Raw genomic sequence first — 113,933 nt, 5'->3', positions numbered from 1 at the left:
TCTTTTATATAGCAAATATTCTTTATGTTTTCATTAGGATAAATACTGTTTGGGCTTGGACCAAATTTATTCATATATCCCATCTCCTTTATACTTTTTTAATTCACTTTTCATTATGTCTTCATCCATATCAATTATTACTATATCTTTATATATTTTTTATATTTAAAACCTCTAACAACATAAACATTCCTCCTTACATAAAAGATAAAATCCTCATAGATGAACAATATCATCCATGAGGATTTTATTTATATAAATGTCTTTTATTATATTTAAATTAAAATTAATACTATAATATATACTTAGCATATATTTAAATTATAAATGAGCATATACATTCATTTATAGTTATTCCATTTTTATATAAAAGAGTTTTATAGATGATATTGTTCTCAAAATGCATCATTGAATAAAATCCTATTATAGAATTTTAAAAGCATTTTAAACTATTTAATTTTAATAGTTTAATTAAGAACTATTGTGTACATCTCCTTAAATCTCCTCTTCATATAACTACGATTTTAGTTAAGTATATAATCTAATCTTCTTATTGTCAACAGGTATTTATTTAAAACCATATTGATTATCTCATTAATTCCAATCCCCAAATCACCTACCACATATATGCTAGTCAGATATACGCTGTCATCAGTTTCATGTTATCTTCATTTAATTTTGGTATAGTCCTATTATATCCCTTATAGATAAAGAAGCTGTTAAAAACATCTATCTATATCTATATAATATAATTACACTTCTTCCTATTTTAAGTTAAAATCCAATTTTCTGCATCAGTGATGCTCTTAAATGCCCTATAATCATCTCTTTTGTTAGCTTCAATAATCATTTCTCTAAATCTATCATTTAAATTTTCTTCATTGGCTATAATTATTGCAACCTTAATATTATAATTCACTAGCTTTTGCAATATCGCTCCCGCTAATCCTGTTCTAAGATTAAAAAAATCTTCAGAAAGTGCTTCATAGTGGATTATCAATAAATTAGTATTATTTTCGAAACAAGCAGCAATAAGATCCATAGCATCTGTTTCTTTACTAATCAATATTTCATTAGAAATACATTCAATATATCTTTTATCGCCCTTATCTATTAAATTATAATTCATATTGTTTCCTCCCCAACTTCATAATTAATATAAATTAGTTGATTCTGTAAAAAGTGAAATTGTACTCAACATCTCCTCAGTGAACTTCATAGTGCCCCATAACATTACTCTTAATCTATTGTCTTTTTTAGAGTACTTCATGTTCATTGTTGATTTGCCAATGCTTGGGTCCTTGCAGTTCATAATAGCTATAAGAGTATTAGATATTCTCATATACTGTTCCATATCTATTTCATTGATTTCTATAACAGCAGATACATTTATTTTTGGTCTTATGATACTTAAATTTATTTCATTAGTTGAAAACTCAATCTCTTCATCTTCTTTAATGTCTTCATCGCTAGTATTAACATCTTGTTTCATAAAGGAATTTAAATCTTCCTCTGAAATTCTCCACTGTTTTCCAAGCTTATTTGCCCCAAGCTTACCTTGTGTTATAAATTTTCTTATAGTTTTATGATGCATACCTAATATTTCGGCAACCTGATTAACTGTATAAAATTTGCCCTCCATAAATATCCATCCTTTCGGTATTACTATCTGAGATGATTATATACACTTTTATTGTACAGGTCAAGTATTTTATTAGATTTTATTGTATTTTATTGCACTTTGAGGAGTCAATATTATTTTTCATTATTTTTTATCTCATATTTTATGATAGTCGTAGAATTTATAATCACAGTAAAAAACACTAAATCTTTTCTAATAAAGATTAGTGTTTTTAATAAGATACCTGATTTATCTTCTTATCAGCGGAAACGCTATTACATCCTTTATAGATGGAGAATCTGTTAAAAACATCATCATCCTATCTATTCCTATTCCCAAACCTCCAGCTGGCGGCATTGCAGTATCTATTGCTACTGCAAATTCTTCATCCATTGGGCTTGCTGTTTCGAGTCCTGCTCTCAATTTATTAGCTTGGTCATGTAATAATATTCTCTGTCTTAATGGATCATTAAGTTCTGAATACGCATTTCCAAGCTCTACTCCAAAAGCATAAGGTTCAAATCTTTCAATTAATTCTGGATTAGACCTATGAACCTTGCATAATGGAGAAGAATCTAATGGAAAATCTATTACAAAGGTAGGTTCTATTAAGTATTTCTCGCTATAAGCTTCAAATAGTATCAAAATCAAATCTCCTTTTGAAGTTTCCTCTAACTCTAACCCTTCTTCTTGCTCCCCTAATAAAAGCTCCTTCTCTTTTATTAAACTTATTATATTTTCTCTTGAAAGTATTTCTACATCTATACCTGTATTTTCTTTTACAAGATTACACATAGTCCTTCTTTTCCATGGGGCTTTAAAATCAATTTCTACTCCATCATAAGTTGCCTTAGTCGTTCCTTTTACTTTTAAGAATACATATTCGTATAGCTGTTCCATAAGTCTCATCATATCATCATAATCCGCATAGGCCATATAACATTCAAATAATGTAAACTCTGGATAATGAGTTCTATCTATACCTTCATTTCTAAAGGCTCTTACCATGGTGTAAACTCTATCAATCCCCCCTACCATTAGTCTTTTTAAATATAATTCTGGAGATACATTCATAAATACTTCACAGTTTAGAGCATTTACATTAGTTATGAAAGGCTTTGCCTCTCCCCCACCATATTTTGTATCTAATATTGGTGTCTCCATCTCCATAAAATCTCTTCCATCCATAAATTCTCTTATGGCAAACATAGCTTTTGAACGGTTAATAAATCTTTGTTTTACATCTTCATTCATTATCATATCAAGGGAACGATGTCTTTGTCTTAAATCAGCATCTTGAATCCCATGATATTTTTCTGGTAATGGTCTTATGGATTTAGAAAGCATAGTGATTTTCTTTGCCTCTACAGTTATTTCTCCTGTTTTAGTTCTAAATACACTCCCTTGTACTCCTATAATATCCCCTGTGTCTATTAGTTTAATTAGATTATATTCCTCTTCTCCCACATCTGCTTTGCTTATATAAATTTGAATTGTTCCTTGCTGATCTCTGATATTTAAAAAAGTAACCTTCCCCATCCTTCTTAAGAGCATAACTCTACCTGCTAAAATAAATTCTTGGTCACTATTTATAGAATCAAAATTTTTCATTATATACTTAGAATTGGAATTTGTGATAAAAAAATATGGATATGGGTTAATCCCGGACTTCTTTAATTGGATTAATTTTTTCACTCTTTCTACCATAAATTCATTAGCATCTTGCATTATCTCACTTAAATTATTTAAATCTGTATAGTTGTTATACATTGATAATACCACCTTTCATTTTTTAATAGATATTTATATATTCCTAAAATTTTTATAATCCAACACGAAAGCTTTCATAAATTATTCTTTTCAAATATGAAATCTCCATAAATGGATTTCAAAAAAAGATACTTTAATAACACTTTGATATAAGTTCTTTTTATAATTTCAAGAATATTTATCTTTATGACAATAAAAAAACTCTCACCTCCAAGACATAAGTCTTGGGGACGAGAGATTATTACTTCGTGGTACCACCCCAGTTTGTCAATATGTCACCATATTAACCTTTTCAAGTACGTCTCTTAACTGCATAGTCAATAGATTATACTCTAGCTCTTTAACGGGAGCTCCCGTTACATCATCCCCTATTTAAAGGTTCAATGTAAGACTCAGAGGCTTTTTTCAATAAATATTTTTCGCTTCCTCTCACCAACGGAAACTCTCTGTAAAAAAATTTAATTTATCTACTCATCTCTTCACGGTCTTTTAATTTTTATTTATTTTATTATACCTTACTTATAAAGTCAACATTTTTTTAATTTTTTAATATTAAATTATAGCCTGTTCTGTTATCTTGTCAAAAATATGTATATACTTTGTATCAATGGAAATCTTTATGCTATCACCAACCTTTATATTTAATTCTGAACTGACTTTGGCATTGATATTCATTCCAGATAGATTTAAATATAAATGTTTCTCAGAACCTAGATGCTCCACTACATCTACTTTTACATTTTCTATACCATTATCGCAGATCTGTATGGCTTCAGGATGTAAACCTATTACAACTGTTTTATCTACATAATGTTCCAGTGCATTTTCAACTATTCCCGGAGATATTATATCAATACCATTGAAGTGAAGATAGATTCTTTCATCAATTTTTTTTACTGTTGCATCAATAAAATTTATTTGTGCATCAATAAATCCTGCCACAAACATATTCTTAGGATGACGATATAAGCTTTGAGGAGTGTCGACCTGTTGAATTACTCCTTCATTCATCACGACTATTCTGGTTCCAAGAGTCATGGCTTCTGTCTGGTCGTGAGTTACATAGACTATGGTTGCTTGAAGTCTATGATATAGTTTGGCAATCTCCGACCTCATTTGGATTCTTAACTTTGCATCTAAGTTCGACAAGGGCTCATCCATGAGAAAAACCTTTGGTTCCCTGACGATGGCCCTTCCCATGGCAACTCGCTGACGTTGCCCACCAGATAATGTTTTGGGCTTGCGATTCAATAAATCATAAATACCCAGAATATTTGCTGCATCTTTTACCTTACGGTCAATTTCTGACTTTGATACTTTTCGTATTTTCATGCCAAAGGCTATATTATCATATACGGTCATATGTGGATATAAGGCATAATTTTGAAAAACCATAGCAACATCCCGATTTTTAGGCAATACATCATTCATAATTTCCCCATCAATTTTCAATTCTCCATCTGATATTTCCTCCAAGCCTGCAATCATCCTCAGAGTAGTAGTTTTTCCACAGCCTGAGGGCCCTACAAATACTATGAATTCTTTATCTTCAACATTTAAATTAAAGTCTCTTACTGCCGTGAACCCATTATCATATATCTTGCTAATATTCTTCAGTTGTAATTTCAAAGAGCTTCTCTCCTTTCTCTATATGTCTTCATGCATCCTTCATCTCAGTTCTAATCAGGGAATTCCTTTGATCTTTTCTAAATAATATGGCCAAAATAGATGCTGCTAATAATATAGATAGGAAAAACAATATATTGGATATAGTATTTAGACGATTTAGATATTGTAATTCTGGAACTCCAATACTAGACTGAATGTAAAAATCTAATATATCCATCAAGGCATTAAAATTATAATTCCTCCACATAAAAAACCCATCAGGTATACATGGTCTAAATCGAGTTATCTTCCAAATTAATGAGGCAGCCAGTATATAGCCTAAGGAATATAAAAGCTGAAAGAGACTTTTTCTATTACTGAAAATCCACCATATATCTCTTATATAGTTTTCTTTCAAAAATTCTATTATTACTTGCTTTAAGCTCCTTATATTATTCAATATCATTTTCCATAAAAAAATGATAATACCTATACCCATAATAAAAATAATAAATTTAAAACGCTGCATAGCAATATCCTTGTACCGACTCATTTCAACAATATTTATGCTGTCAGACAGATATCCCATTTCTGTTATAATTGGCTGTATCTCCGATATATTGTCAAGCTGAAGCCATATATCCAAAACCTCCAACTCATTAAAAGCAAGCTTATTTAATTTTTCAAAGGGCATATATAGAAATATTTCATCCTTCTGTGCTAAAGCCTTTTCTACCACTCCAATTACTTGAAATTTTTCATTTTCTATAGTTATATCATTACCTACAACCCTTTGTATATTTCCAAAAAAATGCCAAGCAGCTCCGCTGCTTAACACAACTACATTACTGTTTTTCTTAATCTGTGCATCATTGAAAAATGACCCTGATAATATTTTCAACTTACTCATATAGGAAAAATCCTCATTGGTTCCGATAATCTCTGACCGACCTTCAATCATACTAGAATAAACATTCATATACTGTCTTGCCATAAAAGTAAAGGACTGTTTCTTCTCTTTTAAGAAAGTAATATCCTTGGCATTAAAAAAAGTGAACTCCTTATCTATAGACATCATATAAAGGTCGTTGGCTGTACTCTCTCCTATATATTTTCCTATAAGATAACACAACCCTGTGGTTAAGCATAGTATCAAAGACAAAAGCACCAGAACTCTTTTCTTTACTTTCATTTTTTATCACCGGTACTTTCATATCTCACCCGACTTCCGGCATCAATAGGAGAAGTGCTTGTCAAAATAATTGGTTCAAACAAAGCTAATTCTTTAATGGCTGACAGAGAATTATCCGAGTCTATTAATTCCACATAAGTCTTATGAGCAATAAAGTTTCTGCCCAATACATTATTTTCCTCTCGAAGCACCAAAACATAATAGCCATTTATGTCTTTTCTTATTGCATCATTTGGTATAATGAAATTGTATAGCTCACTTTCAGTTTTAATCTTTATATCAGCATTTTTCCCCGCCAGCTGAAATGAGGTATCCTTTAGGGTTATAGTTATTTTATGTCCTGTGCCATCTTCATTTCCATTGGGATTTATACCTATAATCTCACCCTTCAATGTTTCTGCAATACCCTTTACTTTTATTTCCACAGAACTTTCCGTATTAAACAGATCTAATTGTTCCTCATCAATAACTAACTCTGCCTTAAATTCATTTGACATATCCTGCATCTGAACCAAAACATCATTTTTGTTTATAAACCTTCCCACCTCACATTCTACATCAATAATGATGCCCTCTGCTTCTGCTACAATTTTACTATTTTTTTCTTGCTCAAGCTTCTTATTTAATATCAAAAGCTCAGACTGAGTATTGCTTAATTGAAAATTCATTTCCATCATTGTATATTCATTCTCCTTTTCAAAGGAAAAGGTTTTTTCATATAAGCTATTTAATTGTTCATGCTTATTCTTTAATAAAGCATTTTTAGCTTCTTTTTCAGATTGTATATATTGTTCATATTGCATCTTAGCCATTTCAAGATTATTCTCTGCTTCATGAAGCTCAGATCTATTTGTCATTCCTGCATTAAACTGTTCCTTTTTATCATTTAATCTCTTCTCTGCCATATCAATATTAAGCTCATATTCTAGCTTTTTCAATGATTCATATCTGCCATCTTCAATATTATCTATCTCAGATTTTATATCTGAAATTTCACTCTTCAATTTTCTGATTTCTCTTCTTTCTACAGCTAAATCTTCAGATTCTAAATTATTCAGCTTCATATTCAAAAGTTTAATATCCTGTTCCTTTCTTCGTATGTCCAATGTAAGCTGCTCAATAATAAGTTCATCTGTTTCCTGTTCTAATTTTCTATTCAATATTAAAAGCTCATCTTGAATATTCTCTATTTGGAAATGCAAATCCGTAATTGCATATTCATTTTCCTCTTCAAAGGAAAATGTTTTTTCGTACAATCTATTCAATTGTTCCTGTTTATCTTTTAATAAGTTGTTTTTAGCTTCTTTTTCAGATTGTATATATTGTTCATATTGTAACTTAGCCATTTCAAGATTATTTTCTGCTTCATGAAGCTCTGACCTGTTTGTCATTCCTGCGTTAAATTGCTCCTTTTTATCACTTAACCTTTTCTCCGCCATATCGATATTAAACTCATATTCCAATTTTTTTAATGATTCATATGTGCCATTTTCAATACTATCTATCTCAGCTTCTACATCTGAAATCTCAACATTCAATTTTTCAATTTCTCCTTTTTGGGGAGACAAATCCTTAGATTTCAGATTATTTAATTTCATATTTAAAAGCTTAATATCCTGTTCCTTTCTTCGTATGTCCAATGTCAATTGCTCAATATAATCCTTATCTAAATCAAATTCTATAAGAGCCTGCCCCTTTATTACCTTATCACCGGGCTTAATAAAAACATCCTTCACTATTCCTTCTTTTTTTGCATAGACATCATAGCTGTCTCTATAAGTAATAATTGAGGTTCCTTCAATGGTATTCACTAATTTCCCACCTGTAAGAGATACTGCTGTTACAGTTGGAAGATTGAAATTGCAGATAGTTTTAGAAAAAAAGGTTAGAAAAAGTGTAATTCCTAAAAATATACCTATTCCTTTTATAGATTTTTTGCTATTCATATGTTTTAATCACCTCTCAATGTTATCCTTTTAATCCTGATAAATTTATTCCTTCTTTTAAATATTCCTGACCGTAAAACAATATAATCAATACTGGAAAAATATAAAAGCATGATGATGCAAAGGATACCCCCATCTGCCCTTCATTGATTCTGGCTAAGAATAATGACATGGGCTGTGCATAAGTATCTTTAATAAAAATAACAGCCTGATCAACTACATTCCAATAGTCAATAAAGGTAAGCATAGCTACAGAAGCAAGTCCTGATTTTATCATAGGTAACACAATACTGAAGAATATCCTGATATGCCCAGCCCCATCCATTTGTGCTGATTCTATATATGCACTTGGTATCATCTTCATAAACTGTCTTAGAAGAAATACTCCAAAGGGATTAAATATACCAGGCAGAATGATGGCGAGATAATTGTCTGTCATATTTAACCAATCAAATACTATATAGTTTGGCATTAAGGTAACCTGCAAAGGAAGCAGCATGACAATAATATAAATAAAAAATAAAAGTTCCCTACCTTTAAATTGAAGTATTGTAAATGCATAGGCTGCCATAGAGGATACAAATAATTGTCCCACCACAATAGGAACAGCAATTTTAACGGAATTCCAAAACATATTGAGATAAACAGGATTCTCTAAAAGTATATGGATATACTGAGATAGTGTAATCTTTTCTGGAATTATAGCCATATCAACAAATTTTCCTTCTGGATGAAAAATATCTCCCATAGTACTATAATGACTACTCACTTCATTCATACTCATCAAAGAGTTGGTAAAGGTAATGACCAAGGGAAGAATATAAATGATTGCCATAATAGAAAATACAGTTAATAGGAATATATGAAAAATTCTTTTAGAATAATGTGTTGGTTTACTCATAGCTGCTACCTCCTTAGCTTCTTAAGTCCTCAGCCAATTTATTCTCTGCCTTAAATACCATAGCCACAAAGAATACAATAACAATAGTCAAGATATATACAGCACTAACAAGCTTTGAATAGTTTAGTGACAGAAACATATTATTCATATAGTGCTGTAAAACATACAAACTTTCATGGGGATATTCCCCTGTAATAATATATATTTCCTTAAAAACTTTAAAGGAATTGACGAAGGTCATAATCAATACCAAAAATATGGTAGGCATCAAATATAACAAAGTTATCCTTGTAAATTTGTAAAACCAATTAGCTCCTTCAATATCAGCACATTCATAATACTCTTCCGGAATATTATTTAGTCCACTGATAAAAAGAGCCATATTATAGCCTATATTTTTCCATAGAAATATAAATATCATAACAAGCATACCGTATTTACTCTGAAACCAGTCTATTTTATCCATTCCAAAAGTGCTTAAGTATTTATTGACAAAACCATTTACACTAAAAAGATTTTCCCAAAAGAATGCAATAGTTGCTGAGGGTATAACTAATGGTATTAAAAATACAATGCTAAACTGATTTCTATATTTTGTAAGCTTGTTTATAGCCAATGCTATAAACAAAGATAACAACATATTAAGAGGTACACTGACTACCATAAAAATAGCCGTATTTTTAAGCCCTAGCAGAAAATATTGATTTTGGAATAAATCAATAAAGTTTTTAAGACCTACAAATTTCATGTTTATGGGATTATCAGTCAGCCCATAAACTAAAGAGAAAATAAAGGGAAAGAGATAAAAAAATGAAAATCCTAATAAGCTGATGCTCAACATAATAATTGGTATTCTATTATTCTTTTTCATTTAATCATCTCACTTCCAAATATTATTCGTTTAAATACTTGCTTATCTTTGCTTGCAGTATTCTGGCCGCTTCTTCTGCCGACTGTTCTCCATCAAAAAATTTGTTGCTCTCTTCCCAGATAAATTCACTAATGACGGGGTCATTTATATCATAAGCATTAATTTCCATTACCCATTTTTCTAAAAGATTTCTATATTCTTCTTTGCTAACCTTTTCATCTTTGTTATATAATTTTAAAATTCTTTCAGCGGAATTATCAAAGCCTTTTTTATTTACACCTAGTCCATAGAAGCTCGGTAAACTTTGTACTTCTTCTGATAATAAAAACTTAATGAACTCCCACGCTAATTCTTTATGCTTAGAATTACTGTTGATTCCAACACTATTACTTGGATTTACATAAACATTCCCATTGGCATCAGACAATGGCATTGCATAAGTATAGGTATCTGGAAGTAAATTGAAGAAAGCAGCCTGTGTGTCAAAGTCAACGTTAAATGCAAAGTAGTATTCCATATTATAGAAATCTATACTACCCTTTGCTGCGAAATAACCATTATTCTCTAAATCCTTTACATGATTCAATAAACTGATATACTTTTCTCCGATATTTACCTTTTTATTGTTTATATCAACAAACTGATTAAAATAGTCCCTGAAAGCATAGTTAAATAAATGTGCTCCTGACTCCAGCATTAAAAAGGTATTTTTTCTGCTTGTATTATCTACAAGCTCCTGTGCAAATTCTAAGGCTTTTCCAAAGCTGATTTTTGTCATGCCATCCTCTATTTTTTTACCACTGTCCGTTACCAAATGTTTATCAAAGCTAACAACTTGAAATCTACTCATAAGTGGCAGCATATATATATTTCCATCTTTATTCTTTGGAGCTTCTAGCACATTCATAAAATAATTGTCGGAATTAATCTCAGGGGTAAGGCTCAATAAATTGCTCAAATCCTCAAATACACCTATATTAATATACTTATGAATTGGGAGATGTCCTGTAAGAATAATATCTTCAGCCTTTCCTGTCATTATTTTTGTATTTAACTGATTTCTATAGCTCTCTGCGGAAAATTCCTCAGAAGTACCGACAACATTATCACCTTCTGTCCTCACATATGAATTTATGATAATATTTACATCAGGATACTTGCTCATAAACTTTTGGGCTGCTATTGTTAAATATTCTTGCTCAAACATAGCTGAAACCGTAAGCTCTCCCTCCATCTTAGGGGTATATATTCCTCTTCATCCTTTTGTTTTGACAGGTTAAGAGTTTCTTCATCACTATTCTGGATATTTCCAGTACATCCAACTAATATTGTTAGAATTAGTATAGTAGCAAGTAAGGTTTTTTTCATTATCTCCTCTCCTCTTCTAATTAGATTTATTTACATATAGATTATATAAGAAGAAGTTGATAAAATTTCTTAGGATTTGCTTAGGATTGTTTTAGCCATAGAAAAAAGCGTAATATAGATTGACTATAATACGCTTTCTCTTCTATATAGATATATTCTTTAGCTGAATAATAACCTTAAACATATCCCCTTCTGTCTCAATGTCGATATTGCCCTGATGGAGCTCTATGATACTCTTGGCTATGGCAAGACCTAATCCCGAACCCTCTGTACTTCTTGAACTATCTCCTCTTTTAAACCGTAAAAACAACTCATCGGTTTCAAAATCCATTTGGTAGGAAGCTATATTCTTTATGCTTATAATAAGCTGTCGCTCTTCTATATTTTCTGTAAATACTGCATATATCCTTGTATTCGGCAAAGAATATTTGACTGCATTACTTATAATATTATCAAATACCCTCCACATTTTAAGACTATCACAAGACCATAGGATTGAATTGCTTGTAGTTTTTATAATTAACTCAAGTTTCCCTTCCTCCATTTTCTCCTTATATTCGTAGCCTATTTGCTTAATCATCAGCACAATATCAACCTGCGAAATATCCAACTGAATGTTACCGCTTTCTATTCTCGACAATTCGAATAAATCTTCAATTAAAATGTTAAGCCGCTTTGCATTCGTATCAGCATTAAGAATATATTTTTCTATTTCCTTTGATACTCCTTTTTTCTTAACTAATTCGATATAGTTTATAATAGATGTTAGAGGCGTTCTTAAATCATGAGAAATATTAGTTACCAGCTCATATTTTAACCTTTCACTCTTTTTTCGCTCCTCAAGTGCATGGATATAGCTTTCTTTTATTTCATTAATACTTTGGGCTATTTTACCATAGCTATCATTTCTAATAACTGGAATACTTTGCTCCAAATCACCCTTTGCTATTTTTTGTGTAATGTCTATAACTTCTCTTGTATATATTCTTTTGTTTATTATGATTTGACGAATTAATATAAAAAATATCAAAATAATTAAATTATGTACGATCACTATAGGCCACTTAGTTTTAATCATTGAAATGTAATCGTATATGGTATTCCCCGGTCCAAAGAAGGATAGTACAAAAAAGTACCAAATAATCTGCAAAATCAATCCTATAATCCATGCAGGTATATTTTTTGTAAGTCTATTTTCCCATTCCTGACTAAATTTCATATTGTCCTTTTTATATTCACCCGCTTTTATTATCAACAATATGGAACCCGTTAGCATGATGAATGTCAATATAACAAAGGTAAAATATAAAATAATACGTCTCAACAATGCCGAAAAAAGCCCTATCGTATATAAATAGGTATTAAATAGAAATACTAAAAGGATAAAAGTCAATATGGGACTTCCTAATCTTACATCTATTGGTATTACACTTATTCCTTCATTTAAATTCTCTATTGCTTTCTTATATACTGCAATGTACAGTATAATGCCAAATAAAAGAGAAATTACAGTAATTTTAATCTCTAAGTATAATATTTTTTGCTGTTTAAATCCTGTATCAATAGCGTAACCAAATAAACTTGAGGTCGTTTTATCATTTTTATCGATAAATATGAAGCCTGAAAAGTTAATATGCTTCGAATCAATATTCCTATAATCTAATGTAAACGATAGCTTTGAATCTCCTATACCTTTTAAGGATGTCCTTTGATAATCACTATATTCAAAGGATAAAATATTAGGCTGAGAAGAAAATTCAATATGATTCATATCCTCCGGAAGGTTAGTAAAGGTTTCTTTTGTATTATCATCTGTAATATAATAATATGCTCCTTTATTTCGTACCTGAAACGCTTCTTCTTCTGCCTCCGACATATCTCCCGTTATAAATCTATATACTTGGGAACAATAGTCACTAACAGTATTATTCAGATAATTACTATAAATATATCCTTCAAAGAAAAATCTTCTATTTTTCCATATACCAATGGAGGATACTACACTTATACTTATGAGTAAGATTGAAATAAAAAATATAATTCTATATGTCCTATTGTTTTTATTTTTCATAGGCTTTCCTCTCATTCAATCATATATCCATGACCCCATACAACTTTCAAATACATAGGTCTTTTAGGGTCTAGCTCTATCTTTTCTCTTAGCTTACTAATATGAAACATTACGGTGCCTTCTGAATCTAAAAATGGCTGTTTCCATACTGATTCATAAATGGTTTGCAAGGATAATACCGTTCCCTTGTTTTTTGCCAATAATAATAGAATTTTATATTCTGTAGGTGTGAGTTTAATTGATTCATCATCAACTTCTACTGTCTTATTCCTTTGATTTATTGTCAATCCTCTTATATCAATCTGATTTTGATCTAACGGCCCAGCATTTAATTTTGTATATCTTCTAAGCTGTGCCTTTACTCTGGCTAATAATTCAGGAGGGCTGAAGGGTTTAGTTATATAATCATCTCCACCTACTTCCAGCCCTTCTATCTTATCATATTCTTCAGTCTTAGCCGATAAGAAAATAATAGGAATATTGTTACTCTCTCTAATACGCAAAGTGGTTTTAATACCATCTAAATTTGGCATCATAATATCCATAATAATGAGATGTATCTTATGAAGCTTTAGTACATCAATAGCTCGTAGACCATCCTCTGCTTTATAAACATTATATCCTGCTTCTTTTAAGTATATCTCAAGTACTTCCAATATCTCCGCATTATCATCTGCAACTAGTATATTATACATTCTTTAATCACCTTTTTATTATATACATTATTCTCATGTCATTATATAATACCTTGACCCTTTTTTCAAACAGCATCGCTATAGTTAGTAATGACTTAAAAAATCGCAAAATACAGTCCTATGACCGATTTGCAATTTTTTACAAATATATCTTACTTAGTATCAGTAATTAAATTAATTTGATTTTCGGACGGTTTCTATAAATGAAAAACCTCCAACGTCTTCATGTGAATATCGATATTCTCCTTTTGTAAATCCTTGCTTTAATATGGTCTTAACTCTCCCCTATGCTACTAATTTTAATTTCTCTAAATATATTATTTAAAGAATATACTTCTTTGATATATCATCAGACTATAGTATTCTACTGAATCAATTTAAATCTGATAAAATAACTCCATGACTCTTAAGATTACAAAGTTCATCAGTTGTAATAATAAAATCTTCCCATTCAGTATCCCTAAGCTTTGCTTTTTCTCTGTTATCCAAATCACCGTCTCTATAGTAATCAATTGCCCACTCATATCATATATGAATTTTAGTCATGACAATTGCACCTATATATATAAATTGTCAACTATTTTTTGTAGGCACATGCCTACTTTAACTAGTAAATAAAAAATAAGTAGTCTATCTAAAACTTCCATCTTAACATAGCGATTTTTATCAATGAACTCTTTATGAAACTTATAATAAAAAAAGAACTTACTTCCAAAAGTGAATCCTTTAAATTTAAAGTTATATCTGATATTAAAAATTAAGTTATATTGTATCAAGAAGAAAAACAGATTCATAAAATATAAATTCCCAGCAATTTTCTAGGAGTGGCCTTTTATATTTTATACCTATACTCTTCCAAAGCTTTCTATAAATTTTAATGCAATGGGAGAAATATATCTGTCTTTTACCCATATTGCAGCTATTTGAGTTCTCAACTTTTCACTTTCTATCTCTTTGTAAATCAGATTTCTATTAGCAGCAAGTTCAAATACAGACTTAGGTACAATAGCTATTCCAAACCCTGCATTTGCCCACATAAGAGCTGTCCGAGCATCGTCATTTTTACAGAATATCTCTGGCTCGAATCCATGCTCCATACAAGTTTCATAAATTAGATGTTCAAACCTTCTGTAAATAATCAACGGCTTATTTTCTAGTTCATTGATTGATATAGTAAACTTATCTGGGTTCCAATAATATTCCTTTGGTATTGCGGCTACCATAGGCTCATCATCTGCATATTTGCACTCAAAGTTTAAAGCATTAAATGGTGTTCTGGCAATGCTACTTCAATAATACCTTTATTTAGCAAATCAATAAGTGTAAAAGTATTCCCCTCATATATTTCAAATTTAATACCAGAATGTTCCTTGTGAAATTCTGATATCCTTCCGCTTAGAAGTGTTTCACCTGATGATGAAACTGTACCTATTGATAATGTTCCCTTTAGTCCCTTACTGAAATCTTCAATTTCTTTTACAACAGAATTCGATAATTCTAAGATTTGGTGTGCCCTGTTCATCAATATCTTCCCTGCATCTGTAAGCTGTATGTTCCGCGAGCCTCGCTCTACAAGCTTTACACCAAGCTCATCTTCCAAAAGCTTGAGTTGTTGACTTAGGGGTGGCTGTGCCATATGAAGTTTTTTAGCCGCTAAAGTTATTTGACCTTCTTCTGCAATGGCTAAAAAATATTTTAATTGTCTTATATCCATAGAAACCTCCAAGAAAGATATATTTTTTTCATATATTATATATACAGAATAGATATTTTAAATATGGAAAATCGTATGATACAATTATAGCCGGAGATATGAAAACATGCAATATATTTCTAACCATTATATTACAAGTGGAGGATGATAAATTTGTTCAAGCTTAAAGTTTTTTTAAGACCATATAAAAAAGAATGCATAATTGGTCCAGCTTTTAAGCTACTAGAGGCGATCTTTGAGTTGCTACTGCCCACAATTATGGTGCTCATCATTAACAACGGCGTTGATAAACACAATATAGATTATGTACTTAAAATGGGAGGACTTATGCTTCTGATGGCAATACTTGGATTTTGCAGCTCCATGATATGCCAATATTATGCGGCGCGTGCCTCACAGGGCTTTGGTACAGGTTTAAGAAATACTCTTTTTAAACATATGTCTTCTTTTTCTTATGCGGAAATAGATACTTTTGGTACATCATCCCTAATAAATCGAATTACAAATGATGTAAATCAGCTTCAGCTTGCGGTTGCCATGCTAATACGTCTAGTCATACGTGCACCTTTTATATGTATAGGTGCAATTGTCATGGCCATGATACTAGACTTCAGGTTATCACTAATTTTTTTAGTTACCACACCTATTTTCACAATTATATTGTACCTTGTTATAAGTAAATCCTCACCTCTCTACCGCAAATATCAAAAAAAGCTTGATAAAATTGCACTAATATTACAAGAAAATCTTTCTGGAGTAAGAGTAATCCGTGCATTTGCCAGAACTGAAAATGAGAAGCAACGCTTCTGTGCCGCTAATGATGATTTAACTGACTCCGCTATTGCCGTTGGTAAAATATCTTCATTGCTCAATCCTATGACATCATTTGTAATGAACGCTACCATTATAGGCATATTATGGATCTCCGGGTTTCATGTTAACACAGGAAGGCTTTCCCATGGAGAGATTATTGCCTTTGTAAATTACATTACTCAAATACTACTTGCACTTATAGTAGTATCCAACCTTATAATTATATTTACTAAGGCATCTGCTTCTGCCGACCGTATAAATGAGATTCTAGCAGTTACTGCATCTATTCCAGACAACGCAAAGTACTTTTGCAGCATTATTAATAACAATGCTCCATCAATTCAATTCAGCAACGTTTCCTTTGCTTATAGTACTACAGGTGATATGGTCCTTGAAGATATTTCAATAATTATTAATCGTGGCGAGACCATTGGACTTATAGGCAGTACCGGATCAGGAAAATCTACATTTATCAACCTTATACCTAGATTTTATGATACGACAAAAGGTAATATTTTTGTGGATGGAATAAATGTTAAAGATTATAAGCTTCATGAGCTACGTAATAAAATTGGTATTGTGCCTCAAAATGCTGTATTGTTCACAGGGAGCATAGCTGAAAACATTCGCTGGGGAAAACAAAATGCCACAGATGAAGAGATTATAGCAGCAGCTAAAATTGCACAGGCTGATGAATTTATTTCAAAGCTTCCAGAAGGATATAACACACAGGTATCACGTGGTGGATTAAATTTTTCAGGCGGTCAAAAACAGCGTTTGACCATCGCTCGTGCTGTAGTTTCAAAACCTGATATTTTGATGCTTGATGATTCTGCAAGTGCATTAGACTTTGCTACAGATGCAGCCCTAAGGCAAGCAATTAATCAAATAAGCCAGAATATGACCGTACTAATTGTTTCTCAAAGAGTGAGCACAATAAAGGAAGCTGATAAAATTATTGTATTTGATAACAGACATATTGTAGGCTTTGGCACACATAAAGAACTTGTAAATAACTGTGAAGTATATAAAGAAATATGTATATCACAACTTTCAAGTAAGGAGGGTTCTATATGAACAAGGATATATTAAAAAGAATTTTAAAATACACTGAAAAATATAAAGCTCATGTGTTTGGGTCCTTTATAGCTGCAATTTTAAGTGTGACATCAAGCTTGATTGGCCCAATTCTAATAGGTAAATCTATCGACCATATGATTGGAATAGGTGCTGTAGATTTCAGGTCACTATTCAAAACTTTAATCATTTTGGCATTAATCTATGCTATTGGTAATCTATTTGTGTGGCTTTTGACCTATCTAACGAATTGGATATCATATCAAACTGTTAATGATATGCGCCATCAACTTTTTGACAAAATTAGTACCTTGCCTCTAAAATTCTATGATACTCACCCTCATGGCGATACAATAAGTCATTTTATAAATGATATAGATGCAAGTCTCAGATGGAATGCTTCATGGTATATCAACATTGCTCACGGCTGTAGTTACCATTTTAGGTGCAATAGGATTTATGCTGTATATAAGCCCAATTATGACAATAGTAGTGCTTTTTTCTGCTCCTGCTTCTTTTTTAATGGCACGATTTATTGCTAACCGTTCACAGCAAATGTTTAAGGCCCAGGCGAGAAATTTGGGGAAATTAAATGACTATGTAGAAGAAATTATTAGCGGGCAAAAAGTTGTGAAGGCTTTTAATTATGAAGACCGCTCTTTTAAAGAGTTTAAGAAAATTAACAATACATTACATAGTTCTGGCCTAAAATCACAGTTTTATGGCTCCGTATCTGGACCTACTACTCGTCTTATAAACAATATTACCTATTCTACTATAGGTGTTATCGGCAGTACTTTGGTCATCCTAGGAAAAATAACAGTTGGAAATATATCAAGTTTCCTTATTTACTCGAATCTATTTGCAAAGCCTTTTAATGACATAACTGGAATATTCACCCAGATACAGTCTGCAATTGCGTCAGCGCAGCGTATATTCTATATTATTGACATGCCGTCAGAAAGACCTGATGCTAAAGATGCTATTAATATTAAGCACAGTCAAGGTAAAATAAACTTTAATAATGTGACTTTTTCATACAATCCCCAGCGTCCTCTGATTACAGATTTCAACCTGAATGTGAGATCTGGCACCAGGATTGCCATAGTGGGTAAAACCGGTGCTGGTAAGACGACTCTCGTAAACTTACTTATGCGGTTTTATGATATTGATAATGGGTCTATATCCATTGATGGTATTGATATTAGGAACATCACCCGTGACAGCTTACGATCCAGTTTTGGCATGGTACTTCAAGATACATGGCTGTTTTCAGGTACCATACGAGACAATATCTCTTATGGCAATCCAAATGCAACAGATAAAGAAATTATTGCAGCATCTAAATCTGCCGAGGCTCACAACTTTATAAAATCTTTACCTAATGGCTATAACACATTTATTTCTGACGCTGGTGGAAATTTATCTCAAGGACAAAAGCAGCTCCTCACCATTGCTCGGGTAATGCTCGTCGATCCGCCAATGCTTATTTTAGATGAAGCCACAAGCAATATAGATACCAGAACGGAAATCCATATACAAAAAGCATTTCTAAAAATGGTTGAAGGTAGAACAAGCTTTGTTATAGCTCATAGACTTTCAACAATACGCGAAGCAGATCTGATTTTGGTCATGGATAATGGGAATATAGTGGAAAGTGGAACTCATAATCAGTTATTAAAAAATGGCGGATATTATGAAAGACTCTATAACAGTCAGTTCACTCCTGCATAAATTATTACTTTTATTAACCTAGTTGCTAGAAAAACCTTAGGATATAATATTGAAATCCTAAGGTTTTGGTTTATGAATACCATTTGCTTAACAGCCAATATTCATAAACAATCATAGTTCTATAAGATAGCTTTACATCTATACTCGGCGGAGAGCTTGGAGAGTCACAGTAAACATTATCAAACATACTTATACTATCTCGCTTTAAATATTTGTACTTTTTTTACTTCATCAAGTCTTAATTCCCAAAACGTACCTTGAATATATTCTCCTGAAGAGTAAATTTCATTATTAAGACATTCTTTTATATTAAATATTTTATCCCATGATTTTTCAATTAAACCTTGTCTTTCTTCTTTTGGTAATGAATCCAACCATTCCCATTCAGCATCTAGTTCATCTTCATTTCCACTATCTCCTATATACCAATTATTCAGAACATAATGCCATAAATCAAAGTCGCTTAATAAGACTTTCTTATCTGGAATCTCTAATTCAATACAAGCTATTTGCTCTCCCGATGGCCCATGAGCAGAGTGCCTTAAATCTGGTTTCTTATGTTGACCTTTATAAATGTACCATCCCCATATAGGATATATATTAGATTTATAAGAGCTATCACCAATTTTATTTATCATTTTGTTTCTAATCCAATTATATTGCTCTAAAAATGAATAATCTTCATCTTTTAAATAGGATGCCAATTTTTCATCACATGTTACAATCTTTTCTTCTTTTAGCTTCTCCCAGATATCAATTGATTGTATTGTCCATATTTTCATATTTAAAATCTCCCTATTTTTCAATCCCTTCAACACTCTCAATTTCGGGTTGATTTTCCTATTTCTTATCTTAATTCTAAGCTATCATCACTTAAATTATCATATATCATCTATAATCTATCTTAAAATGTCATCAGACATAATATGCTATTGTAAATATCCAGACCTTTATAAAATATCAAAGTAGTCACCATCAATATCTAATAATATTGATGGTTTATCTTTATAATATATAAAAAGCTTATGCAAAGGTCTTGTTATTGAAACATATAGCAGTTTTATATGAAGTTCATCATCAATATAATTATCATTTGAGCAATTAAATATTATAACAGCATCAAATTCTAACCCCTTTGATAAATATGTTGGAATTACTACTACTCCACCTCCATAGGAAGTATCTTTATCAGTAATTAAATGTATATTATCATCCATAACATTCTTCAATGCTTGGCATACTTTTGTACTCTCCTCGGTAGTCTTACATATTACAGCAATTGACTTATGACCTTCTTCTTTAACTTCATTTATCCTTAAAGCTATATCATTAATGATCTCATTATCATTATTCTTTTTTATAATTAGGGGCTTATCTCCCGATCTTAATACAGGCTCTGCAAGAGTTATTTCTTCTTTTCTCCATTTTTTTATAACTTGATTAGCAAAGTTCATTATCTCCATTGTAGAACGATAACACTTTTTTAAGCTTAGTAATTCCTTATCAGAACCTGTAAATACATTATCCATTAACTCTTTCCAATTTCCTATACCTTTATATGAATGTATTCCTTGTGAAATGTCACCCACTATTGTAAAAGAATCATTACTACTAAGCTGCCTTAATATATACATTTGAAGCTCACTATAGTCCTGTGCCTCATCCACTATTATGTGATTATACTTTCCTTTTAAAGATAGTCCTTCAAGCTTTAAATGAAGATATAACAGCGCAGCTAAATCCTCTCTCTCCAGCATTTCATTATCAAATATTTTCTTAGAATAGTCACTTATAAATGTAATATTTCCTTTATCGAGCTCTCCATTACTATATTTCTCCAATTTCTCACAATCTGATATTAGACCTTTATATAGTGTTAGGATATCAAGGTCTTCCCATTGATCAAAATATCGTTTTATGGCTTTATACATGGAATCCTCCAGATTTTTATTAATCATATCCCTCTTGTCATATACCCGTATAATCTTATCTCTAATAGTCTCTATATCTTCTACAGAATCCTTTAGCTCTTTTATTTTCTTATCACATTTTCTGGTAACTTTCTCCTGAATAGTCTTAACTCTATCTGAAATATTTGATTCGATGTATTTTTGTATTCTCTTTGAACGTGGTACAATAGGAAGGTATTTATAATCTTCTTCATACATTTTTAGAACTTCATCATATGAATATATAATAATGCCATTGATTTTAAGGTCAATTTTAGGGACTAAACTCGAAGATAAATCAATAACATATTTATCGATTATATTTTTTAATATCATAGAGCCTTTAAAAAACGAACTTAACTGTAAATTTTTTCTGTATTCTGCTGATAGATTCTGATAATCTAGCAGCTTATAAAACTTAGTTTCAATATCTGCCAACTTATACTCTGTATCTAATAAAGACATTACAATATCTTCAAATGTAGATTGCTTTATTTCTTCAACTCCCAAATCTGGTAATACATCGGAAATATAGTTTAGAAAAAGATTGTTGGTACTATAATAAGCAACTTTTCAGCATCGAATATCTCCTGATAGGTATACATAAGATATGCTATCCTATGTAAAACAATCGTAGTCTTTCCGCTTCCTGCTACTCCTTGGACTATCAGAACCTTTCCTTTATCTGCCCTTATGATGTCATTTTGTTCACTTTGTATGGTATTGACAATATCCTTAAGTCTATTATCCTTCTTTTCCCATAATGCTGTTTGAAGATACTCATCCATAGGAGTAAGTCCTTTATCAAAAATATTAATTAGTTCCTTTTTCTGTATTTCATATTGCCTTTTAAGCTCCAAATCTCCTATTATTAATCCTCCAGGTGCTTTATACATTACCTCTCCTATTTCACCACTATAGTATAAACTTGCCATAGGAGCTCTCCAGTCAATAATAAGCATTTTGTTATCATCTTTCTTGGTTAAACTTGTTTTTCCTACATAAAAGGTTTCGTATCCACTTTTCCCAAGTTCTTTGAAGTCGATCCTTCCAAAATACGGTTTATCTTCAGCTCTTCTAAGCTGATTAAGCTTTCTCTTATTCGCTTCATGAATTGTAGCTTTTACAATAACATCATCGCTATAATTACCACCTACAGCTCTCTTAAGTTTTAACAATTCTTCATCCATTTTTTCTACTTCATTTGCAAGATAATCTATCTCGCTGTCTATACATTTGCAAGTATCCTTTAGATATCTATCTTCCGCATTAAATGCTGGATGTTTTTGAGCCTGCATAAGACTTACACCTCCAATATAAAATTATAAATAAAAAAACGTTTAAGCGGTGAAATGACAGTACATTAATTCTATATAATATACAGAAAAAAATAAAGTCCATGATACTAATAAATACATGGCCCTATTATATGAGAAGAGTATTATATCATATAATCTCTATAATTCGTAATATTTCAAATTATTTCTTGCATCTTTGGTGTTTGTAGGCTATAATATAATGAAGAAAGAAAAAAAGGTCATTTTCTCTAGAGAAATGACCTTTTTTCCATATTATGTAAACCAATCTATGTTTTTAACTTTCACTTTTTGCTAATAACTTTATTCTTTGGAATTTTAATTGAAATACTTTTTAAATTATTTCCTTTTACTTCTCTTATAATAGTAATATCACGCATCATAAAGCTCCTTCTATTATTCCCATTTGAAGAATCGAAGAGCCACACCAGTACATATTATTGAAAGAGCAATCATGACAATAATAGGCATTGTTACGCTTTCTATCGTCAAACCAAGTGAAACCGCTTTTATAAGTTTTATTCCTTGCGTTAGAGGTAAAATATCTGCAATTTTTTGAAGTGCTATTGGCATAACTTCATAAGGCAAAGTTGCTCCTGAAAAAATTAACATAGGAAAATATAATACACTTGCAATAATGCTTGCTATCTTTATATTTGGAGCAATACCACCTACCATCATACCTATACTAAACATGGATATCATTACCAAAAAGTAAGAACCTATAAACTGAGGCCATGAACCATTAAATCGAAAACCAAAGAAAATTGCTGCTGCAGCATAAACAAGTATAAGTGAAGCAATAGAGTAAAGTACATAAATTACCACTTGTACTGCTAAAATCATAGCGGGATTTATAGGCGTTACCTTAAATCTCTTTAAAATCTTCTTATGGCGATAGTCAGACACAACTAAGGGTAAACCCATCACACCTCCTGCACATATTGCAATCGTAGCAACAGCTCCAAAAGATTGTTCTAAAAATGTGTATCCTGCACCATCAAAAGCCGGCTTATTTCCGTATATAATACCTAAAATAATTGTTACCACTATAGGCATACAAATTGCAAAAATAAACATATCCATTCCTCGTAGGGATAATTTCAACTCAGTTTTTAACATTGTTTTAAATATTTTCATTATTACATTCCTCCTCATCTGTATACCATAGATAAGCTTCTTCAAATTTTTCAAATGGACTCTTTGAAATCGCTTCTTGTACAGTTCCATAAAAAATGCTGGTTCCTTTTTTAAGAATACAAATTTTATCACACAATGCTTCTATCTCATCCATAAAATGGGAGGTTAAAAAGATAGTAAGCCCTCTCTTTTTCAAATCTGAAAGGCATTTCCATACCTCCCTTCTTGCTCTGGCATCTAATCCTGTTGTTAATTCATCTAGGAAAACAACGTCCGGATTAGGAATTAAAGCAAGTATAATAAATAAGCGTTGTTTTTGTCCTCCTGAAAGCTCATTTACTTGGCTTTTGAACTTATCAGAAAGTCCAAATTGTTTTAGCAATGCTACATAATCTGATGGATGCTTATAAAGAGCTTGTGTAACCTCACAAAGTTCTGCTACCGTTATTTTGTCTTGATAATTTGATTCTTGAAATTGGACTCCAACTCGTTCAAATAATTCCTTTCTCTCTGTTTGCGGATTCATTCCTAAAATTGAGATCGACCCATTGCTAAACTTTTTTGTCCCTAAAACACATTCAATTGTAGTACTTTTCCCAGCTCCATTTGCACCAAGCAATCCAAATACTTCTCCCCGCTCAACTGATATGCTAAGGTTATTTACAGCCTGTGTATTTCCGTATGATTTGCACAAAGCATCGATTCTAATTGTTTCCATATTTATAAACCTCCTTTTTCTTAGTATATAAAAAGAATAACACCAGAAATAAGTCTGGTGTTAAACTGTAACCTTCATATTAATTTATTCTTGAATAACTTTTAATCAACTTCAAATATAATTTGCATCAGTATTAAGCAATAGATTAAGTTATATGGATATACTTTTCCAACTTACAGTAAATTCTATTATTAATATCATTGTTCTAGATAGCATTTTGATAAGATAAAAATTTATAAACAGCTATTGGCTTATAGACATTTGGATTATAATTATTTGGACTTTTTAATGTATATACCAAAGCATATGCCTGCTCAGTTGATAGGTCACTAGGCTCTACTCCGTAATAATAATTAGCTGCTTCTTTAATCCCATAGCATCCCTCACCAAAATAGACAATATTACAGTATAATTCCAGTATCTCATCTTTTGTTAACATCTTTTCAAGGTCAATTGCTACAAAAGTCTCTGCAATCTTGCGTTCGTATTTTTTTTCAAAAGAAAAATATAAATTTTTCGCAAGTTGTTGAGTTATTGTGCTTCCTCCTTGCACTAAGGAGTGAGCCTTTATATTATTATACATAGCTCTCCCTATTGCGAGAAAATCAATACCGAAGTGACGATAAAATCGCTTATCCTCCGACTTTAAAACAAGCTGTAAATACTCATCTGAGATTTTATCAAGTTTTATATAATTTTCATCATCCCTAACTTGATTAATTGCATTTTCAAGACTTATATCATTTATAACAGATTGATACATTTTATATCCAGTAATAATAGTCGGAGCTGTAAATATACCTAGTACAAAAATACCAATAAGAAAAATACATGTAATGAAAGTAATTATCTTCTTTTTCATTTTTATTTGCTCCTTTCGCATTCTATCAATTAATTATAGTATATCAACCATAGATTTGCCATACATTTACCTTACAATCTCCTAACAATTTTGTAAGAATATGAAAGTGATAAATTCTTAATCTTTTTAAAGACATCTTCACCATAGAATAATATACTTCTCGCCCCATCTGGATATATATTATTCTTTGAGAGTATCCCAAACATTGCATTCTTCATTAGTAAAATATAGACTTTCTTAACACTATATATTTATACATAAAAAACCTAGGTAAGTAATAACCTACCTAGGCTCATTGCTTTATCAATGTAATTTAATTAATAAATTCTTATTTCTACAGCTAATTTAATATGCCAATACCTCATAGCCATCATCTGTCACTAGTACCATCACTTCCCATTGTGCCGATGGCTTGCCATCTACTGTATAAGCAGTCCAGCCATTCTCCCTATCCAAAAATATTTCGTCTGTACCCATATTGATCATAGGCTCTATTGTAAATATCATGCCCGGTACCATTAACATTTCAGTATTTTTCTTTGAAACATAACTTATCCAAGGATCTTCATGAAAACCTATGCCGATCCCATGTCCCCCAAAGTCTTTCACAACAGAGTATCCATTTTTAATAGCGTGTTCATGAACTACTTGACCCATATCCCCAAGAAACCCCCAAGGTCTTACTTGCTTTAATCCTAAATCTATGCATTCCCGTGCTACATGAACCAGTTTTTTCTTTTTTTCATCCACATTACCAATACAGAACATCCTTGATGAATCCGAAAAGTATCCTTTATAAATCGTTGAAACATCTACATTGATAATATCCCCATCACACAATACTACATTTTTTGATGGTATTCCATGACAAACTTGTTCATTAATAGAAGTACATACGCTTTTTGTAAATCCCTGATATCCAAGTTGCGCAGGGATTCCTCCTAGTTCTTTGTTTTTTTGATAGACGAGTTTATCGATATCGTCAGTGGTTATACCTTCTTTAATATATTTTTCTATGGTATCTAAAACTGCTATATTGATTTTACCACTTTCACGTATTCCTGAAATTTGATCCTGTGTCTTAATCATTTTTCTTGAAGGTACTAAATGACCTTGCAGCTTATACAATTCAATCTTATTATCAAATTCACCATGACAATTCTTATATTTTCTATGACTCCCACACCAACATAAATCATTTCTTCCTATTTTTTTAAACATTTTACCCTCCTTCTATCTACTAATTCAATCTTTTAAAGTACCAAGAAATTCTTCTTCTGGCATCAGAAATACATTCGGCTTCATATATATTTGAATAGCAGTTAATCGCTTCCTATATCGAGAAGGAGTACATCCAAAAGCGTCAACAAAAGCTCTTGTAAAGGCTTCTTGAGAAGAAAAACCATATTTTAATGCTATGTCTAAAAACCTAGACTCCGTATCTCTAATTTCTATTGCAGCAAGACTCAATTTTCGTTTAGATACATATTGCTTAAATGTAATTCCAACATTTTCATGAAACTTTGCTGAACAATAAAATGGGGAATACCCAACATAATTGGACATTTCAACCAGAGTTGGATTTTCTGTTATATTATCTTCAATCCAATCAACCATAATTTCTATCGTTTTTAAAGACAACTATTATCCCTCCTTCCCTCATAGTATTATTATATCATCCATTACTAATAAAAACTTGATATGACTTGCAATACTAATAGGATTAATATGATATTAATGTTCTTGGAGTAAAAAAACACCTGATGCTAAATCAGGTGACAATATTTGAATTAGTATTTGTTATCTTTATTTTTATGCTTTAATAATTTCTATCCGATTTCTGCCATTCTTCTTCGCCATATACAAAGCATCATCACTTAATTTATATAGTGTCTCTATAGAAGTGTTTTCATCTGGGATGGTTGTTACTATCCCTATACTTATAGTGTATTTTATGATACTATTTACGCTGATATTAACAGAAGTATCTTCCGTACTCTTTCTCAATCTTTCTGCAGCCTCCAAAGCTTCTTTTTCATTAGTTCCTGGAAGCAATATAGTAAACTCTTCACCGCCAAATCTTCCGAACAAGTCATAATTTCGTAATTGCCCTTCTATAATAGCTGCAAAATCTTTAAGTACCATGTCTCCTGCAAAATGACCATGAACATCATTAATCCTTTTAAAATTATCCAAATCAATAAGAAGAAATGATACAGGCTCCTTTCTTCTTGAAAATAGTGAAATGCTCTCTTTTGCATGTAATAGAAATGTTCCACGATTAAAGATATTTGTAAGTTCATCATAAGTAGCTGCCTTTATTAAATCAAAATCAGATTTTTCTTTTGCGAGAAGAATAAAGCCAACATTCCCCATTAGCATTATTAGATATAAACAAATAAAAAACAAGACATTGTATATGTTATGAGACATCAAATTCATCAATTCACCTAATTTTATTCCTATATAAGCTCTAAAAATAAGCAAAACTATTTCTACAGCATAAATAACAGCAATAACTCGCTGTAATACTGAAGAGTTTTTATCTGTTAATAATACATATATTGGAAAGAACCATAATATAGATACGATTATAGATATGGCAGAAACTCTTGCACTCTCAATATTATAAAATAGAGCTACAAGATTAAAGATACAAATAGAAACTATAGTAGAAATCCCATAGAATTTTTTTACTATACTAGTGTAACAATTTTTAATAATTAGAAAAGCGATTATTTGTAAAGTTGTCCCAATAATTAGAAATGAATTACCTATTGATATAGAAATAAAGTTATTTATTATATTTCTTAGACCAATCAGAATCCATGCAACTGTTTCAAATAGCCGAGAAAATAGAAATGTATATGTAGTTATATCTTTTTTGCGTTGTATCATATAAGCAATACCTAATATTCCAGAAAAAAGATGACCTAAAATAAGGACTATTATAATGGTTTCTATGTCAATATTTAGATTCATTTATTACTCACACCATTCAACTTGATTTTGAAATGTCACGTGAAAAAGACTTTATCAATAAATCATTCCATTTTTGCATTTGATTTCGTGGCATTTTATCACTATAAATACCCAATTCCAATTGATATAATCGTATTTTCATTTGAACATAACAAATATCCCTTCTATTATCATAGTCTGGATATAAATTTATTATCCCTCGCCTTAAACCTTTCTGTATTTTAAATCTGTTTTACAGCTCTGGCAGAGTTTTTAAAAAATCATAGGTCTTTTGAAAATCAATTTTGTTTAGTTTCAATTTTGCCGAAAAGCAATGCATCATAATATTTATCTTCTATAAAATAGTGGTCTTTTAATCGTCCTTCTAATTCATATCCATTCTTTTCAAGTATGCGAGCAGAGCCAATATTTACATCCACTACACTTGCATGAATCTTATGAAGATTAAGTGCTTCAAATGCGAAATCACTTATTAAAGCAACGCTCTCTGTGCCATAACCTTTACCCCAGTATTCTTTATGAAAGACATAACCAATTTCAGCATGATTCGCGTTTTGATCAAAATTGAAAATCATGGCAGTTCCTATAATTTCCTGAGTTGATTTTAGAACAATGGAAGCATATAGATGAGTACCTGCTGACTCACGTTTTAACATTATTTCAATATGTTCATGAGTTTCATCCAAAGTATTCATTAAGTTCCAGCCGATAAAGCGTGAAACCTCCTCATCTGACGCATAACTATGTATCTCTTTAACATCATTTATACTTAATGATTTAAAGCAGACATTTTTACCTTCCAATGAATGAAATAAACTTGTGCTCATCTTTTTCTCCCCTTCAACTATATAATATATTCCTTTATGATTGATTACTATATTTCATTAAATAATATAATCCTTCACTCCCCATTTCTTCCTTCTCAATTTTCCAATTGTGGGATTTATAATAATTTAAAGCATTAATATTTGATTTTACGCATTTTAAGGTTAATGGTAATCCTACCATTTTTATGGCCTCATTAACAAGAACTGTCCCAATACCTTTACCTTGAAAGTCTTCTAATATAAATAGATTATGAATAAATTTATCTGGTACCCAAATTGATATAAATCCAGCAATTTTATTTCCTATTGATGCAACTAATATTAATTCATCCTTTGTACTTTCATCAAAATCAGATAATTTTAACGTTTCTGGTTCTATCCAATGAAAAGTATTTCGACGAACAGTAAAGAATATCTCTCGTAATTCTTCATAATTTGATTCTTTAGCTTCTAAAACTAAAATATTATCTTTCATCATAACACCTCAATATTTTCAATAAATTGTGTACCTTAACATCACTGGATATTATTATAATATAACATAAACAAGTGGGATGACAATAGAGAATCGTTATAATTAAATATTACATCATATATAACAATTTTTTATTATTTTTCAATTTATATTTGCTCTTTCCTTTTTAGTTCATATTTGTATAATGAGGTATATTTTTTTGTTAATAATACCCTTGATTCCTTAATCTACTATTTTAGATATCTCATCTTTGTTTCAATATTTCTATTGCCTCCTCTAATACGGTATCTTTGCCCTCTTTAATATCCTCTTCGCTAATAAGCACTTCTTCATCTGGTTTAAAGCCGATTTTTTCGTACATGTTACCATCTGCTGCAATATATTGTTCGGCACTAAGGGTAACAATCCATTCATTTGGTAAAATATTTATCAACATATCTGAATGAGTTCCATTAGTTCTTTCACCTATAACTGTAACATGTTCTATCTCACCAAATGCCATTCTAGCAATTTCTCCAGCACCTGCAGTTACCTGACTTGTCATAACTACAATTTTATTTGTTCTAATTCGACTTACATCAGGTTCAATATAGATAGGAGGCGCCTCAAAAAATTCATAATAACTTCCGCTTCTTACACGCTTCGAAAATACTAATTTTTTCTCGTTGGTAAATCGACTGGCAGTAGCTAAAGCGAACGCATCTGATCCCTTCCTATTAAAACGTAAATCAATAATCATCCCACTATTTCCCTCAAACTCTTCCACTACTTCATCAAGAGCCCTGTCAATTTCCTTCTTGTCAAACAAATCAAAAGAATTCAGCAAAATATAACCAAAACCTTCTTCCATCTTCCCATATTGAATCCGACCATTTAGTTTACTTTTTAGTCCTCCTGTAATATATCCGCGTATGTTTTTTTGCATTTCCTCATGATTATCTAAATATAGTTTTTGCCGTTGGTTATTCTCCACTTTTGAGCTTATACTACTAATACCAGTAATAACCTGAATGTGTCTATCATCTAGCTTCAGGATCATTTCTTTAAATATTTGCCGCAATTCGTCTTGGGAAGTATTTTGTGTTACTTTAGACTTATATTCGTCATATATCTGTTTCCAATCAAAATTCGTCAATCCAAACAGACTATAATTCTCGTCAAAAATCTGCCAGAATACTTCAAAATTTTGAACTGGATTCTTTGTAAAAGAATTATTCTTAACTCTCGGTAGTTCTTCTATTTTTGAAAAATGTTTTACATACCCCATATCGTCTTTTAGAGCGCCATTCTGAAATTTGCCAAAAGGCATGCTCTTCCATAGTATAATGTTAAGCAATGGATTTCCATGAAGTTTATCAGCATAAATTGTGCCATCCTTTTCCATTCGTCCGTATGCAAAAGGCAACAAACTATCCTTAGTATGGTTATAAATAATAACATGCTCACGATCAGTTTCTATTATATAGTCATAAACTTCAGATTTCCAAATTTCACGCTTAGAAACATTGATGTTGGGGCGAGTCCCTTTATTTATCTGCTGAAAAATAAATACTCCTGCAATACAAAGAGAAATCATTGACATTACAACAATTCCTATTCTTCTTTTCATACTCCCTCTCCTTTTTCTAATACTTCAATATACTCCTACCAAAACATTATAGCCACTAATAAATGCTTTATATATAATATTTTCACCTATATACTTATTCTTGTATCTTATTTCTCCTTCTACCTCATCCTACTATTTTAACCTATTCTTTTTTTATTAACACAATACCATAAACAAAAGTAATATCATGAGCTTGTATACAATCAATACAAGCCTCATGATATAAACTCTTTTTTCTTAGATGGTATAATAAGAATCATTAGTCTGTTAAGTTCATTACTTATCCCTTCTAAAGTAATTATTCCACCGTATTTCTCTATTAATATTTATACATTATTATCTCCTATATATTTAGTTTCTCTCTCATAAGAAATTTTTATCTATACTGAATAATTCTCCTTCAAGGTATTTTAAGGTTTTTATCCTTTCTTCATTTTCCTGCTTATCGTATAAAAGTTGCTCAATGAACTCCCAGATATCCTCTAGGTTGCGTCTCATCTTATAAAATTGCATTATATCTGTATGAATTACAATATCGATATTTTTTCTATAACTTCTAATAAATTCCTCATAATAAGGTTCCTCTGATAAAAGTGCTAGATCTGCTTCAGGAGGGGCCAACTTTAGTCCCTCCCAATCTATGAGGATCAATCCCTGGCTGGTTTGTATGAGATTCCATGGATGAATATCCGTATGACATAATACCATCTTAGGTTTACTGAACTGCAAGACTTTAGATAAACTTCGAACTTTTTCTATCATTTTCAATACTGATTGCTTATATTTTCCTATCAAAGCTTTTACATCATATGGAATATAGAAATGTGATTCGCTAAATATTTTCTGCATTTGACATAGGAATGGTAAATAATACTCCTCTCGAATTGCATTTGTTGAAACAGGTACTTCTTTACCGTACGAATGAAGCGTTGCTACTATATCTGCAAGTTGAACTGTCTGTTCAATTGTTAACCCTTTACTGCCAATGGTTTCACCGTCTATATATTCATAAAGTAAATATATTCCATATTTATCTTCACATTTTGCTTCTCCATCTTTTGTCAATATTGGTACAGGAAGTTTTCCCCTAAGTTCAGTATTTTTATTTAACCACAGGGTTATTGGGATATATGTGTCAATGAGAGCTGTAAGTTTTGGCGTAGAAGCTCTATTTTTTTCATATACTTTAAGAAAATAATTTTTGAAACCATCACTTAATTTATATGCTAATGCAGACCATCCACCAATCTGCTGTGTAATTGTTACACATTCAATTCCATATTGTTCTTTTATCAAATTAATTGTATTGTTCATTGTTCCTCCTAAAATAATTTAATATTGGTTAAGTTTATAAATATTATTAACACTACATCTTCTAAAAATCCTTTGCTGTCCTTCTATTAAAGAACAGCACAGAAATAGCACAAACCACTACAAGGCTGCCTGCTACTATTAACAAACTTTGTATCCTTACCTTATCAGCAATAGGTCCAAATAATACCATACCAATCGGTAATGCACATGAGGTTGCAATTTGCATAAAGCTGAACACCCTACCATGCATGGATGATTCTACTTTTTCCTGTATCATAACTATAATAGGCGAATTATAACAAGGTGCAGTCACTCCTATTAGCAAATTAAATACAAGATAAAGCGGAAATATTGTAGCTAATCCCATTGCAACCATAAGCAACCCATAAGCCGCACCTGCTAAAATAGTGGTATCCATCCTGTTTTTAAATCCACCCCACGCTGCAATTATGATTCCGCCAAGAGTCATACCAGCACTATATGTCATTTCACCAAGTGTTAAACGCCATACTTCTGTTCCAAATGTCCTGCTTACCATAAGGGGGGTTAAAAAAGCAGATGGACTTATTAAGAATAGTACCATAATTTGAAAAAGCAGCAATCGCTTCACAAATGGATTTTCTCTTAAGTAAACAAAGCCCATCTTAATTTCGTACAAGCTTGACTTACCTATATTATCTCTGTTATAAGTTGGCACTACAATATTAGAGGTGATACTAATACCGATAATTGCTGTTATTACGTCAATAAACAAAATAGTTTCCAGCGAGTATACAGATAAAATAGCCCCACTAAGTGCTGGTGACAAAAACATTATCAGTGACATAATAGTACTATTAATCCCATTAATTTTCATTAAATGCTCTTTTGGAACAATTTGTGGAATCAATGCATTTACAGCAGGTGTTTGTATTCCAGTACCCGTAGAGCGTACTAGAAGAACAGCAAACAAAACCCAAATATTTTTATATCCAGTTAAAAATAGTATTGCCAAAATTAAAGTAGCAACAGCTATAATACCGTCTAATAGCATTATCAATTTTTTACGGCTATATCTATCTATCCATACTCCTGCAAAAAAAGAAATAATAATTTGAGGAGCAAATCCACAGATAGTAGATATTGTAAGCATTACACCTGAAGAGGTTGATAAAGTAATATACCAAACAATCGCATACTGAACCAGAGAAGAACCCAAAAGAGAAACTGTCTGAGCGGTTAAAAAACGTATTATTTTATTTTTCCATTGATTTTGATTATTGTTTTTCATCGTAACACCCCTATGTTATTTCTATATTTATTACCCTATCTGCCCATGAACGGTAAAATGTTTCTTCATGACACACTATTAATACAGTGCCGCCAAAATCCTTTAAACTATTTTGAAGTGCCTCTTTAGCAACAAAGTCCAGATGATTTATCGGTTCATCAAGAACTAAAAAGTTGCAAGGAGATAGTATTAGCTTACATAACTTCACTTTTGCCTGTTCACCCCCACTTAATGTTGATACTGCCTGTATTGCATGATCATTGCTTATGCCACATCGTGAAAGCTGGCGGCGTACTTCTTTGATGTTTAAAGACGGGTAATATTTAGTAATTATCTCAATGGGTGTAAGTGAAGGATTTTCCCATATAATATCCTGCTCATAATACCCAAGTCTCACAGAACTGTCAAACATAAACTCACCTGATATTTTTTCAATACATCCAGTTAAAGTTTTAAGCAAGGTAGATTTTCCGATTCCATTAAAACCTGTAATCACGATTTTTTGACCACCATTTATAATAAAACTTAGAGGTGGAAGAAGAGAATAGTAATAACCCACCTCAAGATTTTTTACTTTTAGAACTTCATGGGCTGAACTAGGACTTTCTAAGAAGCAGAAATCAGGCTTTGAAATTGTAACAGAAGGTGGAGCTATTCGTTCCATACGTTCAAGTTGTTTCCGTCTTCCCTTGGCGTTTTTACTGTTTACACCTGCGATATTTTTGCGGATAAATTCCTCAGTCTTTTTAATCTGCTGCTGTTGAGCATGGTATCTGCGAATATGTTCCTCTCTTAAGTGTTCTTTTTGTTTTAGAAAATCAGAATACTTTCCCGTATATTTTCTGATTATTCCTCCGTCAATGTCACAAATACAACTCGAAATCTTTTCAAGAAAATCATAGTCGTGTGAAACTACGGCAAAGGCATTTGGAAACACAGATAGATATTCTGAAAGCCACAGCACATGCTCCTTATCCAAAAAATTCGTAGGTTCATCAAGTAATAAAACATCTGGTTCTTCCAGCAGTAACTTCGCAAGAATTACTTTTGCTCGTTGACCCCCACTTAACTTTGAAAGCAGTCTATCCCCACCAATGGCAGATAACCCAAGTCCATTCATTACCTTTTCTATTCGTGACTCTATAAGATAGAATTCTCGAGTTTCCAAAATGGTTTGACACTCTGCTGCTTGTAATAAATCTTTTTCATTACTAGTAGAAGCATATTTTTCGTACAGCTTGTTCATTCTTTCTTCCAAAATATATAAATTTTGAAATGCTGTTTTCAAGTACTCTGCAACTGTATATTCTCCCAGAACAACTGCATGTTGGTCAAGATGCCCAAGTTTTATATTTGGTTGCCAAACAATACGCCCTCTATCGGGGATAATTTCTCCTGATAACATTCCAATTAAGGTGCTTTTTCCTGTACCATTACACCCTACAATGCCCATGTGTTCTCCCTTGAACAATACAAGTGATTCATCTTTGTATAAGATCTTGTCTCCATAAATATGAGACAAATTTTTAATTTTTAATAAGCTCATGTCTAAAACTCCTTTCTAATAAAAAAAAGCAGAAGGTCTTGTGCATAAACACACAACCTTCTGCTTCCTAATAGTACCGTATTATTAACGTACACTACCGCTCAAAATTTAGTTTGAGCTCACACAAAAGGCCGCAGACAAAACATTGTCCACGGCCTAATAAATTAATCATAATTACTCGGAAAATAGGTACGAAAATAAAGCGTAACAAAATACGCTTAAAACAACCTATTTACCGATGAATGGAAAGCTTTATGCTTTCAGTTTAAGCTCGGTACAATGCTTCATCGAATTCAATTGTACAGAGCAGATTTCTCTTGTCATTTTATCTATAATAATACGATTCACCATAATGACCCCCAAATTTACTACATATAAGCTCCTCCATAATATCACATTTACTTGAGGTTGTAAATAATAAATAAAATAATCTAAAATCTTATGGCAGTCTTTTTTATAGTTTAATTAAATATCTTGGATTATTTTTATTTTTTTGCTCGGCAACAAGCTTTTATATCACCTATAGTTTGTTTAAATAATTCCATAAATTTATCATCTGTAGCAATTATAACCTCTTCTATTTCTGTTTTCATTGATAGAGCATTTTCAGACTTATACTTTCTTGTTTCAGCAATAATTTCCTTTAATTTCTCTCCGAAAAGAATAATCTCATCATCAATAAATTCTTCAGTTTCCCAATACAATTTGTGTAAAGAAATACTATTCTCTTTCTGTCTAAAAAATTCTTGATAAATATATTCGGTGATATGTGGAACGTAAATAGCGTATAACTTCAATATATTTAGCATGCAATAATATAGGGCATATTGTGCCGATTGACGCTCTTTATGTCCATGTATTTCGGGTTGATATAAGCGTTCTTTAACAATTTCAAGATAATAATCACATAAATCCTTCCAGAAAAAATCATCAATTTGATGGCGAGCTGGTCCTATTTCATACTGGTCAAGAAGCTTTCTTGCATTAACAGTAGTTTGTTTACATCTCTCAATTATCCATCTATCTACAGGCTTTAAATCTACATCAGCATTGAGATTAATGTCCTGTAAATGAGATATTGAAAACTTAGATGCATTCCATAACTTTGTGATAAACCTTTTAGCTATACTTAATTCATCAATTGAAAAAAATGTGTCTGTTCCAAGTTTAGAATTGGCAGCCCAATATCTTATAACATCAGCAGAATGGTTTTCAATAAGCAATTTTGGTTCTAACTGAGAGTTCCCCTTTGATTTACTTATTTTCTCACCTTTTTTTGCAAGAACAAAACCAGAAACCATTATATCCTTCCAAGGAATTTGGTTCGTATGATAAAGACTTTTAACTATAGTATAAAATGCCCATGTACGTATAATTTCATGAGCCTGTGTTCTTAAACTCATTGGTAAAATTCTATTTGAAATATCATTCTCCTCACCCCATTTTGCATTTATCTGCGGAGTAACTGATGAAGTAGCCCATGTATCAAATACAGAACTCTCAGGTATAAATTCATTAGCACCACAAGAGCAGGACTTATCTGGGTTCGTTTCAAGAGGATTTATAGGTAGCATCTCCTCATCTGCAATTATAACATTACCACAATTTTTACAATACCATATTGGGAAAGGAACACCAAAGTAACGCTGACGAGATATACACCAGTCCCACTTAAGATTTTCAACCCATAATACGTATCTGTTTTTCATATATTCAGGGTACCAATTAATTTCATCGGCAGCCTTTAAAAATTGATCTTTATTAGTGAGAATATCAATATACCACTGTTTTGACGGTAGAATTTCAACTTCCTTCCCACAGCGTTCGTGTACAGCAACAGTATGCGTGATATTTTTTGACTCTAAAATAAATCCATTTTCTAAAAGTAAGCCAACAATCTGTTTTCGAGCTATTAAGACTTTTAAACCTCCGATTAATGGAACACTTTCATCTATTGTGCCATCAGATAAAATAACCTTTCGGTAAGGCAGTTTATAAGTTTCATACCACTCTACATCAGTACTATCACCAAAGGTCGCACACATAACTACACCCGTTCCCTTATCCATATCAACTTTGTTATCTGTTAATATAGGGATTTTATAATCATATAAAGGGACAGTGGCATTTTTGCCAATATATTTTTTATACTTATCATCTTCTGGATTTACAAATAGACAAACGCATCCATATAGTAATTCAGGTCTGGTTGTAGCTACTAATAAACTTTCTTCACCTACCTTAAATTTGAGGTAATTAAAGGTAGTATCTTTTTCGATAGTCTCTAACTCTGCTTGGGCTATTGAAGTCTGACATTCAGTACACCATAAAACTGGTGACTCTTTCATATACGCCTTTCCATATTTTAAAAGTTTGATAAAGGATTTTTGCGATATTCGCTGAACCATAGGATTAATGGTTTCGTATTGAAGCGACCAGTCAACTGAGAACCCCAAAGATTGCCATAAATCTTTAAATTCTTTTTCGTATTTTTCAGAGACTGTAGCACACCTTTTAATAAATTCGCTTCTTGGAAGGTTTTTTGCAATAATACTTTCCTCTTTTTCAACAAGCCTTTCCGTTGGCAGACCGTTGTCATCAAAACCAAAAGGATAAAAAACATTATAGCCTTGCATGCGTTTAAAACGGGCTATCATTTCTGCCTGTGTATAGGAGAATATATGTCCAATGTGTAAACTACCACTAACAGTTGGCGGTGGAGTATCAATAGAATAGATTTCATTTTGACTTTCTTGGTCAAAATTGTAGATAGTGTTTTCTCTCCAAAAGTTTTGCATTTCCTTTTCTACTTGCTTAAATTCATAGTTTTTCTTCATGGTAATACCTCCTTAATTTTTACGAACACAAAACAAAAAATCCGCCTTAAGCTTTTTTACATTTGCTTAGGGCGAATCGTATGCGTCCGTGGTACCACCTAAATTCAGATAAAACTATCTGCACTCTGACAGTACGGGAATACATAATCCGATACTGCTTTCCTTTTAACGGTGGAAATTTCCGTTGAAGCCTACTAAGATTATATCTTTTCAGTTCACAGCTCAAAGGCTACTTCCATACTTCCTTCACGAAGATTTTCACCAACCATCTTCTCGCTCTGCTTCAGGTGAGTATGTACTCCTCCTCATCAACGCCATTTTGTTCGTGTTCGTTTATATTATGATATTTTATTATACTCAAAAAGTCAACATTTATGTTTCTATTTTTCAAAAATTTAGAATTGAACTGGTATCAATATATCCAGCAATAAATTTATAATATACTTAATGAAAATCACTTAATATAAGCTATTAATAAAATATTTTTATTTATTTTCCCTAAACAATAGTACGTAGCATTTCACGTGAGTTAGGGAAAATAATGGCATACCTATTGAGTTCTATAACTACCTAAAGTGTAACAAAATGTCCTCAACTGATTGTTCTGGAGACTGTTCCGATGTATCTAGCCAAAAGCCGATCCTTGGAGTCGTTTCCATGAAATCTGCATATAGAGCCTCTACTGTAAATCCAGTATATCCGACCTTTCCTCTCATCTTTTCACGCTTTTTTACTGTCTCTACATTAGGACAGAGTATTATTACATGAACGGGGTAATGTTTCAACATATCCAATATCCGAGAGATCTCTTCACCATAGTAGTTGTCCTGCAAAATAACGGAAAATCCATTATCATAATAGGTTTTTGCAGCATCTGCTGCTAGACGATAACGTAGATGCAACTGTCGTATTGCCTCATCAGACGGCTGTTCTGACATCTCAGCACGTCCTGATACAATCATTGTTCGAAATACATCACCTCGCAGATGCACTCCCTTTTCCATCTTCGAGGCAAGTAGTTCCGCAACTGTTGATTTTCCAGATGCCATAACGCCAGTGATTAAGTATATCGATTTTTTCAACATAGTATACCTCCTAATTGATAAACTTCTGTCTATATGTTTTATTTTATATTAATAGCTATATTTTTCCCTAATACAATTCTCCCGCCTTCAATATACAAGGGTATTTTTCATTCTACTTACAATCGACCATACAACTACCTTTCGAGAAAACATATCAATAAATACTGCAAGATAGAGGGTTCCTTTCCTAGTTGGTACATATGTAATATCACCTACCCAAATTTTATTTTTGGTATCCGTAACGAACATTTGATTAAGTAGATTAGGCCTTTCTTCACCTCTATTTTTTTGATTATATTTCTTATAATTATATCTGGTTCCTTTAGGACATAGATTCATTTCACGCATTAATCTAGATATTCGCTTACGATTTACATGAATTCTACGTTGCTCTAGTACTTTTCCTATGCGAATAGATCCATATCTACCTTTATTTTTATCAAAACTCTCTTTGATTACTTCCTTCAATGCTTCATTTTCTAGATCGCGTTTGGATGGTTTATGATTTAAGTATTTGCAATATCCAACTCTTGAAACGCCCAGTGTTTTACAAGCCTTCTTGATGTTCAAGGAATCTTGGTTATCTTTAATGTATTGAAATCTCACTTGTTCTTTCGCTTCAAGAAGGCCTGGTACTTTTTTAGTATATTCAATTCTTTTTTCAACTCTGAATTTTCTTGTCGTAATTTTTTAATTTCATATTGATAAGAATAGAGTACAGTTCCATATCCTGGGAATACACTCTCTCCATATTCTTCATATTCATTTATCCAACAGTATAAAGAATTGTAATAGATACTTAATGCTTTTGCAGCTTCTGCAACAGGCGTATCATCCTCTAGTACTAACTTAACTGCTGCAATCTTAAATTGTTTGTCGTATGAACGTCTCATAAGGTAGTCATCCTCTCATATTTTTCTCTTATCTTTGTATCTACTTTATTATGCCACGTCCAAGATTTTTATTTTTTATCTGTCTACCATAAGAGGAGCATATCAATCTCCTGTCAGTCCATATTGTTTTTTTATATCTTTTAAGTATTCATTAACCCTTGAAGCACGAGTAAATTTCCCAAAAGATATTTTCTGGAATTTGACTCCACTGTACCATCTTTTTTGTAAACTAATCTTGCTCTCTTATCCATTTCTTCCTGTGCCTTATTAAATATTTCAGTAGATACAATAGCTGGATGACTATAGTATCAATTACTCTGTCCAACATTCTTAATTCTCTTACCTGCTCCTTTACCTTTACTTCACCCCAGTCAAATTCCAGAGTTTCTCCTAAACTATATTCCTGCCTCATAAAGGTTTATTTTTTCTCATTTTCTTTAAACAATTCTTCAATTTTTCCTATTATTTTATCTGTTAATTTAATCCTTATTATACTACTGGTATCATATTTAGGTGCTGATACCAGTTCTGTAATAAGATTTAGGAGAAATATATTTTAAGGTGAATCAGTTTTAAATTGAAATGGTGCCCTAGTTTTAGGCTAGCATAAACAACAGTTTATTAAGATTGTGCAAAACTATTCACATTTCCTCTAAATAAGCTCCATTGAGTCATTGTTAATCTTCTTTGTCAAATAAAACTTCTTTTATATATTCTATTGGCATATCTTCTCCTGTCCATAATTTAAAAGCCAATTCACCTTGATAAAGTAACATACCTATTCCATTTGAAGTCCTACATCCTACCTCCTCTGCCATTAATAAGAATTTAGTCTTTATAGGGCTATATACAATATTAGCTACAAATAGATCTTTGTGAAAGATGTCTGAATTATGAACGATGCTTTGTTCCACAGTATCATGTGTTCCTATTGGAGTACAGTCTACTAATAAGACCGCATCCTTTAATTCTTCTTTTAAAACACATTCATCAAATTCTAATGCTCTACTTCTACAGGTAGAGATATTTTTATTTATTCTATCAGCTATATCTTTTGCTTTGCTTACTGTTCTATTCATTACTACAACTTCAGTAGCGCCATCATAAGCAAGCTGTATGGCAATAGATTTAGCAGCTCCCCCTGCCCCAACTATTACAACTTTCTTACCTTCAAAATTTACACCATCTAGTTTTAAAGATTTAACAAACCCTTTTCCATCAGTATTATATCCAATTAACTTTCCATTCTCATTTACTACAGTGTTGACTGAACCAATTATTTTCACTTCCTCAGTAACCTCATCTAAGTAATCAATAACTGCCTCTTTATGTGGCATTGTTATATTAAAGCCTCTGGCACCAAATAATTTCATTGCATTTAAGGCTTCATTTATCAACCCTTCCTTAGTCTCTAATGCTAAATATACATAATCCAGTCCTAACTTTTGAAAAGCTGAATTATGTATATGTGGAGATTTACTATCTTTAATTGGGTAGCCTATTAGCCCTGTAATTACTGTAGTTCCTTGAATTCTATTACCCATTAATATCGTCCTCTCTATTTTATTAACTATTGTAATATTTATATCGGAATTTTTACCTCAAATCACCATATTATATCCTATTTGAGTATTCAACTTCTAGGTAATTTATCCCAAATTATTCACGAGCAAAAAATAATTTTATCATAATTGTGCTTTAAAGTCTATGAATTTGAATAATCCAAGCTTTCTATAGTTAAAAAATCACATTAACCCCTTGGTATTATTGTTACTCAAATTTTAAACTTTTCAAAATACACTTAAGAGGCTATCTCTAGGTATGACAAACTCCTCTAATCTTATTTTTTTAGAGGAGCATATCAATTACCCTTGATAATTATTAGTCGATAGGGACATTATCTTCAGTTGTAACCTTCTGGGGATCCTTATAGAATATTCCTATTCCTGTAAATGCAAAAATAATTGCTACTATGGGTGTTAAAATACCTAAAAATGCATATGGAAGATAACTAAATGTTGCAACTCCTAAAGTCGTTGCCATAAAAACCCCATTTGAGTTCCATGGAATCAAGGCAGCTGTCATTGTACCTGCATCTTCTAAACTCCTTGATAAGACCTTACGATCCAGATTCAGGTCATCATAAGCTGGTCCAAAAAGTTTTGCTGTTATTAACATGGCACTTTCCAATGAACCGGTAAATACACACATTGAAAAAGATGATACTAGTGTAGATGTAATTAAAGCCCCAACAGATTTAGTTATACTGGCTAATTTTTCAAGGAGCACTCTTAATATGCCAGTATTATCTAATATTGAACCTAGTATACATGCCATAAAATAGAAACTCACTGTCCATAACATACTATATAGACCACCTCTATTTAATAGCTTGTCTATCTGCTCCACACCTGTTGATATTGTATATCCGTCAAACATATATCTTCCAATATCACTAAGAGCAACCTTCTGAAATATAACTGCAAAAGCTGAACCAGTAATAGAAGAAATTACTAATCCTGGTAGAGCAGGACTCTTCTTTACTATTACTATAATTAGAATAGCTATTGGTAATAGCAGTAGAGGAGTAAGATTGAAATTTGCTTCAAGGTTTGTTAAATACATATTTATTGTGTCACTATTCTCTATTACTGTAGTAGTATTTTTAAATCCTAAAATTGTATAAAGAATCAATGTAATTACTAAAGCAGGAGTAGTTGTCCACATCATAGATGACATATGTTCAAATAAAGTAGTCCCTGATAATGCAGAAGCCAGATTTGTTGTGTCAGAAAATGGAGATTGTTTATCTCCAAAATATGACCCACTAACAATTGCCCCTGCTGTCATTGCCGGATTTATTCCTAACCCCGCTCCTATTCCCATAAATGCAATACCTACTGTTCCTGCTGATGACCAAGAACTGCCAGTAGCCATAGACATAAATGCACATGTCAAACATGCAGAAAGCAAGAAAAACTTTGGAGATATAAGCTTTAATCCAATATAAATTATATATGGTATAGTCCCCGAAGCTATCCATGTTGCAATAACTATACCAATTAGCATAAGAATCAATACCGCAATTAATATGCTGCTAATTCCCTCCATCATCATCTTCTCTACTGTTGACCATTTATAGCCTAAATATATCGTATATATTACAGTGATTATTATACACATAAACAATGCTAATTGTATGTCTAAATCAAAAACTGTGACACTTAATAATAAAATAAGTATTAACGCTATCGATAAAATTAAAGCATGAAAAAATTTTGGGGTCTTAATATTTTCCTTAGTAGTCATGTCTTCCTCCTAAATTATATTTTTTTCGCAAATACTCCTTCATTTCAAAATATTCTGATTACTCTTGATAGATTACTTCATAATAACTACCTCCTCTATTTAATATCAAATCTATATTAATTATTTGTATTTATTAATATGAACTGCATTTAAATAATGATCTTAGGTTACTATGAAAAAATTCATACTTAAACTACCTATATGTCTTTTCCTATATAATCTTCAATTTCTTTTTTTATTATCAATAGAGTTTCTTCATCTATTGTCCTATTAGTCCAAATTTCCTGAGCCTTTATAGCCTGATAAAATAACATTGAAAATCCATTTATACATTTACAGTCTAAACTTCTTGCATATTCTAATAATAAGGTTCTCTCTGGATTATAAATTAAATCAAATACAAAGTTTGCTCCTTTCACAATCCTCTTTTCAATAGGTGATTCCCCAATATTAGTACATTCCAATTGGAGTAGCATTTATTACTCCAAAATAACCATGACTTAATTCTTTAATTGGGCATATACTAATTTTATCTCTGGGCCAATACTGGGAAAGTTCTTCCATTAATCTCACTGCATTATTTATTGTTCTGTTAGCAATAGTAAGTTTCCCACCTAACCCTAATATTTCAAAACCTAGAACTCTGGCAGCTCCTCCAGCACCTATTAACAAAATATTTTTATCTTTAACATCTATATCATGTAATTCTAGGCTCTTTATAAAACCATATCCATCAGTATTAAAACCTTTTAATAATCCATCTTCAATTTTTACAGTATTTACAGCTTTATATTTATCAGCTTCCGGAGCCATATAATCTAAATATTTTATTATATCTTGTTTATGAGGCTTAGTAACACTTATACCAGCAAAATTACCTCTAATACAAATAACATAACTCTCAAGACAATTTTTCGGAATTCTTAGAGGAATGTGAACATTGTTTAGACTATTTAAACTAAATATACTGTTATGTATCTGCGGTGATATGCTATGCATGACCGGGTCGCCTATACTCGCAAAAAGTTTGGTATCTCCTTTTACTCTTATATCCATTTTTTTATTCTCCTTTACTAATATCAGCAAATCTAAAATAGTATTAAATAAGTATATCCACAGTCTATTATCCAATATCTATAGAAAATATGGCTCCTAAATGTTTATTGAAATATTTTTTTACAATCTCTCAGAACCTAAAGGAGCCATATCCCCTAAATAAAGATTTTAGTAAAAGGCCATAAACATTAACCTAAAGCTTAAATATATTAATTTTAGTTTTTGAAAAAATCTCTTTAAAATATCACATTAATTACATGCCGTATGGGCTGTTCTTTTAATAATATTATCCTGTACATCTTTGTCTAGTTCTATGAAGTATGCTGAGTATCCGGCTACCCTTACCATTAGATTCGCATATTCTTCGGGATTTTTTTGTGCAGCAATCAAAGTTTCTGCGCTAGCAACGTTAAATTGAATATGTTCGCCCATTATATCAAAATATGACTCTACTACATCCCCTAAGATATCCAATCCCTTCTCACCTTTAACTATATTGGAGTCAAACTTAAGATTTAATAATGCTCCAGCTAAACAATTCATTTGATCTAATTTGGACACAGATTTGATTACTGATGTTGGCCCATTTATATCTCTTCCGGCATAAGGTGATGCATTATCAGAAGTAGGTTCTAAGGCTTTACGTCCATCTGGTGTAGCTCCGGTACATTTTCCTTGTAGAACATTGAAGGACGTAGATAAAACTGTAAGGATGTATCTTCCACCTCTCGAATCCTTGTAATTTTCCAGCTCATGATTGTACATTGCAAGAATTTTTCTTCCCAGTCCATCAACAAAATCATCATCATTTCCATACTTTGGAGCCCTATTCAATAATAGTTGCCTAATCCTTTCATCTTCGCCTTCAAAATTATTCTTCAGTACTCGGTTAAGTTCTTCCAGTGTTAATTTCTTATCTTTAAATACAATTGTTTCTATTGCCGCTATAGCATCAACCGTATTCGCTAATGCTGTGATAAATGCTGCAGAGAAATTGTATTTTGCACCACCCTCTTGAAGTGATTTACCTTTTGCTATACAATCATCAACTGTTGTTGATGCAAATATTGCTGGTAATCTCGTTGCATGCAATGAACCGACAATATTATATCCATCTAACATTAGCTTTATAAAGTACTTTAGTTGTTTTTCAAATGCTTCCATAATATCTTCTAAGCTTTTAAGAGAGTTAATATCTCCCGTTTTAAGCCCAATTTGTTTTCCCGTCATAGGGTCAACTCCATTATTAAGAATTAACTCAACAATCTTTAATCCGTTAATATACCCTACCACTGGTCTCCCATCTGTTTTACCAGTTACATATGGCTCCACACAACCTTCAATACTCCAATCTCTGGCTTCTTCAATTGTTGCTCCTTTAGCTAATACCATTGGGATAACGAGCTTATCATTATAAAAAGCCGGCATTGCTAAGCCATCTTGTGACATTTTTAATGCTTTACGGAAAAAATCTCTATCAATATTATCATGATACCTAAATGAACAAGAAGGCTGAACTGTTTGTACACCACGGTATGCATCTAATATAGCGAAGGATAATTCATTCGTTGCGTCTAACCCTTCACTTGTCTGACCTCCTACTGCCATATTCTGCCACAAAGGATACCCCGCAAAAGCTTCTGCTTCAAAACTATCTCTTATTTTTAATAGTTCCGTCATTTTTATCCATAAACATTGTATAAGCTCCACAGCCTCATCTTTTGTCAATATACCTTCATCAATATCTTTTTTATAGAATTTATACATGTGTTGGTCAAATCTTCCTAATCCAATTGAATGCCCGTTAGTTTCAATCTGCATTATTAAATGTATGAACCATTGGAATTGTAAGGCTTCATGAAAGCTTTTAGGTGGATTCTTAGGTACATTTCTACATATATCTGCAATTGCCTCCAATTCTTTCTTTCTCACAGGTTCATCAGTCTTTTTGCTTAATTCTTCTGCTTCATTTGCAAATCTCTCTGCAAACATAATTGCACTTTCACATGCGATTATTGCAGCTTCTAGAAAATCAACTTTTGCTTGATTTTCATGAGTTCTAGGACCTATCTTTCCCAGCTCTTCCTTTGCCTGATTTATTATTCCTGTTAAACCAACATCCAATAACTTATTATAATTTGGAACTACATGGCCAGTAGATGTTATTCTAGAGCTACAGTTAATACTCCTGCTTTTTCAGCATCTAAAGTTCTCTCTTCTAAATATGACTCCGCTATCTCAGAAAATCCACAACCTTCCCAACCTTTTAGAATTTCTAGCAATTCTTCTTTTTCTCCTTCAGATATACTTAGGGGATCCGTTCCTCTTGTTTCAAATTGATCAATTTCCCTAATCATCCAGTTTGCACCGTATTCTGGAAATACAGGAGCACTCCTATATTTACTACCTAAGTTACCAACAATAAGTTCACCGTCATTGATAATGACCTTTTTATTTCTTAGTAGATGTTTGAGTAAATGAGCTCGGAACAATGCCGGTGGTTGGTTAAAAAATGTTTTATATGCCTCTGTTGCTAATTTAGCCCTTTCTACACATATACTTGGCTTTGTTGAACGAAGTTGTTGCTTTAAACTACTTACTCTTGCTGTTAACATAAATATCCTCCTTTTTTATAACAGACTCTCGGAATACTCCGAGTTCGATGGTCTAAGATTTTACTTTACCATCCATTTTTAATCTCTCCTATTTGTAATAGGTTTTTTTATTTAAATGCAAGCCTATTTTAATAATATACCTGCACCATTTTACCGATTAATTTCCAAAAATACTTAATTTCTTCAAAACACAATAATAATTAATTTAAATGGACTTTAATTGCCTTAGTAATTGGGATAATAATAAGCGGTAATTATTAAATCCTATGCCATTACTACCTCACAATCAATTCCTACATCCTTGATAATATTGCATAGTCTATTCATTGATTCCACACTAGGTTCTTTCAAACTGGATAACTTATAGTCTTTGCCGATTGACTTATACTTGTATTCACCTAAATTATGATAGGGCAGTAGCTCAATTTTCTTCACTGACTTTAAGGAAAGACAAGATTTAGCTACACTTTTTATATTATCAACGCTGTCATTATAAGTAGGTATTATGGGTACACGAACAATAATATCCTTTCTCATGCTATTGAAAGTTTTTAAATTTTCCAGTATCCTTTCATTTGGAACTCCAGTATACATTTTATGTTTTTCTGAATCCATATGTTTTATATCGAAATATATTAGATCCAAGTATTCTGCAATGTTTTTAATTACACTATTATCACAATATCCGGAAGTCTCAATAGAAGTATGAATATTCATATCCTTGCATCTCTTTAGCACTTCCAAAGAAAAATCTGCTTGTGATAAAGGCTCACCTCCGGATAAAGTTACACCGCCTCCTGACTTCTTATAGAAGACAGCATCTTTTTTAATCTCTTCCATAATTTCATCCACTGTTACTTTTCTACCTATCATTTGTTTTGATAGTGCATAGCATTCTTCAGCACATAGTCCACAATTATCACAGAGTTCGTTATTAATTTCGTAAACTCCATCATCAACTGTTATTGTATTTTGTGGGCATACTTTTTCACAGATTCCGCAGCCTATACACCTTTTGAATAGTGATGAGATTTCAGGTTTGGGATTCTGGGATTCCGGGTTAGCGCACCATAAACATTCTAATGGACATCCTTTCAGAAACACCAATGTTCTTATCCCCGGTCCATCATGTATAGAGCATCTTTGAATGTTAAAAATAGTTCCACTATTAATTTTAAACTCCTCCTTTAAAACTATATTTTTATAGTAAATAATACTATTCAGTATAGTTATCTAATTACTTCAGTTTAAATTAATTCTAAATACATACTACTAATTTATAGCCTCACCCTATTAAATTGAAATGATTGAATTTCATTATATCTTATTGCCCGTTGTCTTATAGCAGATGCGGCAATTCCATATTTCTTACCTGAGCCTCTATATATGCAATTACCTTGATTGTAAATATTAACTATCTGCTTTTTAAAATCTATTTGCTTTACTCCCTATAAAGAATGTTTGCTTTATAACTAACAAATATTAACGTAATTGCTTTCAGATTATCTACAGCCATGACATCTAAAGATACAGATGTCATAGGTTGTAGATGGAGTTATCATTTTTATGTGATAGCCTGCAATTAGACATTACAGTGATGTTTGTACAGTTCTAGCTATAATGTTATCCTGTATGTCTTTTTCAAGGTCAACAAAGTAAGCAGAATATCCCGCTACACGAACTAATATATTACGATAATCCTGAGGATTTTCTTGAGCTGCTAATAATGTATCCGTATCAACGACATTGATTTGAATATGTTGACCATGTTTCATGAAATACGTGCGAATAACTGTTTCTAGAATATCTAGTCCTTTATCGCCCTTTACTATAGCCGGATCAAAACGCTGATTTAGAAGTATTCCACTTTGTGGAATCAATGGATCTAAAGCAGCTACAGAACATATAACAGCTGTAGGCCCATTTCTATCCATTCCTATCATAGGAGATGCATTGTCTGCCAGATCTTCATAAGCATGTCTTCCATCAGGAGTAGCTCCAATCAAACGACCTAGAACAACATTATAAGACTGTGATGCTACAACAGTAGTAAATCTACCATCACGACCATCTGTATACTGTATTGCCTGCTCGTTACATAAATCTATAAGCCAATGTGCATATTCATCTACCATCTCGATATCATTTCCATATTTAGGTGCTCTATTAATCAAAAGTTGACGCATATCTTCTTTACCTTCAAAATTTGTTTCAATAAGGGACATTAACTCGGACATATCTAAATATTTCTTATCAAATACACATTCCTGAATAGCAGCTAAGGAATCAGCTACATTTGCCACACTGGATATGGCAATGGCAGAATAACGGTGATTTGCACCCTTTCGTTGCAATACTCTTCCCTTTTCAATGCATCCTTCTGTGAAACAAGATCCGGTTATAGTAGGCAATGCATGAGCATGAGTAGAAACTATTCTGTTAAATACATCTATAAACTTCTTCATAAAAAAGTCTTGCTGCTTAGCATATGCAGCCATCAACTGTTCTATTGATGTAAAGTTTCTTACATCGCCGGTATGAGGACCAACTTGTTTTTTAGTAAGAGGATCCATGCCATCATTAAGTGTAACCTCAAAAATCTTAATTGGATTAAAGTATCCAGCATTTGACTGAAAATCAGTCTTACCTTGAACTATGGGCTCTATACATCCACATATTCCCCAGTTTCTGGCTTCTTTCAATGTAAAACCTAATCCAAGAAGGTGATAAATTGCTGTACTGTCATTGAAGAATGCAGGGTGACTTCCTCCCTTTCTCGCTACAGCTATAGCTAATCGAAATGTATCTTGATTGACGTTATCATGATAACGAAAGGATATACAAGGTTCTTTTGTCTGTAAGTCTTCCATACAATGAAGGATGAGATTTGTAAGCTCATTACAACCATCTTTGCCATTTGGGAGTACACCACCTAACATCATGTGTATCCAAAGAGGGCAACCAGGATAAGCTTGCGATTCTCGTTCTGTACGCAGTACCCAAAGTTCCTCAAATTTGAGTTTGAACTCATTTATAACATCGGCGATGAATTCCTCACTGACACCATCTTCCAAATCATCCTTATAAAATGGGTACATATATTGATCAAAACGACCAAGGCAATGATCTCCGCCGTTTACCTCCATCATTAATGCAAGATGGGTAAACCATACAAATTGTGTAGCTTGATGAAAATTTTGTGGCGAATTTTCAGGAACTACTCGACAATTCTCTGCAATAGTCAAAAGTTGGTTCTTTCTTTGGGAGTCAGGGCATTCAACAGCCATTTCCTCAGCCAATTCTGCGTATCGATGAGCAAATTTGATAATTGCTTCCATTACTATAATCATGCTTTCCCATGTAATCTTTTTCTCCATATTATCAATATCCATATGGTCTAAAGTTGCTATATTTTCTTTGCACTTGTTGATATAGTAACGATAACCTTTTTTAACCATTTCATCGTATCCCGGTGCATGATTCATAGTTGACAGATTAGAAACACCCTTTGTGAAAATACCAATATCTATCATAGCGTTCATGTCATCATCAATCTGAGCGGCAGTCAAATCCCCAAAGGTTCTGCCTTCCCATTTATCAACAATTTCTCTCAGTTCTTCCTTTTCACCTGGCAAAAACTCGAAATGATCAGAGCTCCTTGTGTCAAGAGTTTCCAGATCATCACGTAACCATGCAGTTACTTCAGGATAAACCGGTACTGCATGCAAACGAGATGCAAGATGTCCCACTATGATGGAATCTTCATCAATGAAGATTTTTTTGTTTGCTAAAACAAATTCAAATGATTTTGCTCTTCTGAGTATAAAAGGCTCCATGGATAATTCGCTGTAAAACTCAGTTGCTAATCGTGCGCGATCCAAACAAATAGTCGCAGGAGTGTTACGCACCTTATCATTAAGTCTTGCTATTCTTTCTGATATCATGTTATTATCTCCTTTTTATTATCTTTAACAAAAAAACATTTTTTCCCATAATCTTGAAGTGTTTGATTCGAGTATTCGACCAATTTTCTCATCTCCTCATCTGATGGTGAGGAAACATCTTTTAAAGCATAGGGTATTCCCAAAGATTTATATTTAGCCTCACCTAAATTGTGGTATGGCAGAAGCTCATATTCTACAATCCCTGGTATTATAGATATAAACTCCGAAATACCAATAATATTCTCAGGAGAATCATTATATCCTGGTACGACAGGAGTTCGCACCGTTATGGGGATACCAAATTCAGCAATACGTTTGATATTGTCAAATATTAATTCATTTCCCTTACCGGTCAAAGACTTGTGTATATTTGAGTCAATATGCTTTATATCCAAAAACATACTATCTATATATGGCAAAGCCTTTTTGAAATCATCATATATACCATAGCCACAGCTTTCAACAATGACATTGATTCCACTTTCATGACACTTCTTTGCTATTTCCGCAAGAAAAGTTGGATGAGTCAAAGGTTCTCCCCCAGAAAAAGTTACACCTCCTCCAGACATTGAATAGAAAATACGATCCTTTTCTATATCAGCGAAAAGTTCTTCAACAGAATAATCTCTTCCCACTACGAATTTTGATTCGGAATAACAACGTTCTGTACATTTGTAACAACGCTTACATAAGCTTCTATCTATCCTAAATCCATCGGAACCCAATGTGATAGCAGACTCAGGACAAACCTTCTGACAAGCACCACACCCTATACATCTTGTTTGCGATTCCATGATTTCAGATTTATATGACTGGGATTCTGGATTTGCACACCATAAACATTTCATAGGACAACCTTTAAAAAATACTAATGTACGTAATCCATTTCCATCATGTATAGAACATTTCTGAATGTTGAATATCATTAAATTATACCTCCTAGCCTAAAGATGTGATGCTAAAACATTTTTTAATCCTTCATTTTTGGCCGACATGGCAAATTATGACTGTTTATATAGTTAAATATCTCCTTAGATTCCGATTAAATAATCGAATCATTAAAACATTTATATAATCCTATAAAATATAATATAAGCAAAAACTGTGCCAAGCATAAAAGTCAAAATTCAAAGAATAACTCATTAAACTAATTAAAAAACCTATCTCTATATGTGTAAAATTCGTCGCAACTATGAGAATAAACCAAAACAATAAATCTTAAAAACTAAAAAAGGGAAATATTTGACACATTCTAATCCATACAATATTTATTATCCCAAGTGAAATCTAGTATAAATCCGAGCAAAACCATGTTAAATTGATTCCAAAATATATCATGTATCATATATTACGCATTAAATTTAAGCGAATGTATTATATATGACACATTTATGTCTTGTAATTTAAACAGTCTTCTATAGAGGTCTAATTTTACTACGAAAAAGTATGCTCTCCAAAATATTTGCAGGCTTATTCTATAGAATTAGCCTTCTTGACAGCGGCACTAACCGATGTCATCAAAGCCCCTGCGAAACCTTCCTGCTCAAGTACTTTTAGTCCTTCGATAGTTACTCCTCCGGGAGAGGTCATCTCATCAACTTTTACTGCCGGATGAGCACCTGTCACATCGAGTACCTGTGCCACCCCTAGCATATTTTTAATAACTATGTTACGTGCCTCCCCACGGCTAAAGCCTACATACACGCCAGCATCTATTAATGCCTCTATCGTTTTATATAGCCAAAGGGGACCTGAACAGCTAAAGGCTGTAAAGGTATCAAACATATTTTCCGCAATATACATGGTCTGACCTAATGCATTCAGGATCTCTGTGATGAACTCCTTATCACTATGGTCAATGTTCCCATTTACGCAGGCAGCACTATAACCATTGCCAGACTGTATAAGAGTATTAGGCATCATTCTCAATACCTTTTTGTCACTTCCCAACTGACTCTCAAGGGTTGCAATTCCTATACCAGCAGCGATTGACATCACAATAGTATTCTCGTTAATAAGCATCTTGAGTGTCTTGGTAACCATTGGTACATGCGGTGGATTTACAGCTATAATGATCATATCCGCTTCTTTTATAGCATCAGTTGCATCTGTAAGGGCAGAGACACCATAGGTTCTGGATAGATAATCACAACGCTCTGGATTTAGCTCACTTATCGTGATATCTTCCGGAGTGGCCGCCCTATTTTTAAGCAGCCCTCTCATAATACCTTCTCCCATATTTCCACCACCACAGAAAACAATTTTCTTACTCATGTATATACCTCCTAGTATAATTATTAATTTTTTTGGAATCTTTAAATTTGGAAAATAACGGCTTAAAAATTCTTTTTTATATCTACTCTGCATAATCAATCAAAATCCTAAGAAACTATTTTATAGCGATTATAAATCCCTTAAACATAGAGTCTATGTTTAATATCTTTAGAATTATACGCTATTAGCTTATGATTATAACCCTAAGGTTTTCTTTACGAATTCAACATTTGTCTTAGTCTCTTCTGCTAAGTATTTAAGGTCTGCTTCTGACGGATTAGTAACTCCAGCCTTCTTGTAAGCCCTCTTAATAAGCGACTGTCTGAAGCGATTAATATCAGCTTCTTTATACTTAATGTATCCAGGATTCCTAGGAAGAACGATATTTACACCCACCTTATTATCTGCAGCAGGATCTCCGAAGATAATATCGATTCCGTTATCCCTTGCGAAGGAAAGTTGAGGTTGAATATGCTTGCCCGCTCCTGTGTATTCAGTTTCACTGATTACAAGGATTGCATCTTCAGGAAGTTCCTGTGCTAGCGAGAAAGCGGCTGCAAGTGAAGTATTTCCTGCTGGTCCTCTCTCGATACCTTCTAAGTTTGCAAGAACTTCTGTAATGTATATAACTTCACCCTGAGTTACAGTTACATAACGATCCATATAACGAAGAGCTCTTGCTGCTGAACGTGGAACATCGGAATGATCAGGATCAGTTGCATAAGGAACACCGAAACCAGTATGCCCTGTAGTGCAAGACTTCTTGTTGAACTGAGTATCAGAAGCCATATGAAGACCTGTAAGGTCGATTGAAGCAGCAATCATCTGAGTATTAGTGCAGCCTGCTTTCAGAAGCCCCCGGGCTGTTCCCGTTATCATGCCACCACCTGCATTAGTGCAAACAACCATATCTGGGTCTTTTCCCAGAAGTTTGCGGCATTGCATAGCGATTTCGTATCCAAGTGTTTCAACACCTGCAATACCAAAGGGCGAATAAAGAGATGCGTTAAAATATCCTGTATCCTCCATAATTGACAGGAAAGAGTAGAATAGCTCAGGCCCTACCGTAAGCTGAACCACTTCAGCACCATAGGCTTCGCATTTTCTCGCTTTTTCAATTATTTCAGGTTGTCCAACTCCTTTGGAATCATAGCACTCCTGGACGACAATGCATTCTAATCCCTGCATAGCTGCCTGAGATGCTACTGCAGCTCCGTAGTTACCAGATGTAGCTGCAATAACACCTTTGTACCCTAATTTCTTTGCGTGAGCAACTGCACAAGCCGCTCTTCTTGCCTTAAAGCTTCCAGAAACATTAGCAGCTTCATCCTTTGCAAAAATTCTTGCACCGTAACCTGGCTTAGCATATTTTCTTGATAAAGCAGATAGATTTCTCAGCTCGATAAGCGGAGTGTTACCTACTGATGTTCTTGCTTGAATCTTTGTAACTTCTTCCAATGTATAGTTTGTTGATTTCATTAATGCTTCATAATCGAATGCTATTGATCCTGACTCGAATTTCTGATAGTCAAGTCCCAATGACTTCTTCATAATCTCATTTGCCCTTCTCATTACGGAATCATAATCTTTTGCTAAAGCCATTATTTATCACCTCCATACATAATCTCTCTTAGCTGTTTGTCAATCTCTATAATTTCAGGCACAAACTTACCATAGCTATGTGTGTAATAAGGCGTTTCATCCACGAGAGTTCCTTTTACAATACGGTTAGCAGCAGTTTTCACTGTTACTTCATCACCGATATTAGCGGATTCCTCCTGTAAAAACCCTTTAGTCCACTGCTGAAAATCACATTTCTTAGTGTCTTCAGGGATTCTACCAGTTCTTTCTTCTGCTTTGAGTACTATTGAGTGAATGCGCACCCAATCACCTTTTTTAGACATTTTGTCATCTCCTTCAAACATATTAATATTTTAAGGTCACCTTAGAGATGCCCTTTTAGCTTTTACATCACTATTAGGTTTCATAATTCCAGTGAAAAATTATTTTAACCCATTACTTAAGCCATTTAACCAAAAGAACAAGAACCTATTACCTATTAAACGAAGCAATAGCTTCTACTACTGTTTCTACATTATTGTCCGTATTAATGCCCATTTCCTTTAGCATATGAGAGACATCAATAGGGAGATCACTTCCATCAATAGGTTCATTAAGACGGCCGCCCATAATCACATGGACATCCTTAAGGTTGGCTTCTTTCAGACTTTCCAAAAGATTTTTTCCAAAGCTGTATGCAATGCCATTATATGTGCTTATAAGAACCACATCGCTACCTGTTTCAATCAGCGTGTCGGCAATTTCAGCGACTGACACTGTGGTTCCAAGGTCAAATACATTAGCTCCAGCCTTTTTTAGCACATTCTTTATTATCTCTTTACCGAATTCATGAACATCCGTTGAACCCAGAACAATATTAATACCTGTCAATAGACCTTCCTTTTCAAAACTTTGCTTTGAAATTACATCGTCCCGTATCTTATTTATTGTCTCGATAATACTTGTGGAGCGAATAGGAACTCTTCCTCTCATGGCATCTTTATCACTTAACCCAGCGCCAAAGGCCACTTCAAGCTGTTCTGCACCAATAGCCTTAAGTGCACTTGCAACCTGGCCGGCATGATTAATATCTATGCCAGATCGTCCATAGCATTGATTACTCTTTCAAAGAAAACATCCCCCCCAGTTACTAGTATTTCAGCTTCAGAATTTATCTTTTCCCAATTAATAAATTTCTCATAATAAGGAGCCTTTTCTATCATCATATCTATTGTCTTATGAGCCTCCAAGATTTCATCTACAGACGGTACTCTTATGGCCTCTGTCAAAGGCACAGGAGCCACAGCGTATCCACTAGGATATTTCATCTGACAAATAATATCCGGCAGCGAATATGCACAAAGAGCTCCGTAGTTTCTCGATATATCTATACCATAATCTATTGTATTACCGTTAACGAAAGATCCAGGGGTGTCATATTTATCAAGCATAGTCATTGCCCTGTTAAAGACAATGCGAAGCATAGAATTACTGAACAAATTACCATAGCAATGGCTCACCCTCGCTCCCAGAAGATCTTCAGCTATATATCTTTCCAATTTTGCCCATCCCACGAGATTTGCAAGATCGTGGAACTGTGCGCCATAGCCATCATCTAAATTAGAGTGAATAATAGCACCATCGTCTTTAAAATGAGCCATTATAGCTATCGCTTTCATATAATCCTCTGTACGGTAAAGCTCCATATCAAGACCCGGATATTCATATGTATAGTAATGGGCAAGGTTTCCGATAGTTGTAACACCGGCACCAAGAGCATTAACCGTGTTATCCACTCCATTTAGAGATCCAATCATATGATCACCAAGATGGGGTTGCACAGGTACAACTTGTCCAATGGCACTCCATTCATCCCGTGTCTTAAATATAAGACCTCCACCTACTTGGAATTTATTACGATAATTTTCAGGCACGCCCATAATCCAGTCTAAGCATACACCAAAACGGTCTATAAAGGAGCCTGATTTTTTCAACTCTTCATATACCTTTTAAATCCTTGCTCTGTTGTAGACCAGTCGTTCCATCCAATATGGGTATGCTTCATTATCTTTCGGATCTTCATCATTTTCTGTTTGTACTCTCCCTCGGACTTAACACCATGCTTTTTCATAAACAAGGTTTCTCCAATGGAAATACCCGACGCAATTTTTTCTGCATCAGCCACAACAGACCTCATGTCTGGCAGCTCATTCTCATCAAATCTTCTTTTTATTTGAATATCCATTCTAAATCTTCACTCCTTTTAAATTAGTCTAAGGCTTTTCTCCATTATAGCAAATGATGCATCTTCATCGTACTTACGAAGAAGGCCTGCAGCAAATAGAACATAGTCCCAATCCACCAGAACATCAATCTTTTCAGGAAGTAATATATGCCCCTTCTCCCATGTATTTGTTTCCACATTTTCCAATATACTAACAGCATCCTCCTCATTAGCTATAATACCGCCAGTTCCTACAATTGTTTTTATTTCCATAAGATTTTTTCCACGCTGGACTAAACGACAGCCATTATTAAATTCTTTTGTCACATAACCTGCATGGCGTCTAGCAGAAATATTCACTGCATAGCATGCAATATTGTGGTCCATTATCTTTTCCATGCAATTATCCGCTATATAGTTTGTAAAGGTAGTACGTTTTTTTATTGCTTCTTTTAGAAATATTTCAGAGATACCACACCTTTCAGCAAAGTTTTTTTCTCCCACTTCCTTTATGAGACATATAGAGGATTCTCTCATGCCCATATCCCCTTCTACTGTCCTCTTGGAAAAAGGCTCAGGTGTCCCTATAATCTTTGCGCCCGAAAAACTCTTATTTTCTATATATGAATAAATATCTGTAGTAGCCCCACCAATGTCAACCACCATAATATCCCCTATGCCTGCTTTATTTTTTGTACCAATGGACAGAAGTTCTCCCGCCAAAAGTATTGCTGCAGGTGTAGGAACTATAGGCTTATCCATTTCCTTTTGCACAGATCCTACACCTTTCATATTAGTAATCCTGTTCATAAACAGTTCTCGGATTATCTCTGTTGTAGCTCTATATTTAAATAGCCTATATCAGGTATTATATTTTCAGCCAAAAAACATTCTTTACCTTTGCCTATAAAAATTCTTCTTATATCTGAAGCCACAGAAGAATTACCCGCATATATTATAGGAATAGTCAATTTGCTTTCACTTAATACTTCTGCATTATGAAGTAGCCCATGAGTGTTTCCTCCTTCATAGCCACCACACAAAAGAAGTATTTCAGCCCCTGAGCCTTCTATTGTCTCCAAATCCACCTCGGAAATAAGACCAGCCATACTGCATACTATTTTTCCACCAGCACTAAAGCTAGCATTTCTTCCGGACTCAATGCTTAAGGACTTAGTCAATCCTACTACAGCCATTCTAAGACCACCTGCTGCACTGCTTGTAGCAAGTTTCAAAGCAGATTTAAAATTCATATTGCCAATTATTCTCCTTGCAGCATCAAAGCATTGATAAAGACTGACTGCCGCATCATGTCCCACTGTAGAAGGGTACTTATCTGTAGCAATAATCTTGCGTTCCTCTATATTAACGCATACCATCTTTGTATATGTACTTCCAAAATCTATCAAAACAGCAAATTTCAAAATAATCCTCCCTTCTTTTTATTCCAAATGAATTTATCTATTATAATAGGTATATAATCCTAGCTTATCTTTACTTTTTCTTGGGATTACGCTATGCTTATTTTAGATATTGTAAATTAATTTATTCCTCCCTTCTTTACATACTTTTAAATATATGCAAAACATATGCCAAGTATAAACGAGATTGAATGAGGAGATGATTTCGTGTTAAAATGGGGATAATTGTTGATAATCTCTCCGAAAACTCTCTTCTATTGCTAGGCTAAACCCTATTTATCGAGGGATAAAAATACCTCATTGGATAATTTTTGATACACTTTTTTATCTGTTTTCGCATTTTACGGGATGGCTTTACACCAAACAAGGCAATATCACCGAGTTTCTTAAAGTTAAAGCATTTAGTGTGTCATTTTTTATACTCATAAAATACCAAATGTGTCATTTTTGATACTTAGTTTAATGATTTTATGCCAGTTTATCCTATTTTACACTGTATTCACACATATTTGGCCGTTATTTATTATTGGCATATTTTTTGCTTTTACATATTCTCAAGATATTTACGCATATCTAAAAGAAAGGAAGTGTTATAAAATGAAAGCTAAAAAACTATTTAGAACTGTTGAGACACATACATTAGGACAGCCTACACGTAATGTTGTAAGCGGTTTTCCCAATATTCCAGGGAAAACCATGGCAGAAAAGTACTCCTATATGAGGGAACATGAGGACTGGTTCCGTAAGCTATTATCTTATGAGCCTCGAGGCAGCGAAATCATGTCAGGAACTCTAATTACAGAGCCGTGTACACCGGGAACTGATGTTGGAGTTTTGTACTTTGAAGCAAGCGGTTGGATGCCTATGTGCGGTCACGATACCATGGGTGTATCAGTGGCTTTGATTGAATCCGGTCTAGTTGATGTTAAGGAGCCTATTACCATTATCAACCTTGATACAGCTGCCGGTGTAGTAAAAGTTGAAGCTAAGGTAAATGATGGAGTCGTAAAAGAGGTTTCCTTCATTAACGCACCAGCACTGGTCCTAAAGCGTAATGTTGAAGTGAATACGATAGAATTTGGAAAGTTGACTTTGGATATTGCCTGGGGAGGCAATGTATATGCAATCTTGCCCGTTAAAAACATCGGCTTAACAATCGAACCTCATAATTGTGGAAAACTAATTGAGGTTGCACAATCAATTGCAAAAAATATCAATGAACAGGTAGAAATTAGCCATCCAGAGCTTCCATTTGTAGATCGTGTAACCCATGTAGAGTTCTCAGGACCTCCCAAAAGCTCAGAAGCAGACATCCAAAACTGTGTAGTAGCTTTACCTAAGGTTGTAGACCGATCACCTTGCGGTACAGGTACTTCTGCTAAGGCGGCGCTTTTATTTGACGAAGGTAAACTTAAAGTAGGTGACAGCTTTGTCCATGAGAGCGTTATTGGTTCCCTGTTTAAGTGTGAAATCATTGAAGAGACTACAGTCGGTGGAATTGCTGCTATTCGCCCCAAAATTACAGGAAATGCTTGTATAATTGGCTTCGCCACTTGGATATTAGATCCTACAGACCCATTCCCAGAAGGCTTTATGCTGGATTATTAAAATATGGAAAATGCATAAAAAATAGCTATACAATTTAATTATATGCCCATTTTACTGTATGTTCACAAGTCTTGAATCAGTATTACGAGTATGTTAAAATTAAATTATCTCTTGGAATTTTGATTAATTTTATAGGGACGATATAAGAAAAAGAATCCTTAAGCCAGTATTTCCAAGACTTAAGGATTCTGAAAGCATATATGGCTATTAAAGGAGGTCCTTCCATGTTGGAAACAAAAAGCCTTGTAAATAGTATTAAAGATATGGCTATTCGCAGTAGTCATCAGAGAATCACGAGTAAAAACGCTCTAGTAAAAAATATATTCGAATTTCTTCGTAGACAAACTGATTTACAATGTGAATTACTACTTCTATGCACAGATGATGGCTTGATTTTGAGTTTTTCTGCTCTGGATTTAGACTGTGATATTTCTGGATATATAATCTCCATTGATTCTCTCCGTTCCCATCAAAATGGCCCACTATTACATAATGGCTTAAAAGAATATATTATCATTTCACCTAATCAACAGGAATTGGTACCTATTATTAATTCTTTGCTGAAAGATATCGACGCACTGTTAAGGATATTCGATGCAAGTGAAAATCATAATCAATATTTACTTAATTATTTGGACTCAGTACAAAACTCGATTTCTTTATATGATAAGGATGCTAATTTATTGTTTGCTAATAATAATTTCTGCAAATATTTACAGATAGACGATAGGGATTCCGTAATTGGAATGCACATCCGTGACATAATGAATCGTGCTGAAATTAAAGCTTATTCCATGGAAAACAATTCAGACCATTTAAAGATGCTGGATGTCCTAAAAAATGGTGAAGAAGTCTTGGATTGGGAAGTAAAGCTAGAATCGCAGAAAACTCCTAATGTTGTTCAACTTGCTTCCAATGATATGTATCCTGTCATAGATAAGAATGGAGAGGTTGAGGGAATGGTGGAAATTTCTCGCTCTCACCAGCAAAACATGAAGCGAACAAGGAAAATCCTAGGTCTCTCTGCAGAGTATTCTTTTGATGACATTATTGGCTCTAGTCCTTCTATAAGAAAAACAATTAGACAAGCAAAGGAATTTGCTAATAGTCCATTTAACTTTCTTATAACAGGGGAAAGCGGAGTGGGCAAGGAACTGTTCGTACAATCTATTCACAATTATAGCACAAGGAAAAAGGGACCCTTTGTTGCATTAAACTGTGCAAGCTTTCCTGAGGGATTAATTGAAAGTGAACTGTTTGGTTATGTTAGTGGCGCATTTACAGGCGCATCCAAGAAAGGGCAGATTGGTAAATTTGAATTGGCTGACGGGGGGACTCTATTCCTAGATGAAATTGGTGAACTTCCATATCATTTCCAAGCCAAGCTGCTTCGTGTCCTTGAAACCTGGGCGATTACAAGAATAGGCAGCTCGCAGCAGATTCCAATAAATGTACGATTAATTGCGGCCACGAACAGAGATTTAAATGAGATGATATCCGAGGGACTGTTTAGACAAGATTTATATTATCGTTTGGCTGTATTAAATATTGAAATACCTCCATTGAGAAAACGTGGAGAAGATATATTATTGTTGGCTGATGCCTTTTTAAATCAATCTTTATCTCCAAATAAAGATAATCTCAAAACTTTAGATATTGATGCCCAAAGGACTTTGCTTGAATACGATTGGCCTGGCAATGTCCGAGAACTGAGAAATGTTATTAACCGAACAACTATATTGTCCAAGTCAAATATAATAACAAGAGACATACTTGAGGCTTCCATGCATTCCAAGGGATATATGCTGAAGCATAGCACCAGTGAAGCACCTGAGGATAGGTTAAATAAAAGAAGAATGGAAATCGATGCATCTTATGTTAATCTGTTAAAAGAGGCGCTGGATATTACTAATGGCAATAAAAAGCAGGCAGCAGAGTTACTCGGTATATCGAGAAAAACCTTCTATCGAATGCTGGAAAAATATAATTAGTCACCCAAAAGAATTTAATTATCTTTGTCCTTTAGAGAAAAACAATATCTATTAATTGGCAAAAACACTTAATTGTATAAGATTAACAATTCAATAACTTACTTGTATCCTTGCTGAAACAATTTTATTCTATGCATTAAGATGATTAATTTTAGCTCGGTCATATCTTCTCTCACAAGCAGATATAGACTCTCACAAATGTCCTTAATATCTGAACCGGCCGAAAAAGCTTTGTCAGTAAGAGAAACACTGTACGCTCGTCTGTCCTCATGCTGCCGTATACGCATGATTGAATCCTTTAAATTCAAGGGAATCGACTACCCGTGAAACGGCAGCCTTTCCTATGTTAAGTTGTTCCTGCCGAAGATTATTGCTGTCTGTTAGAAGATGAAAAAGTATATCGCCTTCAGTGTCATAATCACCTATTTTTCTATATGATTATGACTCCTGCTATCACCCTATCTGCGTTAGAACAATTAAACTATTCCTATGAACATAAAAAATAAGAGTTTCCAAGCATCGTGTCCACAGGTGATATCTACCTGTGGCAACCTCAATGTTCGGAAACCCTTAATTTATTAGTATTTTCATCTCTATTTATTTTCACCCTTTGACATCAATACCACCGTATCCACATGTATGGTCCATATCGTTTGAACACAATTTTTCACCCTCGGTATAGGTTTTGGAACACAATTTATTATTAGATACTTCATCCTTATCTTTTGCATTTTTTCTCTTTCGTTTAAAAGGTGTTATATCTTTTATATCTTTCTTCCCCGTCTTATAAACGATGGTTATCATCGCAGAATCTTTGTTGCCTTCGTTATCTATACCACCAACAATTATTTTTTCAACAATACTTTCAAATATCGTCCTATCAAATTCTTCGATAAATTGATTATTCTTCAAAACTTCCCTGAACTCTTCAAGTCTTTTCTTTATACTCTTCTCATCTTTTAAAACTATCTCTAAGTTCATTTTTTCATTTAGAAGATTTTCTTTAGTTTTCGTTATACCTTCAAATTTGTCTGTATAAATTTCCATGCTGATAGCTTCAGACAACCTCATATCTACCAAATCTTTTTCTTTTTTTATTATCCTATCTAGCTCTCTATTTATCTTTTTTAAATCTTTGTTTAAAATGTCATCTTTTAGTTCTTCTTCAACTGTGGCTAGAAATTCTTCAGTTATTTAACTATTGTCTGAAGTTAACTGTCTATAACTTTCCAAGAAAGCTTTCTCAATGGCTTCCTCTTCAATTCCTTTACAATAAGGGCAATACTTTTTCCCATCTTTTATTGCTTTTACACACTGCCAAATAATTTTGTTGTATTTTGATCCAGAGTGCCATGTACGTCTTGATAAAATTCCTCCACAATATTCGCATTCAAGCATACTACTAAAAGTATACATCCTTGAGTAACGTCCTCGCTTCCCGTTAGCATTTGCAACTGTATTTCTTCCTTTTGCCCTACGAATATTGTAGTTGTGGAAAAATTTTAGCACTACCAAGGATTGAGTTTTATCCAATTTAGAAATAAACCCTTGGTCATTTAATTTAATATGGTACAACTTTTGAGGTTAAAACATTAGCAAGTAGTTTCCTTCATTTTTAATCAAATTTTAATTCGCTAATAGAATGCACATCAATATTAATATTTTTATATAGTTGTTCTGTATTTAAAGATACGATTTGATATTTATTCAAATCTAAATCTTCTATTATATCTTCTATTAATTTATAATTATCTGCTTCTATTTCTAAGTATGGATTTAACATAGGCCAAATATCAATTTCCAACATAGCTCCTTTATATTCATAACTATATCTTATTTTTTCTTGATAGCTTCTTTTTGCTAACCCAATACTTTCTAAAAAGATATTTGTTTTATCAAAAGAGGATACTTTAATTTCAACTTCCAAAACTTTTTGTATATTGTTATCATTTTTTGTAAATATATGTTTTGTTGTTAATTCAATATCATCATTTGATTCTCTTAAACGTATCCATTTATTTGGATTTAATTTAAAATGTTTAATCTTTTTTTCAAACAAAGGGCTATTTAGAATAAAACGTATTTTATTAATTGGAAGATTAATAATTGAAGACAGAGAATCAATTTGTAATTCTTCTAAAAGACTATGAATATCATTTTCAGGCATTAAATCTTCTAACTCTAATAATAATATTTTTAGTTTTTTTAAATTAGTGTTTATTAATAAACTTTCATTTGTATTTAACATATATTTAATTTCTAAAAATCTATTATATAAAGTTGGGAGGTCATAAACAAATATTTTTTTGTTTTTTCTTTCCTTTAAAGATTGCTCCTAGTTTTTCTAATTTATTTCCTATTTCATAAATATTAATATTCAATACTTTAACTTCTTGCTCAAACTTAGTCATTTAATCCTTGTATGATATAGTCAGTGACTAAAATCATACTCTCCTTTCTTTTTATTATTATTTATCCATTATAATAGAATTAGACATTGTGGACTTTTTATTTAATCCTATAGCTTGACTATTCTAAGGAGTGTATGCCACTGTCTTATTTAAATCATTTATAGTTGGATAAATTTTAAACTTTTATCTCCCGCAAGGCTATGAGAATAAGACTAGGTGGTTCAAAACAGTTGTCAAATTATTATTAAGGACGTGGTTCTATGATTTACGTTGGCATTGATATTGCCAAACAAAAACACTTTGCCGCTGCTATGACCGCTGATGGTGAAGTCTTAATTCAACCTTTTAATTTTACTAATGATTCGAAAGGTTTCTCTTTGTTAGTGTCCAAACTCAAGACCCTTAATCAGGAAAATCTTCTAATTGGACTTGAATCAACTTCTCATTATGGAGAAAACCTTATTTGTTATCTTTACAATATGGGTTATCATATTGCTGTTATCAACCCTATCCAAACTGCTACTTTAAGAAAGTCAAATATTCGTAAAACTAAGACTGATAAGGTTGATACCATCTTAATCATTAAATCAATGATTTTAAACAACCATAGGATTTTTACCAAGGCTGACATTGACTCAATTCGTCTAAAAAGCCTTTGTCGTTTTAGAGAAAAAACTAAAAAGTCTAAAGCAAGACTTAAGATTCAACACGTATCGTATGTTGATATTATCTTTCCAGAGCTACAATACTTTTTTAAATCTGGTATTCACATCAACACTTGTTATGAGCTACTTAAAAGACATTCCAGTCCAAATGATATAGCTGCCTTACACCTTACTTATTTAGGTAATATCTTCTTAAAAAGGCTTCCCACAGCCGTTTTGGTAAAGAAGAAGCTATTGCTTTAAAAGGTCTGGCTAAATCATCTGTAGGCACTGGTGATGCCTATTTATCTATTCAAATAACCCAAACTATCTCGCAAATTGAGTTATTGGAAAAGCAAATTGATGAACTAGATGAATTCATTAAATCGATTATGATTGAATCGAATTCTGTAATCTTGACTATTCCTGGTATAGGATTTCTTAACGGAGCTATGATTCTCGGTGAAATCGGTTATATATCTAGATTTTCCAATCCTTCAAAGCTTTTAGCATATGCTGGCTTGAATCCTACTGTTAACCAATCTGGTCAATTTTATACTAAGACCATCAGAATGTCAAAACGTGGTTCAAAGTTACTGCGTTATGCCTTAATAAATGCTGCTTGAAATGTTTCGTTAAATAACAAAACATTCCATGACTATTTTATGCTTAAAAAATCCCAAGATAACAACCATTATGCAGCTCTTGGTCATGTTGCTCATAAATTGGTTCGTGTAATTTTAAAAATACTAAAAGATAATGTTGCTTTCAACTTAGACTAAAATCACCTTATTTTAAATCCTATATCTGATAGGTTTATTTGAGTGTGCCTATTTTAGGAGAATTATTTAATTACATATTGTCAAGAATTTTTGCTTGACAATTCATAGTTGGTCTCCTTTATTTTTTAGACGGTCTGTAAACTTAAGTTAAAATTAGGACCCACATCCTCTGTATGATACAATGTTATTGCAATAAAACAATTATCTCCTAGAAAGGAATGATTCCTATGCAAAAAATTGTATCAATAAAATGTTCAAAATGCAATAATAATTACCATTTTTATCGTCATGGTAAAGATAAGGATGGTTATCAAAAATATTTATGATGTAAGTGTAAGCATCAATTTACACCTGATAAGCCCAATACTAAAAAGAATAAGAACTATCCTCGCTATCCGCTTTGTGATAAAGCTACTTTTATTCACCATGATTATGAGTATTATTCTAATTATAAGTGTGGTAATAAATCGTGTAGGCATTCTATGTTTGTTCCTAAGACTCATAATATTTTACCTGCATCTATATCAAAACTTGTTGGTTAAAATGATTTCAAAAGAATGCGATTCCCTGTGCATATTATTCTATCAGCTCTAACGATGTTTTTTATTAGTAAAATTTTTTTAGAAATATTGCTCTTATTTTTAAAGTTGCTAATAATGTTGATGTGTCACATACGAGTATTAGTAATTGGTGTAAAAAGTTTGCACCTTCTTTTAACAACTTGGTTTTAGTGTTAATACCTAGTCTTAACTTTGATTCTGATGAGTGGAATACTGATGAGACTGTTGTTAAAATTTCTGGTCAAAAATATTATATTTGGTTTATCGTAGGTTCTGAAACTAGGTTTGTTTTAGGATATCATCTTTCACCTTATAGAGGCTCATCTGAAGCTTTTGAACTTTTCAATTCTGTAAAGCACAGGGGAAAGGTTGACTCTATTGTTTCGGATCGATATAGTTCATATAATATACCTATTAAAACTGTGTTCAAGGGTGAAGTGAACCATATTCGTGTTGAAAGTTTTAAAGATTATATCTCAACAATTTGATTGAATCTTTTCACCATCAATTTAAAGCTTGGTACAAGACTAAGCAAGGGTTTAATTCATTTGACTTAGCTAACAATCTAATCAGTATATTTGTATTTTTTACAATTTTGTAAGACAATATTTATCTTTGAATGATTTAACTCCAGCTCAAGTTGCTGGACTAAGCTTAAGTAGAAAAGATAAACATCGTTATCCACTTATAGCTTAAAATTTAAACTCGTTTGAATTTTACAAAAATATTTGTTCTTGAAATTTCAAAGGCATGCGTTAGTATGTTCATTTTATCCTTGACAATTTAAAGGGCAAATATTTATAATTTAAGAAACAAGTTTTTTATATTTTTTATTAATTTTTTATTTGTCAAATTAAGCTAGACAAATTCTCTTTAGTAATATAAGCCATAAAACACCCAAAAGGAATCAAGTAATTTAATGATTTTCTTGGAATATTATTTCTTTTATTAGCAATATTGCTAATAAAATATTGACTCACTTTATTAAAATCGATACCTTTATGTAAACCATCTCTTCTTAATATGCCATTTGAGTTTTAATTTAATTCTCTTTGTGAAGGTGTTCCTAGATCTGCAAAATAAAATCTCAGATATATAGTTTTAGCACTACAATTTATTTTGACACTTTCTTCGTCAGAGTTTCTTATTTTTTGACGACCTACAATTACGTCAGAGTACATCCTTCACTGACTTTTTCAACAATATATTCCTTTTCTCTCTCAGTAAATACTAGCTTTTTTCTACCACACTTCCTTTTATTCTTCCTGTATCTATTAATATAATCATTGGCAGAATATCCTTTCTTAAGATAATTAACAACATTATATATAGTTTGTCTAGATCTTTTTAAAGACTTGGCGATTTTTATAACTGGAGTATTTAAATCAAAATATTTTTCTATCATTAATTACTTCATCTATAGTAAAATGTATATAAGTCATACTTGTTATCTCTCCTTTATTAATTCATGATTGTTTTAATATAGAGTGTAACACATATGACTTTTTATTTCTTTACTTTGTCTAGCTTAATTATACAATACGGGATTTTAATAATTTTTCATGTTTTTAGCAAAATCTTGTATCTTTTTTCATGTTTAGTTCACAAAGTCTTTTTAGATTAATAAATACTTTTATTGTTAAAATAATATATTGATTTTCTTTAATAATTAAATATTTAGTTCCATTTCTTTTATTAATAATATTTCTAATAGAATCTTGACTTACTTCATTAAAGTTCAGTTATAACTTTAATGGTTTTCCCTATAATACCACCTCTATATATATTACAATAACCTATAATTATAAGAATACAACCTCCAATAATCTTGTCTATAATATATTTTTTCTCTATCACAATTTTTCTTATTTTCATGATATCTATTCATATCATCATTTATAGAATAGCCTTTTAAAAGATATCTAAAACATTATAGATAATCTATATAGACTCATTAAGAGAATTTGAAATTTTTATAATTGGAATATTTAAATCATATTCATGTTCTGTACTGCAGCAGTTAACAGGCATTGTTCGCTTACTGCAGTAATACCACGATAACGACTGTAGTTAAGTCCATGCAATTCTTTTGAATCAGCAAAGCTCCGCTCTATCGTTTCTTTTCTTCTTTTGTAAATCATCTTTCCTTTAGATGTTTTGATGAATTTAGTATTCCTTTCTTTATATTCTTTCCATACATGTCTCCTGATGGCCTTAAAGTCTGATGCTTCTGGAAGGCAAACTTCCTTATGATTGCAAATTTTACATATTTCTTTATTACACACATATTCTTTATATCCTTGCCTTGTTGTAGTTTTATATTCTAGAAAATTATCGTTTGGACATGCATATACATCCCATTCCTCAATGTATACAAATTTATTCTTTGAATATTTACCCTTCTTGTAACCCCCTCTTCTATATGCAATTACTGGGGTTATATTCCTATCAAAAATACCTTTGCAAATTACATCTGTATAATAACCTGCATCTAATCCAACATACTTTACATCTAATTTTAATCTTTCTCTTATCCAATCTCTTTAGATATGGCCCCACATCATTAACATTTCCAGGAGTTATATGAACATCTACTATTATGTTATTTTGGCTATCAACTGTTCTATGGTCTAGATAGAAAAAACCTTCTGGCTTATTGTCTCTGTACATATATCCGCTATCTGGATCTGTGGTATTAACTTTGATCTTTTTTATTTGCTTTACATTTTCTTTTTTTTAAAGGTTTTTTATCATTTGCAATTCTATCTTCTTCTACTGCTTTATCTAAATCAGCTACATAATCCTTGACTGATACTTGGATAGGTTACTATAAACTAGACAACTAAATTAAGGTCATGTAAACTAATATCAGTATATTAAAAGGAGAATCGTTTATATGACAAAGAGAGCAAGAAGAACCTATACCGAAGAATTCAAAGAACAAATGGTAAAGTTATACGAAAATGGTAAGTCTAAGAATGATATTATGGCTGAATATGACTTAACACCTACTGCCTTTAATACTTGGATTAAAAGAAGCCAAGCTACTGGATCCTTTAAAGAAAAAGATAATCGTTCTCCAGAAGAAAATGAACTAATAAAGCTAAGAAAAGAAAACCAACAGCTAAAAATGGAGAATGATATTTTAAAGCAAGCAGCGCTGATATTAGGACGAAAGTAAATGTAATTAAGAATAATACCCATAAATACAGTGTATCAGCAATGTGCAAAGTCCTACAAATTCCTAGAAGTACTTATTACTATGAATCAAAACCTAAAGAGTCTACAGATAAAATAACACCAAAAGTTATAGATATATTTAGAGCAAGTAGAAATAACTATGGTACTAGAAAAATTAAAGTCGAGCTTAAAAAAGCAGGCTATATAGTATCTAGAAGAAAAATAGGTAGAATAATGAAGCAAAATGGCTTAGTATCAAACTATACAGTTGCTCAGTACAAGCCTCATGTGGATAAATGTAATGAATCAAAGATTGCTAATAAACTAAATAGAGAATTTAATACAGATGAACCTTACGCAGTTGTAGTCAGTGATTTAACATACGTTAGAGTTAACAAAAGATGGAACTATGTATGTTTGTTAGTCGACCTATTTAATAGAGAAATAATTGGCTATAGTGCTGGCCCTAACAAGAATGCTGGGCTTGTTTATAAAGCCTTTGCAAGGGTTAAAACTAGATTAGATGATATTACTCTATTTCATACAGATCGAGGCAACGAATTCAAAAATAAGATAATAGATGAAGTCCTAGATACATTCAAAATTAAGCGTTCTTTAAGTATGAAAGGCTGTCCCTATGACAATGCTGTAGCTGAAGCTACCTTCAAGATATTTAAAACTGAATTTGCTAATAACTATCATTTTGAAAGCTTAGAACAGTTAGAAATTATTTTAGCTGACTATGTAAATTGGTTTAACAATATTAGAATTCATGGGGCATTAGGATATTTAAGTTCTAAAGAATATAAATTACATAACCTTAAAAAAACTGTCTAAATAAGTGTTGACGATCCAACTTCTACTTCTTGCTCAATAAACTTTCTTTTATTTGCGTTTGCTTTTAGATGAGTGAAGTCGCTGTAAAGTATATTCCCGCGAACAAGACCGTAAGATATGGCCTGTAGCACTATGTTGTCAAAGATTTCTTGGGCTATGTTTGTGACTTTAAATCTCCTAATTCTATTTTGTCTAATTGTGGAGTGATCTGGTATTTTATCTGTAAGAGAAAAACCTAGAAACCATCTATAGGCAACATTTACTTCAATATCTCTTACTAGCTGTCTTTCTGATCTAATTCCAAACAGATATCCTATGAAAAGCATTTTAAATAGTACAATCGGATCTACTGCAGGTCTCCCATTATCATGGCAGTATAAATCTTTTGTTAAATCTCTTATGAATGAAAAATCTATGTATTTATCTATGTCTCTAAGTAAATGATTTTTAGGAACTAAATTCTCAATGCAAACTAATTCAATTTTTTGTTGGATATTATTTATTTCATTTATCATTAGTTTCGCCTCCTGCAATCTTTCTAGCATACTTATATATTCGACATTGATAACCAAAAACCCTTTTTTTTGAATAAAAAAAACTGCTGACAAATTTTACTTTGTCAACAATCTGGACTAAAATAAAGTACATTATAATGTACTTTATTTTAGTTGAATTACTTTAAATAGATTTTCTGAATGAACTGACCCTTGTCAAGTAGACAATCAATTTAATTAAAAATTGGACGTGGTATAATAAGGTAGACACAAAGATAAGAGAAAAATATGAGAGGATGACTACTTTAGAAGTATCATATCACTCCAGAGCAAACAACTTTTTGTTTTCATATTTAGTTGTTAAATTACTTGAAAATGTTTTAAGGTATTGTATCTACCTTTTCCAGTGCCGGATGCTTTTACGTTGATATGTGTGTCTGCTTTTTTGTGGGAGAGCCATACATCGTTCATACATATCTCTTCCTATTTCACTGGAGATGAACTCCTTTGTTGACGTTGGAGATATTATCTCATAGAAATTGATAGGCTAAAAAACGAGTTCAATTTTACGTTTACCCAACTAATTATTAAAAATAGATTTCATATTTTTTCCTACAGCTTTTAGCAATTCTTTTGGCAACTTTTCTACTTCTTCACCGATTATTACTCCATGTGGTTCTTTATATCCTTCATTCCATACAAAGTTAAATATCTTTTCATTTACTTGATTATTTTTCCCTATTTGAAATCCATATACTTCCACATTCTTAGACAATAATTCCTCTACAGCTTCCTTTGCTAATCCCGGAAAACTAGATGCACCGTCTGTAACTTGAAAGACTATCTTTATTTGATTTCCCTTTTTAAGCTCACGTTCCTGCCTAGGCGTAATCCTATTGGATATTTCTTTTAGACAACTTCCATCATCAGTTGCTCCATCTGTTCCATCTAGTCTTATAATGGAATGGATGATTTCACTTTTTTCCTTTTCCTGTAGATTTTTATGATTAAATTCTTTAACATTATAGTATTTGCTTCCAAAAAACCAGGTTTCACTTAAAACTTCTATTTTCTGATTCAACTGTTCTGAGTTATTTTTTAGATATCTATTGAAATCATCTATTGATAATAATGTTACTGCTAATGCTTTTCTTGCTGCCTCAATTTTCCTAGGATTCATTGAGCCTGAATTATCTATAACAAAAGAAATCTCTATTCTTTCAGGTAATATATCTGTTTGAGATTCTAAAAGGTATCTATTGAAAATTGGAAGGTTTTTATAGTTTCCCTTTTTTTCAGCTTCGATAAAATCTGGATAAAAACTAATCAGATTACCTATATCCAGTTTTCCCTTTATTTCATGGTCTTTTTTTACACTTATTTCCTCTTTAGCATCTCCTATTAATTTCTTCCAAAATTGACGCATTTCTTCTCTTTCTTTTTTCATCTTATTTGAATAAAATTGAAATAACTGTTGATCCCCTTGGCTGATTCCATAGCATTCTAAATCCATTTTATTATTCATCATATTTTCTACGCTGGAAACCATTTGGTCTTGTTGCTCCAGCATTTCCTCTAAAATCCTTTCTACTTCTTCATAGGTAGATTCCAGAGATTCTTGTGCTTCATCTATATCATCCTGTTTAAAGGGATTTTCCCTTCCTTTTATACTTTCCTCTTTACCTTCCTTTGATTTATAAAATATCATTTCATCAATTTCCTGTTTCCATAATTCTTTAAAGGCTGGAAAGATAAAAGATTGAATAAATGGGTCTCTTTTTATAATTCCTTGCTCATTATTTATCTGTCTCATTAACTGATAATGAACAAAGTCAAAAAAAGGTTCATTGAAAACCTTCCTATGAAATGGATTCTCAACACCTTCTTCAAATTTAGGCTCAGTTTTATATAATTCAATAATTAAAAAACTGTTTATAAAAGCCCTATGTTTAGGCATTTCTGAAATCCATTCAACAGTCTTACCTATTTCCTTCATATATAGAATGATTTTTTCAAAATTTTCCTCATCTCTGTATATGGGACATAACTGTAAAACCCTCAAAAAAGAGATATACTTATCCAAGGAATATAATAAATCAAGAACTTCTTTTCTTACATAATTTGAAATAATCTTAGGCTCATATGCAGAGTCTTTTTCCAGCCCCTCTTTTTTTATTCTATCTAGAATATAATTTGTCATACTGTCAATTTCTTTCTGCCAATGTCTTTTTCTATTTAAATACATTCTAGTTTGTTTTCTCCAATCAGGGTATAAGGCTAACTCATAATAGATATGCCACATCATTTGATTTTCATCCAGATTTTTATCTAAAAAACTAGCCAAAGGCAAATACAAAATTCCTTTGGAAGAATCTAATCTAAATCGCTCTAACTTTTCATCAGGAATATATATTAAGCTAGAATCTTTTGTAAATGTAGCCAGTGATCGTTGTTGTTTTTGTAAAAATTCTTCGCAATGTTTTTTAGATTCCTCAATTAAAGCTTGTTCATTAAACATAGTTTACCTCCTACTGATATAGAGCCATATTCCATAAATCCTGAGATGTATGAATTCCATCAATGTCCAAAAGATTTAATTTACCTTCTATATCCATAAGCAAATATTTTGAAATGCTTAATTTAAATATATTTGTAAAGAACATATCTTTGATGGTCGCCTCTTCATTTAAATACCAATTCCCAAAATTCTCTTCAAATAAGTATATAATTCCATCTTCACTTAAAACTACAGCAGTACCTTTTTCAGATTGAAGGTCAAATAAATTGCCTTTTAAGTCATGATTTTCTAAAATTGTATCTTCATATAAAGAAAATATTTTACATTTTCCTTTGTTTCCGATTACCATAAGAGATTTCTTATTACCTTTTTCATCCTCTAGACAATTGATTTTTCTTATTCTATTGTGGAACATATCAGTTTCTCCTAGGAATCTGAGTTGGCTATTTTCATATTTAATAAAATACATTATTCCATCTTTTGTTCCAACTACAAAGCAATCTTCATCTATTTTTCCATGGCAGTCCAGTTCGGAATAGTACAAGATATATCTGTATGAAAATTTAAAGAGTGTTCACCCTTTTCCTTCACTATTTCAAATAAAGTTAATGTATCTTCTTCATTCCCTGTTACAAATAAATTATCTCCAATCTCTAAAATCCTTCCAAATCCTTTAAAGTCATAATCCATTTGAATTCTTTTAACTTCAATTTCTTCATTAATATCTGGTAATTTATCAAAACTATTACTTGAAAGTATATAACATCCTCCTTTTACACCTATAAGCAGGATTTCTTTATGATTTAGTTTATATATAAATGAAATTCTTTCTTTTATTTCCTTTATAGGTAGAGTCCATTCTACCTCTATTTCCTTTTCTTTAGATAATTTTTTTGGAATATCTATATAAAAGAATTGTACTTTACTATTTATACTACTGGTGACAAAAAGATTTTCATTGATTCTTAATATACTTTGCGGAAAACCGTGAGAACCGATAGACCCTAATTGCTTTAGGGGAATTACCTCCATAGAAGTTTTTTTAATATTATCTACATAAGTTCGATAATATGGAATTAAATCTCTTAGTAGACTATCTTCCATTTGTAAGAGTCTTTTTAATCTATCTTCAAAATCATTATCTAAAATACCTGTTTTTTTACATTCCTCTAACTTATTTCTTAAATCCTTGACTTCATTCTTAAAATATTCTCCATTTATAGACAAATTTACTTTCATTCTTTCCCTCCATTATCCTCTAAATATTCTAGTAGATTCTTTGAATGTTCTAAATGAAATAGTTGCTGGTCTAATTCTTGATATTTTTTTACATCAATCTGTTTAAAATTATTTATATTATCTTCAAATCTTTCTATTAACTCTTTTGGCAAATCTTTTCTGATAGGTCCTTTGCCAAATACCAGGTGAATTACATCTAAATAGCTCAAGGTTTCTATTTTAGGACGAATATAGTTGTATGGGCGAGTGCGAATTTCTTCATAGGTAGTTGTACCTCCTCCTATGGCTTTTGTTTCAACATTCCATCCTTCATTTACAGGGAAAAATCCAAAACGAACTGCTTGTGATAGAATATAATTTTGGTCATCAGCATAAGTAATTGAACTTATAAATCCATCCCATAAAGCTTTGCTTAAATCTTTTTCTTCTCCTTGATTCCAGTTATCTAGAACATGCAAAATATTACGAACAGACAATACAGATTCTCTTAACTCTAAATCTTCTATTCCAGAATCGCTATGAGCTTCGTTGTCCTTCCATTTGCCCATAAAAACATTTTGTGTAACTTTACATAGTTGAGAAAATCTAAATAGTTCTTCTAATGTTCTTTTAGGATTGGGAATATGAATATCCCCATTTTTATCAGCTAATCCTGTAATTATTACTCTAAAAAGTTGGTTTATTTCTAGAAATTCTTGATCTTCTAAAGAACCAATTACTCTTTGAGGTATATAATTGTATTCAATAGTTACAAATCGTGATTTAAAAGCTGGATTTAATTCATTTGTTCCTTCATAGTTAACCATTTGAGTTGATAGATTTCCTGTACCTATAAATCCAAATCCATGTTTAATTACTACTGGACCAACTCCTGTAATATAAGCTGTACTTCCTGCATGACGCTGCAATATATCATTTAATCCAATTAAATTTTGCATTGCAATTGTATTTAATTCGTCTACTATTACAGTACGCCCTTCCTTTACTGCGATTAAAATTTCTCTTTCTATTTTTCTGATTTCAGTACCAAAGGCACTATTACTTGCCACCAATAAATCAGAAAAGCTTTTCCATATCTGAATTTTAAGCTGTAATTGCTCTTCATCAGTCATCTTGTCTAATCTTTCTTTATGCTTATCCATCCACTCATGAAAATCTTCTATAATCATATTTAGATAATCTGAAAAGGAACCTTGAGAAAAACTGTGCTTAAGAGATAAGGTCTTCTCTACAAACATATCTTCATATGTTAAATTATGAGATCCAGATATAAATAATGGCTGTAATGCTTCTATTTCCTCTTTATTTCCATTTACTAAAATATTTTTATAGTAATGTTTTCTTTCTTCATTGAATTCTCTAAACTTATCAATAGCATCTTTTTCTGCTGCATTTGGATTTAGAGAAAACCAATTATCCATTTTATCCTCTAATTCACTTTGCACCTTATTTTCAATAGTAAAGTCCAAAGCTGCTTCAGTTGCTAATTGTGTTTTTCCACTTCCTAAATGCCCCACAATATATACAGGGGTCCCTAAATTCAAAGATTCCATTATTTTTTGTTTTGCTTTAGCTACATATGGAACATTTACTAAACGCTGTTGTTGTTTATTTTCTATGTCTCTTATTAATTGATTTTTATAATAGTACTCCCACCCTTCTGGAGAAGTACCTAGTATATTTTCTAACTCTTTCTCTAATTTTTTTATAGAATCAACTCGATACCTTGTAGCTGAATTACTTCCATAATGACTAGAGCCATTTCTTTCTCTATTGACTCTTCTTTCCCAACGGAGAAAGAACTTTTCATATTCAATTAAATTTTCAATTTCCTGTATTTCCGTTGACTTGTTCTTCGTCTCTTCTTCTAGATATTTTTTATATTTTTCATAATAGACATTATTCTTTTTAGAATCAAAGGAGACTTTATCATCTATTTCTTCCAGTCGTCTAAATGTTTTAAAGAACAATCCTTGTTCTTCTATTTTTTTATTATTTTCATATTCCCATGATCTTGAAGCTTCATTTCGCAAGTCTTCTTCATACCAATTTTCCATTTCCCCTATGGTAGGAATATAATCTTTTTTAAAACCTTTCTCTTTATTCACAAATACTTCCTCCTTTAGTAATAGACAAATATAAATTAAAATCCCGACTTTGAAAATTCGGGATTTTAATTAAATTATTAAGTTTAAATGTGATTAAAGAATTCCATACTCTTTCAATAATACTTCAATTTCTGTTCCTGTTATTTGTTGTGCAATCATCTGTTTAGTCATTGGTGATAGATTCACTTCTGGTTTTTCACCATCTAATAAACATTTACCTGCATTTAATAAATAACGTATATCATATCTTGAAGCATAAACTTCAGGAACTCCTTTTTCAACTCCAGTTAAAACATATACTGCTTCCATAGCTGTACGTCCTGAGTATTCAATAGTAAATACTGTATCACGTCCTGGGTCATCTAGCGTTTCGGCAAATTGTCCAAGGAAAGCAAAGTTTACTGCATTCTTTGGTACAACATATGGACGATCTCCAAATTCACGAGGCATAAATTGAGATGTGATATATGGCATCATAACAGGAACCGCAGTACAAGACCCTGCTAATTCTTCTATTTCCTCTGCAGGAACTCCTATATGATATAACCATTCTTTTGTGATTTCCTTACCAGTACAATCTCTCATAGGTTTTTTAATATAGTCACCAGGAGTATCAGAGAATAAACCATATACCCAAACAACAACATCCTTTTCAGGCTGTCCATAATATTGTTCTTGACGATTTATTGTCCAGCTCATTAACCATGAAGAATCAAGGGCTGTTACTATACCACCTGTTACAGTACGTCCGCCATATGGAGAACGTTTTGTAATCTTTTCAATATATTTAGGAACACGTTCATCATGGCAGGTTACTGTACAGGACTCCCAATTAGATTTTTCTGGCTCTGTACAGAATTTATCTGGTCTTCCAAATTCATCTGATTGAGCTGCTATATTTCTCCATAACTTCCAACATCCTTCTGGCTCTTTATTAAATGGAGCCGGAGTATTATCATCACCATATCCAGAACCTTCAGTCATAGAACCATTAGTGATAAATACTAAATCGTTCTCTGTTAACTCAATAGAAATATCTTTGCCATTTCTATCTTTTGCAACTATTCTCTTTGCAACTTTTTTATCATCTGAAATTGAGAACTCAACATTATCAACAGTGACTCCATATTCAAACTTAGCACCATGGTCTTCCAAATATTTAACCATTGGCTTTACAAATGAAGTGTATTGATCATGTCGTGAAAATTGTAAAGCTGAAAGATCTGGTAAGCCTCCAACATGGTGAATGAAGCGATTCATATATAATTTCATCTCTAAGGCACTATGCCAATTTTCAAAAGCGAACATTGTTCTCCAATATGTCCAGAAATCACTGTTTAAAAGTTCATCAGAAAAAATATCTTCGATAGATTTGTTTTGAAGTTCTTCATCTGAAATATTTACAAAAGCAGCTAATTCTTTTGCTAAGTCTTGACCCAAATTAAATTTTCCATTATCATATCGCTCACCTTGGCTTTTAGTAATACGGCAATTACTAAAGTTCGGATCATCGTAGTTTGTATAATAAAAATGATCTAACACAGTCATATTAGGATCTTCTGTAGATGGCAACGAACTAAACAAGTTCCATAAAACTTCAAAATAATGTCCCATTTCACGTCCACCACGTGCTACATAACCAGCATTCTGACGAACTGCACCATCCAAAGATCCCCCAGGAATGTCTAATTGTTCTAAAAACGTAATCTTGCTGCCATCCATGTGAGCATCACGAATCAAAAAACAACCAGCAGCCAAAGCACCAATTCCAGTACCAATTAAATACGCTTTTTTGTCTTCAATTCCTTTAGGTTTTCTTGCATTCACTAAAGCATGATAAGTTCCATTTGTAAGTTTAAGTCTATCATCATATGTCTTTAATTTCATTATATCTCCTTCTTTCTTAATTTTTTAATATTCTTCTAAATCCTACTATCATATTTAGAGTTCTTCTTTGTTCACTCTATTAGCATGCCAATATGGTGTAATAGATAATAAGTTTTCCTTTTATTTGTTGAGTACTTATTATCTATAAGATCTGTATAAATCTATAATATAGTTTTTTTATGTCTTTTTCATTAGATAAATAAACTGCAGTGTTCGAAGTTTGAACACTGCAGTTTATTTATCTAATTTTTAGGCACCAGAGTTAAAATGCCTGATAAAAACAAATCTCCTGTTGCCTTTTACTATACACTATTTAAATCAGCACTTCGTTTAAGGGATAACTCAATGTTTCCATCAAAGAGCTGTCCGATTCTCCTAATGATAGTATCAGGGTCTTCCTTCATTCCAGAAGCAATCCAGCGTAGTACCATTTCAGTAAGGGCACACTGATAAAAGGAAGAAATTAGTTTTTTATCTCCTGAAGAAGCTGGGATACAGTTGCTTACTTTTTCAACATACCGCATCATGACATTTCCTGATACATTGTGTATATAGTTCACTAATTCTTCTCTCTGCATTGAATTATATACATGATAAACGGCCGTTCTGTTTTCTAAAGCAAATTTAGCGGCCACAATGAAGCTCTCTTCCCATGAGAGTGTATCATTATATTCATCAATTACTGTCTGAAGTTCTGTTTGGAATATTTCTGATAGAAGTGCATATACATCCGTATAGTAGTAATAAAAAGTATTTCTATTGATCTCACATGCTGTAGCAATATCTTTAACTGTAATTTTATTAAGCGGACGTTCGTTGAGCATCTTTATGAATGCCTCACGAATCATTTTTCTGGTATATTGCGGTGCCAAGTTGCCACCTCCTTAACCCCTTATATGTATTTAAAATTATAACACATAGTAAGTTGTTTGCAAATAATTCATTGTATGATGTATTATATGCCTATTTACATTTTCTTATATTCAAAAACAGAAGCTTCAGAGCGAGTCATCTGCCGACTGACACAAGAATGCTTAAGCAATAAAACAACTATAGTTATGCTAAAACTATATAGACAACATCTATTCAATATTCTTCTAAAAAATTTACCTATCATTAATAATTCTATATATCTTGACGATTGATAATTACTAAGCCTAAGCTATAGAATAATAATGAAGATACAATTATAACTATATGTCCTAAAAACATTAAATTTCTAGGTAAAACAGCTGGCTGACTTAAAATAACGGCAGATGTCCAAGGTAATATAAATGGCAACATCCCTGTCAACTGTGTTGCTGAAATTCCAGCTGCCGTTATTCCTAAGGTTGTTACAATTGAAGGAATATAGGATGCTCTTTGAAATATAGATATAGGCACTAATAATGCAAGTGAAAGAAAACTTAGTAAAGCAGATCTAAAGAAATGAATTCCAAAATCACAGAACCTTATAAATAAATTAGCGGTAGGAAATATTACTAATGACCCTATATAACTTACTAAATACACTATTAAAATCATCAATAAATGACAGAACAACCATACTATTACTTTACTTATAATAAAAATATTTCTGTTAACTATAGCCGGCATATAACTTATAATTGTCCTTTCAGCATATTCATTATTAATCATAAATGTATAAAATATTCCACTAATTACTGATGTAATCAAGAAGATTAATACAGTATCTATTGAAAAAATCCAATGTTCTATCCCTAATTCTCTAACTCTTATATTTATAAATATGTCTTTAAGCACTAATAAACTTATAAATAGAAATATGGTTATTAAAGAAATTTTTAATAGCTTTCTATGTCTTATCTTTTTCCATTCAACAAGTATCCCATTTTTCAATTCTTATCACCACCTGTAAGTTTTTTGAAATAATCTTCTAAGCTTTCATTTTGTGTAGTTATCTGAAACACATCAATACCATTATTTATCAATAATTTGTTAATCCTATTTGTTCTATCATCTAGTCCAAAAACTCTGATTTCATGATTATCTATAACAATATAATTTAAACTCTTATAGCTTTCTTCCAATACTCTAGCTGAATTATTCACATCTGAAACTATATAAGATGTATATTTCTCATATCTATTTTTGATATCTCCAATAGAAGACTCCTCTAGCACCTTACCTCTTTCAATAAAAGCAATATCATCAACAATTTTCTCAATCTCAGATAATATATGGCTAGAAATTAAAATAGTCTTATTATAATTCTTACATAAATCTATTAAGATATTTCTTACTTCAACAATCCCAATTGGGTCTAATCCATTAGTAGGTTCATCTAATATTAACACTTCTGGCTCGTGTAATATAGCATTGGCTATTCCAAGTCTTTGTTTCATTCCCATTGAAAATGAGGCAAAAGTTTTATTAGAATTACTATCAAGACCAACTAAATCTAAAGATTTTTCTATAGCATTCTTTTCGGTGACTCCTCTTATTAAGGCAAATAATTCTAAATTTTCTCTCGCCGATAGATTAGAATAAAAAGCAGGAGTTTCTATCATAGACCCAATTATTGAAAATTGATCCTTATCTTTATAATCTATAAGAGAATCTTTAATATAGATTTTACCCTTAGTAGGAAATGTAAGTCCTAAATAGATTTCATAATTGTAGTTTTTCCTGCTCCATTTCTTCCTAAAAGACCATAAATTTTACCCCCTTTAATCTTTAATGAAATATTATCTAAAGCTAAAAAACTACTATACTCTTTGGTTAATCCCTTTATTTCAATAATACTTTCCATTCTTATCCCTCCTCACTTTCAATTATATCTATGAAATGTTGCCAAATCATTGCCAATTAAAAAAGCCCTTAAAGAGCCTTCTTTACACCTAAGATAAATGATGAACCTTTCCCTTCTTCACTATCATATTTCAAAGATATATTACATTTATCCGCCAATTCCTTTACTATAGCAAGTCCTAATCCAATTCCTTTAGTTTTCCTTGATGTATCAACCTTATATAATCTATCAATAATCATATCCTTAGAATTCCTAGGTATACCTATTCCGTCATCACTTATTTTTACTTGTATCATATTTTCTTTTTCTATTAAATCAATACTTATTTCCTCACATCTACTATGAATTATTGCATTTTTAATCAAATTATCCAGAATTCTTTCATATGCTTGTACATCCAATGTAGTAATAATACTTCCTTCTGGAATATTTACCTTATATTTAATATTGTGCTTCTCCAATATAGGAACCCATGCTATAAAACTTCTTCTAGTTTCCTCACATATATTGCAGGACTGGTTTCTTAATATATATTCTCCTGATTCCAGTTGAAGCAATTGAAATAATTCATTTGTATATTCATTTAACTTATAAGCTTTATCCAGTGCTATTTTAAAATATTCTTCTCTTTCATCCTCATCTACTAATTTCTTATCTATGGCTTCTAAATAACCTAAAAGTGAGGCTATAGGGGTTTTTATATCATGGGATAAACTTGTAAGTATTCTTTTATTTCCCTGATTTAACCTATTTATCTCGATAATATCGTTTTGATTTCTTCTTATTATCTTATTAATAAGATAGTAAATTTCCGAATATTCATCATTTAATGGAATCACTCCTCGTTTACTATAATTCCCTGATTCTACTTCCTTTAAAAGATTTACTAACTGATTTAATCTTTTCCTTTCCATATATCTTTTGTAAACTAAATAAAAAATAGTGAAAAACATAAAAGGCAATAATAATCTCATATAAAACATGTTATTTTATCCTCCAGCGGTATCCTAATCCATAGACTGTTTCAATAAATCCTCCATACTCTTCTTCATCCATAAATATCTTTTTTCGTAATTTACTAATAAATGATACCATATTCTTTTCATCATAAGAATCATACTCTTCTAACCCCCAAATCTGATCATATAATTGTTCCTTTGTAAATATATGATTTTCATTGGTCATTAAAAGTAGCAGTAAATCAAATTCTTTATTTGACAAAGGAATTTCCCTAAGATTCACTTTTAAAGTTCTATAATAATTATTTAATTCAATATTTCCATATTTAATAATCCCCTTCTCTGGATCTTGATTATAATAATTTGCTCGTCTTATAATTGAATTAACTCTCGCTAAGAATTCATCAATACCAAAGGGTTTTGTTAAGTAATCATCTGCTCCTAATTTAAGACCCTTTACCTTATCTTTTTCTTCACTTTTAGCAGTTAGCATTAAAACAGGTATACTACTAATTTCTCTTATATTTTCTATTACAGAAAATCCGTCTACTTCTGGCAACATTATATCTAAAATAATCAAATCAAATTTGATTTCTTTCATCTTCTCCAATCCTAAAATTCCATTTTCAACATGTATTGTATGATAGTCCTCTTTCTTTAGGCAATTCACAAGTAATCTTCCTAAATCAATATCATCCTCAACAATTAGTATTCTCATCACCTCTTCCAAATCATTTCCTCCAATCTAAATATAAATTTTCTTATTGCAGATCAATATTAAATAAAATTAAATCCATAGAAATAAAGCACCTATCTCCTTATTTTATATCCTATATTTTTCTATAACAACAAATATTACTCCAACCTATTATAAACAATAAACTTCACAATGCCTTAAGTATACCACAATGATATAGTAAATAGTTGGTATCCATTTGGTGAAAACTTAAATTTTCTATAATTATTTAAAGGCGCTTTCTTTTACTCAATAGAGACATTCTCTCTCATAATTATATTAAACCTTTAGTAATATTGTAATTTTATATCCTGATGTACTTGCATAATATTTTATTTTCTCTAATAAGTCATCTAACTTTTTTAATAATTTTTTAATTAATTCTATATAATTAAGAATTCTTGAAACGATTGATGGATTTTTTCCTCTAGATAAAATCCTGTTCTTTATTATGGTAAATAACATTGATGGAGAATGAAGCGGAATTTGTAGCCACTTGAGCCATGAGATATTATTTAGATGAATAGTTAAAAATATGAACAATAATATATTTGTAACTATATTGTAATCCTTATATAACCTGTTTGAAACTTTTTCTAGCTCCCAAACTAGTATAATTAAATTAGAAATTATAATTAACATTAGTTTAAATTGAGGAAGTAGGAGGAGAACTTACATATTGAATACTATACATAATCGTCGTTATATATCAGGATTAGATGGACTTCGTGCCCTTGCAATTTTATCAGTAGTTTTTTATCACTTTAGTTTTAGTTGGGCTAAGGGAGGTTTCTTAGGAGTTGACATCTTTTTTGTCTTATCTGGTTATTTAGTAACCTCTAAGATTTTATTATCACAAGAAAATTTCAAATTAAGAACTTTTTGGAAAAATCGTATTAGCAGGCTATTACCCTCTGCTTATTTAATGATTATGATTACCGCCTTATGGGTAATCTTTTTTAACCATAGACTTTTGACAAACCTCTTAGGTGATACAATATCTTCTATTTCATATACAACTAATTGGTGGTTTATTTTTCATAAGCTTTCCTATTTTGATAGCTTTGGTTCACCGTCTCCCTTGAAACATATTTGGTTTTTGGCAGTACAAGAGCAATTCTACATCTTATGGCCTTTTATACTTATGATAGTATTAAAAAATACTAAAAAAACTAAGAAGCTTTCGTATATAATTTTTATCGGAGCCTTGCTTTCAGCAACTTTGATGGGTATACTTTATGATCCAGCTGCTGATCCAAGCCGTGTATATTATGGCACAGATACCCGTGCTTTTGAATTATTAATAGGAAGTTTTCTAGCAGCTGTTTCAGCAAATAAAAAACCTTTTACTAAGGAAGTTTCTATAAAACACAAAAACCAGCTGAAACTCTTAAGCATTATTACTTTCTCTATCTTTATTTTTAGTGCTGTATTTATAGATGAATATAATTCTTTTTTGTATAGAGGTGGATTATTCCTGTTTAGTCTAAACACAGCTTTGCTTATAGCATGTGTTTGTCATCCAAAAGGGATTTTAGGTCCCATGCTTTCATGGAAACCTCTGCGCTGGATTGGCACAAGATCATATGGAATATACCTTTGGCATTACCCTATTATGGTACTAAGCACCCCTATATACGAAATAGGCAATCCATCCTACTTACGTGTCTTTATTCAACTGACTATTACATGTATTATTGCAGAATTTTCATATCGATTTATAGAGCTGCCAATACGAAAACTTGGATTTCGAAAATATTATAATTACTTAACCATTAGTTTTTTTAAGAGGAATTCCTTAGCATTTACAAAAAAAACTGCAACTATAATATCAGTTCTAGTGATTATATCCCTTGCTATTGGTATCAATAATATAGTAAGAATAAAATCGAACCTAGAAAATGCAGAAATATATTCATCACAAACAAATACAGATGAAACTTCTGAGGGCGAGGGTTCTAATGGAGATTCCAATGAAACCAATGAAAAAGATATAAATGTATCTACGGAAAATGATGAAGATATTTCATCAACAGCAGCGGAAGATTATAATGAGATATTGGCTATTGGAGATTCTATTATGTTAGATATTACTCCAACCCTTAATAAGACATATAACAGTATTACAATTGACGGAAAAATTGGAAGGCAAATGTCAGAAGCAATAACTTTAGCTACTAAGTATGCTGAATTTAATGATTCTGATAAAGCAGTTATTATTGAACTAGGAACAAATGGCTACTTTACAAGTAAACAAATTGATGAACTCCTTGACTCTTTTTCAAAGTCACATGTTTTTTTAGTAAATACTCGTGTACCACGTTCTTGGGAAAGCAAGGTCAATAAAATCTTAAAAGAAAAAGCTGAAGAACGAGAAAATATAACCCTAATTGACTGGTATTCTATAGCTTCTGAACATCCTGAATACTTTGAACAAGATGGTGTACATTTAAATTCCAAAGGAAGTGAAGCTCTAGTAGGTCTTATTAGCAAAAATCTAAAGATATAATTTTATTACATTTTGATATATGGTATCCTCAAGGCTCATCCTTCGGCTCATCATCAGCAACTCTAATGAAGTGGATTAATGATGTCATGAGTTATTGGATTACTTGATTATCTTTCTAATTTTTTAAGCTTCAAGAACTACTTACTCTTTCTCTCCATAGATATGGAATATTAGCTATTTTTACAATTCTAATTTGCACAAAGAAATATGTCAAATGGGTATTGCAATACCCATTTGACATATTTCATTAACCTCTGATTTCTAAAAGTTTAGTTTTCAATTCTTCCTCAATTCTATTTAACTCAATTTCTGCTTCCTTCCTCTTCTGATGACCTTCTGCTTGAATACGCATAACTTCATCTAGAGTCGATATTAATGATTCATTAGTAATACGAAGTGTCTCAATATCCACAATTCCTCGCTCTGATTCCTTTGCTGTTTCAATAGTTGCCATTTTAAGTGTTTCAGCATTTTTCCTCAATAGCTGATTCGTCATATCCGTTACTTCTCTTTGAGCTTTTGCAGCCTGACTTGAATGAGTAACCCCCAAAGCTAAAACCATCTGACTTTTCCATAGCGGAATTGTGTTTACGATGGTAGACTGAATTTTTTCAGCCATTATAGTATCATTGCCTTGAACCAAACGAATCTGTGGCGCCATTTGAATCGAAATCATTCTAGTTAATTCCAAATCGTGAATTTTTTTCTCAAAACGGTTACAAATAGCAGTTAAATCGTTAACCGCCTGTGCATCCTCTGGTAAACCACTTGCAGCAGACTTATCTATCAGTACAGGTAGTTCTTCCGCCTGAACCTTAGCCAGTTTCTTTTTACCTGCCATAATATACATAGAAAGCTCTTTAAAATATGTCTTATTAAGCTCATACATCTTATCAAGCATTGCTATATCCTTCAGCAACTGTATCTGATTCTTCTCCAAGGCCTCACAAATTTTATTTATATTAACTTCTGCCTTATCATATTTTGCTTTCATTGCTGTAAGTTTGTTTGATGATTTTTTGAAGAACCCTAAAAATCCTTTCTCCTCTTCCTCTACATCAAAACTTTTCAATTCTGTTACAACACCTGAAAGCATCTCACCAATTTCACCTAGATCTTTAGTTTTCACATTATTTAAGGCTGCTTCAGAAAAGTCTGCTATCTTCTTTTGAGCTCCTACCCCATATTGGAGAATCTGATTCGATTTATTTAAATCAATCTGATTTGCAAAATCGTCAACCATCTTTTTCTCTTCAGGTGAAAGATAGCTTTCATCAAATACTTGCTTTTGAATCTGCACATCATCTTTATTCAATATATCTTTGCTTAGTACTTCTTGAGTTGATGTATCATCACCAAAAGGTTCAAAAGTTAGTGTTGGTATTTCATTATTCATATTTTATCCTCCGCCGTTTTATTTTTTAACTTTCATATTCTTCTCTGTTAATCCTTCTTGTGCAAACATGGTTTCTAATACAGATATATCTGTGGATATATCCATTGCCACATCCTCGAACAAACCATCCAATAAATTTTCAAATGCAAGATTAATGGTATCCATTGTTTCCTCTATTTCTTTCTTGGCATTTGAAATATTCTCTCCTTCTATAGGTTGATAGTCCAATTTCTTATAAGCATCCACCAGTTTCAATGTTGTTGGCAGAAAATATTCCGTGAACTTCTTTATTTCAGGGAATTTTTCCGGATGAAGCTCCACATAATCAAAGATTTTTCCTGTTACTTCTTCTAACCGATCTAGCTTACGTGAAATTTCTTCACCTGGAATTGCGATATTAGCATCTTTAATTTCCATGACGAATTTTCGCCCTTCATCAATTGTTTTTCTAATTTCTGGTTTCAACCCATCAGTTTCATTATTCTTTTCTTCCTCAGTAAACTCTTGGTTTATGGTCTGAGCCTTCTGTTTTTGCTGTTCCTCTAAATCCTTTATTCTCATATTTTCCTGCAGTTCAAGATACTGCTCATAGCATTCATTATTTAACATAAAACAGGTCTCTTTATCATCAATATGTCCTTCAGGAAACATACCTTTAACAATCATTTTTCGCAGATCTTTCACCGTAGCTTTATTACTTAATCCTGTTGTAGAAGAAAGATCCTTAATTAAGCAGTAATTACGCCCATACATCTTTACTATATACCTTTGAAATCTTTTTAATCTTTTACGAATCCTGCTTCCATTCACCCATAAAATTATACCTGCTATAAAAAGAGGAAACAATCCCATAGCAATGGTATGAAATACACCCCTTCCTCCAATCAGATATCCTAATAAGGTTAATACAATTACTGCTATTCCAAATGCAGTACTTCCTATAACTCCAAATACAGTAAGCAATATACCTGATACCTGTCCAACAGGAACAGTGAACTTAGTTGGTCTTAAAGCTACCTTACCACGACTGTAAGAGTTATTGTAATTACTCATGGTATTATAGTTGTTTATTTGTTGTTTTTGTTCATTCAGTATCTGTGAATCCTTTTGGTATCTATGCTTATAATCATTAATCTTAATACGCTTACTATTACAAGTTTGATTGTTCCAGTTATGATGATTCTCTTGTTTCCAATCAATTGATCTTTTAACCTCATCAAGCGCACCTTTAACAACACTCTCAATATCGCGATTTAAGCTTTTAAAATTCCCATTATTCAACGCATCCTGAACTATATCTTTAATTTGGTTCCCTAAATTTAAATTACCCCGCCTATTCATATTTCCCTCCAAGTGATTAACTTTAGAATATGTCTTTCTCTATAGTACTAAATATATTTTTATCATTGCGTAAATCATACCATATCTTATTTTCGAAATCAACTATCATTGAAAGGGTATTTTTATTGTATATATCTATCTACCTTACTTTAGAATACGCAAATTTGCAGAATCAATTCATCACAATATATTATCATAAATTTACATTGCTCCTTATACATCTTCCTCCTTATTTTATTCATATTTCCTACAATTGACTCTATATAGTATCAAAAGTGAAAAACACGTCCAAAATCGGACGTGAGTATAATTCATTTTCTTTTTTCTTTCGGGATATTTTTACTTTTCTTATTGAATTTATATCTATACCTATATACTAACATAATATGCAGCTATATTAGATAACTATAGTGCAAACATAATAAACAATACTATATATGTTTTCTTTATATCTCTATTTACTAACAAATAAGTTACTCCTAGCAAAAATCCCAAGACAATTCCTTCTAATCCAATCCATATACTACCTTTTGTAAATGCATGGGCAAATCCCCATGTAATTCCACAAATTATTCCTCCATATGGGATGTTTTTTCTTTTATACCATACCTCAAATGCCTTCTGCGTAAAAATTATGATAAGCATAAATAACACTGTTTCAAATGCATAGTATATATACTGAAAAACAAATAATAATAACCCTTTACTCTGAAACTCTCTAATAACCTTAAATCCTTTCCAATCTATGTAACTTGCTATTAATGCTATAACAACACAAAATATAACAGATGCCCATTGCCATTTTGTCATCTTATCTGATGTTTCAAAAAGATTAAACTGATACTTCTTCTTAGATGCAAGAATGAGCAAATAGCTTACTATCCCCCAAGAAATACAGGTTATAATCCAGTGAATGATTGTCTGACTTGTATTCCAGTCCTGCATTGTGACTCCATATATCATCGGTTCTAACACATAAGCATATAACGCCTCTAGCCCTAATCCAGCAAATGCAAGCATTCCTAAAGAGAAATAATCCCACCCAGTAACTTTATTATCCATATCTAATCCCCTTTCTTCTTTATATTTTTTAACATTTGATTAGCATTTTTCACTTCCCAAAACACATTTAAATAATAAATAGCAGCACCTATAATATAGGGAATTGTAAATGATAAAAACATATCTCTATATGCATTAGGATGTAAATCCGTATATAATCCTGAAATCCAAATAATTAATAATATAATCCCAATTAACACTAAATATTGTCCAATAATTACTAGTGGCAATGGAATCTGCTGTAGTCTATAATGTTGTGAAAGAACTAATGTTGCAATAAATGACACAAAAATCATCATAAGCAAATTTGATTGATAATTCCCAAATTCATTTTGTATAATAGCTTCTAGTATGATTTTACTCATAGATAGAATAGTGTAAACAACACATACTGTTGGAATAAATGTTTTTTTATCTATAATCTTCATTTTCTGCCTCCTGTATGTTTCTCAAATATTCCATAAAATTCTTTTTAAAAGTTCTATTTAAGATAAGCACTTCCCCATTTTCCATAATCAGACGCATTCTCATATTTGAATCTGTTTTAACTCTGTCTATTCTGTATATATTTACTATCATAGATTTTCCAATTTGAATAAAGCCATTGCTTTGAAATCGTTCCTGAAAATTTTTCAAAGTAAAGTCTATCTGGTAAACTTCACTTTCTAAATACGCATAACAACGTCTCTCTACAGTTTCCAAGTAAAATATATCATTGGGAAGTATCTTTTTCGTTAATTCCCCATTCTTTCCTAAAATTATTTCGTATGATTGTAAATAGTTCATAATTCCGATGATTTCATGGTCTTTCTCACTATAGAATACATCCACGCGATTTTCTTCTATCATTTTATCTTCATAATAGTTGACCTTCAATTTTTTTCCTCCTTCCATATAAATTATATCAATTATCTTCTTAATTACAACATTCTGCTGCTTATCTTACAATTTGAAATGTCTAAGTTGCATAAATAGATGAAATACATTTGTTTTAACTAAAAATTTGTAATAGAATCAATTTATTCTTATGATTCAAGTTATTAATTCATTATATTTTCTAGCTTATCCATAAGAAGAAAGCCAGTCAGAATTATCCAACTAGCTCATAAACCATTCTAAATTTATTCAATTATATACCCAACCACTCTCTCCCTTCGAGCAAACTTACAACTACCTTCTAATCCTCAAACACTATCATTTCCTCAATTATCCATAAAATATAAATCAATATCAAATTCTTCTATTCCTGCTCCGCCTTCTATAATCCTAATAAAGTCACTAAGCTAAATCAAAACCTTATTTTCATTTTAGCACGAGCTTATTGTGGGGAGCAAATCTTTATTTATAGGATACAAAAAAGATGCTGAACTCGGTCCCCCCTTAGAGGTAGAATATACTTTTTAATTAAAGCATCTGTATTACTTCAAAAATAAAATCGCAGGGTTTTGAACCATTTGTGCTAATCGGGGAAGATTTAATTTCTTTCAATTTCAACTTAAGCTGCAAGGCGTTTTGATAATGATATAAAAAGTGTCCGGCGCAGCATCCGCAATATGTAGAAGTAACTGAAACAGGCTTTTTCAACTTTTTAATTGACGGGCAAGCACAATTGTATACACCATCTTGAAACCAAAAAATACCCGTTGTAATAGTACCATCTTCATTAAGTTTTGGGGTTCCCATATATTGAATTGAGGAAAGTAGTTCGATCTTTTCATTAAGTGATCTGCCAATATTTTGCTTGCCGAATTTTTTACATTCCTTGTCTCTTTGTCCACTTTTACAGCATCCTTGTTTTTCCATTACTGATAAGCATTGCTCATGTGAGAGCATGGAATCCATTTGATTAATTATCGCAATGACAGGTAGTGGATCATTACCGCCTGGATCTGTAAAATTGATTTTAGATATTATCTCCTCCGAGATCCTTTCTTCAATCATGGCTTGCCTTATTTTCTTTATATCCGGCATTATAGATTTTCTCCTTTTCCTTAATATTTTGTTTATAAAACATTTTAGCATTTTACATTTTATTCAGTCACTCACTACCTGACCTATTCTAATGAAGCATTAAGACTGTCATTCTTTACTGGACGCAGTTTAATAGGTACAAATATGTCAAGCTGCTTATATCCAAGTCCACGGTTCATTTTCTTACCTACAATCATATGGCACATTGCCCTGTGTCCTTCACGCTCGTCAAGTTCAAATCCACTACTATCAATCCAAGCTTTAATTCCGGTATATACCCTGCCATTGATATCATCATCACCATCGATGGATACCGCATTTGCGTACAGACCACCTTCAAACTCAATTATTTCGTAACCGTCTGTATCTTTTTCTGTTACCCAGTCTTCAACAGCAAATAACCACATTCCTCTGCCATCCGGTTCAAAAAACATAAAATCAAGTGGTGAAAATGATATACCTTTTCGTTTTTTGTCATATTCGGAGAACCATTTGCCAAAGCTTCCTATAACTTCACTTAAATCATTAAAATAACCTGATGAAGCCATTCTACACTTTGGTATTTCTACAATTCTGACTTCCGGTGCTTTTTTAAGCTTTTCGGTAATATTCAAAAGCCTGTTAACGCGTGCAGGATTTCCTTCATACCCGACATTAATTATCTGCTGCTCAACTTCCTTTGCTTTCTCATATAAAAGTTTTACATCAGAATCCTTCTGAAAATCAATTCTATGAATTTGCATAATAAATTCTAAAACTATTTTTTTAAGCTCATGCAGAAGAGCAACTTCATCATCAATATCAGAAATTTTTTTGCCTAGAACTTCTAAAACTATCTCGGAACTGGATGATCGAAAAATTCTCTGAATATCTTTAATGCTAATGTTCAATTTACGAAGTATAAGAACCTGCTCCAATCGTTTTATTGAGGATTCATCGTACATTCTATACGCATAGTCATCACTTCTTTGACTGTTTATCAATCCCATATCTTCATAATATCGAAGAGTACGGGCAGTCACATCATACCTGCTTGATACTTCTTTGATTTTTAATAAATCAGGCATAGTTTGTTTTCCCCTTTTCATTTTTATTAATTATATAATAACTGTTTCCCCAACGGAAGAGTCAAGGGGAAAAAGAAGAAAAAGTGAATATCACTAAACTCTAATGTATAATAACTGCTAAATCATTTCATAAGAAAAATGTGGTAAAATTATAAACAGATTATATATGAGTAACCACTGTCCTTACAAATTAAATAATATAGACAGCGGTTGCTCTTTATTTATTCATTACCTGAGTTATGACCGTAAGGTCCGGGATTTGGTTGGAAAGAATCCGTGAATGCCGTAACAGTGATCATATACAATCTTTTCATGTAAAACTTACTTCAAAATCTACTTTTATTATCCCCGTATTATTCCATTCCCTTCCTCACCTTTCGGCATTTCACCCTTTCCGCTATTAATAACTATAATCTTAAGCTTACTATCTGATGAATCATTAGCGAACCATATATCTCCATTCCCTATTATAAATCCAACCGAATTCCCCCATATATCCTTTGTGTATGCATCTTTAATTTGCAACTTAAATTTATCATTAAATATCAGATTGTATTTTTCAAGAAATGTGTCTTTATCCTTGATATATATTTTTTGTTCATCTAGATTAACATTAAGTGGATATTGAATAATTTCTGCCAAATCCTGACTTTCATCATTTTGGATTAATTCAACAACTTTTTTTGCAAAATCTTCTATTTCTTCCTTGCTATGTCCACTATAAACTTCCATTGGTTTCATTTCTTCATCCTGCAATGTTAGATGCACAGAGAGTTCTGTTTCAACATTCTTTTGAGAAAATTCATGCCAAACTACATCTTTTTTTTCATCTTCTTCTTTCATGAAAGAATTATAGGATTCTTCTGTAGCGGATTTATTATTAATGAAGTATCCTATAGTTATGTTATCATTGTTTTGGATTGATTTCACATATCCCAATATATCAGTTTCATAGGCATTTGATTGGAATTTCAATTTTCCATATCCATTATCTGCTGCACCGTTTGAATACTGAAATGTTCCGTCTGTTTTAAGCGCTTCTAAGCCTCTGTATACAATATTGTATCCATAAATTGTATCATTCATATAATGCAAGACTTCGTAAAACTCTGGATTATTATCTACTGCTAATTCAAGAACAACTTCAGGTACCTCATCACTATCCATATCAAGTACTGTAAAGTGTGTCACTTCAAAGATGGTTCCATTAATCTCTTTGTTAGTTAAAAAATCATTCAAAGATAATTTTTTCTTGCTATCAATGCTGAAAAATTCATCATTATTTAACAATACTGATTTATATGCTTCTAATACCGAATTATTATTAGATGGCATCGTGGCATTTGTATTTTCACTTTCACTATCTGAAGAAAGGCTTGTGTCAGTAATTTTACTATCACTTCCACTACTGCTATTATTTGAGTTTAAATTGTTTTTACTGCTCCGACACGCAGTAATTGAAGTACTTAACAGAAACACAAGAAGTATGTATATAATTCGTGATTTCATTTAATTTCTCCTTTCAAAGTATAGATTGTATTTTAACTTTATCCTATTCTACTAAGACTATGATTAGGGAGTATTAATGCTCAAACAGATAAATCCTACATGCTCGGGTTCAGTGCTGATGGCTGTCCTTCTGGCTGAATTCTCATAATATCACCTTACATCTCCTCTACTTGAAACCGCCACAAAATCGTCTCCTTTGTAGTGCTTGTTTTTACCTTATTTATTCTCTACGTATACTATATTATACTATATGAAATAAACCGCTACAAGTGTAGCGGCTTGAATACAAACATAGAGAGGAGCATTTCTATGGAGAGAACAATAAAAGTAATTGGGGTATTAGGATTCATAACATGTCTTTTAGTCATGTATATACCAATTTGCTTTTCTAGAATTTATGATTGCCAATCAGCTGGATAAGTCACATAGATAAACCTTGCCTTTCCTTCAACTGAAAACTGAATACTTGAATCTCTTGGAATCAAAATCAATTCTCCTGCATTGGCAGTTATTCGCCGTCCATCTATGATAATAGTCAGAGTTCCTTCAATAATATAATCTATTTCATCATATCCTAAAGTCCAGTCGAAGGTAGTATCTTCCATTACCATTAGGCCACAACCCAATCTAGGGCTTTCAGTAAGTGATACTAAATCCTTCGTATATACTTTATGATTAGGGTTGCCTGTGTCCAGTCGATCTTCTTCACTTACAGAAAACAATGGCAAAGAAATTGCCATTACTCCACTGGGGTCAACATTCCTCTTTGAAGCACCATTTAACTTATTACTGTATTCTTCCATTATGATACTACGAACTAGCTTTTCAATTTCTGATCTGTCTATATTCAACATCTTACCTCCATCCGTACTTAAATCTCTATAGTATTAGCTTTATTCAATCCTAAATACACGGTTAGATAGAAATATGGCAACAAGAATGGCAGAAATACCACCGACTAGCTTACCAATAATCATTGGAACAATCAATTCTGGTGCAACACCAGCCGTAAATCCTAAATGGTCACCAAATGCAAAGGATGCTGAAACTGCAAAAGCAATATTAATTACCTTGCCACGTTTATCCATACCCTTTACTGTTTGGAACATGGCGATGTTGTTAGCAAGAGATGCAATTAGACCTGCTGCTGCAATATCATTCATTCCTAACAAGTGACCTAGTTTCATCAATGGCTTCTTAAATAGCTTTGTGATCAAGAACACCAATCCATAAGCACCGGCTAAAGTAATGGCAATACCACCAACTGTTTGAAATCCAACTTCAAGTGTATCTTGATTTTCAAATATTTTGATACCTAATAGTAAGTCTAACCCACCAATTGCCAGCCCAATGGCTGCAACAGCTACTATAATTTTCCCAAATATATTAAACCCTTTAATCATTCCTTCAGGGATTTTAAATAGTCCAATTGAAATTAAAATCGCTACAGCTATTATAGGTATTAAATTCATAAAGACTTTAACTATTGGCATACCCATCAAAATTCCTGCAACTAATGCTCCAATTGGAATAGTCACAATTCCGCATAATACCCCTTGTGCCAGATACTTTGTATCTTCCTTGCTGATAATACCCAATCCCACTGGGATTGTAAATACAATTGTCGCCCCCATCATGGCTCCTAAAATACCACCTGAGAAAAGCCTAATTAATGGTCAGTAGTCATTTGTTGTGCTAAGAAAAACCCACCCATATCATTTGCTAATAAAGTTCCTGCAAACATTGCTGGATCTGCTCCTAACAATTTATATAGTGGAACCACTATAGGACTTAACCAATCAGATAACTTGGGTGCTATAACGATTATACCAGCCATTGAAAGTGCTAAAGAACCCATTGCTAGTATTCCTTCCTCAAATTGTTGACCTAAACCAGTTTTATTACCCAGTGAACGGTCGATTGCGCCTATGACCATTATAATTGCCATAATCCAAATTATCATTTCATTTATACTCATTCATTTCACTCCATTCTATTTTTAGTAAGGCCAGCAATTGTACAACAATCGCAACACACCACTACAACGAGGCCTTAGCCTCGTTATAAATAGCAGCTTTTATTATTCCTTTGGATAGTCCACAGTGTCTATGATACCGACAATAACCATATCAACAGGAATACTTTTACCATCAAAAGATAGACGACCAGAGCTACCAGTCGTAATCAGCACAGCTTCTCCAATGCCAGCACCTACATGATCAACTGCAACAACTAGAGCAGGATCAGACTCATGTTCGTTTAGTTGTTTTTCAATGAGTAGAAATTTCAAACCATTTAACTTTTCATCCTTGCGAGTAGCCCATAAGCTACCAACAACTTTTCCAATGAACATAGTATGCTCCTTTCTATACTATCTGAACACCTAAATCACGCATATAATCTCTAGCCAATGCTGTAATAATGATGTTCTTATCCGCTTCAAAAATATCTCCTGCCTGTAAGTTCAGTTTCCGTACTTTTTCTACGGTAAGAAGTTCCTTCTTATCACTTTTACGAATTACATCTTTTACTTCCTTATTTATAATTTCATTTATCTTTTCAAAATTCTTTAATGGAAGTATAGAAGCACCGTACCTTACCAATTGGTTTTTATTATTCACAAGAACCTGTAACAATGCTCTTGGAGCCACATGTTGACTTGCCTGAAGCTCCATTCCTTCTTCTAAAAAAATAACATCCTTCTTATTCAATAAACGCTCCCAAATAATTACTTCATCTTCTGTTTGAGGAAGTCCTAGTGCTATCCGATTCATATTTAAAATAGGCAGTTCAGTAACGATTACTATATCTGTACTAAATTTATCTTTAACTGACACTATCTCATAGCCTCTTTTTTCATAGTAAGTCCGAATACTTGAATATTCTCTCCCTAAAAATGTAACTGTCCCTCTAGGTTCTTCCTTCTGTAAACGTTGTATAATAATATCTGTGATTTTTTGTACTATTATTTCAATGTTATCCACATATATCACCTCTTAACAATACGTCCTCGTACACCTTTCTTATGACCGCAGGCATTTGCTTCATCGTAATCAATGTGCATAGAAGTCTCAAACTTGGGACTTACTCTCACTATAACGTCATCAAATATGAGTGGTCTTTCACTAAACACCTGAACAGATACTCTCTCTTTATCTTTGACACCTAACCTTTCAGCATCTATATCTTTTACATGAAGATGGCGTTTTGCAACTATGACACCTCTATCCAAGACAAAAGACTTAGAGCCATTCATCATAATAATTCCTGGAGTGTTTTCAATATTTCCACTTAATTGAACCGGCGCATTTACACCTAGTGAACGTGCATCTGTTAACGAAACCTCCACTTGACAGTTTTTTCGTTCCGGCCCAAGAATTATAACATTATGAATAATGCCTTTAGGTCCTTTAATACTCACTCGTTCTTCTGATGCAAATTCGCCTGGCTGTGATAAATATTTCGATGGACGTAATTGATAACCATCTCCAAAGAGAGAATCTATTGCCTCCCGATTTAAATGGATATGGCGTCCACTTGCTTCAATTTCAAAAGTTTGATCCATTACTTCGTATATACGAGAGACAACTGTATCCACGATTGTATCAATATTATTTTTAGTCATATTCTCGCCCCTATTCTACTGAATTTTCTTTTGACTGCACCATCAAAATCCAACAATAATCCTTTAAAATAGTTACTATTGAAATGCAATTTATATAATCCTCAGATGTTAGAATCTCTTTCATTTCTTTAGCAATAAAATATTCTAGTTCTTGTAAATATGCATGTAACTCAAATAAATCTATGACATATTCTTCATCTTTATAAGTTGGAATAAAGGAGCCTTCCGGATATAAACTGGCAACGTATGACTTTTTGTCTTCCAACCACTTTTCAATTTCCTGTACCAGATTTAATTTGTCTGAAGCTAAAATCTCCGTTGCTATTGTCTTGACTACAATTAAGATAGTATTTAAAGCCCCTACTAACTCCATCTTTCCTATATGGTGACTTTTCTTTTGTAAAGTCAGAATATGGCTTATTATAATATCAATTTTAACTTGATAAGTTAAGTGACTCTTCCACATTTTCTGCTTTTTTCTATTATCATACATTAAATTCTCTTGAATATTTTTTGCATTTTTTGGTTCGCTTACTTCTAACTGAGTCATTGGAAAAGTTTCTTCTTTCTCCTTAGTATCAGATGATTCTGGTATTTCCATATATTCAATAGTAATATCCTTTAGATATTCTTTTGCAGAAGGTGTAATTACAGTTCCAGGTTCTAAGACTAAGAGTTTTGTTTCTTTTAATTTCGTCATACGGAGTAGTTTTTTTATTTTACTTTCCGTTAAAATAGCCATTAGTATTCACTTCCCCTCGATAAAGAAAAGGCTGGGCATAAGCTTTTATTATGCCTCAGCCCCACTTTTTATCTTCCAACTTTAAGCTTTCATCATGAATGTTCGAAACCTAGTTAAGATTGAGTATCGTATTTTGGTAGAATCACATCTACTTCCATATGTGGACGTGGTATTACATGAACAGATATTAATTCACCAACTGCCTCTGCCGCTGCTGCTCCAGCATCTGTTGCAGCTTTAACAGCTCCTACATCTCCACGAACCATAACTGTTACTAATCCGCCACCTACTTGCTCTTTTCCAATTAATGTTACATTTGCTGCTTTAACCATTGCATCTGCTGCCTCTACTGCTGCTACCAATCCTTTTGTTTCAATCATACCTAATGCATTTGTATTAGCCATTATAATATCCTCCTAGATTTTTTATATTTTTATTTTGTTATCAATGTTATTGCGTTACTCTTTACTTACTTTAACTTTTGTAGAACACGTTCAACAAGTAAATCTACCAATTGATCCTTACTAAGTCCCAAGTCTTCAACAGCTATAGCACTAACTTCTTCAAATATATCTTCTCCACGTATTTCATCTAATGTCCTAACGCCATAAACAACTCGGCGAAGATTAAATAAATTCTGTGGCCCAACATTGTCAGAAGTAGAACTTCCTCCTATAGCTCCACAACCTAGTGTCAAGGCAGGCATAAGGTTTGTAGTTGCTCCTATTCCACCTAATGTAGCCGAACAGTTTATTAGTAGCCTTGAAACTGGTACTTTTAAGGCAAACTCTTCTGTAATTCTTTTGTTTGTTGTGTGAATAACCATGGTGTGTCCTGCACCTTCAAAGTATAAGATCTCCATACTTAAATCGCGAGCTTCTTCCCAAGTATTTACCGTATAAAAAGCTAAAATTGGTGATAATTTTTCCCTTGAATAAGGTGCAAGATTACCAACACGTGTCTCTTCAGCAATAAGAACTTTTGCATCTTCTGGTACAGAAATACCAGCTAATTCAGCAACAACCTGTGCAGTCCTTCCAACTATCTTAGGATTCATTGTACCGTTTGGTCGTAGAATATACTTTTCAAGTTTCAGGGCATCTTCTTTTGATAAAAAATAACCACCTTGTTTCTTGAATTCTGCAATCACTTTTTCTTTACTAACTTCTTCAACGATAATAGACTGTTCAGATGCACAAACTGTACCATTATCAAATGTCTTAGATTCAAGAATAAGCTCAACTGCTTTTGGGATATTCGCACTACGTTCTATAAATGCAGGTCCATTACCCGGCCCAACTCCAATTGCTGGTGTTCCAGAGGAATATGCTGCACGAACCATTGCAGACCCACCAGTAGCAAGAATTAAGTCTGTATTTTCACTTTTCATTAATTCATTTGTTGCCTCTATTGTAACTGTTGTAATTACACTAATAGCACCATCTGGTAAGCCAACACTTTTTCCTGCCTCATTTATAATGCGAACTGTTTCCTTGATACAATTTACTGCACTTGGATGAGGTGAAAATACAATAGCATTTCCTGCCTTAATGCTTATTAGTGCTTTGTAAATGACTGTTGATGTCGGATTTGTTGAAGGAATAAGACCTGCAATTACTCCAACAGGAACAGCTACTTCCATATATTTAGCTTCTATATTATTTGTGATTATACCAACTGTCTTCATATCTTTAATTGCATTTAATAAATCTCTTGATGCAAAGGCATTTTTAAGGACTTTATCTTGCCATCTTCCAAATCCTGTTTCTTCTTGTGCCATTTTAGCTAGTTTCACACGATTGTCAAAAGCTGCCTTTGCTATAGCCTTGCAAATGGTGTCGATTTGTTCTTGAGATAACTTAGCAATTTCTTTTTGTGCTTCTTTTGCTTTCTTCAGTAGATCCCTAGTTTCTTGAACTGAAACAAGGTCTTTATCTATCAATCCCATTAATGTTCAACTCCTTTATCTAGCAATGCTTCAATAAGCACTGCTTTATTAGCAGATCTAATTTCTGATTTCTTTATGGTAGAAAGATTTAATTTATATGCAAGTGAACGTAAGTCAGCCACTTTCATTTTTTCTAGTTCTCTTTTATTAAAGAACGAATCTACAATTGTATCTGCCCCATGTTCCAAATTTTCTTGCAGAATTTCTTTTGATTCATTCAAAGGTACGAGTAAAGTATCCTTTTTTTCTTCCACTATTTCGTCTTTCTCTATTTCTTCCATAATGGGTTGATTTGATTCCTTTGAATCCGAAGGATTATCTTCTTTCTTACCAAATGATTTCATCAACATCTGCTCAACTTGGTTATCCAAACGTGGGATAACATGGCTACTGATTAGACAATTCTTATTTGCCACAGCAAATTCACCTGCCTCAACTGCTGCTTTCACTGCCGCAACATCTCCAATGATATGAATTGTTGTCAATCCTCCACGGATTACTTCACTTCCAAATAGAGTTACATTTGCCTCCTTTACAGCTGCATCTGCTGCTAGGATTGCTCCTAACTTTCCACGTACTTCAATTAAACCCAATGCCTTAGCCATAATTAACCACCACCTAATAGCTGGTTGGACTATCAGCAACGGCTTCCACTGCTTTGGCAAATGCTTCACATGCTGCTCTACAAGCAGATTGTGACCCTGTTAATAATGCTCCTGCAAAGTTTGTTTCAGATGGAGGCCCATAAAATACATTCATTTTTACATCAGCAGCTTTCAAAGCCGAATCAATAGCTACAATTGCTTCAAGCGGTGGTGCTATTAAATAAGCAATGGCTTCTCCTTCTTTAACATTTGCTCCTTTTGAAAGATAAGAACCTGTTCTAGATACGCAATGGGCAAAATAAATTATTGAATTATCATCATTTGCACTATAAAAGCTAGCTTCATTTTCTATTACCTCAATAGCACGATCTAGACCACTTCGTATCTCTGCTGGACTTGGACCTGCTAAAATTCCAATAACTTCTCCTGCTAATTTTGTAGAAGCATTAGCAGCTCCAGCATACATACTTCTTGCATATACAACTACTACATCTGATGCCTTCGTTGCTTCATCTAATGCTACATATGTTACATCATCAGAATCAGATGTAATAATCCCTAAGCTTTTTTGGTTTGGTGCTAATTTTAATTCCTTTGCCAATCCATCATCAACATTTGGAATGATTTTCACACTTAGAACATTTGCACCTAATCGTTCATTTTTCATTAGGAAACCTCCTCTTTAAATCAAGTAGCTTTTTATTTTTCTTTCAAATCTAAGCCAGACGCTTTATTATCTAACATTCTCTTGATAATTTCGGCAATATATGCTCCTGCTTCTACTGCTGGGGTTCCTTGTCTATGAATATTGGAGACTACTGTCCTTCTAGCCTCTGGCATACCAATGGTTGGTTTATAAGCTATATATGCACTCATAGATTCCGATGTAACAAGACCTGGCCTTTCTCCGATTAAAAGACAGACCACATCAGCTCCTGTTGCTTCACCAATCTGATCCATAGCTGGTACGCGACAATGTTTTATAAAAACAACCTCTCCAAAGTCAAGTCCAAACATCTTAAGGCCTTGTCGTAAGGAAGGCAAAACATCTCTAATATTTGCCTCTATTGCTGCTGAACTTAAGCCATCACCAACGATAACCTGTACTTTCTGATTTGGTTTCACAGCCTCTTTTATTGTATTTATTGCTTCATTTGAAAACTTACGACCTAAATCTGGACGTGTAATATATTCATCTTTATCCTTGCATTCAGTAGCAACCTCTAGAAATCCAAGCTCTTTAATTAAATCTTCGCTAACATAAGAGAATACAGCATCTTGGGCAGCAGCATGGTCAGCACGGAATCGAAGACTAGGTTCTGTCATATATCTTGTACCTGCCCTCCATAATCCCAAGCGAGCTGGTGTATAGGATTTCATTTTTAGATAACCTTCTTTATCTACTGGATCTGGCACTAAAAATTGATTGCGAATATCTACTTCTGTAATATCTGGTATAAATCCCTCTTCAACTTTCTGTGGCTTAGCAGATTGCATTATGTCTACAGTTGTTTTTGTGGTTGAACCATTTATAACTGGTGATACTTCATCTACCATTTCATTTAAAATTGATTTAATCATTTCTTTTAAGTTTAATTCATCCATTAGTTATCCCTCCTCTTAGAAATATTTAATGCTTTAAGAATACAGATGCATCACCAGCTTTAGAAGTTAAACGTCCATTTTCACTGAATCCCATTTTTTCTAACCATTGGTCAAATTCTTTTATTGTTCGTTTATTTAATAATTGTCTAATTGATGCACCTTCATGGTATCCTGTGGTTTGATAATTCAACATAATATCATCACCATTTGGAATAGCCATGATAAAGTTTACACCAGCTGTTGCAAGTAAAACTGTTAAGTTTTCAGCATCATTTTGATCTGCCTTCATATGGTTGGTGTAACAAACATCACAGCCCATGGAAATACCAGTTAACTTACCCATAAAATGATCCTCTAGACCTGCACGGATAACTTGCTTAGAGTCATACAGATATTCTGGCCCAATAAATCCAACAACTGTATTAACAAGGAACGGATCAAAATATTTTGCAAATCCATAACATCTAGCTTCCATAGTCAGTTGATCTACATCATTATGAGCATCGGAAGAAAGTTCTGAACCTTGACCTGTCTCAAAGTACATAACATTTGGACCAACTGCCGTCCCCAACTTTAAAGCCATGTCCTTTGCTTCTGAAAGCATCTTAGCAGAAATCCCAAAAGCTGCATTTCCTTTTTCAGATCCTGCGATGGATTGGAATACTAATCCTGTTGGAGCTCCTTGCTCCATTGCTTCCATCTGAGTAGCTACGTGAGCTAAAACAACATGTTGTGTTGGTATTTCCCACTCATTGATAAAATCATTAAACTTATGAAGAATACGCTTTACACTTTCTGTTGTATCGTCCACTGGATTTAGACCTATTACTGCATCTCCAGCTCCCATAGATAAGCCTTCCATAACTGAAGCCATGATACCATCCACATTATCAGTAGGATGATTTGGTTGTAAACGGGTTGAAAAAGTTCCTGGAATACCAATTGTGGTATTAGCAGTCTTAGTTATTGTGATCTTTTGAGCTCCTACTATTAAGTCTAAGTTGGACATAATTTTGGCAACTGCTGCTACCATTTCAGCAGTTAGACCATTTGATATACGATGAATATCATAGTTTGTCGTATTGCTATTTAAAATCCATTCTCTTAATTCAGCTACTGTCCAATTTTTAATCTTTTCATAAGTTCTAAGATTAACATTATCAATAATAATGCGTGTTACCTCATCCTTTTCATATGGCACTGCAGGGTTGTTAAATAAATCTGAAAGCGTTAATTGTGATAGAACAACTTTAGCTGCAACTCTTTCTTCAGCACTACCTGCCGCAACTCCAGCTAAATTATCCCCAGATTTTTCTTCATTAGCCTTCCCCATAACTTCCATTACGGATGAAAATTGATAGGTTTTGCCAAAAAGCTTTGTCTTTAAAATCATTGTACATCCTCCTTTTATCTTTAATTAAATACTAGTGTCTTTATAACTACTGGTAAAACAGAACCTTCTGCAATCGGCTTTCCAATGTCGATATAATCTCCATTTCGTACATGAACACTATCTATACATATAAATGGATAATCTTTAGGAAGATGTGCATACAGGCTATGGCCTAGTGCCTTTGCCATATCTTCTTTCACTACAATAACAAGTGGCAATTTCTCCTTAATCAACAAATCTAAACCCTTTATTATTTCTTTTGCTAAATCTTGAATAAATTTGAAGGAAGGACTATGTACACCTTCTACACCTAATCCAATAATTTGCACTTCCCCGTCTACCATAAACCATTTTACTTTTTCTTGAATAATATCTCCTAAATTCCCACAATTATACGTACTTTCATCATCTTTGGATAACTGTAAGATGGGGATATTCTTAAGTGGAAGTATGTCTTCTTTATAGGTGATTGTACTTCCAGAAACATCAGTGGTGTGTGATCCTGCTCCTACTACAGTTGCACGAATGGTTTCTACTGCTTGAATCACCTTAAGGGCTGTCATAAGGAGTGAACCACTTATTTTCTTGCCTAACAAAAGTCCAATATCACCATATTCAAAGGGATCTTGTAAACTTTCTTTTGTAATGCCATCTGCTACGCCACCAGAAAATGAAATACATTTAATTTGCAGCTTTGTGCTCAATGGTTTGTTGGTTATCAGCAAGTCAAAATAAGGGTTCTTTTCACCTAATCCAATGCTGTTTTCTAGTACCTGTACAAATATATCTAAAAGTTTATTTAGTTCCTTAAGATTTATCTTTTCATCTAGGTGAATATCTAAAGCTTCTCTTTTTATGATTTCCCTTACTTTTGGGGAAATATAACGAATGATTTCATTGGTATCCACCTTTATCAAGCGACCTCCAATATCAAAGCAAGCCGTATCCTCAATATCCCCATCGTTAAATACTGCTAGATTTGTCGTCCCGCCTCCAATATCAAGGTTTACAGCCGTTGTGTGTTGGCTTTCAGAATAGGAATAAGTGCCTGCCCCTTTACCAGCGATAATACTCTCTAAATCAGGGCCAGCTGTTGCCACAACAAAATCTCCAGCAAAGCCACTTAAAGCTTTAGCGACTGTCTGGGCATTTTCTTTTCGAACTGTTTCCCCAGTTATAATGACTGCCCCAGTCTGAATATCTGATTTTGTGATACCTGCTCTTTTGTATTGCTGCTCTACAAATGCCTTTATACTATCTGAATCTATTAGATTGTTTTCTAATATAGGAGTAAAGATAATATCACTCTTAAATATCACCTTTTTATCCGTAATAGAAACTCTTGGAATTGTAAAAACTGATGCCATATTTTCAATTGAAAGTTCTGATAAAATTAATTGTGTTGTTGATGTTCCAATATCAATACCAACGCTTAATAAAGTTTCTGACATTTTATCTACTCCCTTTAAATATGTTGAATATTTCGAAATTTTTCAAAAAATAAACGCTTAATAAAAGGTCTATAATTGTCCCCTTATTAAGCGCCTTTGCTTTTATCTATAACCTCATTGTCATAGTTTATATTTTAATTTTAGATATAATTATAATTTTTGCCCCTTCATTAATGGATTCAATATCAATTTTTCCCGATAATTTATTTTTTTACAAAACTAGTTATAATATGCAATCTCAAGTTAAAGATATTTTCATTATGAACATCATAACAAATACCATTGTCTTCCATTAACATGGTAAGGATAATTTCGTATCCATTAAGTGCTAGATAAAGGTGCAACAGTAAAATCTAAAAGACTTTCCATGGTTTCTAAAATGTTTTCTAAAGCAATTTTAACTGAGGAAACATCCCCTATTATAACCACTGCACCTGAAAATCTGTCGACAAAGCCAATTTCTATTTCAGCAGCTTTTGTCGCTATATCAACAGCGATAATTGATGCTTCACTTGGTGTTATAGTTAAAATCCCGACTGCTTCATTTCCAGATTGTACTATCCCCATCTTTGGATATAGTTCCGAGTCAGCCTTTGCAATAATATGTGCAACGGTGATTTGTTTACCAGGAACATATTCCTGTATAATTCTTTCATTTCCTTCCAAGTAATCACCTCATTTAATCAAAATTTATATAAATGATTTCCTTAGAATATTAATTACATCCTCTTTAGTTGGAGCAATAGGGTTTGTTGCTGTAGAACGATCTGCAAGAGCAGCTTCTGCTATTACATTTTTATCTGATTCAAATTGTTCCTTGCTAACTCCCCATTCGGAAAGATTCTTTGGAATGGAAAGTCTCTTTTCAAGTGCAAGGATTGCATTTACTAAACTTCGTACACCTATTTGTGTGCTTCCAGCATTTAATCCTAAGAATTTAGCAATTTCTGCATACCGATTTGCAGCGGGGGTAGTATTCTTACTATAATTCCCTTCAGTAACTCCTGCATTATAGCGAATAATATTTGGTAATAAGATACCATTTATTCTTCCATGTGGAATATGCCAACGTGCTCCTGCTGCATGTGCTATACCATGGTTTAGCCCTAGTGAAGCTATGTTAAAGGCCATTCCAGCCATTGTTGAGGCCATATGCATTTTTTCACGTGCTTCTTTATCATTTCCATCTTTATAAGCTCTATCTAAATAAGTGAATACATATCGTATAGCTTTTTCACTTAAAGCATCAGAGATATCATTGGCACTAGTGGAAACATAAGCTTCTATAGCGTGAGTAAGAACATCAATACCTGTATCGGCAGTTTGCTTAGGTGGTAAACCTGCAACAAGACCAGAATCTAAAATAGCTTCATCTGGCAATATTTGATCCGTAATCAATGGATATTTTGTTCCCTTTTCATCATCAGTGATAATCGAGAAATTCGTAACCTCTGAACCCGTTCCACTTGTTGTAGGAATAGTAACAAATCGTATCCCACTAAATCTATCCGTCAATTTACCAAAATAAAGCATAGCTTTTGCTGCATCTATAGCAGAGCCACCACCTATTGCTAATAAAATTGTAGCTGGAAAACCCTTACTATATTCTAACCCAGCAACAATGTTATCAATTGGGGGATCTGGAATAACTTCAGAAAACACCATTATTTCTGTGCTGCTATCAATATAGTTTCTAATATGTGAAAGTAACTCTGATGAAGCAATAAAAGAATCTGTTACTATCAAAATCTTTTCATTCTTAAAATCTGATAATCTTTTCAGACTTTCTTCACCAATATATAATGTTGTTCCAAATCTTATTTTTTGCATAGCTACTACTCCTTTCTAACAAAAAAACCATAGGAAAATAAATCGATCCGATTATTTTCTTATAGCTTCGTCTCTAAAAATTAGCACGCCATTGTGCTTGTTTTTTAATAGAATATTATTAAGTCTTAATCTTGTCGACGCCTTTTAAAAATGTATTCCTAGTTATTATAAATCCTCTTTTTTCAAATCTATATGGAATACCTTCCCACTTCTTTCATAAAGCACATCTTTTATGCCTTCATTTACATTTGCAACACGTGCTAATGAAAAAAAGTAATCTGATAAGCGATTAACAAATATCAAAACTTCTTCATTCATATCATTAGTCCATTGGAACGTTACTATCTCTCTTTCTGCTCTTCTGGCAATTGTTCTACAAATATGCAAAATACTTGCTGCTTGTGAACCACCTGGCAAAATAAAAGACTCCACTTCTTGAGGAATACCTGCATAAGCATCAATACGCTTTTCAATCCACTCTGTCAAATCAGATGTAACTCGATACGTTCCTTTTCCTGTTGGCGTTGCTAAATCATTGCCACAATCAAATAAATACTGTTGGATCTGTGTTAATTCGTTCTTCAAAGAATCATTGTTTTTTATAAGTGTGATAGCATATCCTACAAAACTATTTAATTCATCAATAGTTCCATATGCTTTTATACGTTCACTATCTTTTGCTAATTGAATACCACCGATTATCTTAGTATAACCTTTATCACCAGTTCTAGTATAAATTTGCAAATTTATTCCTCCTTCTCCTTAGAAAGATAGGCTATCAACTCTACTACTCCTTCATCTTCAACAGCTGAGAGGCGAAAAATTTTCCCGACACCTGCTAATTCTAATCTTTTCTCAGCATTTATAATAGCTTCTTCATTTGGTGCTAGATCTATCTTTGTAATAATTCCTATACATGGTTTCGTAAAATTTTGTGCAAAATAGGGTGAAAATGTCTGGCCTGATTCCGTCACGCTACAAACGAATCCAATGATATCTGAACTAGCGGCCATCATTTGTAGAGCACTATAGAATCTTCTATGCAAGACAAACTCACCTGGTGTATCAATCATCTGAGAATAGAACTCAACCGATTGTGTTTTTTTATATTTAATGCTCTCTCCTTGAATCCTTTGGCAAAGGGTGGTTTTTCCACTTCCAACTGATCCAATTAACATAATTTTTTTCATTTTCTATACCTACCTATTATGTTCTTGTTATTTGGGGGACAGAAAACTGCATAAGTTCCCTTAAAGAAATAACAACCTGTTCCATAGCAGATTGTACAGCTGCTACATCCCCTAAGATAAATACAGACCCACTGAACCTATCAACAAAGCCTATTTTAATAGGTGCAGTCTTTTTAGCTATATCCACAGCGATGATTGCAACCTCTGGGGGGGTTATGGTTAAAATACCAATTGCATGATACTTTTCATCATTCAAGCCTAATTTTTCAAAGATTCGATCATCTGGATTTGCTATGATATGTGCTAATGTCACTTGTTTACCTGGTACTGACTCAAATATCTTTCTTTCTAATGTATTCATTGATTCCCTCTTTTCATAATAAGAGCACAACACAGATTATTTATACTATATTCTTTGCTTTATAATGCAAATATAAGTATTCCCTTTATAAACAAATTCTAGTCACTTAGAATTTGTTTTAGTTTTTTATAGGCTATCTGCTTGTGCAATTCAAGTCCTGGACACATAAAAAAAGAACAAGGTACTCTACTAATTGGAACGTAGAGTGCCTTGTTCTATATCTTTTTTCTACATCTTACCTGTTACATCAACTTTTTTCACATCTAACCTGCTCTGTCACATTACTACCATCTCACCATACCCTGAGAGTACCAAAAGATGTCAGACCCCTATGGTATCCTATTGGTTGCAGAATATGTTTCTAAAACAGCCAATTTTTTATCGATTGATGCCTGCTTTTGCTTTACAATTCAAGTAAATCGAAAACAATAAAACCTTCAAAAATGTGTTGATTTTTTGAAGGTTTTATTTGATACAAATTCCATCTGTTTCAGAAATTCTGACGAATATGCCTTATGGTATATCAACAAAATAATATCTAATCATTCTTCCAGAGAAGACTCCGCTTCAAAACACTCTAAATATCTATCATCTCTGGTTTATAGTCATCAGGCAATTCTTCTTCACTTAAAAATTTGAAATTGTCATCATTCAGTATTGGTATAAATACTTCGTATGGAATCCTAGAAAACTCACAAGCATAATTACTGGCGCCAAACCACATACCCTCTTTGCTGCTCAGATTTAAACCTCTGGCAAATTTTGTGTAGTTTGAGCAATCATGAACTACTAAATCCCAATTTTCTTCATCTGCTATTTTCATGAACTTCAGAGTTAATTCCCTACTCCAAATGGGAGATATATAGCCATGTCTGGAAATATACATGTTTTCCCCATAATAATTGTCTATATTATTCTCATTTAAATGTAGTTCTGCACAATTGATAAAATCGAGTTTTGTCTCAAAGATTGCTTCCTTTTTCTTAAAAAATTCTTCGAAAAACTCAGGAGTCATCGGAGTTTCAATACCTACATATTTAATATATTTTTTTGCTATTCCAATATTTCCAATAACTTTGTCTGAACACTTAGAAGCCCCCAGATTGAAACGTATCTCGTTAAGACCAGCTTCACCTAATGCTTTCAATGCCTCTTCAGTGGCTAAAGTGCCATTTGTGTATAGATGTTGATAAATTTGAGCATCACTAAATTTCTTTATAACAGAATAGTATTTTTCAATTTCCATGAACGGCTCTAAATAAACGTAGGAAATGCCAGTGGGTTTCTGATGGATGGAAAGAAGCAGATCAATATCCTTCTCATAAAATTTAGTGCCCCCAATTTCCCACATATTTTCCCCAATTGGAGGAATATCTTCTAGCTGTCCATAATTATAACAGAACTTACACTCTATGTTACATTTGTTTGTTTTCCTAATTGCACTCAAACCAGTACCCAACAGACAAGAACGACATCCTTCTGGAAATTTGTTTTCATTTCCCACAAAAAAAGTTCTATTCTCCAAAGTTTTCAAGCCGCTAATTTTCGACATTAACATATCATTTCTATGATCGATCGTTGCCTCAATTTGTGCGAAGGTAGAGTAAATGATTTCTTCATGTTTTGTGTTAATCTCCTCTTCCCCAATCAATTGTGAAAAAAAATCAAACCATATCAATGCATCATTTTTTGAAATTTTCATAACGTATCCTCCCCTAATTAATCCTCTTGAAGACTCAATCCAAATCTTCTTGCTATGCTTTTTAATGAAAGTCCCGTCTTCATGTGCATTATTCAGAGCAAAATGAGAATTTCCTTGTATTATACCATATTTCAGGTGAGAAATGATAGAATGATTTTTCAAGTACTATATCATTATCTTTATTGCCATCTTAGGGAATTAATGATGTGTGCATATTATCCACTGCTATCTGCCCTTTGAGATTTTACCTCCTCAACAGCTTCAATTGCTATTAGGGTTTGCCCACCATAACCTCTTAGAGCAGAAAAAACTTACCTGTTGTAATTATTCTTGGAAATTCTACAGGATTTTTATAAAGGTTTCTTTTCTCAACTACAGTATCAATCGTGTCATCGGTGAACATCCTCTCATCTCCTACCGTAGTAACGCTTTCCTTTATACATTCTTTTAAATATTCTTTTTGAAAATCTTCAATATCCTTAGAATAAGGCTATTCCTTTGCTCAAACGGATATTTTTGAACTAACATTATAATTCATTTTCATAACACAACTGTCCGCAAGCAGCACTAATTTCAGAACCAAATTGTGTTCTAACAGTTACGCTAATACCAGCTTTCTTTAGTGCACTGCAAAATTGCTTGATAGCACTTGAAGATTGAAATTTAGAAGTTGTTTTGTCCGTAGAATTATAAGGTATCAAATCAATGCGATATAAATGCTCCCATGAACCACGATTTTTCAATAAACCTATAACTGCCTCTGCATGCTCTTTCGAATCATTAATTCCTTCAAGCATAATATAAGCAATAAACACTCGTCGTCCCGTATGAATAATGTGTTCATCTAATGTCTTCATCACCTCATTCAATGGAAATCTTTTATTTATAGGCATTAAATCGCTTCGTTGACTTTCAAATGGTGAATGAAGTGAAAAAGCCAGATTCACTTGTGGAAATTCTTTGGTCAATCTTTGAATTCCTGGTATAATTCCAATTGTTGAAATAGTAATTCTTCGTTGACTTAACCTAAATAAATTTTGGTCAGTTAAAATTTTTACTGCATCAAATAACTCCGGATTTGCAAAAGCCTCACCCATTCCCATAAATGAAATACTATTCAATTTATGTCCATTAAAATAGAAATAAAGTAATTGGTCAGTTATCTCATCAGCAGTAAGATTGCGTCTAGATCCGGCACTTCCCGTTGCACAAAAACGACATCCAAAACCACAACCACATTGGGAAGAAATACAAAATGATTCCCATCCCTGTTTATACTTTAATCCAACAGCTTCTATTCTTTCTCCATCAGTCAATTCGAATAACAATTTTTGAGCTTGTTTAGAGTCTTGTGAAAAAACAGGTATTACACTAAATACATTATTTCCAAACTCATTTACTAAAGCTATTCTTAACTCTTTTGGTAGTATATACATATCATCAAAGTTATCTATTTTTTGGTGAAAAATAGCTTTTGTAAGCTGCTCGTATCTATAATCAGGTAATTTTAGATTTGATACTATTTGTTTCATTTTTCCATATTTCGTTTTTGTCTGTTTCATGTAGCTTCCTCCTCACTATTAATAGCTAGGAAGCAAAGCCAGTATAATTAGCGACTTATACTACTCCATGCAAGGGTCGCCCAAAACATCTGGCTTTGCATGGAGCCTATTGTGTGTTACTTTTATATTCCCATTAAACATATTAATCACCATTTCTACCTTTACAATTTTATTGTTTTTGTTGCAACATTTTCACAAAATGCACTATCATGCTCAACAAACAAAATTGTAAGTTCATGCTCAATTAACAATTTCTCAATCTGCATACGGGAAATGACATCAATAAAATTCAATGGTTCATCCCAAATATATAAATGTGCCTGTTCACACAAACTTTTGGCAAGCAATACCTTTTTCTTCTGTCCTTCACTAAAATCCTCGATATTCTTTTCAAACTGTTCTCTTGAAAAATCAAGTTTTCTAAGCATCGATTTAAAAAGGCTCTCGTCAATACAGTGTTTATCTGCATATTCAGATAAGTTACCATATAAATCTGAAGTATCTTGTGAAACATACGAAATGATTAACTTATTATTCTTTCTTACAGTTCCACTATGAGGGATGTCTTCTCCATAAATTAATTTCAATATACTTGATTTTCCGCTGCCATTCTTTCCTTGAATAGCAATTTTTTCACCTTGCTCTATAGTGAAGTTTACTCCTTCACAGACAATTCTATCATCATATTCAATTGCAACATCTGTAAGTTCTACAATCTTTTTATCATGGAAAGCAAGCGGTACTATTTTTAAACTTTCATTAGATTCAATATTTTTAAGAAGCTTTGATTTTTCCTCAATCATGTTTTGCTGTCTAGCCTCTATGTTTTTAGCACGTTTCATCATTTTTGCAGCTTTATGTCCAACATATCCTTTATCTAATTTGCTCCCAGAATTAGTAGTTCCATACTTACTTCTTTCAACACTATCCGACCACGTAGATGTACGTTTTGCCGAACTGGAAAGTCTGTTAATATCCTTTTTCAATTTTTCGTTTTCTGCTAGTTCAAAACCATCTTGTAATTCTTTGTTTCTCCACCATGAAGAAAAATTTCCTTTTTGTATTTCAATATTAGTTTTATTAATAGACAAGATATGATCAACACAATTATCCAAAAAAGATCTATCATGTGAAATCAGAATAAATCCTTTCTTTTTTTTCAAGTAGTTACTTAGTTTTTGCCTAGCTTCAACATCCAAATGATTGGTAGGCTCATCGATAAGCAAGAAGGAGTTCTCCTTCAAAAACATAGCAGCCAACAATGCTTTGGTCTGCTCTCCTTTAGATAGTGTATAAAACTGTCTATATAAAGCATCGTCATCCATATCTAACAAAGATAATTCTTTTACTATTTCCCAATCCATTGAATTTGGACTAATCTCCCTTATGACATCTATGGTGAAATTGCTTTGCTCCTGCACCTCGTAAGGAAAATATTCAAAAGTCGCATCAGCTGAAATATTTCCATTATATTCGTATTTCCCAAGCAGAAGATTCAGAAAAGTAGTCTTTCCTCTTCCGTTTCTTCCAGTAAAGCCTAATTTCCAATCGGTATCAATTTGAAAACTTACATTTTCAAAAATATTATCATAGCTACCTTCATAAGCAAAGGTTAGGTTCGTAACATTTATTAAAGACATATTTTTGTCCTCCTCTGTATTTAATAGTATAAATAACAAAGTCGGAACAATAGGCGACCTTGTTATTACTCCATATAAGTGTCGCCTGCA

At 32.5% G+C, this 113,933-nt stretch carries 103 protein-coding genes, 5 pseudogenes and 2 other annotated features; of the genes and pseudogenes, 10 read left to right on the top strand and 98 right to left on the bottom strand.

Annotated features, from left to right (window positions below; translation table 11 throughout):
- Nucleotides 1–769 precede the first annotated feature (769 nt).
- The 13 genes and pseudogenes from CIW83_RS06270 to CIW83_RS23630 all read right to left on the bottom strand — a co-directional run bounded on the left by CIW83_RS06270 (nucleotide 770) and on the right by CIW83_RS23630 (nucleotide 15,757).
- Nucleotides 770–1,129: a DUF4180 domain-containing protein gene (locus CIW83_RS06270; RefSeq protein WP_094899994.1), complete on the bottom strand. Its 360-nt coding sequence runs from the start codon at nucleotides 1,127–1,129 to the stop codon at nucleotides 770–772.
- Between the two features lie 24 nt (nucleotides 1,130–1,153).
- Complete coding sequence (locus CIW83_RS06265; RefSeq protein WP_094899993.1) at nucleotides 1,154–1,642, bottom strand: helix-turn-helix domain-containing protein; 489 nt, start codon at nucleotides 1,640–1,642, stop codon at nucleotides 1,154–1,156.
- Between the two features lie 228 nt (nucleotides 1,643–1,870).
- Nucleotides 1,871–3,391, bottom strand: a complete 1,521-nt coding sequence (gene lysS, locus CIW83_RS06260) for a lysine--tRNA ligase (RefSeq protein ID WP_094899992.1) — start codon at nucleotides 3,389–3,391, stop codon at nucleotides 1,871–1,873.
- 223 nt (nucleotides 3,392–3,614) lie between these two features.
- Nucleotides 3,615–3,883, bottom strand: a binding site (T-box leader).
- A 60-nt stretch (nucleotides 3,884–3,943) separates the two neighbouring features.
- Nucleotides 3,944–5,020 (bottom strand): ABC transporter ATP-binding protein, encoded by a 1,077-nt coding sequence (locus tag CIW83_RS06255; RefSeq protein ID WP_094899991.1) that lies wholly within the window; start codon nucleotides 5,018–5,020, stop codon nucleotides 3,944–3,946.
- Between the two features lie 28 nt (nucleotides 5,021–5,048).
- Complete coding sequence (locus CIW83_RS06250) at nucleotides 5,049–6,191, bottom strand: ABC transporter permease (RefSeq protein WP_094899990.1); 1,143 nt, start codon at nucleotides 6,189–6,191, stop codon at nucleotides 5,049–5,051.
- Nucleotides 6,188–8,137, bottom strand: a complete 1,950-nt coding sequence (locus CIW83_RS06245) for an HlyD family efflux transporter periplasmic adaptor subunit (RefSeq protein WP_094899989.1) — start codon at nucleotides 8,135–8,137, stop codon at nucleotides 6,188–6,190. Before CIW83_RS06245 ends, CIW83_RS06250 begins: the two co-directional genes overlap by 4 nt.
- Nucleotides 8,138–8,159: 22 nt before the next feature.
- Complete coding sequence (locus tag CIW83_RS06240) at nucleotides 8,160–9,038, bottom strand: carbohydrate ABC transporter permease (RefSeq protein WP_094899988.1); 879 nt, start codon at nucleotides 9,036–9,038, stop codon at nucleotides 8,160–8,162.
- 13 nt (nucleotides 9,039–9,051) lie between these two features.
- A complete protein-coding gene (locus CIW83_RS06235) occupies nucleotides 9,052–9,909 on the bottom strand; it encodes a carbohydrate ABC transporter permease (RefSeq protein WP_094899987.1) in 858 nt (285 codons plus the stop codon).
- Nucleotides 9,910–9,931: 22 nt separating this feature from the next.
- Complete coding sequence (locus CIW83_RS06230; RefSeq protein WP_094899986.1) at nucleotides 9,932–11,143, bottom strand: extracellular solute-binding protein; 1,212 nt, start codon at nucleotides 11,141–11,143, stop codon at nucleotides 9,932–9,934.
- Entirely contained in the window at nucleotides 11,095–11,277 is a 183-nt protein-coding gene (locus tag CIW83_RS21930) for a hypothetical protein (RefSeq protein ID WP_143598526.1), read from the bottom strand. Before CIW83_RS21930 ends, CIW83_RS06230 begins: the two co-directional genes overlap by 49 nt.
- A gap of 142 nt (nucleotides 11,278–11,419) precedes the next feature.
- Entirely contained in the window at nucleotides 11,420–13,348 is a 1,929-nt protein-coding gene (locus CIW83_RS06225) for a HAMP domain-containing sensor histidine kinase (RefSeq protein ID WP_158220034.1), read from the bottom strand.
- 11 nt (nucleotides 13,349–13,359) lie between these two features.
- Nucleotides 13,360–14,043, bottom strand: coding sequence for a response regulator transcription factor (locus tag CIW83_RS06220; protein ID WP_094899984.1), 684 nt, complete (start codon nucleotides 14,041–14,043; stop codon nucleotides 13,360–13,362).
- Nucleotides 14,044–14,888: 845 nt separating this feature from the next.
- Nucleotides 14,889–15,757: pseudogene (locus CIW83_RS23630) on the bottom strand (LysR family transcriptional regulator).
- A gap of 153 nt (nucleotides 15,758–15,910) precedes the next feature.
- On the opposite strand from CIW83_RS23630, the gene CIW83_RS06210 reads away from it, so the two are divergent.
- The 3 genes from CIW83_RS06210 to CIW83_RS24260 are packed head-to-tail and all read left to right on the top strand — an operon-like array spanning nucleotide 15,911 to nucleotide 19,381.
- Nucleotides 15,911–17,647 carry an ABC transporter ATP-binding protein gene (locus tag CIW83_RS06210; RefSeq protein ID WP_094899983.1) on the top strand — a complete coding sequence of 579 codons (1,737 nt, stop codon included), beginning with the start codon at nucleotides 15,911–15,913 and terminating at the stop codon, nucleotides 17,645–17,647.
- Nucleotides 17,644–18,189 carry an ABC transporter transmembrane domain-containing protein gene (locus tag CIW83_RS23625; protein WP_255374283.1) on the top strand — a complete coding sequence of 182 codons (546 nt, stop codon included), beginning with the start codon at nucleotides 17,644–17,646 and terminating at the stop codon, nucleotides 18,187–18,189. Before CIW83_RS06210 ends, CIW83_RS23625 begins: the two co-directional genes overlap by 4 nt.
- A complete protein-coding gene (locus tag CIW83_RS24260) occupies nucleotides 18,086–19,381 on the top strand; it encodes an ABC transporter ATP-binding protein (RefSeq protein WP_255374291.1) in 1,296 nt (431 codons plus the stop codon). Before CIW83_RS23625 ends, CIW83_RS24260 begins: the two co-directional genes overlap by 104 nt.
- A 194-nt stretch (nucleotides 19,382–19,575) precedes the next feature.
- Here the strand turns inward: CIW83_RS24260 and CIW83_RS06200 are convergent, their stop codons facing one another.
- The 36 genes from CIW83_RS06200 to CIW83_RS24235 form a co-directional block, all read right to left on the bottom strand.
- Nucleotides 19,576–20,163 (bottom strand): DUF3841 domain-containing protein, encoded by a 588-nt coding sequence (locus CIW83_RS06200; RefSeq protein ID WP_094899982.1) that lies wholly within the window; start codon nucleotides 20,161–20,163, stop codon nucleotides 19,576–19,578.
- 168 nt (nucleotides 20,164–20,331) lie between these two features.
- Nucleotides 20,332–21,840: a 3'-5' exonuclease gene (locus CIW83_RS06195; RefSeq protein WP_094899981.1), complete on the bottom strand. Its 1,509-nt coding sequence runs from the start codon at nucleotides 21,838–21,840 to the stop codon at nucleotides 20,332–20,334.
- Nucleotides 21,841–21,866: 26 nt separating this feature from the next.
- Nucleotides 21,867–22,628: a UvrD-helicase domain-containing protein gene (locus CIW83_RS24255; RefSeq protein WP_094899980.1), complete on the bottom strand. Its 762-nt coding sequence runs from the start codon at nucleotides 22,626–22,628 to the stop codon at nucleotides 21,867–21,869.
- A gap of 414 nt (nucleotides 22,629–23,042) precedes the next feature.
- Complete coding sequence (locus CIW83_RS06185; RefSeq protein ID WP_094899979.1) at nucleotides 23,043–23,786, bottom strand: ABC transporter permease; 744 nt, start codon at nucleotides 23,784–23,786, stop codon at nucleotides 23,043–23,045.
- Entirely contained in the window at nucleotides 23,773–24,504 is a 732-nt protein-coding gene (locus CIW83_RS06180; protein ID WP_094899978.1) for an ABC transporter ATP-binding protein, read from the bottom strand. Before CIW83_RS06180 ends, CIW83_RS06185 begins: the two co-directional genes overlap by 14 nt.
- A gap of 205 nt (nucleotides 24,505–24,709) precedes the next feature.
- On the bottom strand, nucleotides 24,710–25,366 hold the full coding sequence (locus tag CIW83_RS06175) for a biosynthetic peptidoglycan transglycosylase (RefSeq protein ID WP_094899977.1): 657 nt from the start codon (nucleotides 25,364–25,366) through the stop codon (nucleotides 24,710–24,712).
- Between the two features lie 345 nt (nucleotides 25,367–25,711).
- A complete protein-coding gene (locus CIW83_RS06170) occupies nucleotides 25,712–26,587 on the bottom strand; it encodes a methionyl aminopeptidase (protein WP_094899976.1) in 876 nt (291 codons plus the stop codon).
- Nucleotides 26,588–26,611: 24 nt separating this feature from the next.
- Nucleotides 26,612–27,007, bottom strand: coding sequence for a helix-turn-helix transcriptional regulator (locus CIW83_RS06165; RefSeq protein ID WP_094899975.1), 396 nt, complete (start codon nucleotides 27,005–27,007; stop codon nucleotides 26,612–26,614).
- 171 nt (nucleotides 27,008–27,178) lie between these two features.
- Complete coding sequence (locus CIW83_RS06160; RefSeq protein ID WP_094899974.1) at nucleotides 27,179–28,348, bottom strand: GGDEF domain-containing protein; 1,170 nt, start codon at nucleotides 28,346–28,348, stop codon at nucleotides 27,179–27,181.
- A 278-nt stretch (nucleotides 28,349–28,626) separates the two neighbouring features.
- Nucleotides 28,627–29,175, bottom strand: coding sequence for a GNAT family N-acetyltransferase (locus tag CIW83_RS06155; protein ID WP_094899973.1), 549 nt, complete (start codon nucleotides 29,173–29,175; stop codon nucleotides 28,627–28,629).
- A gap of 34 nt (nucleotides 29,176–29,209) precedes the next feature.
- The gene (locus CIW83_RS06150; protein ID WP_158220033.1) at nucleotides 29,210–29,650 is read right to left on the bottom strand and encodes a GNAT family N-acetyltransferase; all 441 of its coding nucleotides are present in this window, start codon (nucleotides 29,648–29,650) and stop codon (nucleotides 29,210–29,212) included.
- A 244-nt stretch (nucleotides 29,651–29,894) separates the two neighbouring features.
- Nucleotides 29,895–31,259, bottom strand: a complete 1,365-nt coding sequence (locus tag CIW83_RS06145) for a S41 family peptidase (RefSeq protein ID WP_094899971.1) — start codon at nucleotides 31,257–31,259, stop codon at nucleotides 29,895–29,897.
- A 363-nt stretch (nucleotides 31,260–31,622) separates the two neighbouring features.
- Nucleotides 31,623–32,573, bottom strand: coding sequence for an aminoglycoside phosphotransferase family protein (locus tag CIW83_RS06140; protein ID WP_094899970.1), 951 nt, complete (start codon nucleotides 32,571–32,573; stop codon nucleotides 31,623–31,625).
- Nucleotides 32,574–32,634: 61 nt separating this feature from the next.
- Nucleotides 32,635–33,843, bottom strand: a complete 1,209-nt coding sequence (locus CIW83_RS06135) for an MFS transporter (protein WP_094899969.1) — start codon at nucleotides 33,841–33,843, stop codon at nucleotides 32,635–32,637.
- Nucleotides 33,844–33,853: 10 nt separating this feature from the next.
- Entirely contained in the window at nucleotides 33,854–35,389 is a 1,536-nt protein-coding gene (locus tag CIW83_RS06130; protein WP_094899968.1) for an ABC-F family ATP-binding cassette domain-containing protein, read from the bottom strand.
- Between the two features lie 485 nt (nucleotides 35,390–35,874).
- On the bottom strand, nucleotides 35,875–38,226 hold the full coding sequence (locus CIW83_RS06125) for a valine--tRNA ligase (RefSeq protein ID WP_094899967.1): 2,352 nt from the start codon (nucleotides 38,224–38,226) through the stop codon (nucleotides 35,875–35,877).
- Between the two features lie 64 nt (nucleotides 38,227–38,290).
- Nucleotides 38,291–38,547, bottom strand: a binding site (T-box leader).
- Nucleotides 38,548–38,792: 245 nt separating this feature from the next.
- Entirely contained in the window at nucleotides 38,793–39,311 is a 519-nt protein-coding gene (locus CIW83_RS06120; protein WP_094899966.1) for an AAA family ATPase, read from the bottom strand.
- An 87-nt stretch (nucleotides 39,312–39,398) separates the two neighbouring features.
- Nucleotides 39,399–39,917, bottom strand: coding sequence for an IS3 family transposase (locus CIW83_RS06115; protein WP_235601241.1), 519 nt, complete (start codon nucleotides 39,915–39,917; stop codon nucleotides 39,399–39,401).
- Nucleotides 39,914–40,204, bottom strand: a complete 291-nt coding sequence (locus CIW83_RS06110) for a transposase (protein ID WP_094899964.1) — start codon at nucleotides 40,202–40,204, stop codon at nucleotides 39,914–39,916. The genes CIW83_RS06115 and CIW83_RS06110 overlap by 4 nt, the downstream gene beginning before the upstream one ends.
- Nucleotides 40,205–40,881: 677 nt before the next feature.
- On the bottom strand, nucleotides 40,882–41,748 hold the full coding sequence (gene aroE, locus CIW83_RS06100) for a shikimate dehydrogenase (RefSeq protein ID WP_094899963.1): 867 nt from the start codon (nucleotides 41,746–41,748) through the stop codon (nucleotides 40,882–40,884).
- A gap of 337 nt (nucleotides 41,749–42,085) precedes the next feature.
- The gene (gene nhaC, locus CIW83_RS06095) at nucleotides 42,086–43,513 is read right to left on the bottom strand and encodes a Na+/H+ antiporter NhaC (RefSeq protein ID WP_094899962.1); all 1,428 of its coding nucleotides are present in this window, start codon (nucleotides 43,511–43,513) and stop codon (nucleotides 42,086–42,088) included.
- Between the two features lie 197 nt (nucleotides 43,514–43,710).
- Nucleotides 43,711–43,989, bottom strand: a complete 279-nt coding sequence (locus CIW83_RS06090) for a hypothetical protein (protein ID WP_094899961.1) — start codon at nucleotides 43,987–43,989, stop codon at nucleotides 43,711–43,713.
- Nucleotides 43,964–44,569: a shikimate dehydrogenase gene (locus CIW83_RS06085; RefSeq protein ID WP_094899960.1), complete on the bottom strand. Its 606-nt coding sequence runs from the start codon at nucleotides 44,567–44,569 to the stop codon at nucleotides 43,964–43,966. Before CIW83_RS06085 ends, CIW83_RS06090 begins: the two co-directional genes overlap by 26 nt.
- Before the next feature lie 249 nt (nucleotides 44,570–44,818).
- Nucleotides 44,819–46,735: a pyruvate formate lyase family protein gene (locus CIW83_RS24250; protein ID WP_255374289.1), complete on the bottom strand. Its 1,917-nt coding sequence runs from the start codon at nucleotides 46,733–46,735 to the stop codon at nucleotides 44,819–44,821.
- Entirely contained in the window at nucleotides 46,732–47,184 is a 453-nt protein-coding gene (locus CIW83_RS24245) for a pyruvate formate lyase family protein (RefSeq protein ID WP_094899958.1), read from the bottom strand. The genes CIW83_RS24250 and CIW83_RS24245 overlap by 4 nt, the downstream gene beginning before the upstream one ends.
- A gap of 264 nt (nucleotides 47,185–47,448) precedes the next feature.
- Nucleotides 47,449–48,333 carry a glycyl-radical enzyme activating protein gene (locus CIW83_RS06070; RefSeq protein WP_255374288.1) on the bottom strand — a complete coding sequence of 295 codons (885 nt, stop codon included), beginning with the start codon at nucleotides 48,331–48,333 and terminating at the stop codon, nucleotides 47,449–47,451.
- Between the two features lie 440 nt (nucleotides 48,334–48,773).
- Nucleotides 48,774–51,128: a pyruvate formate lyase family protein gene (locus CIW83_RS06065; RefSeq protein WP_094899956.1), complete on the bottom strand. Its 2,355-nt coding sequence runs from the start codon at nucleotides 51,126–51,128 to the stop codon at nucleotides 48,774–48,776.
- Nucleotides 51,125–52,054, bottom strand: a complete 930-nt coding sequence (locus tag CIW83_RS06060) for a glycyl-radical enzyme activating protein (RefSeq protein WP_094899955.1) — start codon at nucleotides 52,052–52,054, stop codon at nucleotides 51,125–51,127. Before CIW83_RS06060 ends, CIW83_RS06065 begins: the two co-directional genes overlap by 4 nt.
- A 544-nt stretch (nucleotides 52,055–52,598) precedes the next feature.
- Entirely contained in the window at nucleotides 52,599–53,495 is an 897-nt protein-coding gene (gene proC, locus CIW83_RS06055; protein WP_094899954.1) for a pyrroline-5-carboxylate reductase, read from the bottom strand.
- Nucleotides 53,496–53,597: 102 nt separating this feature from the next.
- A complete protein-coding gene (gene ortB / locus CIW83_RS06050) occupies nucleotides 53,598–55,004 on the bottom strand; it encodes a 2-amino-4-oxopentanoate thiolase subunit OrtB (RefSeq protein ID WP_094899953.1) in 1,407 nt (468 codons plus the stop codon).
- Nucleotides 55,004–55,306 (bottom strand): 2-amino-4-oxopentanoate thiolase subunit OrtA, encoded by a 303-nt coding sequence (gene ortA, locus CIW83_RS06045; protein ID WP_094899952.1) that lies wholly within the window; start codon nucleotides 55,304–55,306, stop codon nucleotides 55,004–55,006. The genes ortB and ortA overlap by 1 nt, the downstream gene beginning before the upstream one ends.
- A gap of 148 nt (nucleotides 55,307–55,454) precedes the next feature.
- Entirely contained in the window at nucleotides 55,455–55,991 is a 537-nt protein-coding gene (locus CIW83_RS06040) for a cobalamin B12-binding domain-containing protein (protein ID WP_094899951.1), read from the bottom strand.
- A gap of 62 nt (nucleotides 55,992–56,053) precedes the next feature.
- Entirely contained in the window at nucleotides 56,054–56,956 is a 903-nt protein-coding gene (locus CIW83_RS06035) for a hypothetical protein (RefSeq protein WP_094899950.1), read from the bottom strand.
- The gene (locus CIW83_RS06030) at nucleotides 56,953–57,207 is read right to left on the bottom strand and encodes a hypothetical protein (RefSeq protein WP_094899949.1); all 255 of its coding nucleotides are present in this window, start codon (nucleotides 57,205–57,207) and stop codon (nucleotides 56,953–56,955) included. The genes CIW83_RS06035 and CIW83_RS06030 overlap by 4 nt, the downstream gene beginning before the upstream one ends.
- An 18-nt stretch (nucleotides 57,208–57,225) precedes the next feature.
- On the bottom strand, nucleotides 57,226–57,996 hold the full coding sequence (locus tag CIW83_RS24240) for a glutamate mutase L (protein WP_094899948.1): 771 nt from the start codon (nucleotides 57,994–57,996) through the stop codon (nucleotides 57,226–57,228).
- A 14-nt stretch (nucleotides 57,997–58,010) separates the two neighbouring features.
- Nucleotides 58,011–58,610: a glutamate mutase L gene (locus CIW83_RS24235; RefSeq protein WP_094899947.1), complete on the bottom strand. Its 600-nt coding sequence runs from the start codon at nucleotides 58,608–58,610 to the stop codon at nucleotides 58,011–58,013.
- 594 nt (nucleotides 58,611–59,204) lie between these two features.
- Here CIW83_RS24235 and CIW83_RS06015 point away from each other — a divergent pair.
- Together CIW83_RS06015 and CIW83_RS06010 are read left to right on the top strand one after the other, a co-directional pair.
- Nucleotides 59,205–60,215 carry a proline racemase family protein gene (locus CIW83_RS06015; RefSeq protein ID WP_094899946.1) on the top strand — a complete coding sequence of 337 codons (1,011 nt, stop codon included), beginning with the start codon at nucleotides 59,205–59,207 and terminating at the stop codon, nucleotides 60,213–60,215.
- A 224-nt stretch (nucleotides 60,216–60,439) separates the two neighbouring features.
- Nucleotides 60,440–62,206 carry a sigma-54-dependent Fis family transcriptional regulator gene (locus CIW83_RS06010; RefSeq protein WP_158220032.1) on the top strand — a complete coding sequence of 589 codons (1,767 nt, stop codon included), beginning with the start codon at nucleotides 60,440–60,442 and terminating at the stop codon, nucleotides 62,204–62,206.
- A gap of 603 nt (nucleotides 62,207–62,809) precedes the next feature.
- Here the strand turns inward: CIW83_RS06010 and CIW83_RS23595 are convergent.
- The 4 genes from CIW83_RS23595 to CIW83_RS24230 all read right to left on the bottom strand — a co-directional run bounded on the left by CIW83_RS23595 (nucleotide 62,810) and on the right by CIW83_RS24230 (nucleotide 64,617).
- On the bottom strand, nucleotides 62,810–63,253 hold the full coding sequence (locus tag CIW83_RS23595) for a hypothetical protein (protein ID WP_235601239.1): 444 nt from the start codon (nucleotides 63,251–63,253) through the stop codon (nucleotides 62,810–62,812).
- A 147-nt stretch (nucleotides 63,254–63,400) separates the two neighbouring features.
- Entirely contained in the window at nucleotides 63,401–63,715 is a 315-nt protein-coding gene (locus CIW83_RS23590; protein WP_235601242.1) for a recombinase zinc beta ribbon domain-containing protein, read from the bottom strand.
- Between the two features lie 106 nt (nucleotides 63,716–63,821).
- Complete coding sequence (locus tag CIW83_RS06000) at nucleotides 63,822–64,454, bottom strand: hypothetical protein (protein ID WP_094899945.1); 633 nt, start codon at nucleotides 64,452–64,454, stop codon at nucleotides 63,822–63,824.
- Between the two features lie 40 nt (nucleotides 64,455–64,494).
- Nucleotides 64,495–64,617, bottom strand: coding sequence for a hypothetical protein (locus tag CIW83_RS24230; protein ID WP_255374278.1), 123 nt, complete (start codon nucleotides 64,615–64,617; stop codon nucleotides 64,495–64,497).
- A 260-nt stretch (nucleotides 64,618–64,877) separates the two neighbouring features.
- Between CIW83_RS24230 and CIW83_RS22700 the strand changes: the two genes are divergently transcribed.
- The 3 genes and pseudogenes from CIW83_RS22700 (at nucleotide 64,878) to CIW83_RS05990 (ending at nucleotide 67,299) form a co-directional block, all read left to right on the top strand.
- Nucleotides 64,878–65,525: a transposase gene (locus tag CIW83_RS22700; RefSeq protein WP_201259698.1), complete on the top strand. Its 648-nt coding sequence runs from the start codon at nucleotides 64,878–64,880 to the stop codon at nucleotides 65,523–65,525.
- A 128-nt stretch (nucleotides 65,526–65,653) separates the two neighbouring features.
- Nucleotides 65,654–65,887, top strand: a complete 234-nt coding sequence (locus tag CIW83_RS22695) for a transposase (protein WP_201259697.1) — start codon at nucleotides 65,654–65,656, stop codon at nucleotides 65,885–65,887.
- A 383-nt stretch (nucleotides 65,888–66,270) separates the two neighbouring features.
- Nucleotides 66,271–67,299: pseudogene (locus CIW83_RS05990) on the top strand (IS6 family transposase).
- A gap of 152 nt (nucleotides 67,300–67,451) precedes the next feature.
- Here CIW83_RS05990 and CIW83_RS05985 read toward each other — a convergent pair.
- From CIW83_RS05985 to CIW83_RS21925, 3 genes and pseudogenes are all read right to left on the bottom strand, one after another.
- A pseudogene (locus CIW83_RS05985) lies at nucleotides 67,452–68,045 on the bottom strand (transposase).
- Nucleotides 68,046–68,591: 546 nt separating this feature from the next.
- Nucleotides 68,592–68,972: a transposase gene (locus CIW83_RS24815; protein ID WP_369819365.1), complete on the bottom strand. Its 381-nt coding sequence runs from the start codon at nucleotides 68,970–68,972 to the stop codon at nucleotides 68,592–68,594.
- Between the two features lie 79 nt (nucleotides 68,973–69,051).
- Nucleotides 69,052–69,273, bottom strand: a complete 222-nt coding sequence (locus CIW83_RS21925; protein ID WP_143598525.1) for a hypothetical protein — start codon at nucleotides 69,271–69,273, stop codon at nucleotides 69,052–69,054.
- Nucleotides 69,274–69,499: 226 nt separating this feature from the next.
- Between CIW83_RS21925 and CIW83_RS05975 the strand changes: the two genes are divergently transcribed.
- Nucleotides 69,500–70,620 (top strand): IS3 family transposase gene (locus CIW83_RS05975; RefSeq protein WP_094899943.1). Its coding sequence is split into 2 segments (ribosomal slippage): nucleotides 69,500–69,749 and nucleotides 69,749–70,620, totalling 1,122 coding nucleotides; the frame shifts between segments, so codons are not numbered across the junction.
- 23 nt (nucleotides 70,621–70,643) lie between these two features.
- Here the strand turns inward: CIW83_RS05975 and CIW83_RS05970 are convergent.
- The 12 genes and pseudogenes from CIW83_RS05970 to CIW83_RS05925 form a co-directional block, all read right to left on the bottom strand.
- Nucleotides 70,644–71,135: pseudogene (locus tag CIW83_RS05970) on the bottom strand (transposase); the annotation flags it as partial.
- Between the two features lie 559 nt (nucleotides 71,136–71,694).
- On the bottom strand, nucleotides 71,695–73,632 hold the full coding sequence (locus CIW83_RS05965) for a vWA domain-containing protein (protein ID WP_094899942.1): 1,938 nt from the start codon (nucleotides 73,630–73,632) through the stop codon (nucleotides 71,695–71,697).
- 10 nt (nucleotides 73,633–73,642) lie between these two features.
- On the bottom strand, nucleotides 73,643–74,176 hold the full coding sequence (locus tag CIW83_RS22690) for a hypothetical protein (protein WP_201259696.1): 534 nt from the start codon (nucleotides 74,174–74,176) through the stop codon (nucleotides 73,643–73,645).
- Nucleotides 74,140–74,871: a hypothetical protein gene (locus tag CIW83_RS22685; RefSeq protein ID WP_201259695.1), complete on the bottom strand. Its 732-nt coding sequence runs from the start codon at nucleotides 74,869–74,871 to the stop codon at nucleotides 74,140–74,142. Before CIW83_RS22685 ends, CIW83_RS22690 begins: the two co-directional genes overlap by 37 nt.
- Nucleotides 74,868–76,979, bottom strand: a complete 2,112-nt coding sequence (locus CIW83_RS05955; RefSeq protein WP_235601238.1) for a hypothetical protein — start codon at nucleotides 76,977–76,979, stop codon at nucleotides 74,868–74,870. The genes CIW83_RS22685 and CIW83_RS05955 overlap by 4 nt, the downstream gene beginning before the upstream one ends.
- Before the next feature lie 93 nt (nucleotides 76,980–77,072).
- A complete protein-coding gene (locus CIW83_RS05950; protein WP_094899941.1) occupies nucleotides 77,073–78,866 on the bottom strand; it encodes an oleate hydratase in 1,794 nt (597 codons plus the stop codon).
- 302 nt (nucleotides 78,867–79,168) lie between these two features.
- Nucleotides 79,169–79,738 (bottom strand): TetR/AcrR family transcriptional regulator, encoded by a 570-nt coding sequence (locus CIW83_RS05945; protein ID WP_094899940.1) that lies wholly within the window; start codon nucleotides 79,736–79,738, stop codon nucleotides 79,169–79,171.
- 253 nt (nucleotides 79,739–79,991) lie between these two features.
- Nucleotides 79,992–80,726, bottom strand: coding sequence for an ABC transporter permease (locus CIW83_RS05940; RefSeq protein ID WP_094899939.1), 735 nt, complete (start codon nucleotides 80,724–80,726; stop codon nucleotides 79,992–79,994).
- Nucleotides 80,723–81,232 (bottom strand): hypothetical protein, encoded by a 510-nt coding sequence (locus CIW83_RS24810; protein WP_369819364.1) that lies wholly within the window; start codon nucleotides 81,230–81,232, stop codon nucleotides 80,723–80,725. Before CIW83_RS24810 ends, CIW83_RS05940 begins: the two co-directional genes overlap by 4 nt.
- Nucleotides 81,218–81,639, bottom strand: a pseudogene (locus tag CIW83_RS24805) (ATP-binding cassette domain-containing protein); the annotation flags it as partial. The gene CIW83_RS24810 and the pseudogene CIW83_RS24805, both read right to left, overlap by 15 nt.
- A 68-nt stretch (nucleotides 81,640–81,707) precedes the next feature.
- Nucleotides 81,708–82,622, bottom strand: a complete 915-nt coding sequence (locus CIW83_RS05930; protein WP_094899938.1) for a sensor histidine kinase KdpD — start codon at nucleotides 82,620–82,622, stop codon at nucleotides 81,708–81,710.
- Between the two features lies 1 nt (nucleotide 82,623).
- Nucleotides 82,624–83,319: a response regulator transcription factor gene (locus CIW83_RS05925; protein WP_094899999.1), complete on the bottom strand. Its 696-nt coding sequence runs from the start codon at nucleotides 83,317–83,319 to the stop codon at nucleotides 82,624–82,626.
- A 694-nt stretch (nucleotides 83,320–84,013) separates the two neighbouring features.
- Between CIW83_RS05925 and CIW83_RS05915 the strand changes: the two genes are divergently transcribed.
- Nucleotides 84,014–85,843: an acyltransferase family protein gene (locus CIW83_RS05915; protein WP_235601237.1), complete on the top strand. Its 1,830-nt coding sequence runs from the start codon at nucleotides 84,014–84,016 to the stop codon at nucleotides 85,841–85,843.
- A 247-nt stretch (nucleotides 85,844–86,090) separates the two neighbouring features.
- Here the strand turns inward: CIW83_RS05915 and CIW83_RS05910 are convergent, their stop codons facing one another.
- The 30 genes from CIW83_RS05910 to CIW83_RS05770 form a co-directional block, all read right to left on the bottom strand.
- Entirely contained in the window at nucleotides 86,091–87,239 is a 1,149-nt protein-coding gene (locus tag CIW83_RS05910; protein ID WP_094899936.1) for a toxic anion resistance protein, read from the bottom strand.
- Nucleotides 87,240–87,257: 18 nt separating this feature from the next.
- Nucleotides 87,258–88,580: a 5-bromo-4-chloroindolyl phosphate hydrolysis family protein gene (locus tag CIW83_RS05905; RefSeq protein WP_094899935.1), complete on the bottom strand. Its 1,323-nt coding sequence runs from the start codon at nucleotides 88,578–88,580 to the stop codon at nucleotides 87,258–87,260.
- 405 nt (nucleotides 88,581–88,985) lie between these two features.
- Nucleotides 88,986–89,642 (bottom strand): hypothetical protein, encoded by a 657-nt coding sequence (locus tag CIW83_RS05900; RefSeq protein ID WP_094899934.1) that lies wholly within the window; start codon nucleotides 89,640–89,642, stop codon nucleotides 88,986–88,988.
- A 2-nt stretch (nucleotides 89,643–89,644) separates the two neighbouring features.
- Entirely contained in the window at nucleotides 89,645–90,070 is a 426-nt protein-coding gene (locus tag CIW83_RS05895; RefSeq protein ID WP_094899933.1) for a DUF6608 family protein, read from the bottom strand.
- Nucleotides 90,054–90,518, bottom strand: coding sequence for a LytTR family DNA-binding domain-containing protein (locus CIW83_RS05890; RefSeq protein ID WP_158220031.1), 465 nt, complete (start codon nucleotides 90,516–90,518; stop codon nucleotides 90,054–90,056). The genes CIW83_RS05895 and CIW83_RS05890 overlap by 17 nt, the downstream gene beginning before the upstream one ends.
- 528 nt (nucleotides 90,519–91,046) lie before the next feature.
- A complete protein-coding gene (locus CIW83_RS05885; RefSeq protein ID WP_094899931.1) occupies nucleotides 91,047–91,613 on the bottom strand; it encodes a hypothetical protein in 567 nt (188 codons plus the stop codon).
- A gap of 83 nt (nucleotides 91,614–91,696) precedes the next feature.
- A complete protein-coding gene (locus CIW83_RS05880; RefSeq protein WP_094899930.1) occupies nucleotides 91,697–92,680 on the bottom strand; it encodes a MerR family transcriptional regulator in 984 nt (327 codons plus the stop codon).
- Between the two features lie 342 nt (nucleotides 92,681–93,022).
- Entirely contained in the window at nucleotides 93,023–94,189 is a 1,167-nt protein-coding gene (locus tag CIW83_RS05875) for a hypothetical protein (protein ID WP_201259694.1), read from the bottom strand.
- 395 nt (nucleotides 94,190–94,584) lie between these two features.
- On the bottom strand, nucleotides 94,585–95,040 hold the full coding sequence (locus tag CIW83_RS05870; protein WP_235601236.1) for a hypothetical protein: 456 nt from the start codon (nucleotides 95,038–95,040) through the stop codon (nucleotides 94,585–94,587).
- A gap of 42 nt (nucleotides 95,041–95,082) precedes the next feature.
- Complete coding sequence (gene eutH / locus CIW83_RS05865) at nucleotides 95,083–95,826, bottom strand: ethanolamine utilization protein EutH (protein ID WP_255374276.1); 744 nt, start codon at nucleotides 95,824–95,826, stop codon at nucleotides 95,083–95,085.
- A gap of 32 nt (nucleotides 95,827–95,858) precedes the next feature.
- Nucleotides 95,859–96,167, bottom strand: coding sequence for an ethanolamine utilization protein EutH (gene eutH, locus CIW83_RS24225; protein ID WP_255374275.1), 309 nt, complete (start codon nucleotides 96,165–96,167; stop codon nucleotides 95,859–95,861).
- A gap of 102 nt (nucleotides 96,168–96,269) precedes the next feature.
- Entirely contained in the window at nucleotides 96,270–96,542 is a 273-nt protein-coding gene (locus CIW83_RS05860) for a EutN/CcmL family microcompartment protein (protein WP_094899928.1), read from the bottom strand.
- 13 nt (nucleotides 96,543–96,555) lie between these two features.
- Nucleotides 96,556–97,173 carry a hypothetical protein gene (locus tag CIW83_RS05855; RefSeq protein ID WP_094899927.1) on the bottom strand — a complete coding sequence of 206 codons (618 nt, stop codon included), beginning with the start codon at nucleotides 97,171–97,173 and terminating at the stop codon, nucleotides 96,556–96,558.
- Nucleotides 97,174–97,178: 5 nt separating this feature from the next.
- A complete protein-coding gene (gene eutD, locus CIW83_RS05850) occupies nucleotides 97,179–97,814 on the bottom strand; it encodes an ethanolamine utilization phosphate acetyltransferase EutD (RefSeq protein WP_094899926.1) in 636 nt (211 codons plus the stop codon).
- A 10-nt stretch (nucleotides 97,815–97,824) separates the two neighbouring features.
- Nucleotides 97,825–98,556 carry a hypothetical protein gene (locus tag CIW83_RS05845; protein WP_094899925.1) on the bottom strand — a complete coding sequence of 244 codons (732 nt, stop codon included), beginning with the start codon at nucleotides 98,554–98,556 and terminating at the stop codon, nucleotides 97,825–97,827.
- A gap of 113 nt (nucleotides 98,557–98,669) precedes the next feature.
- Nucleotides 98,670–98,960 (bottom strand): BMC domain-containing protein, encoded by a 291-nt coding sequence (locus CIW83_RS05840; protein ID WP_094899924.1) that lies wholly within the window; start codon nucleotides 98,958–98,960, stop codon nucleotides 98,670–98,672.
- A 65-nt stretch (nucleotides 98,961–99,025) separates the two neighbouring features.
- Nucleotides 99,026–100,504, bottom strand: coding sequence for an acetaldehyde dehydrogenase (acetylating) (locus tag CIW83_RS05835; RefSeq protein WP_094899923.1), 1,479 nt, complete (start codon nucleotides 100,502–100,504; stop codon nucleotides 99,026–99,028).
- Nucleotides 100,504–101,109: a BMC domain-containing protein gene (locus tag CIW83_RS24655; protein WP_094899922.1), complete on the bottom strand. Its 606-nt coding sequence runs from the start codon at nucleotides 101,107–101,109 to the stop codon at nucleotides 100,504–100,506. Before CIW83_RS24655 ends, CIW83_RS05835 begins: the two co-directional genes overlap by 1 nt.
- 13 nt (nucleotides 101,110–101,122) lie before the next feature.
- Nucleotides 101,123–101,776, bottom strand: coding sequence for an ethanolamine utilization microcompartment protein EutL (eutL, locus tag CIW83_RS05825; RefSeq protein WP_094899921.1), 654 nt, complete (start codon nucleotides 101,774–101,776; stop codon nucleotides 101,123–101,125).
- Nucleotides 101,777–101,808: 32 nt separating this feature from the next.
- Nucleotides 101,809–102,714 carry an ethanolamine ammonia-lyase subunit EutC gene (gene eutC, locus CIW83_RS05820; RefSeq protein ID WP_094899920.1) on the bottom strand — a complete coding sequence of 302 codons (906 nt, stop codon included), beginning with the start codon at nucleotides 102,712–102,714 and terminating at the stop codon, nucleotides 101,809–101,811.
- A gap of 25 nt (nucleotides 102,715–102,739) precedes the next feature.
- On the bottom strand, nucleotides 102,740–104,107 hold the full coding sequence (locus CIW83_RS05815; protein WP_094899919.1) for an ethanolamine ammonia-lyase subunit EutB: 1,368 nt from the start codon (nucleotides 104,105–104,107) through the stop codon (nucleotides 102,740–102,742).
- 20 nt (nucleotides 104,108–104,127) lie between these two features.
- Nucleotides 104,128–105,558, bottom strand: coding sequence for an ethanolamine ammonia-lyase reactivating factor EutA (gene eutA, locus CIW83_RS05810; RefSeq protein WP_094899918.1), 1,431 nt, complete (start codon nucleotides 105,556–105,558; stop codon nucleotides 104,128–104,130).
- Nucleotides 105,559–105,879: 321 nt separating this feature from the next.
- Nucleotides 105,880–106,224 carry a BMC domain-containing protein gene (locus CIW83_RS05805; protein WP_094899917.1) on the bottom strand — a complete coding sequence of 115 codons (345 nt, stop codon included), beginning with the start codon at nucleotides 106,222–106,224 and terminating at the stop codon, nucleotides 105,880–105,882.
- Nucleotides 106,225–106,248: 24 nt separating this feature from the next.
- Complete coding sequence (locus CIW83_RS05800; protein ID WP_094899916.1) at nucleotides 106,249–107,388, bottom strand: 1-propanol dehydrogenase PduQ; 1,140 nt, start codon at nucleotides 107,386–107,388, stop codon at nucleotides 106,249–106,251.
- A 165-nt stretch (nucleotides 107,389–107,553) separates the two neighbouring features.
- A complete protein-coding gene (locus CIW83_RS05795) occupies nucleotides 107,554–108,132 on the bottom strand; it encodes a cob(I)yrinic acid a,c-diamide adenosyltransferase (RefSeq protein ID WP_094899915.1) in 579 nt (192 codons plus the stop codon).
- Nucleotides 108,133–108,134: 2 nt separating this feature from the next.
- Nucleotides 108,135–108,578: a EutP/PduV family microcompartment system protein gene (locus tag CIW83_RS05790; RefSeq protein ID WP_094899914.1), complete on the bottom strand. Its 444-nt coding sequence runs from the start codon at nucleotides 108,576–108,578 to the stop codon at nucleotides 108,135–108,137.
- A gap of 16 nt (nucleotides 108,579–108,594) precedes the next feature.
- Nucleotides 108,595–108,939 carry a BMC domain-containing protein gene (locus CIW83_RS05785; RefSeq protein WP_094899913.1) on the bottom strand — a complete coding sequence of 115 codons (345 nt, stop codon included), beginning with the start codon at nucleotides 108,937–108,939 and terminating at the stop codon, nucleotides 108,595–108,597.
- A 577-nt stretch (nucleotides 108,940–109,516) separates the two neighbouring features.
- Nucleotides 109,517–110,641 (bottom strand): radical SAM protein, encoded by a 1,125-nt coding sequence (locus CIW83_RS05780; protein WP_094899912.1) that lies wholly within the window; start codon nucleotides 110,639–110,641, stop codon nucleotides 109,517–109,519.
- A 527-nt stretch (nucleotides 110,642–111,168) separates the two neighbouring features.
- Nucleotides 111,169–112,203, bottom strand: coding sequence for a Cfr family 23S rRNA (adenine(2503)-C(8))-methyltransferase (locus CIW83_RS05775; protein WP_094899911.1), 1,035 nt, complete (start codon nucleotides 112,201–112,203; stop codon nucleotides 111,169–111,171).
- Between the two features lie 161 nt (nucleotides 112,204–112,364).
- Nucleotides 112,365–113,843, bottom strand: a complete 1,479-nt coding sequence (locus CIW83_RS05770; protein ID WP_094899910.1) for an Lsa family ABC-F type ribosomal protection protein — start codon at nucleotides 113,841–113,843, stop codon at nucleotides 112,365–112,367.
- Nucleotides 113,844–113,933: the final 90 nt, after the last annotated feature.

It is taken from the genome of Tissierella sp. P1 (assembly GCF_002266425.1).
Classification (GTDB): domain Bacteria; phylum Bacillota; class Clostridia; order Tissierellales; family Tissierellaceae; genus Tissierella; species Tissierella carlieri.
The sequence above is the reverse complement of the archived record's forward strand: the minus strand, read 5'-3'. Positions and strand labels throughout refer to the sequence as shown.

What these genes read in the sequence shown, in the direction of transcription:
- CIW83_RS06270 (WP_094899994.1), bottom strand. Translation starts at nt 1,129, where the DNA reads ATGAATTATAATTTAATAGATAAGGGCGATAAAAGATATATTGAATGT.
- CIW83_RS06265 (WP_094899993.1), bottom strand. Translation starts at nt 1,642, where the DNA reads ATGGAGGGCAAATTTTATACAGTTAATCAGGTTGCCGAAATATTAGGT.
- lysS (WP_094899992.1), bottom strand. Translation starts at nt 3,391, where the DNA reads ATGTATAACAACTATACAGATTTAAATAATTTAAGTGAGATAATGCAA.
- CIW83_RS06250 (WP_094899990.1), bottom strand. Translation starts at nt 6,191, where the DNA reads ATGAAAGTAAAGAAAAGAGTTCTGGTGCTTTTGTCTTTGATACTATGC.
- CIW83_RS06245 (WP_094899989.1), bottom strand. Translation starts at nt 8,137, where the DNA reads ATGAATAGCAAAAAATCTATAAAAGGAATAGGTATATTTTTAGGAATT.
- CIW83_RS06240 (WP_094899988.1), bottom strand. Translation starts at nt 9,038, where the DNA reads ATGAGTAAACCAACACATTATTCTAAAAGAATTTTTCATATATTCCTA.
- CIW83_RS06235 (WP_094899987.1), bottom strand. Translation starts at nt 9,909, where the DNA reads ATGAAAAAGAATAATAGAATACCAATTATTATGTTGAGCATCAGCTTA.
- CIW83_RS06230 (WP_094899986.1), bottom strand. Translation starts at nt 11,143, where the DNA reads ATGGAGGGAGAGCTTACGGTTTCAGCTATGTTTGAGCAAGAATATTTA.
- CIW83_RS21930 (WP_143598526.1), bottom strand. Translation starts at nt 11,277, where the DNA reads ATGAAAAAAACCTTACTTGCTACTATACTAATTCTAACAATATTAGTT.
- CIW83_RS06225 (WP_158220034.1), bottom strand. Translation starts at nt 13,348, where the DNA reads ATGAAAAATAAAAACAATAGGACATATAGAATTATATTTTTTATTTCA.
- CIW83_RS06220 (WP_094899984.1), bottom strand. Translation starts at nt 14,043, where the DNA reads ATGTATAATATACTAGTTGCAGATGATAATGCGGAGATATTGGAAGTA.
- CIW83_RS23625 (WP_255374283.1), top strand. Translation starts at nt 17,644, where the DNA reads ATGAACAAGGATATATTAAAAAGAATTTTAAAATACACTGAAAAATAT.
- CIW83_RS06200 (WP_094899982.1), bottom strand. Translation starts at nt 20,163, where the DNA reads ATGAAAATATGGACAATACAATCAATTGATATCTGGGAGAAGCTAAAA.
- CIW83_RS24255 (WP_094899980.1), bottom strand. Translation starts at nt 22,628, where the DNA reads ATGCAGGCTCAAAAACATCCAGCATTTAATGCGGAAGATAGATATCTA.
- CIW83_RS06185 (WP_094899979.1), bottom strand. Translation starts at nt 23,786, where the DNA reads ATGAAAATATTTAAAACAATGTTAAAAACTGAGTTGAAATTATCCCTA.
- CIW83_RS06180 (WP_094899978.1), bottom strand. Translation starts at nt 24,504, where the DNA reads ATGGAAACAATTAGAATCGATGCTTTGTGCAAATCATACGGAAATACA.
- CIW83_RS06175 (WP_094899977.1), bottom strand. Translation starts at nt 25,366, where the DNA reads ATGAAAAAGAAGATAATTACTTTCATTACATGTATTTTTCTTATTGGT.
- CIW83_RS06170 (WP_094899976.1), bottom strand. Translation starts at nt 26,587, where the DNA reads ATGTTTAAAAAAATAGGAAGAAATGATTTATGTTGGTGTGGGAGTCAT.
- CIW83_RS06160 (WP_094899974.1), bottom strand. Translation starts at nt 28,348, where the DNA reads ATGAATCTAAATATTGACATAGAAACCATTATAATAGTCCTTATTTTA.
- CIW83_RS06155 (WP_094899973.1), bottom strand. Translation starts at nt 29,175, where the DNA reads ATGAGCACAAGTTTATTTCATTCATTGGAAGGTAAAAATGTCTGCTTT.
- CIW83_RS06150 (WP_158220033.1), bottom strand. Translation starts at nt 29,650, where the DNA reads ATGAAAGATAATATTTTAGTTTTAGAAGCTAAAGAATCAAATTATGAA.
- CIW83_RS06145 (WP_094899971.1), bottom strand. Translation starts at nt 31,259, where the DNA reads ATGAAAAGAAGAATAGGAATTGTTGTAATGTCAATGATTTCTCTTTGT.
- CIW83_RS06140 (WP_094899970.1), bottom strand. Translation starts at nt 32,573, where the DNA reads ATGAACAATACAATTAATTTGATAAAAGAACAATATGGAATTGAATGT.
- CIW83_RS06135 (WP_094899969.1), bottom strand. Translation starts at nt 33,843, where the DNA reads ATGAAAAACAATAATCAAAATCAATGGAAAAATAAAATAATACGTTTT.
- CIW83_RS06130 (WP_094899968.1), bottom strand. Translation starts at nt 35,389, where the DNA reads ATGAGCTTATTAAAAATTAAAAATTTGTCTCATATTTATGGAGACAAG.
- CIW83_RS06125 (WP_094899967.1), bottom strand. Translation starts at nt 38,226, where the DNA reads ATGAAGAAAAACTATGAATTTAAGCAAGTAGAAAAGGAAATGCAAAAC.
- CIW83_RS06120 (WP_094899966.1), bottom strand. Translation starts at nt 39,311, where the DNA reads ATGTTGAAAAAATCGATATACTTAATCACTGGCGTTATGGCATCTGGA.
- CIW83_RS06110 (WP_094899964.1), bottom strand. Translation starts at nt 40,204, where the DNA reads ATGAGACGTTCATACGACAAACAATTTAAGATTGCAGCAGTTAAGTTA.
- aroE (WP_094899963.1), bottom strand. Translation starts at nt 41,748, where the DNA reads ATGGGTAATAGAATTCAAGGAACTACAGTAATTACAGGGCTAATAGGC.
- nhaC (WP_094899962.1), bottom strand. Translation starts at nt 43,513, where the DNA reads ATGACTACTAAGGAAAATATTAAGACCCCAAAATTTTTTCATGCTTTA.
- CIW83_RS06090 (WP_094899961.1), bottom strand. Translation starts at nt 43,989, where the DNA reads ATGCTACTCCAATTGGAATGTACTAATATTGGGGAATCACCTATTGAA.
- CIW83_RS06085 (WP_094899960.1), bottom strand. Translation starts at nt 44,569, where the DNA reads ATGGATATAAGAGTAAAAGGAGATACCAAACTTTTTGCGAGTATAGGC.
- CIW83_RS24245 (WP_094899958.1), bottom strand. Translation starts at nt 47,184, where the DNA reads ATGTTAACAGCAAGAGTAAGTAGTTTAAAGCAACAACTTCGTTCAACA.
- CIW83_RS06065 (WP_094899956.1), bottom strand. Translation starts at nt 51,128, where the DNA reads ATGATATCAGAAAGAATAGCAAGACTTAATGATAAGGTGCGTAACACT.
- CIW83_RS06060 (WP_094899955.1), bottom strand. Translation starts at nt 52,054, where the DNA reads ATGATATTCAACATTCAGAAATGTTCTATACATGATGGAAATGGATTA.
- proC (WP_094899954.1), bottom strand. Translation starts at nt 53,495, where the DNA reads ATGCAGAGTAGATATAAAAAAGAATTTTTAAGCCGTTATTTTCCAAAT.
- ortB (WP_094899953.1), bottom strand. Translation starts at nt 55,004, where the DNA reads ATGGCTTTAGCAAAAGATTATGATTCCGTAATGAGAAGGGCAAATGAG.
- ortA (WP_094899952.1), bottom strand. Translation starts at nt 55,306, where the DNA reads ATGTCTAAAAAAGGTGATTGGGTGCGCATTCACTCAATAGTACTCAAA.
- CIW83_RS06030 (WP_094899949.1), bottom strand. Translation starts at nt 57,207, where the DNA reads ATGGATATTCAAATAAAAAGAAGATTTGATGAGAATGAGCTGCCAGAC.
- CIW83_RS24240 (WP_094899948.1), bottom strand. Translation starts at nt 57,996, where the DNA reads ATGAACAGGATTACTAATATGAAAGGTGTAGGATCTGTGCAAAAGGAA.
- CIW83_RS06015 (WP_094899946.1), top strand. Translation starts at nt 59,205, where the DNA reads ATGAAAGCTAAAAAACTATTTAGAACTGTTGAGACACATACATTAGGA.
- CIW83_RS06010 (WP_158220032.1), top strand. Translation starts at nt 60,440, where the DNA reads ATGTTGGAAACAAAAAGCCTTGTAAATAGTATTAAAGATATGGCTATT.
- CIW83_RS23595 (WP_235601239.1), bottom strand. Translation starts at nt 63,253, where the DNA reads ATGGAAATTTATACAGACAAATTTGAAGGTATAACGAAAACTAAAGAA.
- CIW83_RS06000 (WP_094899945.1), bottom strand. Translation starts at nt 64,454, where the DNA reads ATGTTAAATACAAATGAAAGTTTATTAATAAACACTAATTTAAAAAAA.
- CIW83_RS24230 (WP_255374278.1), bottom strand. Translation starts at nt 64,617, where the DNA reads ATGACTAAGTTTGAGCAAGAAGTTAAAGTATTGAATATTAATATTTAT.
- CIW83_RS22700 (WP_201259698.1), top strand. Translation starts at nt 64,878, where the DNA reads ATGATTTACGTTGGCATTGATATTGCCAAACAAAAACACTTTGCCGCT.
- CIW83_RS22695 (WP_201259697.1), top strand. Translation starts at nt 65,654, where the DNA reads ATGATTGAATCGAATTCTGTAATCTTGACTATTCCTGGTATAGGATTT.
- CIW83_RS21925 (WP_143598525.1), bottom strand. Translation starts at nt 69,273, where the DNA reads ATGTACAGAGACAATAAGCCAGAAGGTTTTTTCTATCTAGACCATAGA.
- CIW83_RS05965 (WP_094899942.1), bottom strand. Translation starts at nt 73,632, where the DNA reads ATGTTTAATGAACAAGCTTTAATTGAGGAATCTAAAAAACATTGCGAA.
- CIW83_RS22685 (WP_201259695.1), bottom strand. Translation starts at nt 74,871, where the DNA reads ATGAAAGTAAATTTGTCTATAAATGGAGAATATTTTAAGAATGAAGTC.
- CIW83_RS05950 (WP_094899941.1), bottom strand. Translation starts at nt 78,866, where the DNA reads ATGAAATTAAAGACATATGATGATAGACTTAAACTTACAAATGGAACT.
- CIW83_RS24810 (WP_369819364.1), bottom strand. Translation starts at nt 81,232, where the DNA reads ATGAAACAAAGACTTGGAATAGCCAATGCTATATTACACGAGCCAGAA.
- CIW83_RS05930 (WP_094899938.1), bottom strand. Translation starts at nt 82,622, where the DNA reads ATGTTTTATATGAGATTATTATTGCCTTTTATGTTTTTCACTATTTTT.
- CIW83_RS05910 (WP_094899936.1), bottom strand. Translation starts at nt 87,239, where the DNA reads ATGAATAATGAAATACCAACACTAACTTTTGAACCTTTTGGTGATGAT.
- CIW83_RS05905 (WP_094899935.1), bottom strand. Translation starts at nt 88,580, where the DNA reads ATGAATAGGCGGGGTAATTTAAATTTAGGGAACCAAATTAAAGATATA.
- CIW83_RS05900 (WP_094899934.1), bottom strand. Translation starts at nt 89,642, where the DNA reads ATGGATAATAAAGTTACTGGGTGGGATTATTTCTCTTTAGGAATGCTT.
- CIW83_RS05895 (WP_094899933.1), bottom strand. Translation starts at nt 90,070, where the DNA reads ATGAAGATTATAGATAAAAAAACATTTATTCCAACAGTATGTGTTGTT.
- CIW83_RS05885 (WP_094899931.1), bottom strand. Translation starts at nt 91,613, where the DNA reads ATGCCGGATATAAAGAAAATAAGGCAAGCCATGATTGAAGAAAGGATC.
- CIW83_RS05880 (WP_094899930.1), bottom strand. Translation starts at nt 92,680, where the DNA reads ATGCCTGATTTATTAAAAATCAAAGAAGTATCAAGCAGGTATGATGTG.
- CIW83_RS05875 (WP_201259694.1), bottom strand. Translation starts at nt 94,189, where the DNA reads ATGAAATCACGAATTATATACATACTTCTTGTGTTTCTGTTAAGTACT.
- eutH (WP_255374276.1), bottom strand. Translation starts at nt 95,826, where the DNA reads ATGATGGGGGCGACAATTGTATTTACAATCCCAGTGGGATTGGGTATT.
- eutH (WP_255374275.1), bottom strand. Translation starts at nt 96,167, where the DNA reads ATGAGTATAAATGAAATGATAATTTGGATTATGGCAATTATAATGGTC.
- CIW83_RS05860 (WP_094899928.1), bottom strand. Translation starts at nt 96,542, where the DNA reads ATGTTCATTGGAAAAGTTGTTGGTAGCTTATGGGCTACTCGCAAGGAT.
- eutD (WP_094899926.1), bottom strand. Translation starts at nt 97,814, where the DNA reads ATGACTAAAAATAATATTGATACAATCGTGGATACAGTTGTCTCTCGT.
- CIW83_RS05845 (WP_094899925.1), bottom strand. Translation starts at nt 98,556, where the DNA reads ATGGCTATTTTAACGGAAAGTAAAATAAAAAAACTACTCCGTATGACG.
- CIW83_RS05840 (WP_094899924.1), bottom strand. Translation starts at nt 98,960, where the DNA reads ATGGCTAATACAAATGCATTAGGTATGATTGAAACAAAAGGATTGGTA.
- CIW83_RS05835 (WP_094899923.1), bottom strand. Translation starts at nt 100,504, where the DNA reads ATGGGATTGATAGATAAAGACCTTGTTTCAGTTCAAGAAACTAGGGAT.
- CIW83_RS24655 (WP_094899922.1), bottom strand. Translation starts at nt 101,109, where the DNA reads ATGGCTAAGGCATTGGGTTTAATTGAAGTACGTGGAAAGTTAGGAGCA.
- eutL (WP_094899921.1), bottom strand. Translation starts at nt 101,776, where the DNA reads ATGAAAAATGAACGATTAGGTGCAAATGTTCTAAGTGTGAAAATCATT.
- eutC (WP_094899920.1), bottom strand. Translation starts at nt 102,714, where the DNA reads ATGGATGAATTAAACTTAAAAGAAATGATTAAATCAATTTTAAATGAA.
- CIW83_RS05815 (WP_094899919.1), bottom strand. Translation starts at nt 104,107, where the DNA reads ATGATTTTAAAGACAAAGCTTTTTGGCAAAACCTATCAATTTTCATCC.
- eutA (WP_094899918.1), bottom strand. Translation starts at nt 105,558, where the DNA reads ATGTCAGAAACTTTATTAAGCGTTGGTATTGATATTGGAACATCAACA.
- CIW83_RS05800 (WP_094899916.1), bottom strand. Translation starts at nt 107,388, where the DNA reads ATGCAAAAAATAAGATTTGGAACAACATTATATATTGGTGAAGAAAGT.
- CIW83_RS05790 (WP_094899914.1), bottom strand. Translation starts at nt 108,578, where the DNA reads ATGAAAAAAATTATGTTAATTGGATCAGTTGGAAGTGGAAAAACCACC.
- CIW83_RS05785 (WP_094899913.1), bottom strand. Translation starts at nt 108,939, where the DNA reads ATGAATACATTAGAAAGAAAGATATTTGAGTCAGTACCAGGTAAACAA.
- CIW83_RS05780 (WP_094899912.1), bottom strand. Translation starts at nt 110,641, where the DNA reads ATGAAAATTTCAAAAAATGATGCATTGATATGGTTTGATTTTTTTTCA.
- CIW83_RS05775 (WP_094899911.1), bottom strand. Translation starts at nt 112,203, where the DNA reads ATGAAACAGACAAAAACGAAATATGGAAAAATGAAACAAATAGTATCA.
- CIW83_RS05770 (WP_094899910.1), bottom strand. Translation starts at nt 113,843, where the DNA reads ATGTCTTTAATAAATGTTACGAACCTAACCTTTGCTTATGAAGGTAGC.